The 113,496-nt window shown below is 64.2% G+C and carries 103 protein-coding genes, 1 tRNA gene and 3 pseudogenes (2 of these 107 only partly in view); 53 read left to right on the plus strand and 54 right to left on the minus strand.

Going from position 1 to position 113,496, the window contains the following annotated elements; all coding sequences use genetic code 11:
- Positions 1-123, plus strand: the 3' end of a protein-coding gene (locus MTX21_RS29915) for a hypothetical protein (protein ID WP_280968210.1). 486 nt of this gene lie to the left of the window's left edge; the window shows 123 of its 609 coding nt (coding positions 487-609); the start codon falls outside the window, past its left edge; its stop codon occupies positions 121-123.
- A 299-nt stretch (positions 124-422) separates the two neighbouring features.
- Here MTX21_RS29915 and MTX21_RS29920 read toward each other — a convergent pair whose 3' ends face one another.
- The 5 genes from MTX21_RS29920 to MTX21_RS29940 form a co-directional block, all read right to left on the minus strand.
- Positions 423-1,511, minus strand: coding sequence for a TRAP transporter substrate-binding protein (locus MTX21_RS29920; RefSeq protein WP_280968211.1), 1,089 nt, complete (start codon positions 1,509-1,511; stop codon positions 423-425).
- Between the two features lie 180 nt (positions 1,512-1,691).
- The gene (locus MTX21_RS29925; protein WP_280968212.1) at positions 1,692-3,005 is read right to left on the minus strand and encodes a Gfo/Idh/MocA family oxidoreductase; all 1,314 of its coding nucleotides are present in this window, start codon (positions 3,003-3,005) and stop codon (positions 1,692-1,694) included.
- Between the two features lie 216 nt (positions 3,006-3,221).
- Entirely contained in the window at positions 3,222-4,022 is an 801-nt protein-coding gene (locus MTX21_RS29930; RefSeq protein ID WP_280968213.1) for a phytanoyl-CoA dioxygenase family protein, read from the minus strand.
- 165 nt (positions 4,023-4,187) lie between these two features.
- Positions 4,188-4,865, minus strand: a complete 678-nt coding sequence (locus MTX21_RS29935) for a GntR family transcriptional regulator (protein WP_280968214.1) — start codon at positions 4,863-4,865, stop codon at positions 4,188-4,190.
- A 222-nt stretch (positions 4,866-5,087) separates the two neighbouring features.
- Positions 5,088-5,945, minus strand: a complete 858-nt coding sequence (locus MTX21_RS29940; RefSeq protein ID WP_280968215.1) for a sigma-70 family RNA polymerase sigma factor — start codon at positions 5,943-5,945, stop codon at positions 5,088-5,090.
- A gap of 100 nt (positions 5,946-6,045) precedes the next feature.
- On the opposite strand from MTX21_RS29940, the gene MTX21_RS29945 reads away from it, so the two are divergent.
- Positions 6,046-6,501, plus strand: a complete 456-nt coding sequence (locus MTX21_RS29945) for a carboxymuconolactone decarboxylase family protein (protein ID WP_280970832.1) — start codon at positions 6,046-6,048, stop codon at positions 6,499-6,501.
- Between the two features lie 47 nt (positions 6,502-6,548).
- Here the strand turns inward: MTX21_RS29945 and MTX21_RS29950 are convergent, their stop codons facing one another.
- Positions 6,549-7,361: an alpha/beta hydrolase gene (locus MTX21_RS29950; protein WP_280968216.1), complete on the minus strand. Its 813-nt coding sequence runs from the start codon at positions 7,359-7,361 to the stop codon at positions 6,549-6,551.
- A 2-nt stretch (positions 7,362-7,363) separates the two neighbouring features.
- The gene (locus MTX21_RS29955) at positions 7,364-8,182 is read right to left on the minus strand and encodes an alpha/beta hydrolase (RefSeq protein ID WP_280968217.1); all 819 of its coding nucleotides are present in this window, start codon (positions 8,180-8,182) and stop codon (positions 7,364-7,366) included.
- A 138-nt stretch (positions 8,183-8,320) separates the two neighbouring features.
- Here MTX21_RS29955 and MTX21_RS29960 point away from each other — a divergent pair, with 138 nt between their 5' ends.
- Entirely contained in the window at positions 8,321-8,863 is a 543-nt protein-coding gene (locus MTX21_RS29960) for a methylated-DNA--[protein]-cysteine S-methyltransferase (RefSeq protein ID WP_280968218.1), read from the plus strand.
- A gap of 146 nt (positions 8,864-9,009) precedes the next feature.
- Here the strand turns inward: MTX21_RS29960 and MTX21_RS29965 are convergent, their stop codons facing one another.
- From MTX21_RS29965 to MTX21_RS29980, 4 genes are all read right to left on the minus strand, one after another.
- A complete protein-coding gene (locus MTX21_RS29965; RefSeq protein ID WP_280968219.1) occupies positions 9,010-9,879 on the minus strand; it encodes an MBL fold metallo-hydrolase in 870 nt (289 codons plus the stop codon).
- A 15-nt stretch (positions 9,880-9,894) separates the two neighbouring features.
- The gene (locus MTX21_RS29970) at positions 9,895-10,506 is read right to left on the minus strand and encodes a glutathione S-transferase family protein (protein ID WP_280968220.1); all 612 of its coding nucleotides are present in this window, start codon (positions 10,504-10,506) and stop codon (positions 9,895-9,897) included.
- Between the two features lie 181 nt (positions 10,507-10,687).
- Positions 10,688-11,530, minus strand: a complete 843-nt coding sequence (locus MTX21_RS29975; protein WP_280968221.1) for a fumarylacetoacetate hydrolase family protein — start codon at positions 11,528-11,530, stop codon at positions 10,688-10,690.
- 216 nt (positions 11,531-11,746) lie between these two features.
- Positions 11,747-12,598, minus strand: coding sequence for an MBL fold metallo-hydrolase (locus MTX21_RS29980; protein ID WP_280968222.1), 852 nt, complete (start codon positions 12,596-12,598; stop codon positions 11,747-11,749).
- 217 nt (positions 12,599-12,815) lie between these two features.
- Between MTX21_RS29980 and MTX21_RS29985 the strand changes: the two genes are divergently transcribed.
- Entirely contained in the window at positions 12,816-13,292 is a 477-nt protein-coding gene (locus tag MTX21_RS29985) for a DUF3775 domain-containing protein (RefSeq protein ID WP_280968223.1), read from the plus strand.
- 192 nt (positions 13,293-13,484) lie between these two features.
- On the opposite strand, the gene MTX21_RS29990 is transcribed toward MTX21_RS29985, so the two are convergent.
- Together MTX21_RS29990 and MTX21_RS29995 are read right to left on the minus strand one after the other, a co-directional pair.
- Complete coding sequence (locus MTX21_RS29990) at positions 13,485-14,267, minus strand: SDR family oxidoreductase (RefSeq protein ID WP_280968224.1); 783 nt, start codon at positions 14,265-14,267, stop codon at positions 13,485-13,487.
- A gap of 129 nt (positions 14,268-14,396) precedes the next feature.
- Positions 14,397-14,492: pseudogene (locus MTX21_RS29995) on the minus strand (CvpA family protein); the annotation flags it as partial.
- 107 nt (positions 14,493-14,599) lie between these two features.
- Between MTX21_RS29995 and MTX21_RS30000 the strand changes: the two are divergent.
- Positions 14,600-15,361, plus strand: a complete 762-nt coding sequence (locus MTX21_RS30000; RefSeq protein ID WP_280968225.1) for an SDR family oxidoreductase — start codon at positions 14,600-14,602, stop codon at positions 15,359-15,361.
- 74 nt (positions 15,362-15,435) lie between these two features.
- Here MTX21_RS30000 and MTX21_RS30005 read toward each other — a convergent pair.
- A pseudogene (locus tag MTX21_RS30005) lies at positions 15,436-16,870 on the minus strand (coniferyl aldehyde dehydrogenase).
- A gap of 303 nt (positions 16,871-17,173) precedes the next feature.
- Here MTX21_RS30005 and MTX21_RS30010 point away from each other — a divergent pair.
- Together MTX21_RS30010 and MTX21_RS30015 are read left to right on the plus strand one after the other, a co-directional pair.
- Positions 17,174-17,250 (plus strand) — tRNA-Met (locus MTX21_RS30010).
- 430 nt (positions 17,251-17,680) lie between these two features.
- Entirely contained in the window at positions 17,681-17,914 is a 234-nt protein-coding gene (locus MTX21_RS30015) for a DUF3551 domain-containing protein (RefSeq protein ID WP_280968226.1), read from the plus strand.
- A 73-nt stretch (positions 17,915-17,987) separates the two neighbouring features.
- Here the strand turns inward: MTX21_RS30015 and MTX21_RS30020 are convergent.
- From MTX21_RS30020 to MTX21_RS30090, 15 genes are all read right to left on the minus strand, one after another.
- Positions 17,988-18,934 (minus strand): IS630 family transposase gene (locus MTX21_RS30020; RefSeq protein WP_280965490.1). Its coding sequence is split into 2 segments (ribosomal slippage): positions 17,988-18,593 and positions 18,596-18,934, totalling 945 coding nucleotides; the frame shifts between segments, so codons are not numbered across the junction.
- 272 nt (positions 18,935-19,206) lie between these two features.
- Positions 19,207-19,734, minus strand: a complete 528-nt coding sequence (locus MTX21_RS30025; protein WP_280968227.1) for a hypothetical protein — start codon at positions 19,732-19,734, stop codon at positions 19,207-19,209.
- Positions 19,735-19,926: 192 nt separating this feature from the next.
- Positions 19,927-21,039, minus strand: a complete 1,113-nt coding sequence (locus MTX21_RS30030) for an ABC transporter permease (protein ID WP_280968228.1) — start codon at positions 21,037-21,039, stop codon at positions 19,927-19,929.
- Positions 21,040-21,041: 2 nt separating this feature from the next.
- On the minus strand, positions 21,042-23,819 hold the full coding sequence (gene rbbA, locus MTX21_RS30035; RefSeq protein WP_280968229.1) for a ribosome-associated ATPase/putative transporter RbbA: 2,778 nt from the start codon (positions 23,817-23,819) through the stop codon (positions 21,042-21,044).
- The gene (locus tag MTX21_RS30040) at positions 23,816-24,886 is read right to left on the minus strand and encodes an HlyD family efflux transporter periplasmic adaptor subunit (protein WP_280968230.1); all 1,071 of its coding nucleotides are present in this window, start codon (positions 24,884-24,886) and stop codon (positions 23,816-23,818) included. The genes rbbA and MTX21_RS30040 overlap by 4 nt, the downstream gene beginning before the upstream one ends.
- A 3-nt stretch (positions 24,887-24,889) precedes the next feature.
- On the minus strand, positions 24,890-28,042 hold the full coding sequence (locus MTX21_RS30045) for a multidrug efflux RND transporter permease subunit (protein ID WP_280968231.1): 3,153 nt from the start codon (positions 28,040-28,042) through the stop codon (positions 24,890-24,892).
- Entirely contained in the window at positions 28,039-29,259 is a 1,221-nt protein-coding gene (locus MTX21_RS30050; RefSeq protein ID WP_280968232.1) for an efflux RND transporter periplasmic adaptor subunit, read from the minus strand. The genes MTX21_RS30045 and MTX21_RS30050 overlap by 4 nt, the downstream gene beginning before the upstream one ends.
- A gap of 46 nt (positions 29,260-29,305) precedes the next feature.
- A complete protein-coding gene (locus MTX21_RS30055; RefSeq protein WP_280968233.1) occupies positions 29,306-29,545 on the minus strand; it encodes a hypothetical protein in 240 nt (79 codons plus the stop codon).
- A 42-nt stretch (positions 29,546-29,587) separates the two neighbouring features.
- Entirely contained in the window at positions 29,588-30,019 is a 432-nt protein-coding gene (locus MTX21_RS30060) for a twin-arginine translocation signal domain-containing protein (RefSeq protein WP_280968234.1), read from the minus strand.
- Between the two features lie 18 nt (positions 30,020-30,037).
- Complete coding sequence (locus MTX21_RS30065) at positions 30,038-30,595, minus strand: HdeD family acid-resistance protein (protein WP_280968235.1); 558 nt, start codon at positions 30,593-30,595, stop codon at positions 30,038-30,040.
- Positions 30,596-30,729: 134 nt separating this feature from the next.
- The gene (locus MTX21_RS30070) at positions 30,730-31,215 is read right to left on the minus strand and encodes a DUF992 domain-containing protein (RefSeq protein WP_280968236.1); all 486 of its coding nucleotides are present in this window, start codon (positions 31,213-31,215) and stop codon (positions 30,730-30,732) included.
- The gene (locus MTX21_RS30075; RefSeq protein ID WP_280970833.1) at positions 31,216-31,815 is read right to left on the minus strand and encodes a hypothetical protein; all 600 of its coding nucleotides are present in this window, start codon (positions 31,813-31,815) and stop codon (positions 31,216-31,218) included.
- 7 nt (positions 31,816-31,822) lie between these two features.
- Positions 31,823-32,947 carry an AI-2E family transporter gene (locus MTX21_RS30080; protein ID WP_280968237.1) on the minus strand — a complete coding sequence of 375 codons (1,125 nt, stop codon included), beginning with the start codon at positions 32,945-32,947 and terminating at the stop codon, positions 31,823-31,825.
- 43 nt (positions 32,948-32,990) lie between these two features.
- On the minus strand, positions 32,991-33,233 hold the full coding sequence (locus MTX21_RS30085; RefSeq protein ID WP_280968238.1) for a hypothetical protein: 243 nt from the start codon (positions 33,231-33,233) through the stop codon (positions 32,991-32,993).
- A 24-nt stretch (positions 33,234-33,257) separates the two neighbouring features.
- Positions 33,258-34,697 (minus strand): basic amino acid/polyamine antiporter, encoded by a 1,440-nt coding sequence (locus MTX21_RS30090; RefSeq protein WP_280968239.1) that lies wholly within the window; start codon positions 34,695-34,697, stop codon positions 33,258-33,260.
- A gap of 373 nt (positions 34,698-35,070) precedes the next feature.
- Between MTX21_RS30090 and MTX21_RS30095 the strand changes: the two genes are divergently transcribed.
- On the plus strand, positions 35,071-35,784 hold the full coding sequence (locus MTX21_RS30095; protein WP_280968240.1) for a Bax inhibitor-1/YccA family protein: 714 nt from the start codon (positions 35,071-35,073) through the stop codon (positions 35,782-35,784).
- Between the two features lie 17 nt (positions 35,785-35,801).
- Here MTX21_RS30095 and MTX21_RS30100 read toward each other — a convergent pair whose 3' ends face one another.
- On the minus strand, positions 35,802-36,305 hold the full coding sequence (locus tag MTX21_RS30100; RefSeq protein WP_280970834.1) for a DUF1269 domain-containing protein: 504 nt from the start codon (positions 36,303-36,305) through the stop codon (positions 35,802-35,804).
- Positions 36,306-36,639: 334 nt separating this feature from the next.
- Between MTX21_RS30100 and MTX21_RS30105 the strand changes: the two genes are divergently transcribed.
- The 8 genes and pseudogenes from MTX21_RS30105 to MTX21_RS30140 all read left to right on the plus strand — a co-directional run.
- Positions 36,640-38,073, plus strand: a complete 1,434-nt coding sequence (locus MTX21_RS30105) for a basic amino acid/polyamine antiporter (protein ID WP_280968241.1) — start codon at positions 36,640-36,642, stop codon at positions 38,071-38,073.
- Between the two features lie 26 nt (positions 38,074-38,099).
- A complete protein-coding gene (gene arcA / locus MTX21_RS30110) occupies positions 38,100-39,362 on the plus strand; it encodes an arginine deiminase (protein WP_280968242.1) in 1,263 nt (420 codons plus the stop codon).
- Positions 39,363-39,452: 90 nt separating this feature from the next.
- On the plus strand, positions 39,453-39,668 hold the full coding sequence (locus MTX21_RS30115) for a hypothetical protein (RefSeq protein ID WP_280968243.1): 216 nt from the start codon (positions 39,453-39,455) through the stop codon (positions 39,666-39,668).
- 580 nt (positions 39,669-40,248) lie between these two features.
- On the plus strand, positions 40,249-41,451 hold the full coding sequence (locus MTX21_RS30120) for an ATP-binding protein (protein ID WP_280968244.1): 1,203 nt from the start codon (positions 40,249-40,251) through the stop codon (positions 41,449-41,451).
- A gap of 87 nt (positions 41,452-41,538) precedes the next feature.
- On the plus strand, positions 41,539-42,165 hold the full coding sequence (locus tag MTX21_RS30125) for a response regulator transcription factor (RefSeq protein ID WP_280968245.1): 627 nt from the start codon (positions 41,539-41,541) through the stop codon (positions 42,163-42,165).
- A gap of 163 nt (positions 42,166-42,328) precedes the next feature.
- Positions 42,329-42,964, plus strand: a complete 636-nt coding sequence (locus MTX21_RS30130) for a response regulator transcription factor (RefSeq protein ID WP_280968246.1) — start codon at positions 42,329-42,331, stop codon at positions 42,962-42,964.
- 71 nt (positions 42,965-43,035) lie between these two features.
- Positions 43,036-44,082: an alcohol dehydrogenase AdhP gene (adhP, locus tag MTX21_RS30135; RefSeq protein ID WP_280968247.1), complete on the plus strand. Its 1,047-nt coding sequence runs from the start codon at positions 43,036-43,038 to the stop codon at positions 44,080-44,082.
- Positions 44,061-44,456, plus strand: a pseudogene (locus MTX21_RS30140) (DUF2059 domain-containing protein); the annotation flags it as partial. The gene adhP and the pseudogene MTX21_RS30140, both read left to right, overlap by 22 nt.
- A gap of 58 nt (positions 44,457-44,514) precedes the next feature.
- On the opposite strand, the gene MTX21_RS30145 reads toward MTX21_RS30140, so the two are convergent.
- Positions 44,515-45,720 (minus strand): ABC transporter substrate-binding protein, encoded by a 1,206-nt coding sequence (locus MTX21_RS30145; protein ID WP_280968248.1) that lies wholly within the window; start codon positions 45,718-45,720, stop codon positions 44,515-44,517.
- A gap of 168 nt (positions 45,721-45,888) precedes the next feature.
- Here MTX21_RS30145 and MTX21_RS30150 point away from each other — a divergent pair, with 168 nt between their 5' ends.
- Both MTX21_RS30150 and MTX21_RS30155 read left to right on the plus strand, forming a co-directional pair.
- Entirely contained in the window at positions 45,889-46,656 is a 768-nt protein-coding gene (locus tag MTX21_RS30150; RefSeq protein ID WP_280968249.1) for an FCD domain-containing protein, read from the plus strand.
- Between the two features lie 44 nt (positions 46,657-46,700).
- Positions 46,701-48,314: an acyl-CoA synthetase gene (locus tag MTX21_RS30155; protein WP_280968250.1), complete on the plus strand. Its 1,614-nt coding sequence runs from the start codon at positions 46,701-46,703 to the stop codon at positions 48,312-48,314.
- Between the two features lie 64 nt (positions 48,315-48,378).
- On the opposite strand, the gene MTX21_RS30160 is transcribed toward MTX21_RS30155, so the two are convergent.
- Positions 48,379-49,581: an MFS transporter gene (locus MTX21_RS30160; RefSeq protein WP_280968251.1), complete on the minus strand. Its 1,203-nt coding sequence runs from the start codon at positions 49,579-49,581 to the stop codon at positions 48,379-48,381.
- Between the two features lie 188 nt (positions 49,582-49,769).
- Here MTX21_RS30160 and MTX21_RS30165 point away from each other — a divergent pair, with 188 nt between their 5' ends.
- The 3 genes from MTX21_RS30165 to MTX21_RS30175 all read left to right on the plus strand — a co-directional run bounded on the left by MTX21_RS30165 (position 49,770) and on the right by MTX21_RS30175 (position 52,710).
- Entirely contained in the window at positions 49,770-50,573 is an 804-nt protein-coding gene (locus MTX21_RS30165; RefSeq protein WP_280968252.1) for an MBL fold metallo-hydrolase, read from the plus strand.
- A gap of 160 nt (positions 50,574-50,733) precedes the next feature.
- Positions 50,734-51,750, plus strand: a complete 1,017-nt coding sequence (locus tag MTX21_RS30170) for an alpha/beta fold hydrolase (RefSeq protein WP_280968253.1) — start codon at positions 50,734-50,736, stop codon at positions 51,748-51,750.
- Between the two features lie 15 nt (positions 51,751-51,765).
- Positions 51,766-52,710 (plus strand): fatty acid desaturase, encoded by a 945-nt coding sequence (locus MTX21_RS30175; protein ID WP_280968254.1) that lies wholly within the window; start codon positions 51,766-51,768, stop codon positions 52,708-52,710.
- Positions 52,711-52,848: 138 nt separating this feature from the next.
- On the opposite strand, the gene MTX21_RS30180 is transcribed toward MTX21_RS30175, so the two are convergent.
- Positions 52,849-53,454: a TetR/AcrR family transcriptional regulator gene (locus MTX21_RS30180; protein ID WP_280968255.1), complete on the minus strand. Its 606-nt coding sequence runs from the start codon at positions 53,452-53,454 to the stop codon at positions 52,849-52,851.
- A gap of 107 nt (positions 53,455-53,561) precedes the next feature.
- Positions 53,562-54,704, minus strand: coding sequence for an OpgC domain-containing protein (locus MTX21_RS30185; protein ID WP_280968256.1), 1,143 nt, complete (start codon positions 54,702-54,704; stop codon positions 53,562-53,564).
- 187 nt (positions 54,705-54,891) lie between these two features.
- On the opposite strand from MTX21_RS30185, the gene MTX21_RS30190 reads away from it, so the two are divergent.
- Complete coding sequence (locus tag MTX21_RS30190; RefSeq protein WP_280968257.1) at positions 54,892-56,091, plus strand: MFS transporter; 1,200 nt, start codon at positions 54,892-54,894, stop codon at positions 56,089-56,091.
- A gap of 191 nt (positions 56,092-56,282) precedes the next feature.
- Positions 56,283-58,160 carry a molecular chaperone HtpG gene (htpG, locus tag MTX21_RS30195; protein WP_280968258.1) on the plus strand — a complete coding sequence of 626 codons (1,878 nt, stop codon included), beginning with the start codon at positions 56,283-56,285 and terminating at the stop codon, positions 58,158-58,160.
- A 310-nt stretch (positions 58,161-58,470) separates the two neighbouring features.
- Here the strand turns inward: htpG and MTX21_RS30200 are convergent, their stop codons facing one another.
- Entirely contained in the window at positions 58,471-61,605 is a 3,135-nt protein-coding gene (locus tag MTX21_RS30200; RefSeq protein ID WP_280968259.1) for a multidrug efflux RND transporter permease subunit, read from the minus strand.
- Between the two features lie 428 nt (positions 61,606-62,033).
- Between MTX21_RS30200 and MTX21_RS30205 the strand changes: the two genes are divergently transcribed.
- A complete protein-coding gene (locus MTX21_RS30205; protein ID WP_280968260.1) occupies positions 62,034-62,318 on the plus strand; it encodes a DUF3551 domain-containing protein in 285 nt (94 codons plus the stop codon).
- Positions 62,319-62,389: 71 nt separating this feature from the next.
- Entirely contained in the window at positions 62,390-62,656 is a 267-nt protein-coding gene (locus MTX21_RS30210; RefSeq protein WP_280968261.1) for a DUF3551 domain-containing protein, read from the plus strand.
- A gap of 281 nt (positions 62,657-62,937) precedes the next feature.
- On the opposite strand, the gene MTX21_RS30215 is transcribed toward MTX21_RS30210, so the two are convergent.
- Positions 62,938-63,918, minus strand: coding sequence for a tripartite tricarboxylate transporter substrate binding protein (locus MTX21_RS30215; protein ID WP_280968262.1), 981 nt, complete (start codon positions 63,916-63,918; stop codon positions 62,938-62,940).
- A gap of 368 nt (positions 63,919-64,286) precedes the next feature.
- Between MTX21_RS30215 and MTX21_RS30220 the strand changes: the two genes are divergently transcribed.
- From MTX21_RS30220 to MTX21_RS30240, 5 genes are all read left to right on the plus strand, one after another.
- Entirely contained in the window at positions 64,287-66,101 is a 1,815-nt protein-coding gene (locus MTX21_RS30220; protein WP_280968263.1) for a long-chain-acyl-CoA synthetase, read from the plus strand.
- A 427-nt stretch (positions 66,102-66,528) separates the two neighbouring features.
- A complete protein-coding gene (locus MTX21_RS30225) occupies positions 66,529-66,774 on the plus strand; it encodes an acyl carrier protein (protein ID WP_280968264.1) in 246 nt (81 codons plus the stop codon).
- A complete protein-coding gene (locus MTX21_RS30230; protein ID WP_280968265.1) occupies positions 66,761-68,143 on the plus strand; it encodes a fatty acid--CoA ligase family protein in 1,383 nt (460 codons plus the stop codon). The genes MTX21_RS30225 and MTX21_RS30230 overlap by 14 nt, the downstream gene beginning before the upstream one ends.
- Positions 68,136-68,858: an SDR family NAD(P)-dependent oxidoreductase gene (locus MTX21_RS30235; protein ID WP_280968266.1), complete on the plus strand. Its 723-nt coding sequence runs from the start codon at positions 68,136-68,138 to the stop codon at positions 68,856-68,858. Before MTX21_RS30230 ends, MTX21_RS30235 begins: the two co-directional genes overlap by 8 nt.
- A gap of 127 nt (positions 68,859-68,985) precedes the next feature.
- Positions 68,986-69,186 (plus strand): hypothetical protein, encoded by a 201-nt coding sequence (locus MTX21_RS30240; protein WP_280968267.1) that lies wholly within the window; start codon positions 68,986-68,988, stop codon positions 69,184-69,186.
- Here the strand turns inward: MTX21_RS30240 and MTX21_RS30245 are convergent.
- The gene (locus MTX21_RS30245; protein WP_280968268.1) at positions 69,183-69,587 is read right to left on the minus strand and encodes a hypothetical protein; all 405 of its coding nucleotides are present in this window, start codon (positions 69,585-69,587) and stop codon (positions 69,183-69,185) included. The two genes, MTX21_RS30240 and MTX21_RS30245, sit on opposite strands and share 4 nt — an antisense overlap.
- Before the next feature lie 215 nt (positions 69,588-69,802).
- Between MTX21_RS30245 and MTX21_RS30250 the strand changes: the two genes are divergently transcribed.
- Positions 69,803-70,957: a DUF3095 domain-containing protein gene (locus MTX21_RS30250; RefSeq protein ID WP_280968269.1), complete on the plus strand. Its 1,155-nt coding sequence runs from the start codon at positions 69,803-69,805 to the stop codon at positions 70,955-70,957.
- Here the strand turns inward: MTX21_RS30250 and MTX21_RS30255 are convergent.
- Positions 70,954-71,394, minus strand: coding sequence for a DUF2147 domain-containing protein (locus MTX21_RS30255; protein WP_280968270.1), 441 nt, complete (start codon positions 71,392-71,394; stop codon positions 70,954-70,956). The genes MTX21_RS30250 and MTX21_RS30255 overlap by 4 nt on opposite strands.
- Positions 71,395-71,491: 97 nt before the next feature.
- A complete protein-coding gene (locus tag MTX21_RS30260) occupies positions 71,492-72,019 on the minus strand; it encodes a GNAT family N-acetyltransferase (RefSeq protein WP_280968271.1) in 528 nt (175 codons plus the stop codon).
- A gap of 241 nt (positions 72,020-72,260) precedes the next feature.
- On the opposite strand from MTX21_RS30260, the gene MTX21_RS30265 reads away from it, so the two are divergent.
- The 11 genes from MTX21_RS30265 to MTX21_RS30315 all read left to right on the plus strand — a co-directional run bounded on the left by MTX21_RS30265 (position 72,261) and on the right by MTX21_RS30315 (position 80,273).
- Positions 72,261-72,857, plus strand: coding sequence for a superoxide dismutase (locus tag MTX21_RS30265; RefSeq protein ID WP_280968272.1), 597 nt, complete (start codon positions 72,261-72,263; stop codon positions 72,855-72,857).
- Between the two features lie 220 nt (positions 72,858-73,077).
- Entirely contained in the window at positions 73,078-73,689 is a 612-nt protein-coding gene (locus MTX21_RS30270; protein ID WP_280968273.1) for a permease, read from the plus strand.
- Complete coding sequence (locus MTX21_RS30275; RefSeq protein ID WP_280968274.1) at positions 73,686-74,186, plus strand: hypothetical protein; 501 nt, start codon at positions 73,686-73,688, stop codon at positions 74,184-74,186. The genes MTX21_RS30270 and MTX21_RS30275 overlap by 4 nt, the downstream gene beginning before the upstream one ends.
- A gap of 43 nt (positions 74,187-74,229) precedes the next feature.
- Positions 74,230-74,454, plus strand: a complete 225-nt coding sequence (locus tag MTX21_RS30280) for a hypothetical protein (protein ID WP_280968275.1) — start codon at positions 74,230-74,232, stop codon at positions 74,452-74,454.
- 2 nt (positions 74,455-74,456) lie between these two features.
- Positions 74,457-75,209, plus strand: coding sequence for an ABC transporter ATP-binding protein (locus MTX21_RS30285; protein ID WP_280968276.1), 753 nt, complete (start codon positions 74,457-74,459; stop codon positions 75,207-75,209).
- Positions 75,210-75,215: 6 nt separating this feature from the next.
- A complete protein-coding gene (locus tag MTX21_RS30290) occupies positions 75,216-76,085 on the plus strand; it encodes a metal ABC transporter permease (protein WP_280968277.1) in 870 nt (289 codons plus the stop codon).
- A gap of 9 nt (positions 76,086-76,094) precedes the next feature.
- Positions 76,095-76,958 carry a metal ABC transporter substrate-binding protein gene (locus MTX21_RS30295; RefSeq protein ID WP_280970835.1) on the plus strand — a complete coding sequence of 288 codons (864 nt, stop codon included), beginning with the start codon at positions 76,095-76,097 and terminating at the stop codon, positions 76,956-76,958.
- Positions 76,959-77,013: 55 nt separating this feature from the next.
- On the plus strand, positions 77,014-78,063 hold the full coding sequence (locus tag MTX21_RS30300; protein WP_280968278.1) for a GTP-binding protein: 1,050 nt from the start codon (positions 77,014-77,016) through the stop codon (positions 78,061-78,063).
- A complete protein-coding gene (locus tag MTX21_RS30305) occupies positions 78,063-79,082 on the plus strand; it encodes a WD40 repeat domain-containing protein (protein ID WP_280968279.1) in 1,020 nt (339 codons plus the stop codon). The genes MTX21_RS30300 and MTX21_RS30305 overlap by 1 nt, the downstream gene beginning before the upstream one ends.
- A 30-nt stretch (positions 79,083-79,112) precedes the next feature.
- Positions 79,113-79,829 (plus strand): MgtC/SapB family protein, encoded by a 717-nt coding sequence (locus MTX21_RS30310; RefSeq protein WP_280968280.1) that lies wholly within the window; start codon positions 79,113-79,115, stop codon positions 79,827-79,829.
- A 102-nt stretch (positions 79,830-79,931) separates the two neighbouring features.
- Positions 79,932-80,273, plus strand: coding sequence for a hypothetical protein (locus tag MTX21_RS30315; protein ID WP_280970836.1), 342 nt, complete (start codon positions 79,932-79,934; stop codon positions 80,271-80,273).
- A 144-nt stretch (positions 80,274-80,417) separates the two neighbouring features.
- Here MTX21_RS30315 and MTX21_RS30320 read toward each other — a convergent pair whose 3' ends face one another.
- The 6 genes from MTX21_RS30320 to MTX21_RS30345 all read right to left on the minus strand — a co-directional run bounded on the left by MTX21_RS30320 (position 80,418) and on the right by MTX21_RS30345 (position 85,364).
- Positions 80,418-81,860 (minus strand): homospermidine synthase, encoded by a 1,443-nt coding sequence (locus tag MTX21_RS30320; RefSeq protein WP_280968281.1) that lies wholly within the window; start codon positions 81,858-81,860, stop codon positions 80,418-80,420.
- A 48-nt stretch (positions 81,861-81,908) separates the two neighbouring features.
- The gene (locus MTX21_RS30325) at positions 81,909-82,298 is read right to left on the minus strand and encodes a RidA family protein (RefSeq protein WP_280968282.1); all 390 of its coding nucleotides are present in this window, start codon (positions 82,296-82,298) and stop codon (positions 81,909-81,911) included.
- An 89-nt stretch (positions 82,299-82,387) separates the two neighbouring features.
- The gene (locus MTX21_RS30330) at positions 82,388-82,558 is read right to left on the minus strand and encodes a hypothetical protein (protein WP_280968283.1); all 171 of its coding nucleotides are present in this window, start codon (positions 82,556-82,558) and stop codon (positions 82,388-82,390) included.
- Positions 82,559-82,570: 12 nt separating this feature from the next.
- The gene (locus MTX21_RS30335) at positions 82,571-83,158 is read right to left on the minus strand and encodes an N-acetyltransferase (protein ID WP_280968284.1); all 588 of its coding nucleotides are present in this window, start codon (positions 83,156-83,158) and stop codon (positions 82,571-82,573) included.
- Positions 83,159-83,303: 145 nt separating this feature from the next.
- Positions 83,304-84,446 (minus strand): type III PLP-dependent enzyme, encoded by a 1,143-nt coding sequence (locus MTX21_RS30340; RefSeq protein WP_280968285.1) that lies wholly within the window; start codon positions 84,444-84,446, stop codon positions 83,304-83,306.
- Between the two features lie 663 nt (positions 84,447-85,109).
- Positions 85,110-85,364, minus strand: a complete 255-nt coding sequence (locus MTX21_RS30345; protein WP_279374963.1) for a hypothetical protein — start codon at positions 85,362-85,364, stop codon at positions 85,110-85,112.
- Between the two features lie 136 nt (positions 85,365-85,500).
- On the opposite strand from MTX21_RS30345, the gene MTX21_RS30350 reads away from it, so the two are divergent.
- From MTX21_RS30350 to MTX21_RS30360, 3 genes are read left to right on the plus strand one after another with little or no spacing between them, the layout of a single operon-like run.
- Complete coding sequence (locus MTX21_RS30350) at positions 85,501-87,591, plus strand: M3 family metallopeptidase (protein ID WP_280968286.1); 2,091 nt, start codon at positions 85,501-85,503, stop codon at positions 87,589-87,591.
- Positions 87,591-88,232, plus strand: a complete 642-nt coding sequence (locus tag MTX21_RS30355; RefSeq protein ID WP_280968287.1) for a DUF1007 family protein — start codon at positions 87,591-87,593, stop codon at positions 88,230-88,232. The genes MTX21_RS30350 and MTX21_RS30355 overlap by 1 nt, the downstream gene beginning before the upstream one ends.
- The gene (locus MTX21_RS30360) at positions 88,223-89,350 is read left to right on the plus strand and encodes a nickel/cobalt transporter (protein WP_280968288.1); all 1,128 of its coding nucleotides are present in this window, start codon (positions 88,223-88,225) and stop codon (positions 89,348-89,350) included. Before MTX21_RS30355 ends, MTX21_RS30360 begins: the two co-directional genes overlap by 10 nt.
- 178 nt (positions 89,351-89,528) lie before the next feature.
- Here the strand turns inward: MTX21_RS30360 and MTX21_RS30365 are convergent, their stop codons facing one another.
- A complete protein-coding gene (locus MTX21_RS30365; RefSeq protein WP_280968289.1) occupies positions 89,529-89,927 on the minus strand; it encodes an MAPEG family protein in 399 nt (132 codons plus the stop codon).
- An 84-nt stretch (positions 89,928-90,011) separates the two neighbouring features.
- On the opposite strand from MTX21_RS30365, the gene hemH reads away from it, so the two are divergent.
- The 4 genes from hemH (at position 90,012) to MTX21_RS30385 (ending at position 93,804) form a co-directional block, all read left to right on the plus strand.
- Entirely contained in the window at positions 90,012-91,049 is a 1,038-nt protein-coding gene (hemH, locus tag MTX21_RS30370; protein WP_280968290.1) for a ferrochelatase, read from the plus strand.
- A 19-nt stretch (positions 91,050-91,068) separates the two neighbouring features.
- Positions 91,069-92,046, plus strand: a complete 978-nt coding sequence (locus tag MTX21_RS30375; protein WP_280968291.1) for an ABC transporter substrate-binding protein — start codon at positions 91,069-91,071, stop codon at positions 92,044-92,046.
- Positions 92,047-92,334: 288 nt separating this feature from the next.
- Entirely contained in the window at positions 92,335-93,333 is a 999-nt protein-coding gene (locus MTX21_RS30380; RefSeq protein ID WP_280968292.1) for an SPFH domain-containing protein, read from the plus strand.
- A 27-nt stretch (positions 93,334-93,360) separates the two neighbouring features.
- Positions 93,361-93,804 carry an NfeD family protein gene (locus tag MTX21_RS30385; RefSeq protein WP_280968293.1) on the plus strand — a complete coding sequence of 148 codons (444 nt, stop codon included), beginning with the start codon at positions 93,361-93,363 and terminating at the stop codon, positions 93,802-93,804.
- A 185-nt stretch (positions 93,805-93,989) separates the two neighbouring features.
- Here MTX21_RS30385 and MTX21_RS30390 read toward each other — a convergent pair whose 3' ends face one another.
- On the minus strand, positions 93,990-94,316 hold the full coding sequence (locus MTX21_RS30390) for a helix-turn-helix domain-containing protein (RefSeq protein WP_280968294.1): 327 nt from the start codon (positions 94,314-94,316) through the stop codon (positions 93,990-93,992).
- Between the two features lie 80 nt (positions 94,317-94,396).
- On the opposite strand from MTX21_RS30390, the gene MTX21_RS30395 reads away from it, so the two are divergent.
- Entirely contained in the window at positions 94,397-94,951 is a 555-nt protein-coding gene (locus MTX21_RS30395) for a carboxymuconolactone decarboxylase family protein (protein ID WP_280970837.1), read from the plus strand.
- A 182-nt stretch (positions 94,952-95,133) separates the two neighbouring features.
- Here MTX21_RS30395 and MTX21_RS30400 read toward each other — a convergent pair whose 3' ends face one another.
- On the minus strand, positions 95,134-96,141 hold the full coding sequence (locus MTX21_RS30400) for a KpsF/GutQ family sugar-phosphate isomerase (RefSeq protein ID WP_280968295.1): 1,008 nt from the start codon (positions 96,139-96,141) through the stop codon (positions 95,134-95,136).
- A gap of 194 nt (positions 96,142-96,335) precedes the next feature.
- On the opposite strand from MTX21_RS30400, the gene MTX21_RS30405 reads away from it, so the two are divergent.
- Positions 96,336-98,078, plus strand: a complete 1,743-nt coding sequence (locus tag MTX21_RS30405; protein WP_280968296.1) for an outer membrane beta-barrel protein — start codon at positions 96,336-96,338, stop codon at positions 98,076-98,078.
- 220 nt (positions 98,079-98,298) lie between these two features.
- Here the strand turns inward: MTX21_RS30405 and MTX21_RS30410 are convergent, their stop codons facing one another.
- A complete protein-coding gene (locus MTX21_RS30410; RefSeq protein WP_280968297.1) occupies positions 98,299-99,750 on the minus strand; it encodes a glutamate synthase subunit beta in 1,452 nt (483 codons plus the stop codon).
- 176 nt (positions 99,751-99,926) lie between these two features.
- Complete coding sequence (gene gltB / locus MTX21_RS30415) at positions 99,927-104,660, minus strand: glutamate synthase large subunit (protein WP_280968298.1); 4,734 nt, start codon at positions 104,658-104,660, stop codon at positions 99,927-99,929.
- A 502-nt stretch (positions 104,661-105,162) separates the two neighbouring features.
- Between gltB and MTX21_RS30420 the strand changes: the two genes are divergently transcribed.
- Complete coding sequence (locus MTX21_RS30420; RefSeq protein WP_280968299.1) at positions 105,163-105,969, plus strand: hypothetical protein; 807 nt, start codon at positions 105,163-105,165, stop codon at positions 105,967-105,969.
- A 163-nt stretch (positions 105,970-106,132) separates the two neighbouring features.
- Here MTX21_RS30420 and MTX21_RS30425 read toward each other — a convergent pair whose 3' ends face one another.
- Complete coding sequence (locus MTX21_RS30425) at positions 106,133-106,903, minus strand: alpha/beta hydrolase (protein ID WP_280970838.1); 771 nt, start codon at positions 106,901-106,903, stop codon at positions 106,133-106,135.
- Between the two features lie 313 nt (positions 106,904-107,216).
- The gene (locus MTX21_RS30430; protein ID WP_280968300.1) at positions 107,217-107,681 is read right to left on the minus strand and encodes an Hsp20 family protein; all 465 of its coding nucleotides are present in this window, start codon (positions 107,679-107,681) and stop codon (positions 107,217-107,219) included.
- 218 nt (positions 107,682-107,899) lie between these two features.
- Here MTX21_RS30430 and MTX21_RS30435 point away from each other — a divergent pair, with 218 nt between their 5' ends.
- Positions 107,900-108,847, plus strand: coding sequence for an alpha/beta hydrolase (locus MTX21_RS30435; protein ID WP_280968301.1), 948 nt, complete (start codon positions 107,900-107,902; stop codon positions 108,845-108,847).
- A 96-nt stretch (positions 108,848-108,943) separates the two neighbouring features.
- On the opposite strand, the gene MTX21_RS30440 is transcribed toward MTX21_RS30435, so the two are convergent.
- Positions 108,944-111,730: a di-heme-cytochrome C peroxidase gene (locus MTX21_RS30440; protein WP_280968302.1), complete on the minus strand. Its 2,787-nt coding sequence runs from the start codon at positions 111,728-111,730 to the stop codon at positions 108,944-108,946.
- Positions 111,731-111,908: 178 nt separating this feature from the next.
- Positions 111,909-113,496, minus strand: partial view of a tetratricopeptide repeat protein gene (locus tag MTX21_RS30445; protein ID WP_280968303.1) — the 3' portion only. 209 nt of this gene lie beyond the right edge of the window; the window shows 1,588 of its 1,797 coding nt (coding positions 210-1,797); its start codon lies beyond the right edge, outside the window; its stop codon occupies positions 111,909-111,911.

Raw genomic sequence — 113,496 nt, forward strand, 5'->3', positions numbered from 1 at the left:
CTCGATGAGCTCAATCAGGCGCTGAAGACGCCGGCGCCCGCGGTCGAGAACAAGGCCAATATCGATCTCGTCGGCAAATACTACGACAAACTGATCGCAGCGCTCGGCGACGATCAGAACTGAGCCCGTCGGCGAAGCGTAGGCGCTTCTTGTTGGGACGATTGTCCGTCTCGCGCCTCACCCTGCGTTGTCATGCCCCGCGAAAGCGGGGCATCCAGTACTCCGCGGCGGTGGTGGCGAGAGCGAGCTCCACGACAAACGTCTCTGGAATACTGGATCGCCCGGTCGAGCCCGGCGATGAGGAGAGAGTGTGTGTAGCTGAGTGCATCGGCGGCCATCCAAACGCTCACCACTACAACCAAAAGCCCCGGAGACATCTCCGGGGCTTTCGTCGTTTCTGACCTTGCGAACTTTCGAACGCGTTACGTCCTCGTCCGCATCCGCATCATGAAGCTGTCGAAGCTCAGCTCGGCGACCTGCATCCAGGCCAGCGACTCGTTGCGATAGGCCGACAGGCTCGCATACATCTTGCCGAAATGCGGGTTGCTCTTGGCGAGATCGGCGTAGATCCCGTTCGCCGCGCCATAGCATGCTTCCAGCACTTCCTGTGGGAAGGGCTTCAGGATCGCGCCGGCAACCAGGAGCCGCTTCAGTGCCGGCGGGTTGACGGCATCGTACTTGCCCGTGACCCAGGTGAAGGTGTCGCGCGAGGCAGTCTCGATCGCGGCCTGGTAATACTTCGGCAGCGCGTTCCACTTGTCGAGGTTGATGACGTTGTGGCCCTGGCCGGTGCCTTCCCACCAACCCGGATAGTAATAGTACTTCGCGACCTTCACGAAGCCGAGCTTCTCGTCGTCATAGGGGCCGACCCATTCGGCGGCATCGATGGTGCCCTTCTCGAGCGCCGGATAGATGTCGCCGCCCGCGATCTGCTGCGGCACGCCGCCGACCTTGGCGATGATCGTGCCGGCGAAACCGCCGACGCGGAATTTCAGACCCTGGAAATCCGCCATCGACTTGATCTCCTTCCGGAACCAGCCGCCCATCTGGGCGCCGGTCGAACCGGTCGGAATGCCGATCGCGTTGTACTCCTTGAGCAGATCGTTGAGCATCTCCTGACCGCCGCCCCAGATCAGCCAGGAAATGTGCTGGCGCGTGTTGAGACCGAACGGCAGGGCGGTGCCGAACGTGAAGGCGGGGTTCTTGCCCCAATAATAGTAGAGCGCGGTGTTGCCGATCTCGACGGTGCCGTTGGACACAGCGTCAAGCACTTGCAATCCCGGGACGATTTCGCCGGCGGCAAATGGCTGAATCTGGAAACGGTTGTCCGTTATCTCGGCGACGCGTTTGCTGAAATACTCGCAGCCGCCGTACAACGTATCGAGCGATTTCGGCCAGCTTGCAGCGTACCGCCACTTGATTTCCGGCATCGATTGCGCAATCGCGGGCGCTGCGACCGTGCTTGCGGCAAGGCCAAGACCGCCCGCCTTCAGGAATTGACGACGTTCCATTCGCTTCCCCTCTGTTGCTGTCGATACATCGACGAGGGATACGATCTTCGTGTCGCTTTGGTCTTCGTCGCTGCTCGACGTTTCTTGGTGTCCGGAATTCAATGTTCCAGGATCGCGGTCAGGATGACGAAAGGCCAGGCGCAAATCAAGGGCGCGCCCGGCCGCCGGTGGTGCCCCGCTTCAATGTTGCGCTGCGAACGCGGCTTCCATGGCCTTGCGCACCTTCACTGTCTCGTTGTTGGCATCGAACTCGACGTCGCTCCAGCGCACGACCTCGCCGTGCGCGACGTCATGTCTCAGCCGAAGGCGGTGCGCCAGACCGATCGGCAGCGCGCCGGCCGCGAGGCTTGCCGCCGCCGGCATCAGCTTGCCCCATACCGTGTAGCCGCCTTCGCCGTCCAGCATCTCGCCGGCGCGCAAAGGCCGCTTGGCGACCGCCGCAACGTCGCCGCGGAAGCCGTAGGCCTGCCCGGTCGGCTCGCCGCGCAGCGCGGCCGAAAGGATCGAGACGTTCAGCTCCAGCCCGATCAGATGATAGGGCTTGTACATCGCCGCATAGCGCCCGCTCGCGTCGGTCTTCAGCCCGTACTGCTTGAAGCAGTCGGCGGCATAATCGTTCGGCGCCTCCAGCACGACGTATACGCCCCAGCGCAGATCGCGAAACACGGGCCGGCCATCGCGCTCGAGCGACGAGACCACCTCCACCACCCCCGACCGCTCCAGCACGCCGCCTCGCTCGCGCGGACGCATCACGTGCGGCAGATCGTCGACGCCGCAGGGCGGAAACTTCAGCCCGCTCGCGGGCACGTCGAGCCCGCAGGCATTGGCGATCGCCGCCATCTCGATCGCAGACTTGGTGCCGTCGAGGAAGGAGTTGAACATCTGCGGATTCATACCGGCCGACTGTGCCTCGCCCGCAGTCAGGCCGTAGTGCTGCCAGACATTGTCCGGGGTCACGTCATGATAGGCCGGCAGATATTTCGTGCCCTTGCCGGCGGCGACGACGCGAAAGCCGGTGGCGCGCGCCCAGTCGACCATCTCCGCCGTGAGCGCCGGCTGGTCGCCATAGGCGAGCGAATAGACAACGCCGGCCTTGCGCGCTTCCTCAGCCAGGAGCGGGCCTGCCAGCACGTCGGCCTCGACATTCACCATGACGATGTGCCTGCCGGCCGCGATCGCGGCGCGGGCGTGGCGGATGCCGACCGCCGGGTTACCGGTCGCCTCCACCACGACGTCCATCGCGCCGCCGGCAATCGCGCGCGCGCCGTCATCGGTGAAGGTGGTCGCAGCGATGCGTGCGGCGTCCCAGCCGACGGTGCGGCAGGCTTCGCGCGCGCGGTCGCGATCGATGTCGACGATGATCGGCACCTCTAACCCCGGCACGTGCGGCACCTGAGCCAAAAACATCGAGCCGAATTTTCCGGCACCGATCAGCGCCACGCGCACGGACTTGCCGGCGGCGGCGCGGGCTTGAAGCAGGCGGAACAGGTTCATGGGGGTGTTTCCGTAAGTGCTATTGCTGCCGGGATAACGCGAACGTCCAACATTCGTCATTCCGGGGCGCGACAAAGTCGCGAGCCCGGAATCCATTCATCCGCGTCCTCTGCGGCGCGATGGATTCTCCGATGCGCAATTGCGCATCATAGTTCGACGTTCCCGGGCCGCGCTTTGCGCGGTCCCGTCGCGTCGCCCCGGAATGACAGCGACAGCCTACTCTGCCGCCTGCCTTGGCGCACGTGCAAGGTGCAGCAGGGCGTCGTCGTCCACCGTCTTGATCGGCGTGAAATCGCGATGCGCGATGTATTCCGGCCGCGTCGGCGTGCGGATGTAATTCGAGACCGCGTTCAGCGTCAGGTACACGATCTTGCGCGGATAGGGAGTGATGTTGCCGCTCGAGCCGTGCACGAGGTTGCCGTGGAACATCAGCATGCCGCCGGGCTTGCCGGTCGGCGCCACGATGCCGCCCTGGTTCACCAGCCGCGTCACGGTTTCCTCGTCCAGCGTCCACAACGGATACGACGTGGTCGCAAGATCATGCGCGGCCTCGAGGTCGCCGGCATTCTGGCTGCGCGGCACCAGCATGAGCGGACCGTTGATCGGCATCACCTCGTCGAGGAAGATCGCGATGTTCATCGCGCGCGGCTCGGGCATGCCGTCATCGCGCTTCCAGGTGCCGTAGTCCTGGTGCCATTGCCAGACATCGCCGGTAAAGGCCGATTTCGCGTTGATTTTGAACTGGTGCATGTAGACCGGTTCACCGAAAACCTGCTCGACCGGCCCGATCATGCGCGGATGCGCACCGAGGACCCCGAATGCTTCGTTGTAGAGATGCGCTGCGAAGGCCGTGCGCGGTGCGCCGCTCTTCTCGCGCCAGACTTCGGGGCGGTCAGCGTCGTAGATGCCGACCGCCTCACGTGCGAGGAAATCGACCTCCTCCCGGCTGAACAGCTCGGGCAGAAACAGCCAGCCCTCGCGGTGGAAGAACTCCAATTGCTCCGGGGTCAGTTTCATGGGGGTATCCTCCTGTTTGTTTTGCTTTTTGTCATTCCGGGGCGATGCGCAGCGTCGGACCCGGAATCCAGTCATCCGCAATCTCTCGCCCGATGGATTCTCCGATGCGCAATTGCGCATCATAGCTCGACGCTTCGCATCGCCCCGGAATGACGGCGTTTGCGACTACGCTGCCGCATCGTCCGTCGCTTTCAATCTCTCCTCAGTCATCCGTCCTGCCGTCTGCGCATGCGCGAGCGCGGCGCGTTCGGCCGCCTGCGCTTTGCCCGCGAGAATGTGTCCGGCGATCGTCGCATGCTCAGCCCAGGCGCTGTCGCGATAGTCGAGCTCGGAGAGCACCGTCGCCATCGAGCGGCGCATGTGCGGCCATTGCGGCGCAATCGTCTCCTCGATCACGGGATTGCCGGCGAGGCGATAGATCGCGCCGTGAAATTCGACATCGAGCACGATCAGCTCGGACAGCGGCGTCTTCCGATTGATGGCGTGTCCGGCACGCAGCGCGGCTGCGAGCCGCTCGCGTCCCGCCGCATCGCTTGCCGCGCGCTCGGCGGCGAGCCGGGCTGCGAGCGCGTCGATCGCGCCGCGCACCTCGTAGAGCTGACGAATGCGCGCGGGATCGAGCTGGGTGACTTCAAAGCCGCGCCGGCCGCTCTCGGCAACCAGGCCTTGCCGATGCAACAGGTGCAGCGCGTGCGACACCGGCTGACGCGACACGCCGAGCCTGTCGGCGAGCTCGTTCTGACGGATGCGCTGACCGGGCTGAAGAGTGCGGTCGGAGATCGCCTCCAGGATCCGCGCGTAGACCTGGTCGATCAAATTGGGGAGCGGGTCGAGAGGGATCACGCCGGCGACTCCTTCGGAATACGGAATTCCGTATTCGGACGCTACCGCTGGGCAAGGGGGGCGTCAAGCGGGCATCACGCCGCTGCAGCGGATTTGTCGACTAAGCTATTGTAAACAGGTTAGTTTTCGACATTTTTCTCGGGCTTGGCCCGGACTGCCATTCTACCTTGCATGGGGTTGTTTTCGCGAAAATGCATCGGGTGACGCCGGACGCCATGCGGCCTAGCTGTCCAGCACCTCCACCTCCATCGCCGCGATCCGCTCCGCATCGGCCACGGCTTCGATCCCGGAGATCCTGTCGCCGTTGAAGCTGACGCGCAGGGCGATACGTAGATGGCCACCGAAGATGACGGCGACGCCCATGACACCATCGACCAGCGCGGGCCGTGCGGCCTGGGCGCGTCCCTTGAAGGTCTGCGCGACTGCATCGGCGCCCAGGATTTCAGGCAGCGAGCCGAGCCGCACCGCGGCCTGATCGGCGCGCATGACGACCTCGGGATCGAGCACGGCGAGCAGGCCTTCGAAATTGCCTTCGCGTGAAGCCGCGAGGAAGGCCTCGACGATTTTTCGCTGGCGGGAGAGATCCGTCTCGGGCACCGGCGCGCCCTGCACCCGGCGCCGTGCGCGGCTGGCGAGCTGCCGCGACGCCTCGACCGAGCGACCGACGATCGGCGCGATCTCCTCGAAGGGCACGGCGAACATGTCGTGCAGCACGAAGGCGAGCCGCTCCGCCGGCTGCAGTGTCTCCAAGACGATCAGCAACGCCGCGCCGACGGAATCGGCCATCTCGGCCTCGCGCTCGCGCGCATCGTCGACCGGCTCCGGCACGTCCGGGCCCATCGGGTCCTCGCGGCGCGATTTCCGCGCCCGCAACATGTCGAGGCAAATGCGCGCGACGACCGTGGTCAGCCATCCCCGCAAATTCGCGACATCCGAGGTGTCGCTGCGGCTCAGCCGCAGCCAGGTCTCCTGCACGGCGTCATCGACCTCGCCGCGCGATCCAAGCATCCGGAACGCGACGGCGCGTAAATGATCCCGATTGGCCTCGAACTGTTGGCTAAGAAAATTCTCTTCAGTCATCGGTCACATTCCCTTCGCGTGATCCGTCATGCCCATGACGACGCAAATCCGGCCGATGTGACCGGAGCCGTCGAAATTCCTGACATGGAGACACGACATGATGCACGCACGTATGAATCACCCGGTGATGGTCCTGCCCGAGGCCATGAAGGCGCTGCAGGACCTGAATGCCGTGAACCAGCAAGGTCTCTCGGAAAAGCTCCTGGAACTGGTGCACCTGCGCGCCAGCCAGATCAATGGCTGCAGCGTCTGCGTGGATATGCATCCCAAGCTCGCCCGCAAGGCCGGCGAGACCGACGAGCGCCTGTTCGCGGTCGCCGCCTGGCGCGATACGCCCTACTTCACCGAAGCCGAGCGCGCCGCGCTGGCACTCACGGAGGCGGTCACGCGTCTCGCCGATCGTGAAGACCCGGTGCCGGATGCGATCTGGAACGAAGCCGCCAAGCATTTCGACGAGCGCGAGCTATCGGCGCTCGTCCTCTCGATCGCGACGATCAATGTCTGGAACCGGCTGAATGTCGCGGTCAGGGCTCCGGTCGGCTCGTGGAAGGTGTGAGGAATGTAATCTTTCCCTCTCCCCTTGTAAGGGGAGAGGGAAAAGGCCTACTCCCTCAAAAACGCGTCCACCGCTTCGCCATATTCCAGCGGTGCCTGCTCGAACATCCAGTGGCCGGCATTCGCGATCACCGCCGTCTTCGCGCCGGCGATGTGCTCGGCCAGCACGCGCCAGATCACCGACAGGCTGCCCGTCGTCGCGCCGCCGCCGATAAGAAGCGTCGGCGTCCTGATCGCCTGCGCGTCGGACAGCGTGTAGGGCCTGCGCTGTTCGTTGATCTGGCCGAGGAAGGTGATGGCGTTGTCGCGCAGTTGCTGCTTCGCCGCCGCCGGCACGCGCCGCCACGAGCCGTCGCCTTCGATGCCTTCATAGAAATTCTGCAGCGCGCCCTCGACGTCGCCGGCGCGGATCATCTCGACCGAGCGTGCCGTACGCGCGGCAAGCGGCGGATGCGCAGGCGTGCCCGCCGGGACCGGCAGCGTTGCGTCGAGATCGCCGCCGGGCTCGGCCAGCACCAGTTTTCGCAAGAGATCAGGCCGCGCCTGGGCCACGCGAAACGCGATGTGTCCGCCGCGCGAGTGCCCCATCAGGTCGACCGGCAGGGGGCTGACCTGCTCGATGAAGCCGATCACGTCGGCGACATGCTGGGCCATCTTGTAGTCGTCGCCGACGGCGTCCCAGTGCTCGGGAAAGAAATGCCGCAGGCTCACCGAGATCACGCGATGATTCTGCGACAGCGGGCCGAGCACCGAATACCAGGTGCGGAAGTCGCCGAGCGTGCCGTGCACACAGACCAGCGGCGGACCTTCTCCGATTTCGAGATAGGCCATGTCGTAACCGTTGACGCGAAATGTCTGCATGATCAGCCCGCCAGAAAATCCAGCACCACTTCAGAATATTTTTGCGGCGCCTGCTCGAACATCGGATGCGTCGCGTTCGGAATGATCGCCGTCTTGGAATAGGGGACGTGCGCCGCGAGTGCATGCAGCACCTGCGGCAACAGGCCCTTCGTCCGCGCGCCGAGAATGAACAGCGTCGGCATCCCAATCGATTCCGCATCGGCCTTCGAGAAGGGTGGGCGATTGTCGCGGACCTGACCGATCAGGGTGAAGGCGTTGTCGCGCAGGTTTTGCTTCACCATCGCTGGCAGCCGCGGCCAGGTGCCGGGTCCTTCCAGCGTGTCGACGAAGACCGCGAGCCCGCCATCGACGTCACCGGCTGCGATCTTCTCCGCCGAGGCCGTGAAGCGTGCCAGCAGCGGTGAGGGGCCGCCGGCATAGTCGGGATCGAGGCTCGCATCGAGCTCGCCGCCGGGCTCGGCCAGGATCAGCCGCCGCAACAGATCCGGCCTCGCTTGCGCCACGCGAAAGCAGATGTGCCCGCCGCGGGAATGGCCCATCAGGTCGACCGGGCCGAGGTCGAGCTTCTCGATGAAGGCGATGACGTCGTCGACGTGCTGCGCGATCGAGTAGGTGTCACCGATGCCGTCCCACGGCGCCGGGAAGAAGTGGCGCAGGCTAACGCAGATCAGCCGGTGCCGTTGTGTCAGCGGGCCGAGCACGCAGCCCCAGATCCGGAAGTCGGACAGCGATCCGTGCACGCAGACCAGCGGCGGCCCCGCATTCGCGTCGCCCACGTCGAGATAGGGCATGTCATATCCGTTGACGTGAAGGCTCTGCATTCTGGACTCGCGGAAAGGAGCGGAACTCCTGTGCAAGATTCCCGGAAACCGGGTGGATCGCAACTATTTCCAAGCCTAGATTTCGCAGGAAGATCACAAGCGGGGGCCTCGACGAGGAAGCAAGCCAGGAAAGTAGCCATGACTGACCAGCATTTCGCCTTGTTCGAAACCAAAATCGGTCTCTGCGCCATTGCCTGGGGGCCGCGCGGCATTAATGGCACGCAACTGCCGATGGGCGGCGAGGACAAGATCCGCACCCGTATCCACCAGCGCCACACTGATGCCAGCGAGGCCGAGCCGACGGCCCAGGTGCAGCAGGCGATCGACCGCATCGTCAAACTGCTCGCGGGCGAGCCGGACGACCTCACCGACATCCCGCTCGATCTCGACGGTGTTCCCGACTTCAACCGCGGCGTCTACGAGATCGCCCGCACCATCCCGCCGGGCAAGACCATGACGTATGGCGACATTGCAAAACGCCTCGGCGGCGTCGAGCTGTCGCGCGATGTCGGCCAGGCGCTCGGCCGCAACCCGTGCCCGATCGTGGTGCCCTGCCATCGCGTGCTCGCGGCCGGCAACAAGCCCGGCGGCTTCTCCGCCAAGGGCGGCGTGGTCACCAAGCTGAAGATGCTCGAGATCGAAGGCGCGCTCGTCAACCACACGCCGAGTTTGTTTGATTGATGCGCCGCTCGCGCAGAAATCGCAGGGTGGGTTAGCGTAGCGTAACCCACCTCTTCTCTCTCGGCGACAAAAATGGTGGGTTACGCCAGCGGACTGCGCTTCGCGCAGCCGCGGGGCTAACCCACTCTACGGGATTTCGATCTCGGCTACACCGCCGCACAGACGAACCCGTTGCCCTTCCGCCTGATCTTGCCGACCGACGGCGAGGGAAAATGCGCGGGGCAGCACAGCGTGTCGGTGTCGCAATAACGCTCCAGGAAGCTGCGGCGCGTCTTTGCGGCTTGCGCCTGATCGACGTCGAACTTGGGTGACAGCTCCGGATAGAGCGTCTGCAACGGCGAGTGCATGAGGTCGCCGGAGAACACGGCGTCGTCCTTGCCGCGACCGATCGTGAACGCGACGTGACCGGGCGTGTGGCCGGGCGTCGGCAGGATGCGGACATGATCGCCGATCTGGTGGTCGTTGCCGACGATCTCGTGGCGCTTGGCCTCGACCACCGGCAATACGCTGTCCGCGAAGGGCGGCACCTCGGCCTTCGCATTCTGCGCGGACCAGTAGTCGAACTCCTGCTTGGCGAATACGTAGCGCGCCTTGGGGAAGGTCGGCACCCAGCGGCCGTTCTCAAGCCGCGTATTCCAGCCGACGTGGTCGACATGCAGATGCGTGCACATCACGAAGTCGATGTCGCCAGCCGAGACGCCGGCGGCGCCCAGCGCGCGCAAGTACGTGTCGTCGGTCTTCATGTTCCATTTCGGCCGCTGCGGCCGCGGCTTATCGTTGCCGATGCAGCTATCGATCAGGATGGTGTGATGCGGCGTCTTCACCACATAGGACTGGAAGCACAGGATCAACATATCCTGGTCATCCAGCGCGTTTGCTTCCCGCATCCATGCGCGGTTCTCGGCCAGCACCTCGGCCGTGAGTCCGGGCAGCATGTCCAGCGCCGGCAAGAACGTGGTTTCCTGCTCGATGATGCGGTGGATGGTGAGATCGCCGACCGAGATTTTGAGGCTCATGAGAACTCCCGCGGGTTACGCCGGAGGCGGCACCGAGATCTTGACGGAGGGCCGCTCCAGCATCTTCTGATGGAAGGCGTCGAGTTTCGGATAGGCCTTCCGCCAGCCGCAATCGGCGAAGCGGAAGTCGGCATAGCCGAGCACGCAAACGAGGCCGATCTGCGAAATGTCAAACCGGCCGTTCAGCACGTCCGGCATGTTCTCGAAGCGTGCCATGCCGGTCCAGGCCCGGTTCCAGTGGTCGTCCGACCACGCCTGCCATTGGAGGCCCTGCGGCCGCACCATCTTCTCGTAGCGGCACAGCAGCATGGAATCGAGCATGCCGTTGATCAGGGAGTGATTGGTCTTCGCCTTCCAGCGCTGCGGGCCGTAATCCGGGAACAGGCTGCCGCCGGCCATCTCGTTGAGATATTCGACGATGACGTAGGAATCCAGGATCACGTCGCCATCATTGGTAATCAGCACCGGCAGCTTCTTCAGCGGCGTGATGCGCGAGTAGTCCTCGTTGACCTGTCCCGGCGCGACCGTTGCGGGGACGAGCTCGATCTTGTCGATCAGCCCGAGCTCGATCGCAGCGATGCGCACCTTGCGCGCGAAAGGCGAGGCGGCGGAGAAGGAGAGTTTCATTGAAATGTCCTACGGGATATCGGGCAATTGATTTGCGTCATTGCGAGCGAAGCGAAGCAATCCAGGCTGTCTCCGCGGAAAAAATCTGGATTGCTTCGCCGCGGAGCCTGTCATCGGGCCGGCCGAAGGCCGGACCCGTTGGCTCCTCACAATGACGGCGTGGCGCAGTGGTGATTGCCGCCTACGCCGCGACGATCTCCTGACGCTGCTCGCCGAGGCCTTCGATGCCGAGCGTGACGACGTCGCCGACATTGAGGAAGGTCGGCGGCTTCATGCCCATGCCGACGCCGGGCGGCGTGCCGGTGGTGACGACGTCGCCGGGCAGCAGCGTCATGAACTGCGAGACGTAGGAGATGCACTTGGCCATGGAGAAGATCATGGTCGCGGTCGAGCCGGTCTGGCGGCGCTGGCCGTTGACGTCGAGCCACATCGGCAGGTTCTGCACGTCCTTGATCTCGTCCTTGGTGGCGAGCCACGGCCCGAGCGGGCCGAACGTGTCGTGCGATTTGCCCTTGGTCCACTGACCCAGACGCTCGATCTGGAAGTTGCGTTCGGAGACGTCGTTGCAGACGCAGTAGCCGGCGACATAGTTCAGCGCCTCGGCTTCGGAGACATACTTGGCGCGGGTGCCGATGATTGCGGCGATCTCGACCTCCCAGTCGAGCTTGGTCGAGCCGCGGGGCTTTTCGACCGCGTCGTTCGGGCCGCAGAGTGCGGTATTCGCCTTGAGGAAGAAGATCGGCTCGGCCGGAATCGGGTTGCCGGTCTCCTTGGCGTGATCGCTATAGTTGAGGCCGATCGCCACGAACTTGGAGATGCCGGTGACGGGGGCACCGAACCGCGGCTTGCCGGAGACGGCGGGCAGCGAGGCGGGGTCGAGCGCAGCCAGCTTCTTGAGGGATTCCGGCGAATAGGCCTCGCCGGTCAGGTCCTTCACATGGGCCGACAAGTCGCGCAACTGACCGGATCTGTCGATCAGGCCGGGCTTTTCCGCACCCTTTTCGCCGTAACGAACAAGCTTCATTCTCGTTTCTCCCTGAGATGGACCGATCGGTTAAATAGCTTCATGGAACAGGGCGGCGGGAAATTCAACCGCCGACTGGCGGCCGTTCGCGCATTGCTCCCCCTCATCCTGAGGAGCCCGCCGAAGGCGGGCGTCTCGAAGGATGGACGCGGGCGAGAGCGGGGCCTCATGGTCCGAGACGGGCGAAGACGCGCTCCTCTCCATGAGGAGCAAACGTCACGATCCCAGCGCCTCGAACCTGAACGCGTCGCCCTTGCGCTTGATGTATCCGGCCGAAAAATGCCCGCCGATCACCAGTGTCGGCGCATCCGCAAAGCGCGAAAACAGCTCGCGTCGCGTTTCGGCAGACTGCTTCTGGTCGGAATCTGCTGTCGAGGACCAGTCGAGATGCGCCATCTGGCACGGGTGATGGGCAACATCGCCGGTGAGGAGACCCTGTTCGCCTTCGGACCGGATCAGGATGCTCATATGCCCCGGGCTGTGGCCCGGCGTCGGGATCATGCTGATCTCCTCGCAAAGCCGATGGTTGCTCGCGATCAGCTCGGCCCGGCCGGCATCGACGATCGGCTTCACGGAATCATTGAACACCGCCTGCTTGTCCGGCTCGGTGGAGTGGTCGCGCCAATGTTCATATTCGGTCCTGCCGAACACGTAGCGTGCTTTCGGAAAAGTCGGCAGCCATTCGCCGCCGACGAGCTTCGTGTTCCAGCCGACATGGTCGACGTGAAGATGCGTGCACAGCACGATGTCGATGCTGTCTGGCGTAAAACCCGCCGCCGTCATCGTCTCCAGGAACGGGCTCGTGCGGTTATTCCAGGTCGGGACGTTGCGGCCCTGCTTGTCGTTGCCAAGGCCAGTGTCGACGACGATCCGCTGCGAGGGCGTCTCCACCACCAGCGAATGGATCGACATCTTCAGTCGGCCTTCATCGGTGGCGAAATGCGGGATCAGCCAAGGCAGCTTCCGGATTTCCTCATTGCTGGCGAGCGGCAGAATGAAGCGCGTCGAGCCGACCGTCTCTAATTCCACCACCTTGGTGATCACAACCCTGCCCACCTTCCACTGCATTCGGCGCATTCCCATCTTGTTATCGGTATCCATTGTCATTCCGGGGCGGCACGAAGTGCCGAACCCGGAATCTCGTGATTCCGGGTTCGATGCTTCGCATCGCCTCGGAATGACGGCTGAACGGGCACTTTGGATAGACATTGCGGGTTTCAGCCAGCAGGCGCAATGGATCATCTGATGCGATGCGGCGTTATTGCGGGAACCCCGGGAGGGAGCGATGCCAGAGCTTGCGATTTCCGCCGAGAAAGTGACCTTCATCATCGAGAAGGCGCGTGAATTCGACGTCAAGGAACTGGATTCCGATCCGGACTCGGGCTCCAACCCCACCGATGACGACGCGGTCGACGTCCTGGAAGATGACGGCTCCGATCCCGTCGGCGGCGAGCTCGGCGGCTTCATTGCCGCCTTGAACGAGGACGAGCAGCTTGATCTCGTTGCACTGACCTGGCTCGGTCGCGGCGACGGCACGATCGAGGACTGGGACGACTTGCGCGCCCGTGCCGTGGAGGCGCGGGGCGAGTATCGCAGGCCCCGGCAGGAAACGGTGCAATATCTGCTCGGCGACCCGATGCTAGGCGACCTTTTGGCGGACGGCCTCGATGCGTTCGGCATCGACTGGACCGACGAGCGCCTCACCGCCGATTCCTCCGATCCCAGCGAGCGGGATGAAGACGAGCCGACGAAGCGGCGTTGAGTAATCTCACCTCGCCCCGCCCTTGTCCGCCGAAGCTTCAGCGAAGGCGGATGCGGAGAGAGGTCGGAATTCAAGCGCAGCTTGAATTCCGGGTGAGGGGGAGCTTCAGCGAGTCGGACTCTCATCGTGCTTGCGGAGAGAGCCCCTCACCCCAACCCTCTCCCTGTAAGAACGGGGAGAGGGAGAAGAGTCTTACAGCGTGCCCGGGAAGGCGCCGCCGTCGAGCAGGATGTTCTGTCCCGTGATGAAGCCGGCCTTGGCGCCGCAGAGGAAGGCACAGGCATAGCCGAACTCGTCGGGATGGCCGAAGCGGCCGGCGGGGTTGAGCTTGGCGCGCTCGGCCAAAAGCTGGTCCGGCGTGATGCCGCGCTTCTCGGCTTCGGCCTTGGCGGTGCCGCGCAGGCGATCGGTCTCGAACGGGCCCGGCAACAGGCCGTTGATCGTGACGTTGTTGATCACGGTCTTGCGCGAGAGGCCGGCGACGAAGCCAGTGAGGCCGGCGCGCGCGCCGTTGGACAGACCGAGAATGTCGATCGGTGCCTTCACGGCGGCCGAGGTGATGTTGACGATGCGGCCAAACTTGCGCGCCATCATGCCGTCGACGGTCGCCTTGATCAGCTCGATCGGGGTCAGCATGTTGGCGTCGATCGCCTTGATCCAGTCGTCGCGGGTCCAGTTGCGGAAATCGCCGGGCGGCGGGCCGCCGGCATTGTTGATCAGGATGTCCGGATCGGGGCAGGCCGTCAGCACGGCCTCGCGGCCCGCAGGCGTCGTGATGTCGCCGACGATCTCGGTGACCGTGACGTCCGGATGGGCTGAGCGGATGTCGTCCGCCGTCTTCTTCAAGGCTTCGGCGCCGCGCGCGGTCAGCGTGACGTGAACGCCTGCATCGGCAAGCGCGATGGCGCAGGCGCGGCCTAAGCCCTTGCTGGATGCGCAGACGATGGCGCGGCGACCTTTGATCCCAAGATCCACTGTTTCACTCCCGTGATGTCAGGCAGGTTTAGAGGCGCTACATTAGCCAACCTCGGCGCCGCTGATAAGGGAGGTGCTCGCATCAAAACGCATGGCGTGGCGCTGCGGCGATGCAAATGCGCCTGATCGGATCCGTCGCTCCTGCTTGAGGCGGTCGATTGCGGCGGCGGCCTCCGGCGGCAGCGACTTGAAGCCGATCTGTCCGACCGCCGAGAACAGCGGTCGCTCGATGGAACGAATGAGCGGCGAGCCGATCATTCCCGTTTCAGATTGCCAAGATCGTCTGTATTGATGGTTGCAAAAGCTCCGGGAAATCGCCCAAGGAAATCGTCATGTCAGACCTATTCGACGTCAGTAAAGAAACCATTCTCGTCACTGGCGCGAGTCAGGGGCTGGGGCGGCAATTTGCCCGTGTTCTGGCGGCGCATGGCGCGGCCGTTGCGCTCGCGGCACGGCAGACCGGCAAGCTGAAGAGCCTGGAAGAGGAGATCCGCGGCAAGGGGGGCCGCGCGGCCGCGGTCGCCCTCGATGTCACCGACACCGCCTCGATCGCCGGCGCCGTCGATGCCGCGGAGGCGGCGCTTGGTCCCATCACCGTGCTGATCAACAACGCCGGCATCGCGATCGAAAAGCTCGCGACCGAGCAGACCGAGTCCGATTGGGACGCGGTGATCGGCGCCAATCTCAAGGGCGCCTATTTTCTCGCGACCGAAGTTGCGCGGCGCATGATCGCGCGCAAGCAGTCAGGCAACATCGTCAACATCGCCTCCGTGCTCGGCACCGGCGTCTTGAAGGCCGTCTCGCCTTACGCGATCTCCAAGGCCGGCATCATCCAGGCTACAAAGGCGATGGCGCTCGAGCTTGCCGGCCAGAACATCCGCATCAACGCGCTCGCACCCGGTTACATCGATACCGAGATGAATCACGATTTCTGGTCGACGCCTGCGGGGGAACGATTGACAAAACGCATCCCGCAGCGCCGCGTCGGCGCCGAGTCCGATCTCGACGGCGCGATTTTGCTGCTGGCGTCGAAGGCGTCGCGGTACATGACGGGGAGCGTTGTGACGGTTGATGGCGGGTTCTTACTAAACTGAAGCCGCATTTCTCGGCGGCGAGGCTCACTAAGGCGTCGTCCCGAGGCGCCCCGGAATGACGGTGTTGATGTTTGCTACGACATGAATCGCATCATCTTCTCCAGCCGCGCTATCTTGCCGCCATAAGGCGGGTAGAGGTCGGCGAGCCGGTTGAATTTCGAGCGATAGAACACCGGCTTCAACTTGCTGAACGTGCGAAAGCCCCATTCGCCGTGATAGGCGCCGGTGCCGGATGCGCCGACGCCGCCCATCGGCTGGTTGATTTGCGTGAAATGAAACAGGCAGTCGTTGACGGTGACGCCGCCGGAGACGGTGCGCGCCAACACCTCGTCGCGGGCAGTGCGATCCTTGCCGAACCAGTAGAGCGCGAGCGGCCGGTCGCGCCGGTTGACGAAGGCGATTGCGTCGGTCGGATCGCGATAGCCCAGCACCGGCAGCACGGGACCAAAGATTTCCTCCTGCATCGCTGCCATCTCTTCGGTGGCGCCGACCACCAGCGTCGGCGGGAATTTGCGATGTGCCTTCCAGTTTGGATCGTCGGGCTTTGCCGGCTGCAGGATCTTTGCGCCGCGAGTCGCCGCATCCGCCACGAGGCCCTCCAGCCGCGCATAATGCCGATCGGAGATAACAGCGGTGTAGTCCTTGTTTGCGGGATCGGTGCCGAACATGCGCCGCATCTGCGCACGCACCTTCTCGGCAAAGGCCTGCACAAAATTCTCCGGCACCAGCGAATAGTCCGGCGCGATGAAGGTCTGTCCGGCATTGAGCAGCTTGCTGTAGGCGACGCGCTCGGCCGCCTCGTCGAGATCGGCCGATGCGTCGATGATCGCGGGCGACTTGCCGCCGAGCTCGAGCGTCACCGGCGTCAGATTGCGTCCCGCGGCTTCCGCGACCAGCCGGCCGACCCGGGTCGAGCCGGTGAATACCAGGTGATCGAAGGGCAGCGTCGCAAACGTCTTTGCGACCTCATCCTCGATGCCGGTGACCAGCACTTCCGTGGCGTCGAATTTCTGCGCGACCGCCTGCTTCAGCAGCGCGGAGAAATGCGGGACCAGCTCGCTCGGCTTGATGATGACGCGGTTGCCCGCGGCGATCGCGCCGATCGCGGGTGCGAGCGTGAGCTGGAGCGGGTAATTCCAAGGCGCGATGATGCCGACCACGCCGAGCGGCTGCGGGATCAGCCGGTTGCGTGCGGGCAGGAATTGCAGCGCGGTCGCTACGCGCTGCGGCGCCATCCAGGTCTTCAGGTGTTTGGTGGCGTGCCGGATTTCGCTGAACACCAGAAGCGTCTCGGCGATGGTGGTCTCCACCGCCGAGCGGTGGCCGAAATCGGTTGAGATCGCCTGCTGGAAGCGTTCTTCGTTGTCGGCGACCACGGCGCGCAGGCGCGCCAGCCGGTCGAGGCGTTCGGCGAGGTCAGGGGGCCGGCTCGGCCCGCGACCGCGCGACCATGGCCTGGAAGGCGTCCTCCAGCGCCCGCAGCGGGGCGCTCGTCAGGGATTTGTCCATGGCGCTTCCCCTCAAAATGGCGTTTCCCCTCAATCTTGTTGCCGCAAGCTGGCGCTTTTGCGGAACTTCTGGCAAGAGCGCGCCAACCGGGCATCGGCCCGCTTGCCTGTCATAAAGTCGAAAAAAACGTCGCCGCGGGCCTTTCCAAACCCGGCCCGGGTTGATACATACCCCCCGCACCCGATGGGTTTCGCCCCGGGTAGCCTTCCAAGGAAGCCGTTGGGACGCGATGAAAACCGCGCGAGCAGCGCAGGTCCTCATCCACCGTCCCCGGTACTCTGGTGAAGGCATGCAACGGTTTAACGCGGGGTGGAGCAGCCCGGTAGCTCGTCAGGCTCATAACCTGAAGGTCACAGGTTCAAATCCTGTCCCCGCAACCACTTTTGTTGTAACTCGCTCGCCGTCCCGGTCTAACCACCGGGACGGATATTTAAACGGCCGGGCGAGGTCCAGCCCGGCAGTGTTCCGCGCGCCGCTGATCGAGGAGCTGCGGAGAGTATTGGGTTATCCTCCTGCTGTCGACGCCTACATCGTCGTGTGGCTCCTAACCGAACAATCCAGCGCTCAGGCTGCTGAGGTTATGGACGGCCCAGCCTCCTGTGCGCATCTTGACCGGCCCGGTTTGTCATAAACCGATTGGTCGGCCGGGTAGGCGGGTCCTCAGGTAAATCCATCGCGGATTCTGAGGGTTTTGTCGGATAACCCTTTTTGAGCGCCGATGGTACCATCAGCTCGCTCCTGTTGCCGGAGCGTTGGCGACGACAGGCGGCAACGCGTATAGCACGTACCCCCAATAGGCAGAGGACTCTGATGTGCCGTCTTCTGTTCGCCGCTGTTTCCGCAGTGTTGATTCTGGCCGCGGTCAGTTCGGTCTCGCCCGCGGTCGCGGCCCGCTACTGTCTCCAGGGCCGCCATTGGGGTTATCCCGGCAACTGCCAGTTCTCGACTTTCCAGCAGTGCAGGGCGGCTGCCTCAGGCACTAATTCGTCCTGCGGCATCAACCCGCGCTATGCGTCTGGGCGCCAGCGGCAGGGCAGACCGTAACCGAACTCCGGAGTGGATTTGCTTCGAGTCGTCGTTGGCCAATGCCGGATCGCGAAGCTAGAGCGGTTCCCGATCAGGTTGGTTCGTATCCAGCGGCTGCGAAGTAGTTGGCGCATTCGCGCGGCGTGAAGCGATCGAGGCAGCGTCCGATTGCGTTCCACAAGCCTTCGACGGTGCGCTCGGCGGCCCTGCGCAGCAGCGCTTTCAGCTTGGCGAAGGCGTTCTCGATGGGATTGAGGTCGGGACTGTAGGGCGGGAGATAGAGGAGCTTTGCGCCGGCAGCCTCGATCGCTGCGCGCACGCCTGCGCCCTTGTGGCTGCCGAGATTGTCCATGACGACGATATCTCCTTCCCGCAATTCTGGAACGAGCACCTGGTCCACATAAGCCTGGAAGGCGAGCCCGTTGATCGGCCCATCGAGAACCATCGGCGCGACCATGCCCGACAGGCGCAGGCCTGCAACAAAGGTCGTTGTCTTCCAGTGGCCGTGCGGAATGGAGGCCCGCAGCCGCTCGCCGCGGGGCGCACGCCCGCGCGGGCGTGCCATGTTGGTTGACGCCCATGTCTCGTCAATGAAGATGAGCTTGTCAGGATCGAGGCCAATCTGGCCGTCGACCCACTCTTCTCGCTTCTTCAGGACGTCCGGCCGCTCTTGCTCAGTGGCGTATACAGTCTTTTTTTGAGCGTGATCTTGCGACGCTGGAAGAAGCGCGACAACGCGGAGACGCTGAAAGCGTGTCCATCGGCGGCGAGCGCCGCCTTCAGTTCCTCCAATGTGCTGTCGGGCTTGGCCGCAATCAGCGCGAGGATGCGTTCAGCTTGCGCTTCGATCGCCTGCGAGCGTCGATCGCCGCCCTGTGGCTTCGGCGTCACTTCGCCCGTCTCGCGCGCTTGCGCCATCCAGCGGATCGCACTCGACACGCCCACTCGAAAGTGCGCAGCGGCCTCCCGACACGACATGCCGCCCGCAACGGCGGCAACCACACGCTTGCGGAGATCAATCGAAAGAGGTGGCGCCATGCCCGCCGGCCTCCTTCGCCAGCAGGCAGTTTGAATCAGAACCGGCGTGATTTGGGAATCCCTAACGATTCAATTTGGTCGGGAACCGCTCTAGGCGAGCCGATACGGGTGAGCATTGACGCAGCATGCAGAACAGCCCAAGGATCGAGAGGCTAATAGCGGATGGCGTACAGCGTCTTCGCGATTTCTTCCTCTAGTCTTTGTCCTCCAAGAAGCGATATGCGTGATGGCGCTCAAGGGCACGGGACGGGAGACCGGTTCCTCGCCCAAGCTCATGCACCTCGTGCATCGCGTATTGCTTGAGCGACTTTCGTCGCTTGCGAAACTCGTCCGATCTTTGCGCCCGCAACGATCGTTCTCCGGCGTCTGCTTTCCTTTGGCGCCATGCCTTCGCTCGCGGTGGCTCCGGCAGGGGGATAAGGAATGAAGTTCGCGGCTCGACGCAGCGCGAGAGCTTTTTGAGCCGCTTCAACATGTGCGGTCCGAGCTGCCAGGTTGTGAAGACGCCTGAGCTCGTTGTTCACCCGCTTCAGCGCAGCGGCGAAGACCTGCCTGCGTTGTGATGGATACTCGGTGGTCCCGGGGAAGCTTGCTCCGCGAGCCTCACCTTTTCTCCGTGTCTCTCGCCGCTTTTGCCGGCTGAGCGTTCTCTCCTTATCGCGCATCTTGCGCAAGCGAGGCCGCATGGCCTGAAGCTCCGTCGCTTCGACATCATAGATGGCGGGATGGTGCGTGAGGCGGATCGTCTCGTATTCTTCGTGGCTGAGGATGCTCCGTTCGAACTTGCATGGGAGCGACATTGCCATTCCTCCATTTGATTTCCAACAGTGCAGGCAACAAGACTCGTTTAGATTGCAATGCGGGTCTTACCAGATGTTGTCCCCAATCTTGACCCCCTCGTCATCCGACATATTCGCGTTGCGCTCGCCCTCACCGAGCCGGACCTCGATAGCGGTGTCCGCATCCGCAACGACCACCTGCTCCAAGCGCTGCTACCGCAAGAACTGCTTAAATCGTCGAAGCGAAAGTAGGAACAGGATTGCTCCGATCAACGGCAAGGCAGCGATCTGCGGCCAGACGACAGCAAGATCGGCGCCGCGAAACAGCACGGCTTGTGCGAGAATGACGAAGTGGGTGTTGGGCGCGGCCAGCATGATATTCTGGATGATCTCGGGCATGCTCTCCCGTGGCGTCGTGGCTCCAGACAGCATCTGAAGCGGCATCAACACAAGCATCATCAGCAGGCCGAACTGCGGCATGGATCCGCCGACCGTCGCCAGAAAGATGCCCAAGCTTGTCATTGCAAACAAATAGAGTGCTGTACCGAACAGGAACAGCGGGATCGAGCCGCCGATCCGGACCGCGAGCAAGCCCTGCACAACGAAGACGAGGGAGACAGCGGATGCAACAAGAACGACAAGACCCATCGACCAGATCTTGCTGGCCATGATCTCGAACGGCGTCACCGGCATGACCAGCAGATGCTCGATCGTGCCGTGCTCACGCTCGCGGATCAGTGCCGCGCCGGTCAGGATGATCGACAGCATCGTGATGGAGGAGATGATGTTGTTGATGGCGCCGAACCAGCTCTTGTTGAGTTCCGGATTGAAGCGTGCGCGTAGCGCCAGATCGATCGGCAGCGGCGCGGCCGAACGGTAGCGGGACAGAAACTCGCCGACCTCGTCGCTGACGATGGACTGGATGTAGCCGCTTCCCGTGAAAGCCTGCGACATGCGCGTCGCATCCACGTTGAGCTGGATGGCGGGCGATCTCTGCGCCAGCAGGTCACGCTGGAAGTTGGGCGGGATGTTGAGAGCGAAGGTGTCGAGCCCGGCATCCATGCGTGCCATGATGTCCGATTGCGGGATCAGCCGCGGGACCGTGAAATAGGGCGGGCTGAACGCGGTGATGATGCGCGTGGCGGCCGGCGACCTGTCCTCGTCGACGATAGCCAGCGCCGCCTGGTTCAGCGTCTCGGGCTGAGCCCTGGACGAGGTATAGATGGAGACCGTGAAGGCATAGACAATCAGCGCCAGCATCATCGGATCGCGCAACAGGCCCCGCAGTTCCTTGACGCCGAGCTGGACGATATTGCCTGCGCGCATGATTAGTTCGCCTGTTTCTTGAGCAGCAGCACGCCAAGCCCGAGCAGCACGGGGATGGTAACGAGAAGCGCAAGGAACGGTCCCGAAAGATCGCCGAAGTCGAGCCCCTTCGAGAAGGTGCCGCGCGTGATGGTGACGAAATGCGCCGTCGGGTAGATCCGTCCGAAGATAGCGGCGGCGCCCTGGAGCGATGAGACCGGATCGATCAGCCCCGAATATTGCGTGGCCGGAATCATGGTGAGGAGCGCGGTCGCGAAGATCGCCGCAATCTGGCTCGTCATGAATGACGAGATGACGAGTCCCATCGCCGTCGTGACGACGACGTAGAGGAGGGCGGCCGCCGTGAAGGCCGCGAAGCTGCCCCTGAAGGGAACGCCGAACGCGAACACGGCGAAAGCCGTCAGCAGGAAGAAGTTCAGCATGGCGAGCGCGACATAGGGCAGCTGCTTGCCGAGCAGAAACTCGATCCGGGTCACCGGCGTGACGAAGAAGTTGATGATCGATCCCAGCTCCTTCTCCCGCACGACGCTTAGCGTCGCCAGGATCGCCGGGATGATCAGGAGCAGGATCGGTATCACGGCGGGGGCCATCGCGACGATGCTTCTGATATCGGGGTTGTAGAGGAAGCGGACCTCAAGCTGGTAGTCGCCGGTGGTTGCGGCATTGCCCAGGAGCTGCCGGGTCCGTTGCGCGAGCCAGGTCGCGTGCATCGCCTGGACATAGCTGCGCACCGTCTCCGCGCGCGACGGCATCGCGCCGTCGACCCAGGCGCCGATCTGAACGTTGCTGCCGCGCGCGACGTCGCGTCCAAACCCGGGCGGGATTTCGATCGCGAGGCTCAGCTCGCCGTTGCGCATGCGGCGGTCGAGATCATCATAGTCGGCGATCGGCGCGAGCTCGGTGAAATAGCGGGACCCTGCGATCTGCAGGACGTAGTCGCGGCTGATGGTGGTGTCGTCGCGGTCCATGACGGCGAAGGAAAGATTCTCGACGTCCATGTTGATGCCGTAGCCCATCACGAACATCAGGATGAGGCTGCCGAGAATGGCAAGCGTGGCGCGGATCGGATCGCGCCTGAGCTCGAGCGCCTCCCGCTGTGTGTAGGCAAACATGCGTCGGGGATCGAAGAAGCTCAAGGCGCTGTGCATGGCCCCGTGCGTCTTGGCGGTGGCGGCTTCGGTCACATGCGGCGTGGCACGCGCCACGCTCGCGTCGGTCGCGGCGATCGCGTCCTTCAGGTAGGCAACGAAGGCTTCTTCTAGGTTGCCGCCGCCGCGACGCTCTGCGATCCCTGCCGGCGTGTCGCTGATCATCACCTTGCCGGCATGCATCAGAGAGATGCGGTCGCATCGCTCCGCCTCGTTCATGAAATGAGTGGACACGAAGATCGTGACATTGTCGCGCCGTGACAGATCGGACAGGATCTGCCAGAAGCCGTCGCGGGCGACCGGATCGACGCCGGAGGTCGGTTCGTCCAGGATCAGGATGTCGGGCGCGTGGATCATGGCGACCGCAAGCGACAGGCGCTGGCGCACGCCAAGCGGCAGCGCGTCGGGCAATGCGTCGATGACATGGGTGAGGTCGAAGTCGTCGACCATCTTGCGGACACGATCCTCGATGGTGTCAGGCGCGAGACGGAACAGCCGCGCGTGCAGCTTCAGGTTCTGGCGAATCGTCAGCTCGGAATAGAGCGAAAAGGCCTGCGACATATAACCGACGCGCCGCCGGACATCCATGTCATTGGGATCGACCTCGTGCCCGAACAGCCTGGCTTCGCCTTCGCTCGCCGGCAAAAGCCCAGTCAGCACCTTCATCGTCGTGGTCTTGCCGCAGCCGTTCGAGCCAAGGAAGCCGAAGATCTCGCCGCGGGCGATGCGGAAGCTGACATGGTCGACGGCCGTGAAGTCGCCGAACCTGACGGTCAGCCGCTCGGCCTCGATTGCGATGTCGTCATGATCGCTTGCGCGCGGTGGGATCACCACCTCCTTGTAACCCCGTCGCTGCTCCTCAGGCAGCAGGGCAATGAAGGCTGCATCGAGATTGTCGGCGCCGGTCTGTTGCAGCAGCTTCGCCGGAGTGCCGGTCGCTAGCACTCGCCCGTCCTTCATCGCAACGAGCCAGTCGAAGCGCGCGGCTTCCTCCATATAGGCGGTCGCAACGACGACGCTCATGCCCGGACGATCCTTTCGGATCGTCTCGATCAGCTCCCAAAACTGCCGGCGCGAGAGCGGGTCGACGCCCGTCGTGGGCTCGTCGAGGATCAGGAGATCAGGATCGTGAATCAGCGCGCAGCAGAGGCCGAGCTTCTGCTTCATGCCGCCCGACAGCTTGCCGGCTGGTCGATCGGTAAAGGGACTAAGGCCGGTGTCCGTGAGGAGTTGCCGTATGCGTTCCTCCCGCTCGCACTGGTCGTGCCCGAACAGGCGGCCGAAGAAATCCACATTCTCGAAGACAGAGAGAGTCGGGTAGAGATTCTTGCCCAGGCCCTGCGGCATATAGGCGATCTGCGGACAGGTGCGCCGTCGGTGCGTGCTATCCGCCATATCGCCGCCGAGCACCTGAATCCGTCCATCCTGGATGGCGCGGGCGCCTGCGACTAGCGAGAGCAGGCTGGACTTGCCGACGCCGTCAGGTCCAATTAGGCCCACCATGCGTGCTGAGGGAATGTCGAGCGTGACGCCATCCAGCGCACGAGTCTTGTCGTAGGACAGCCCGACCGCTTCGAGGCGTATCACCGGCGCCGGAGAGAGTAACTGATCGCCGTTCGACGTATCGCTCATTTGACCAGATGTTCCGTCAATTGCGCCGGCCATTCGGCGTCAGGGTCGAGCCGGACGAAGGCCAGGCCGGGTAAGCCGGTCTTGACCTGCTCGATGTTCCGCCGCAGCAGGTCCGGTGAGATATGCGCCCTCACGCGGAACATCAGCTTCTGCCGCTCCTCTTCGGTTTCGACGGTCTTCGGCGTGAATTGTGCGACGCTGGCGACGAACGTCGCCTTGGCGGGAATGACCCATTGCGGTGCTGCGTCAAGCACGAGGCGGACCTCCGAGCCGATCGCGACGCGGCCGGCCTGCGCCGTCGGCAGGAAGAACGTCATGTAGACGTCGCCGAGGTCGACGAGGTTGAGCACGCGTCCGCCAGCGGAGAGAACTTCGCCCGGCTGGGCCACGCGGAATTGGACGCGTCCGTCGCGAGGCGCGCGCAGCGTCGAGTCGTTGAGATCGGCCTTGATGCTCTCGATGGCGGCTTTCGCCGCCTCGACGGCAGCTTCCGCATCGACGACTTGTGCTTCGGCGGCGCTGATCGCAGCTTCCGAGCCGGCGAACTGGGCCTCCGAAGCGGCCACAGCGGCGCGCGCGCCGTTGGCGGCCGCCCGGTCGTCGTCAAGCACCTGCTGGGACACAGCGTTGGTTCTGATCAATGTTTCGGAACGTTGCAGCTTTCGATCGGCCGCATCGAGCTCCGCGCTGCGCTGGTTAATCACAGCGGTCGCTGTCTTCTTCTCGGCCTCGCGCTGGGTCACGAGGCTCTTGGCGGTGTCGATCCCGATCGTGGCACGGCGCAACTGCGCCTGGGCCTGGCGGTACTGTGCCTCGAGCTGCACGGTATCCATTTGCGCGAGCGCCTGTCCGGCCGACACCAGATCGCCCTCCCGCACCAGGATGTCCCTGATGCGCCCGGGCGTCTTGGTCGCGATATCGATTTCCACGGCCTCGATGCGGCCGTTGCCGCTGGCGAAGCCCGCCGTAAGGCTGTCGCCTCCCAGCTTCTGCCAGGCGAAGTAGCCGCCCGCGCCGAGCGCCACGACGAGGAGAGCGATCAGCCAGCGTTTTCGATTGCGCGTCATGGTCTAGGCCGTTTCATCGATAGGCGGCGTCAGCCGGGAGGTTGATTGGGATTTCGTCTTCACCCGCTCGCGCAGGCGCTGGAACGTCACGTAGAGCATCGGCACCATGAAGATCCCGATCGAGCTTGCAGCGAGCATGCCAGCGAATACGGCTGTGCCGACGGCACGGCGGCTGAGTTCAGCGGCGCCGGTTGCGATGACGAGCGGCAGGAGGCCGAGGATGAACGCAACTGACGTCATCATGACGGCGCGGAAGCGCATATGAGCCCCTTGGATCGCGGCATCGGCGAGTGCCACGCCCGCCTCACGCTGCTCCTTTGCGAATTCGACGATCAGGATGCCGTTCTTGGCGGCGAGCGCGATCAGGACCACGAGGCCAATCTGACCATAGAGATCGAGACTGAGGCCGGCGATCTTGAGGCCGACATAGGAGCCGAGGACACCGACAACGACCGAGAGCAGCACCGGGATCGGGATCACCGTGCTCTCGTAGAGCGCGACCAGAAACAGATAGGCGAACAACACGGCAAGCATCAGCACGATGCCGGTCTGGCCGGCAGCCTGCTGCTCCTGATAGGCCGTGCCGGTCCATTCGAAACTGTAGCCCGCGGGCAGCACGGCGTTGGAGATGTCCGCCATTGCCGCAATTGCGGTGCCGGATGAGATGCCGGGCGCCGGGCTGCCGTTCACCGTTACCGAGCGATAATTGTTGTAGCGGGTAACGACCTGCGGTCCGGTCACGATCTTGATGCCGGCCAGCGAGCGTATCGGCACCATTTGGCCGGTGTCGTTGCGCAAGTAGATCCGCCAGATGTCGGAGATGTCGGCGCGATCGAACGCCTCGCCCTGGACGTTGACCTGCCAGGTGCGGCCGTACAGGTTGAAATTGTTGACGTAGATGCCGCCGAGCGTCGCCTGCAAGGCGGTGAAGATGTCGCTCACGGGGACGCCGAGCGCCTGCGCCTTGCGGCGATCGATGTCGAGGAAGATCGAAGGGTTGGTGGCCGTGAAGGTCGAAAACACGCGGGCGAGCCGCGCGTCGGCATTGGCTGCGCCGATCAGCGAGTTCGTGACACTGGAGATCGCGGCGGGGCTCTGTCCCTCCAGCGCCTCGAGCTGGTATTCGAACCCACCGGAGGTGGAGAGGCCGATGATCGGCGGCATGTTGAAGGGCAGCACGTTCGCCTGCGGGATCTGCGCGCCGGCTTCGAAGGTTTTCGCGATCATTGCCTGCGCCGAATCTGCGGCCGCCTTGCGATCGGCAAAGGGCTTCAGCCGGGTGACCACCAGCGCACTGTTTGGCTCGGACGCGCCGTCCAGCAGGGAGAAGCCGATCACGGAGAGGACGTGATCGACGGCCGGCATCTGCTTCAGAATGTCCTCGATCTGTTGGGCGACGTCGCTGGTGCGCGCCACCGAGGCGCCGTCGGGCAGTTGCACCGAGGTGAAGAAGGCGCCCTGGTCTTCTTCGGGCAGGAATCCCGTCGGCGTGATCCGCGACATGCCGAAGATTCCGCCGGCGAATACGGCAACGAGCAGGAGGGAGAGTCCGGCCACGCGCACTAGCCGGCGGACGCCGCCGCTATAGCGGTCGCGCAACCAGTCGATGCCGCCAAGCACGCGGCCGATGATGCCGCGCCGCGGCCCGGTGTGACGCAGGAACAAGGCGCAGAGCGCAGGCGACAGCGTCAGCGCATTCAGGGCCGAAATCATCATCGCCGCGCTGATCGTGACCGCGAACTGGCGAAACAGCGTGCCCGAAATGCCTGGAATGAACGCGATCGGCACGAATACGGAGAGCAGCACCAGCGTGATGGCAAAGATTGGCGCCATGATCTGCGTCATGGCCTTCTTGCTAGCTTCGATCGGGGACAGCGCCGGCTCTTCCTCCATCACACGTTCCACGTTCTCAACCACCACGATGGCGTCGTCCACCACGATGCCGATGGCGAGCACCATCGCGAGCAGCGACACTGTGTTGGCCGAATAGCCGAGCATGAACAGCACGGCGAAAGTGCCGACCAGGCTTACCGGAACCGCCACCGCCGGGATCACGGTGGCGCGGAGATTGCCGAGGAAAATGTACACCACGATCACGACCAGAACGAAGGCCTCGGCAAGCGTCCGCAAGACCTCGGTGATCGTATCCCACACAAAGCTCGTGGAATCGTATTGCACGAGGTAGCTGAGCCCGGTTGGGAAACGTTTGGAGAGACGTTGCATCGTGGCCGCGACCGCCTTCGCGGTCGTCACGGCATTAGCACCCGGCGCGAGATAGATCGCGATCGGCACGGCAGCGCGTCCATCGATCCGCGCCTCGCTGTCGAGATTTTGCGCGCCCATTTCGACTCGTGCGACGTCCTTCACTAGAAGCGAGGAGCCATCCGGATTGGCGCGCAGCACGATGTTGGCGAATTGATCGGTAGTGGCGAGCCTGCCGAGAGTCTGCACATTGAACTGGAACTGCTGGTCGTCGCTGATCGGCCGCGCGCCGATGCGGCCGACCGGCGCCTGAACGCTCTGGGTGCGGATCGCAGCGATGACGTCCGACGGGGTCAGGTTGAGGCTGGTCAGCCGCTGCGTATCGAACCAGATCCGCATCGAGTAATTCATCTTGGCGAACAGATTGGTCTGGCCCACCCCCGGTGTGCTGGCGAGGGCATCAAGTATGTTGATGATCGCGTAATTGGTGATGAAGAGCGGATCCTGCTGTCCGTCGGCGCTGTAGAGCACCAGGAATTGCAGGATCGCCGAGGACCGCTTGCGCACCGTCACGCCCTGCTGCTGGACTTCCGTCGGCAACTGCGACAGGGTGCTCTGTACGCGGTTGTTGACGTTGACGGTGTTGATGTCGGGATTGGTGCCGAGCGCGAAGGAAACGGTGAGCGTATAGGTGCCGTCATTGGCGCTGGTCGATTTCATGTAGAGGGCGCGGTCCACGCCGATGACTTGCGCCTCCAGTGGCTGGGCGACACTGCTTTCGACCACCTCCGCGGACGCACCGGGGAAGGTGGCGGAGACCGTGACCTGCGGCGGCACGATGTCCGGAAACTGCGCCACCGGGATCTGCACCAGCGCCAGGGCACCGGCGATGGTGATGATGAATGCGATCACCATCGCCAATCGCGGACGATCGATGAAGACCGCGGACATCATGGCTTGGTGTCCGTGGCTTTGCCGGAAGGGCCGGCGTCGCCCGTGGCGGCCTTCATGCCCGACAGGATCAGCGGGCTTGCCGGCCCCGGCGCGACGATCTGGCCGGGACGCGCCCGCTGGAGGCCCTCGACGATGACCTTGTCGCCGGCAGACAGGCCGCTGATCACGGCGGCGATGGTGGGCGTGGATTGTCCGAGCTTGATGCGGTGCTGCTCAGCCTTGTTGCCGGAACCGACAGTAAGGACATAGTCACCCTGCTGGTCCGACAGCACCGCAGAGCGGGGAATCGCCAGCACCTCGATCGGCTCGACGCCCTCGAGCACGACAGTGACGAATTCGCCGTCGGTCAGTTCGTGTACGGTCACGCCTGCGGCCGAAGGCGCGCGCAGGATCGGATTGGCGATCTCGCCGCGCACGGTGACCGTGTCGGTGTTCTGCGCGATGGTGTTGTCGACGAAGTTCAGCTTGCCGGCTTGGCCAAACATGCGGCCGTCGGGGAGCCGCAACCTGATCACCACGGCTTCCAGGCCGCCTTTCGGGCCGTAACGTTCGCGCAATTCCAGCGCTTGGCGCAGCGGCACCGGGAAGGTGACATACATCGGGTCTTGGCTGACGATGGTGGTCAGCACGCCTGAACTCGGACTGACCACATTGCCTTCAGTGACCGCCGTTCGCCCGATCTTGCCGTTGATCGGCGCGCTGATCACGGTGTAGTCGAGGTTGATCCGGGACGCCTCGACCTGCGCCTGCGCGGCTTGCACCTGGGCTTCGAGGCTGCGCTGGTTCGCGATTGCTGCATCATAGGTCGATTGTTGCCCGGCCGGTCCGCCGAGCAGCGTCCGCGCGCGCTCGGTCGTCAATTTGGCGTTCTCGAGCGTCGCTTGGAGCTGCGCCACCTGTGCTTGCTTCGACTCGAGGTCAGCTTCGAAGGGACCGCGTTCGAGATGATAGAGTTGATCTCCGGTCTTGATTTCGGCGCCTTCGACGAACAGTCGCTTTTCCAGAAAGGCAGTGACACGCGCGACGACGTTGACGCGATTGATCGCCTCGATCCGTCCGATGAACTCGCTGGTTTCGGTGATCGGCCGCCGGGTCGCTTCCACGATGCCGACCGCAGGAGGACCGGCGGGAGCAGGCTGTGTCCAGGCTGTCCCACGGATGATGATCGTCATGAGGCTTGCCACGAGCAGTCTGGCCGAGACTTCAGCAAGGTCCATCGTCCGCTCCTTGCCCCAGGCCTGGGATGAGTGGCTCAGGCCTCGCTCACTCCTGTGTTGTCCGGTTGCTGCGTGCAGGCTCGTCGTAACCTTTGCGATGGCTGTAGAACATCAGCGCGATCAGGCCGCAGCCCGACACCAGCACGAGGATGGCGGCGGCTCCCAGGATGATGTTGCCGTAGAGCGGCATGGGTGTCGCCTGCCATACCGCTACGCAATACCAGGTGGCCACAACGAGAAGGACGGCCAGCACCGCCGCAAGGAGCCATTGGTTCTTGGTACGCACTGTCTCCTCCATCGCTGGGTTACGGGCCTGCGAGAGGCGGTGCTAAGTCCACCGCCACCCGCAATGGCGTCGGCCGCGATGCCACCAGCAGACCCAGCGCCGCCTGCGCCGCGGCGGCGGCGGACGGCCCCAGCCCGGGCGTGGCGGCGGTGGCGATCCCCACCATTGTGCGCGCCAGGTGAGTGGGGGGCGGCCCCAGCCGGGCGTTGGTCCCCAAACGGGAGCGGGCGGCGGCGCCCACCAGGGCGGTCGCGGCCGGCCCCAGCCCGGAGCGGGCCCCCAACCGGGGGCAGGCGGTGGCCCCCACCATTGAGCCGTGACGAGGTCTTCCGGCTTGCCGGCCAGGCCGAGATCGGGAGCGATCGGCATTGCTTCCGCGGCTTCGATCAAGCGTACGCCGATGGCGCCGATCGCTGCTGCGGCAACGGCATTCTGGGCAAAGCCTAGGAACGCGCGGCGGGTGGGAGCGCTCATTGTCTTCTCCTCTTTTTGTTACGCAGTTCTCCGTACGGACTGAAGTGCGTAGAGCAGCCACGCCAGGCCGTGCGAAATCAGGTCGACGCCGAGCAGGAATCCAAGGGCCCAGACACTGATAGTGGGGAAACTGAACAGGATCAGCACACCGGCGAGCAGTCCGACGATGCCGGAGATCAGCATCATCCAGCCGTTCTGTCGCCAATGGGCGAAACTCAGCACGCATCGAATGATGCCCGATGCAAACAGCACGGCGCCCAGGAAATAGGTCAAGATCAGCGCGCCGGATTCCGGCTGGGTGAGCAGCACGATTCCGAAGGCGAGATAGAGCGCGCCGAGAAGGATCTGCCACAGGAAACCGCCCCATCCCCTGGTCCAAAAGGAGTGGATGATCTCAAATCCGCCGGCTGCGATGGCGGTCAGCCCAATCAGCTTGACGCTGATGATGGTCGCGAACACGACGTCGCTTAGCGCGAGCATGCCGGCGGCAATCAGTACGATACCGAGAAGAGCGCAGACCCACAGCGGCGGGGCAACCAGGGTTTCAACGCCGGTTCTGCTGTCAAAGACCGTCATGCGATCCTCCTGATCGGCGATGGTTTGGTTGACACGCGTGGGATGCTAGCTTCGAACCGGCAACGCCGACATCCGACGAAACCCTGAGCAACGGGGCGGAAATATTCCCTGTCGATGTCGCGGCGCCCCCGCGCCTATCGCCGTCCTCTTGGTCCCAGCGTCAGGTTGGTCACGCCGGCGGCGAGGTTGAGCCCGATTGAGCGCTCGACCGATACCGGCTGCAACATGACACTTCGGCGCGAGCCGCCGATCAGGACGTTGGCTCCGAGGCCGGGGCCCAGGGCGACATTGCCGCTCGCTCCCACATAGCTGCCCCGCAACGTGCCCGGACCGACACGCGAGTTCTTGGCGAACACAGCCCACGACAAGGTACCGGCCGAGGTTACGCCAAGGTCAAGACCGACGCGTCTGATGCGTCCCTCATAGATGTATTGTCGCTGCGGCCGTTGTGCATAGAATACGCAGCGCAGCGACTGCGCGGATCCAAGCACCAGTCCGACGCGCGGCGTGCTGAAACACAATAGTCTGCCGACTCTGAACGTCTCCGCGCGGGCCGGCGAGGCGGCCGTGCAAAGCAAGATAAATGTGCCGATGGACCCAAGGAGCCGCACAATTCGCATTCAAGCCTCCACTTGGTTTTTCGTGTCCGCAGAGGTTGCTGCGGGCCGTCGGTCCTGCCGAAGCCAAAACGTGATGCCGAGGCCAATGAGCAAGACAGCGCCCAGCAGGAAGAAGAAGAAGGACTGCTTCAGCCAGGATATCGCCGGGACTGCAACGCCCATCGCAAGGCCGAGGAAGGAGATTTGCAGCGAAAGAAGGCTGACACCCGCGAGGAACGTGCCGAGCGCGAGCAATGTCAGGAGGACCAGGCCGGTTGCCGGTGTTGGAAGCAACTGCTGGACGCCGGAGACCAGCATGATGTTCATCGTGACGAGGACGGCAATCCAGTGCAGCGTCTGTGTCCAGATCAATCGAAGCTGCGCCTCCTTGCCTTCGGTCTCTGGCCATTTCGTGACGACGCATACCACGCCGATGGCAAGTGCCAAGAATTCCCAGTAGCCGACGAGAGGCTGGTGCGAGACGTTGGCATAGGCGACGCCTGCGATGGCGAGCACGAGCGCCACCACATAGGGAAGCTGCTGCAAGAGGAAGTGGGGCATCCCCGATTGCCTCGATGGAGGCTCAGGGTCGTCGCTTCGCTGCGGATGAATTTCGCTCATGGCCGATCTACTCACGCTTGTCCGCTGCTGTTCGCTTGGGATCGTCGCCAAGGTAGTCCTCGACATAGAACCTGATGATCGCGACCCGACCGATGGCGACCAGTGGCATGGCGAGCGCGATCCCCATGACGCCGAATAGCGCACCCAGGAGGACGATCGCGACCAATGTCCAGGCCGGAGGGATTTCGACCGCCTGGCGTTGGATCAGCGGGCCGATCACATATCCTTCGATCGATTGGATGATGGTGTAGATGACGACGGCCCAGATGAGCAGAGAGGCGCCGAGCGGCATCGCCACGAGCGCGATTGGAAGCGCCGCAACGATCGGCCCGAGATAGGGAATGAAATTCGATAGACCCGCCTGTAGTCCAAGCACGAAAGGACCAGGGAGGCCAATGAGATAGAGTGCGACCCACACGCACAGCGTCATGAGTATGATGCGGATGAGCTGTCCGACCAACCACAGCCGCAAGACGCTGCCCATCTCGTCCATGACGGCTCTCGTCCGCTTGCGGTAGGACTGTTTCACCAGCATGACCAGGCTCTCGCGGTGGCTGGTCGGATCGAAGGCAAAGAGGATCCCGAGGAACAGGATCACGAGTGCGCCCGTCAGAAGACTGGAGGCTCCGCCAAGCAGGAATTGGGCATGGCTGAGAAACCGACCCTGATCGGAAAACAGCCACTGCGCGAAGTCTCGGCCCCACTCCGGACCGAGCAGGTCGACACCGTATGACAGGAGGTGCTCCTGCAAGATGTCGAGCTGGGTGTCCATGACCTTCAGCAGCAGGCGCGTCTGCTCCGGCAGCTTGCCTGCGCCCCAGTCGAGTCCAAATCCCGACAGAGCGGAAAAGAGTAGAAGAACGAGCGTCAGCCGATAGGCACGATTCAGAGGAAGAACGGGAGCTAGCGCCCTCGCAGAAGCGTCCAGAAATGCCGCGAACAACACACCTGCGAACACAATGAGGAGGCTCGAAACCGTCTGCCAAACCAGGAATAGGGCAACGCACGTGGCGAGCAAAGTGACGCCGGTCGCCAGAATGCTGCGCTGTCCTGTATCCTTGGTTTGATCGGCAGGATCATCGCTGAGAACGACCTCGCGGAGTCTCTCCGATCCTATCCTGGGATCGCTCATCAATCGCTCCAATTGCAGGAATGAGATCATCCTCTGCGGCGTGCTAGGTGCGAACGCGCCGACTGCCATAGTGCGGATGCTTGCCGCCGCGATGACGCCAGTAGCGGTGCTTCGTCGGATTTGTATTGGTATTTGGCGTTGCGCTCTTTGATGCGGGCGTGCCGGCTTCCCTTGGCGTGGCCATGCTGCTGTCCTTCGACTGCGCCAGGGCCAGGGTTGACGGTGCGGTGGCCGCCACCACCACTCCGCCCAGGATCAAGGCGCTACACACAGCCTGGATGTTCATATTCGCCTCCAGATGGACAGGGACTCAAATCGAGATGGCTCCAACAGCCAGCGCGTAGACGCCGGCGCACGCGGCGATCGTTATCGCTGCAAACATGACGGCTTCGAACGGTCTGAAGGTGACCTCCTTGCGTTCGCGTTTTGCGAGAAGGAACAGCAGCGTTCCGGGCGCATAGAGGATTGACGACAGCAGAAGAAATTTTGGTCCGCCAGCATAGATCATGCCGGCCGCATAAAGCGTCGCGACGCAAGAGCGGATTCCGTCGACGATGCGGGCGCGCTCACCAGCCGCGTAGGTCTCGCCGGCCCACGCGAGCTTCAAGGCGTACGCCGCGACAAAGAAATAGGGAATCAGCGTCATCGCGCTCGTCATCTTCAAGGCGAGCGTGAAGGCATATTCGGCGAACCAGGTGACGAGCAGGAATATCTGGATGACGCAGTTGGTCAGCCAGAGCGCGCCTGCGGGGACCGCGTGCGCGTTCGCGCTGGCGAGAAAGGAGGGCATGGTGCGGTGGACCGCCGCAGAATGCAGGACTTCGGCCGCCAGCAGCGACCAGGACAGGTAGTTGCCCAGGATCGAGATCAAGAGTGCGACGCTGACGAACACGCCGCCCCAGCCGCCGACCATCGATTCCATCACGCCCGCCATCGACGGTGTCGGGAGACCCGCGAGCTCCTGTCGTGGCAGGACGCCGTAGGACAGAAGCGTCACAAGGACGAGAAGGCAGAGAACGGCCAGAAAGCCCCCGACGGTTGCGATGCCGATGTCGGCGCGATCACTGGCATAGCGGGAGTAGACGCTTGCGCCCTCGATGCCGACGAAGACGAATACGGTAAGCAGCATGGTGCCGCGGACCTGGGTGAACACATCCGCAAGGTTCGGCTGCTCCGTACCCCAGAAATTCCGCGAGAACAGCTCGCCGTTCAAGGCAATCGCAGCCACGACGATGAATAGCAATATCGGGACGATCTTCGCGTAGGTCGCGACCGAGTTGAGAGCGGCTGCTCCCTTGATGCCGCGCAGCACCAGAAAGTGAACACCCCACAGAAGCAGGGATGCCGAAGCGATGGCGGTCGGTGTCGTGCCATCACCGAAGACCGGGAAGAACTGCCCGAGCGTGGCCTTGATCAGAATGAGACAGGCGACGTCGGCGAGGCAACAGCCGATCCAATAGCCCACGGCTGAAGCGAAGCCGATATAGTCTCCGAATCCGGCCCTGGCGTAGGCGTAAATGCCGGCATCGAGGTCAGGCTTGCGGCGTGACAGCGACTGGAACACGAACGCCAGCATGAGCATGCCGGTGCCTGCGATAACCCAGGCGATCATCGCTCCGAGCGCCCCAGTTGCGCGTCCGAAAGATGCAGGCAATGCGAAAATGCCGGAACCGACCATCGAGCCGATCACAAGCGCGATGAGCGCATTGCGAGAGAGCTTTTGATCGGCCTCGTTCGACGAAGGAGCCATGACAGAAGATGGCCTTCCAATCCGAGATGAGGCGGGCACGGCTGCCGGCCAACTCCAAACAAAGACCTTAGAGGCACCGTTCTCGCTCGCACATCAGGGATTCTCTGTAGGAGGCACGGGCAGGAAATCGGGAGGGCCGCGGCTTTAGGGGCCGCCGTCAGGTCCTTCCAACGGGGCGGTCGTGCTTTGGTCGCGACCGGATGCTCGCCATCTTGCAAAGTGCTGGTGGCCGCCGCGAATGGCCGGGTACGCGCTCCGGAAACTGCGGCGGAGTAGGGTGCTTCACCGCCGGCACTCAGGTGATTGTCTGATGCCGCGTCCTGAGCCCGGGGGATAGGATCGTCTATTCCGCGGGGTCAAGAGGAGGCAAGCGATGTCGAACTATGATCAGAACCTGACGACCTCTGGCGCGGCCGGTGGTGGCACGATCGCGGTGGACGTCGGATTACGCGACTACATGCTGCGCATTTACAATTATATGGCTACGGGCGTCGCTGTGACCGCCGTTGTCGCGTGGATGACCTATCAGTTTGTCGGTCCTGAATTGCTGCAAAGCCCGCTGATGTGGATCTTCATCCTGGCGCCGCTCGCGCTGGTGTTCTTCATCGGCTCGCGCATCGACACGCTGTCGGCGCCAACGGCGCGGCTTCTGTTCTTCGTCTATGCCGCGCTCGTCGGCATATCGCTCTCGATCTTGCTCCACATCTACACCAGTTCCTCGATCACCCGAGTATTCTTCATTACGGCCGCGACTTTCGGGGCGCTCAGCATCTTCGGATACACGACCAGGCGCAATCTCTCCGGGCTCGGTACGTTCCTGTTCATGGGCCTCATCGGAATTATCATCGCAGGCCTGGTCAACCTGTTCCTGCGGTCGACCGCGCTGGATTGGCTGATCTCGATCGTGGGCGTCGGCGTCTTCGCAGGCCTCACGGCCTACGATACGCAGCGGATCAGGGCGATGTACGACGGCAGGGACGATGAAACCGCGGCAGGTCGCAAGTCGGTGATCGCCGCGCTGTCGCTTTATCTCAATTTCATCAACCTGTTCATGATGATGCTGCGCCTTGCCGGCAGTCGACGCTAAGAGGCGACGGCGGCCCTTCAGGCCGCCGGCCGCTCCGCGGCACTCGCGAGCGCGTCGCGCAGGGCCTTTTCCTTGGTTTCGTCCAGGGATGTTTTCAGAACGACCCCTCCGGCATCCTTGATTTCCTTGAGCACCTTGTCCGCGGTCATGTGCTTGATCAGGACGAACAAGGCCGCGTTGCCGGTCTGGAGGCTCGCGGATAGCTCCTTCATAAAGGAATCGTTGATGCCGAAATCGGAGAGCGCGCCACCGAGCGCGCCGGATGCGGCGCCCACCGCGACACCGAGGATCGGATTCAGGAAGAGCACGCCGATCAGAAGTCCCCAGAAACTTCCTGTCATCGCGCCCATGGCGGTGGTATTGACGAGTTGATTGAGCTTGATGTCGCCGGAATCCGATTTCACGGCGATCACTGCGTCGCTGATCGTGATGAGGTATTCTTTTTGAAGTTTGAGCAACCGCTGACGCACCTCTTCGGCTTTCGCCTCGGACGGATACACGATCGCCACTAAATCGGACATTGCAACCTCCTGATAGGAGTCCCGTTCGGCTCGATGGAGGGGCCGTTTATGGGACGCTTGCGTCGACGCTAGCGGGTCGCCGGTGCACCCGACATCAGAGAAAACCCTGGGCCCGAGGGATGAATGTTCGGATGGTTCGCGGACCATAAAGGGTGGGTTCGCCTGCATCATCGCCGGGCAAAGAGACCGCGATCGCAACCGCCGGCGAGGAGAATCCCGACCCTGGACTAGGTAATCACCCGATATGCCGCGCTCCTCCCTGGGCGCATGGTTTCGGCCGTGAAAGAGCAGAGTGGCCGCGACGTTGCTTGCCGCTCCGGTTCGAGGCCTCCAGATGACTGCGACGCCATCAACTCAAAAACTTTCACTGTTTGCGCTGACCGCGATGGTGGTCGGATCGATGGTTGGCTCGGGAATCTTCTCGTTGCCGCGGACCTTCGGCATCGCAACGGGCCCGTTCGGCGCCATCTTCGCCTGGTGCATCGCCGGAGGCGGCATGTACACATTGGCTCGCGTGTTCCAGTCGCTGGCCGAACGGAAGCCTGATCTCGACGCCGGTGTCTATGCTTATGCGAAGGAAGGATTTGGCGACTATCCCGGTTTCCTGTCGGCATTCGGCTACTGGATCGGGAGTTGTATCGGCAACGTGTCCTATTGGGTCCTGATCAAGTCGACGTTGGGCGCGTTCTTTCCCGTGTTTGGTGACGGCAATACCGTCACGGCGATCATCGTCGCTTCGATCGGGATCTGGCTGTTTCACTTCATGATCCTGCGCGGGGTGCAGCAGGCGGCCGCGATCAACACCATCGTCACGATCGCTAAGATCGTGCCGATCCTAGTCTTCATCGTCATCCTGATCTTCGCATTCAAGGCCAACTTATTCCGGACCAATTTCTGGGGCGGCGAGGGCATGCCAGACGCGAGCCTGTTCCAGCAGATCCGAGCGACCATGTTGGTCACGGTGTTTGTTTTTCTCGGAATCGAAGGCGCAAGTGTTTATTCGCGCTACGCCAAGGAACGCTCCCATGTTGGCGCCGCGACCGTTCTGGGGTTCGTGATCGTCACGAGCCTGATGGTGCTCGTGACCATGCTGCCCTATGCCGTGCTTGCGCGCGCAGAGATTGCGGGCATGCGGCAGCCGTCGATGGCGACGGTCCTGGAGGCCGTGGTCGGACATTGGGGCGCTGTCTTCGTCAGCGTCGGACTGCTGATCTCGGTCCTCGGGGCATATCTCGCCTGGTCCTTGATCTGCGCCGAGGTGCTTTCGGCCGCCGGTCGGACCAACGACATGCCGACGCTGTTCGGCACCGAGAACGCGAACAAGGTGCCGGCGGCCGCGCTCTGGCTGACCAATGCCGTCGTCCAGCTCTTCGTCATCAGCACCTACTGGTCGCAAGATGCCTTCTCGCTGATGCTCAATCTGACGAGCGTCATGTCGCTCATCCCGTTTTTCCTGGTCGCGGCCTACGGGCTGCTGCTCGTCAGGCGCGGTGACACGTACGAGAAGAGCCTCACCGAGCGCAGACGTGACCTGATCTTCGCCGGTATCGCGGTCATCTACACGCTGTTCCTGATCTACGCCGCCGGAATGAAATTCCTGCTGCTGTCCGCCATCCTCTACGCACCCGGCACGGTGCTGTATTTCTGGGCGCGCTTCGAACAGAAAGCAAAGGTCTTCACGCCGGTCGAGTGGGTCATCTTCATCGCGGCTGCGATCGGCGCGGTCGTCGGGATTCACGGATTAGCTACCGGCTACATCACCATCTAGGCAAGGCATTTCCCGAGGTACCTCCCATGGCAAAGCACGCTTCGGAACCCGCGAGTCCCTTCGGCGTTCATTCGGAGGTCGGCCAGTTGCGCAAGGTCATGGTCTGCTCTCCGGGCCGTGCTCATCAGCGCCTCACGCCCTCCAATTGCGATACTTTGCTGTTTGACGACGTGTTGTGGGTCGACAACGCCAAGCGCGATCATTTTGACTTCGTGCAGAAGATGCGCGACCGCGGCATCGACGTCATCGAAATGCATAATATGCTCACCGAGACCGTCGCAATCCCCGAGGCCAGGAAGTGGATCCTCGACAACCAGGTCGTGCCCAACCAGGTCGGGCTTGGTCTCGTCGACGAGCTTCGCTCATATCTGGAAAGCCTCAAGCCGCGCGATCTTGCGGAAACCCTGATCGGCGGCGTGTCGACTCATGACTTTCCGGATGCCCATGGCGGCGAGATGCTCAAGCTGGTCCGTGAGGCCGCAGGGATGACCGAATATCTGCTGCCGCCGCTCCCGAATACGCTGTACACGCGGGATACGACATGCTGGATCTATGGCGGCGTCACGCTGAACTCGCTCTATTGGCCGGCGCGGCACGAAGAGCCGATCCTCGCGACTGCCATTTACAAGTTCCATCCGGATTTCGCCGGCAAGGTCAACGTGTGGTGGGGCGACCCGACCCAGGACCACGGGCTTGCCACGTTCGAGGGCGGCGACGTGATGCCGATCGGCAAGGGCAATGTCCTGATCGGCCTGAGCGAACGAACCTCACGGCAGGCCATCAGCCAGGTCGCCGCGGCTCTGTTCAAGAAAAACGCAGCCGAGCGCGTGATCGTGGCCGCGATGCCGAAGTTGCGTGCGGCAATGCATCTCGATACCGTCTTCACCTTCGCCGACCGAGACTGCGTGCTGCTCTATCCCGACATCGTCTACAACATCACGGCATTTTCCTACCGGCCGGCGAACAATTCCGCTGGTCTCGAACTGCGCAAGGATGAAAAGCCGTTCGTCGATGTTGTGGCTGAAGCCCTTGGCCTGAAGAAGCTGCGTGTCGTCGAGACCGGCGGCAACGCCTATATGCGGGAGCGAACGCAGTGGGACAGCGGGGCCAATCTTGTCTGCGCATCGCCAGGCGTCGTCTTCGCCTACGACCGCAACACCTACACGAACACCCTGCTGCGTAAGGAAGGCATCGAGGTGATCACAATCGTCGGTGCTGAGCTAGGGCGTGGGCGGGGCGGCGGTCATTGCATGACGTGCCCGATCATCCGGGATGCGGTGGATTACTAGGGCGGACCGGTGCGGCAATGGAGCAGCCGCCCTGGCGCTTCGACGCCGTTCTCGGGATCGAGGTTCAGCTCGACCCCCAAATGGTCGATCGTGAGCGCGCCGCTGTTCGAAGCTTATTGGTTCACCGATGGCCTGAATTCCGGCCGGCACGACCAGCTCTATTCGGCCGATATCGGTCTGAAGTACAATTTCGCCGGCAATCTGTCGCTTGGGACCACAGTGCTGTACGTGGTGCGAACATCGAACGTTCTGGTACGAAATTACAGGGACCTTCGGATCGGCCCGAGACTTGATTTTGCCTTCTGAAAGATCTGCAAAGATGATGGGACGCGTATTCGTGCTGATGGGGCTGTCATTGCCGTACCGGCAGCTTCGCCCGTCCCTGCGGACCCTCGTGGTTCCGTTGACCGGGGTCGGCGTTTGGACACCGATGCCCTGAGGGACGATGTCCGCACGAACCGCCTTGAGATATCTTCCATCCCCTCGCGATTGCTCCCACCCCGCAGGCTGCGCCGACCAAGAAGGGAAAGAAGAAGTCCAGCGCGCGCAGCGGCAGCAATCGCTAGCGGACGGTCGGGTAGTTCCATTTTGCAGACGCGGTGACGACCGGCGTCGACGACTCCTATGACTACTTGGCGCGTCGCTGCGAGGGAACTCGCGGCGAATGGCGGCACAAATTGCATAGTGTCGTATGCCAGGATCTATTTCACCAACGCGGGATTTCCATCCTAGGAGAATACTACCTATGGTGTGCAGAGCCAAGCGGTGTATACTCGGTGCATCCTAGGGGTGCGTCTTGCAGTCCGATGACGGGTGCCGCACCGCAGGGAGGCAGCTTCGATACTGACCGTTAAGGCTCGATTTCGAGAGTTGCTGGGAAGAGTGAGTGCGTACCGTGAAGCCACGCAATTCTCCTGCCTGCGAGTCTACGAGAGCCAGCGCCAGGGAATGGTTGCAGATTGGCTCTAAAGAGGCCAGCGACCGGCTGTACTGGGACTACGCTGAGGATCTTCTCTTCGTGGTACGCCCTTCGCATGAAGAGCGTTTCACGTACGAGGGGATCAACCCGGCCTTCGAGGCTCTCCTCGGAATTTCATCGCGGGAAATCCAGGAACTCGACGTCTCTGACTGCCTGGCAAGAGAAGACGCCAAGTCCGTTTGCGAAGCCCTGAGGGCGTGTCTTGCGGAAGGGGCGGAGGTCAGAATCCGCCATAGTCTCGCACTTGGCGGCTCGCGGCAGAATATGGAGACGACCGTCGTTCCAATCGTCGATCCCATGGCCGGCATCGTCGTCCAATTGATCGGCAGCCATCGGATCCTGCGCAGGGAGTCTCCTGAAGATGCAACTAACGGGGCTGGCGACACCCACATGAGCCTCAACCTGGCCTCCATGCAGGAGGATATCCAGCAGCGGATTGCGTCTGAGCTCCATGATTCGACGTGTCAGCATTTGATCGCCGCGAGCCTTGGCCTGATGCGGATCCGCTGTCGCCTCGGTGATCCGGCCGAGGCCGAGCGGCTTTGCGATGGCATCGATGCGTCGATTGACGAGGCGCTGAGGGAAATCCGTACGTTGGCCTATGTACTGCATCCCCAGAACCCGACCGTCGGCGGGTTGAAGGCGACGATCGAGCAATATGCCCAGGGTTTCGCGGCGCGCACGTCGTTGCGGGTTAGCACCAGGATTTCGGCCATCGTCGATCGATTGCCTTACGAGAACCAGCGTTCGTTGCTGCGGGTCATTCAGGAAGCCCTCACCAACGTATTTCGCCACGCAAAGGCGACGGAGGTCAAAATCGTTGTCGATGAGACCGACAGCCATTTCCGGTTGACTGTCAGCGACAATGGGCGCGGCTTTCCAGTCAACTCGGCAAAGCACGGCACGAAAGCGATCTCGATCGGCGTTGGCATTCCCGCGATGAGGGCGAGACTTGAGCAGCTTGGCGGTACGCTCGACATCCAGTCCGACCCGGCAAAGCGGCGCTCCGGCACTGTTCTGTGCGCAGTGTTCCCGCATGGTCGTGCGGCGAGCAGGCGCAACCGGCGAAAGGTTACGACCATCATGAGGGCCCACGCAGGCGCACACTAAAGGAAAAACACTGACACCGGTGGCGAGCGGACATCGTCCGCGGGCTCGTCGCGTGCCACCGCGTCAACGAACCTGGAGTGCTCTGTCATGAAGCGTATCCTTATCGCCGACGATCACGAAGCGGTGCGTTCAGGTCTGCGCGCGGTGCTCACGCAGCGCGCGGATTGGGAGGTCGTCGCAGAGGCGACCGACGGTAGCAAAGCGGTGACTGCCGCAATCGAGAGCCGGCCTCATGTGGCCATTGTCGATTTCTCCATGCCGCGGATGACCGGAGTCGAGGTTGCACGACGGATCAGGGATTATCCGCTCCAAACGGAAGTACTGATCTTTACGGTGCACAACTCCAGCCTGCTTGCCCAGCAGGCGTTTGAGGCTGGCGCGCGCGCGTTCCTGCTCAAGTCGGACGCGAACAAGCTGCTGCTGGCCGCCGTCGAGTCGCTCCTGCTGCACAGGCCGTTCGGCATCAGAAACTGGTTGAATGAACTGGATCCGGGATCGGTTGATGGAGATCGGCACCACGGGCTCACGCCGCGCGAGCAGCTCGTCGTCAAGCTGGTCGCGGAGGGTTACAGCAATAAGGGCATCAGCGCGATCCTGAATCTTAGCATCAAGACGACTGAGGCACATCGGGCGGCCGCGATGCGCAAGCTGGACGTAAATTCAACGGCGGGCCTGGTCCGATACGCGGTTCGGGCCGGGCTGGTGGAGGCATGACAATGACCGGGGTGGACCGCGACAGCCACGTCAGTACATTCGCCGGGGTCTCTCAGGGTTTTGTGGGATAACCCTTCCAACTGCGATCAGTATGATCATTCGACTTGACTGACCGTATTACCGTCGATCGCGACAGGTCAGAGCCGCATATGGGAACGACGCCGTGAAACGCATCGTGATTGCGGATGATCATGAAGTCGTACGTTCCGGGCTTCGTGCGATCGTCGAAACGCGCTCCAACTGGATCGTGAGCGGAGAGGCGACCAACGGCGAGCAGGCCGTCGCATTGGCCTTGGAGACCAGGCCGGACATTGTGATCGTCGACTATTCCATGCCGATCATGAACGGGCTGGAGGTCAGCCGGCGCCTCCGGGCGCTGCACTTGCGGACCGAGGTGTTGATCCTGACGATGCACGAAAACGAGGAACTGCTGACTGAAGCCATTCTGGCGGGCGTCCGCGGGTTTTTGTTCAAATCGGATGCCCGAAAACACCTGATTTCCGCGATCGAGGCGTTGCTCGACGGAAGACCCTATTTCACCAGCGTCTTGCTGGAGAAACTGCTCCACGAATACCAGGTCAACAAGCAGAATAGATCGGGCATGCTGCTGACGTCGCGCGAGCAAAGCGTGGTTCAGTTGATTGCGGAAGGGCACACCAACCGGTCCATAAGCTCCATACTGAAGCTGAGCGTGAAGACCGTGGAGACCCATCGTGCGTCGGCCATGCGCAAGCTCGGGATGTCATCGACGGCTGAGCTGGTCCGGTATGCCATCCGCAAGAAATTGGTTGCTCCTTGAGATTTCCGGATCGGCAAAACGGGTCCCAGGAGCTTCCGTTCTTTATGCAGCGAACTGAGCTGGAGTTGGTCATGCAGAATACCATGAAGGCAGCGCTCGTCCGCGAGCTCGGCAAGCCCCTTGTTATCGAGGAAGTGCCAGTTCCGCGACCCGGGCCGGGGCAGGTCACCGTCAAGATTGCCGCTACGGGCGTCTGTCACACCGATCTTCATGCCGCAAACGGGGACTGGCCAGTCAAGCCAAAGCCGCCCTTCATCCCCGGACATGAAGGCGTTGGGGAAGTTGCGGCCGTCGGGAGCGGCGTTACGAACGTAAAGGAAGGTGATCGCGTTGGCGTGCCGTGGCTTTACACGGCCTGTGGTCATTGTGTTCATTGCCTGGGGGGATGGGAAACCCTTTGCGAGCAGCAGCAGAACACGGGCTATTCCGTGAATGGGAGTTTTGCGGAATATGTGGTGGCCGATCCCAACTACGTTGGTCACCTGCCGGCCAACGTTGGCTTCGTGGAGATCGCGCCGGTGCTTTGCGCCGGCGTGACCGTCTACAAGGGCTTGAAAGTGACGGACACCAAACCGGGCGACTGGATGGTGATCTCCGGCATCGGCGGATTGGGACATATGGCCGTGCAGTACGCCAAAGCCATGGGACTCAACGTGGTGGCAGTCGATATCGACGATGCCAAATTGAAATTGGCGGACAAGCTCGGTGCGGCATTTACTGTAAATGCACTGAAGGCAGATCCGGCCGGCGTCATCAAGAAGGAGATAGGCGGCGCGCAGGGCGTACTCGTGACCGCGGTCTCGCCCAAGGCATTCCAGCAGGCCTTGGGGATGGTCCGCCGCGGCGGTACCGTATCGTTCACGGGCTTGCCACCCGGCGACTTTCCGCTCTCGATCTTCGCTACCGTCCTGAATGGGATCACCGTGCGCGGTTCGATCGTTGGTACACGGCTCGACTTGCAGGAAGCGCTTGGCTTCGCCAGCGCCGGCACGGTGCGGGCGACTGTATCGACGGCATCGCTCGACGACATCAATGACGTGTTCGCGCGTATGCGGGATGGCGAGATCGAAGGCCGGATCGTTGTTGATTTCGAGGGGCGGCGCGCAAGCTCGTCGTGACCTTGAGGATCGCGGATCAGTATCGTGCGCTCCTGCCGCAGCTCCTGCTGAAGCTCAGGCCGGTGGTCGCGCAGGGCAGACTGGAGATCGAGCGCGACTACGATGCGATGACGGCGCCGGGCGCCGGAATCTACTCCCCGTTCTTCGCCTCGATGATCGATCAGATAGCCGCCCTTTACGCCGCCAATTTCACCGTCGACGAGCTGCGCCAGATCGAGGCGTTCTATGCCCAGCCGGCCGGGCAGAAATTCCTGGCGAAGTCGGATGCGCTGACGCAAGCGAGCGCGCAGATCGGCCAGGACGTAAGCCAGAAGGCCGCCGACGAATTGAAGCAGCGCCTGATCGAGGCGCTGCGCCAGAAAGGGCACAAGCTCCGAGATCGATCCCGCGTGGGTTCAGGCACGCGGGACGTTGCCTCGCGTGCCCGCGACCTCACTTCACCAGCGGACAGCCGCCGTCCTTCAGCGGCCGGAACGCCTGGTCGGCGGGAACCTCGGCGAGCAGCTTGTAATAGTCCCACGGCCCTTTCGATTCCTCGGGCTTCTTGACCTGGAACAGGTACATGCTGTGCACCATGCGGCCGTCCTCGCGGAGTGTGCCGTTGTCGGTGAAGGCGTCGCGCACCGGCAGCTCGCGCATCTTGGCCATCACCGTCTTGGTGTCCTTGGTGCCGGCGGCCTGCACCGCCTTGAGATAATGCAGCGTCGCGCTGTAGGTCGCGGCCTGGTTCATCGTCGGCATGCGCTTGACGCGCTCCATGAAGCGCTTGCCGAAGGCGCGTGTCTTATCGTTGAGATCCCAGTAATAGGCCTCGGTGACGATCAACCCCTGCGCGAGCTTCAGCCCCAGGCTGTGCACGTCAGAAATAAACATCACGATCGCCGCGAGGTTCTGGCCGCCGGCGACGATGCCGAACTCGCCGGCCTGCTTGATCGCATTGATGGTGTCGCCGCCGCCATTAGCAAGCCCGATGATCTTGGCCTTGGAGGCCTGGGCCTGGAGCAGGAACGAGGAGAAATCCGCGGTGTTGAGCGGATGCTTGACGCTGCCGAGCACCTTGCCGCCGGCGGCCTTCACCACCTCGCCGGTGTCGCGCTCGATCGAGTGGCCAAAGACATAGTCCGCGGTGAGGAAGAACCAGGTGTCGCCGCCATTCTTGACGATGGCGCTGCCGACGGTGTGGGCGTTGGAATAGGTGTCGTAGGTCCAGTGCGCGGTGTAAGGCGAGCAGGATTTGCCGGTGATGTCGGAGCTCGCCGCATCCGTCACGATCATCACCTTCTCATATTGCTTCGACAGCTCCATCACGGCCAGCGCCGTGGCCGAGGTCGGCAGGTCGATGATCATGTCGACGCCCTCGGTCTCCCACCATTTGCGCGCGATCGAGGCGGCGACGTCCGGCTTGTTCAGCACGTCGGCGCTGACCATGTCGATCGGCTTGCCGAACATCTGCCCGCCAAAATCTTCGATCGCCATCTTGGTGGCCTCGACATTGCCCATGCCGCCGATGTCGGAATAGACCGAGGAGAAGTCGGAGAGCACACCGATCTTGAGCGGGGCCTGCTGGGCGGACGCGGGGGTGATCAGGGCGGCCGACAGCAGGCCGGCCGCAGAAACGAGTGCTGCGATAGGTCTCATTGAAGCATTTCCTCTTGCGCGGGACTATCCTGCCCCCTTTGTCCGACAAAGTTAGGGTCGGGTTCCGACAGAGTCAATTTGCTGCGCCTGCGGCATAGCATTCGCCATTTGACGCGCATTCCGGTCGGCCCCTATACTTTGTCGGACAATCGCCATTGGAGGCAGGTCTTGCCCGTCGCGCCGCTGTTTCGTCCGATCGATGTTGCGCCGGCCTATCAGAAGGTCGCCGACGCCATCGAACGCGAGATCGTCAATGGCCGGATCAAGCCCGGCGATCCCATCGGCACCGAGCACGATCTGGTGCGGCAGTTCGGCGTCAATCGCTCGACCATTCGCGAAGGCATTCGCGTGCTCGAGGAGGGCGGACTGATCAAGCGCGATTCCTCGCGCCGCCTGCACGCCTGTCTGCCGCGCTACAGCAAGCTCGCGAGTCGCCTCAGCCGAGCGCTGGTCCTGCACGAGGTGACGTTCCGAGAACTCTACGAGGCCTCGATGACGCTCGAAGTCGCCAGCATCGAAGGCGCGGTGGAGCGGGCGACGGAAGAGAATATCGCCGAGCTCACCGACAATCTCGTGCGCAGCGAGGCGGTGGTCGGCCATCCCGCAGCGCTGGCCGAATGCGACGCCGAATTCCACGTCCTGGTCGCAAAAGCATCGCAGAACCGCGTGCTCCAGCTCGCGCGCGAGCCGGCGGCACAATTATTCTATCCGACGACCGAGATGATCGTGACCGGCGTTGCCGAGGGCGGCCCACGCCTGGTCGCCGCCCACCGCCATCTCATCGATGCGATCCGCCGCCGCGACCGCGAGGCCGGCGTGCTCTGGACTCGTCGTCACTTGCAGGATTGGCGGCGCGGTTTCGAGAAGATCGCGTCGCTCGATCGCTCGGTCGAGCACATGTACATGGAGCATGCGCAGGCGGCGCGGCGCAGATAGCGCCCCTGGAATTTCAACAAATAAACAAAGTAACGGAGGGACACATGACCGGCGACATCGCAGCGACCATCTCGAAAGCCCGCGAGCATTCCATCGGCGATCTCCTGCGCCGCTCGGCGGGCCGCGAGCCGAACAAGCTCGCGGTGAGCTGCGGCAATGTGAGCTGGAGCTTTGCCGAGCTGGACGCGATCTGCAACCGGCTCGGCCGCGGCCTGCTCGGCCTCGGGGTGAAGAAGGGCGACCGCCTCGCCGTGCTCTCGCGCAATTCGCACGCGTTCGCGGCGCTCCGCTTTGCGGCGGCACGGATCGGCGCGGTGCTGGTGCCGATCAACTTCATGCTCAATCCGGACGAGATCAATTTCATCCTGAAGAGCTCCGGCGCAAAGCTGCTCGCGACCGGTCCGGATTTCGTCGAGCCCGCGCGGGCCGCAAGCGCCAGGGATTGCTCGGTCGAAAAGCTGATCTGGCTGCCGGGCGAGGATCCCGCCACGGCGCCCGCGGGCCTGACCACCTTCGACGATCTCCTGCATGCCGACAGCGCGTTCCTGGAGGCCTCCATCGACGGCCGCGACCTCGCGCAGATCGTCTACACCAGCGGCACGGAGTCTTTGCCCAAGGGCGCGATGCTGACCCATGAGGCGGTGATGTGGCAGTATGTGAGCTGCATCATCGATGGCGGCATGAACGCCGAGGACAAATATCTGCACGCGCTGCCGCTCTATCACTGCGCCCAGCTCGACGTCTTCCTCGGCCCGCAAATCTATCTTGGCGCCTCCGGCGTGATCACGGGCAAGCCGACCGCCGACAACATCCTGGCCCTGATCCAGGCGCACGGGATCACCTCCTTTTTCGCGCCGCCGACGATCTGGATCGCGATGCTGCGCTCGCCGAATTTCGACAAGACCGATCTGTCGACGCTGCAGAAGGGCTATTACGGCGCCTCCATCATGCCGGTCGAGGTGCTGCTCGAGCTTCAGCGCCGGCTGCCGAACGTCAAGTTCTGGAATTTCTACGGCCAGACCGAGATCGCGCCGCTGGCGACCGTGCTCCGGCCCGAGGACCAGCTTCGCAAGGCCGGCTCGGCCGGCAAGCCCGTGCTCAATGTCGAGACGCGGGTGGTCAATACCTCGATGGAGGACGTCAAGGTCGGCGAGGTCGGCGAGATCGTGCACCGCTCGCCGCATCTGCTGTCCGGCTATTACAATGATCCCGTGAAGACCGCCGCGGCGTTCGCGGGCGGCTGGTTTCACTCCGGCGATCTCGCCACCGTCGATGCCGAGGGCCACATCACCGTGGTCGACCGCGTCAAGGACATGATCAAGACCGGCGGCGAGAATGTCGCGAGCCGCGAGGTCGAGGAGATGGTCTACCGCATTCCGGCGGTCTCGGAGGTTGCCGTGGTCGGCCTGCCCGATCCGCGCTGGATCGAGGCGGTGACCGCGATCGTCGTGGTGAAGGCCGGTGAGACGCTCGATGAGGACGCCGTCATCAGGCACTGCGCCGGCCAGATGGCACATTTCAAGGTGCCCAAGCGTGTCATTTTCGTCGACAGCCTGCCGAAGAACCCCAGCGGCAAGCTGCTCAAGCGCGAGCTACGCCAACGCTTCGTCGGCGGCGAGACGCTCGACAAGGCGATCCAGAAGAATTTCGGAACGTGATGCGCCTGTTCCGAGGTCGCGGTATCGTTCGCCTCTCCCCGCAAGCGGGGAGAGGAGGAAGAACTCAATACTTCTTCACCGCAGCCCCGAACGCCAGCCACAGCGCCACCGATGCCAGCCCAAAGCCGCCGAGTAGCAGAAATGTGGGACCGTAGCCGACCCATTGCGCGATCCAGCCGCCGAGTGCAGGGCTTAAGCTCGCGCCGACGCCCTGCACGGTGATGACGGCGCCTTGGCCGAGATTGACGCGGCCGGTGCCGCTGAGCGATCGCGCGACCATGCCGGGGACGGCGACCGTCTGAAGTCCGGTGCCGATGCCGTCGAGCACCTGCATCGGCACGACGCCCCACCATCCCGTGACGAAGAACGCGAGCACGCCGCGGATGGGCAGGAACATGAACGAGACCAGGATCACCGGCCAGTAGTTTCGCTTGCCCGCCACGTGCATGGCGATCAGCGAGGTGGGGATCATCACGCCTTGCGCGACCACGATGGTGGTGGCGACGAAGCTCGGCCCGTTGGCCTGGCTCTCGGCCACCGCCGCAAGTCCGTAGAGCGGCACGATCGCGGCGTTACCGAGATGGAACAGGGCGAGCGCCAGTGCCAGGACGAGCGGCGGCTTGTGCTTGAGGAGCACCGACATGCCGCTCGGCGGGCTGTCGGGGTCGTCTTCCCGACAACCGCGCGCGGCGTGGTTGTCGATCGCCTTGGCCGGAATCATCAGCATGCACGCAATCGCGATGGCGCCGAACGCGGCCGCCAGCACGAACACGGCGCCGTAGCCGAATTTGTAGCCGAGATAGCCCGACAAGGCCGCGCCGACCATGTTGCCGGCGTGGTTGAACGCCTGGTTGCGTCCATTCAGCGCATTGAAGCCCTTCTGCTTGGCGATGCCGAGCGTGATGCCGGTCACCGCCGGAACGATGGCGGCGCTTGCCAGCGATTGTGCGACTTGCGAGAACGTGACCGCCCAGAAATTCTGGGAGATCAGGATGATCGCCGAAGCGGCGACCACGCAGATGCCGGGAATGACGACCCACAGCCGCTTGTTGCGGCTGGCATCGATGAAGCCGCCGACCGGCGTCGTGATCAGCATTCCCGCGACATTTCCGATCGTCATCGCCGTGCCGATCAGTCCGCTCGCCCAACCGCGCTCCTGCAGGAACACGCCGATGAACGGCCCGATGCCCGACTGCATGTCGGCCATGAAGAAGTTGAGCGCGAACAGCGGCCAGAGGCGTAGCGGGGAGGGGGAGCGCGATGTCATCGAAACGCTGAACGTGATACTGTCAAATCGAATTTGGTCTCGTGCAATGGTGATAACGAGCTTCAGTTGATCGCGCCGGCGCGGACGAAGACCTAACCGGCGGTGATCGCGTTGGTTCCGTCCCCCTTGCGGTCACGGCGTCGCGGTGTCACCTCATTGCTATCCCGTCGTCTCTTTCGGATCACGCCATGCCCCTCTGGACCTGCGAAACCTGCGGCGCGCAATTCCCGAACGGCGGGACGCCGCCGACCTCCTGTCCGATCTGCGAAGATGAGCGGCAGTTCGTGAACTGGAACGGACAGACCTTCCTCACCCGAGAGACGCTGGCCGAGCGCCATCGCCTGGTCTGGCGCGACGATCTCGGCCTCACCGGCCTCGCGCTCGAGCCGAGCTTTGCGATTGGCCAGCGCGCGCTGTTGGTGCCGCTCGGCGACGGCTGTGTGATGTGGGACTGCGTGCCGCTGGCAACGCCGGAGGCGATCGCGCAGGTGCGCACCCTCGGCGGGCTGAAGGCGATCGCGATATCGCATCCGCATTACTATGGCGCGCTTGCCGATTGGAGCGAGGCGTTCGGCGGCATTCCGGTCTATCTGCACGCGGATGATCGCCAATGGGTGACGCGCCCCCATGCCTCGATCGTGCACTGGACCGGGAATAGCAATCGCATCTCGGACGACGTGCTGCTCCTGCGCACCGGCGGCCACTTCGCAGGCGCCACCATGCTGCATTGGTCACGCGGCGCGGAGGGCAAAGGCGCGCTGCTTACCGGCGACATCGCGCAGGTGACGATGGACCGCCGCTTCGTCAGCTTCATGTATTCCTATCCGAACTACATGCCGCTCAATGCCGCCGCGGTGCACCGCATCGCTGCCGCGGTCGCGCCGCTCACCTTCGACCGCATCTACGGCGCCTGGTGGGGACGCAACATCGCTGAAGGCGCCAAGGCCGCGTTCGTGGCATCGGTGGAGCGATATATCGCGGCCATCGCCTAAAGCCGCGCGTGGATCAGAATGCGTCTTGCCTTCGCCAAATAACTGTACTAATAGTACAGTTATTAAGCGCGGCGCAACGATGCGTTTGCTGGTTAGGCATGATCGATGCATCGTCGTTTCAGCGGCGCGTTCTGTGGCCGCGCGAGCGGGAGTTGGGCGCATGATGACGCAGCGCGACTACGAGATATTCGAGGCCGGCGACGTCACGCTTCAGTCGGGCACAGTCTTCCCCGCGATGAGGCTCGCCTACAAGACCTATGGCACGTTGAGCCCGGCGAGGGACAACGTCATCCTCTATCCGACCTCGTTCAGCGCGCAGCACTACGACACCGAGTGGCTGATCCAGGTGGGCGGCGCGCTCGATCCCGAGCGCTACTTCATCATCATTCCGAACCTGTTCGGCAACGGCCTGTCGTCCTCGCCGTCGAACTCCGCCGCGCCGTTCCCGAAACTGACCTATCACGATGCGATCGCGGTCCAGCACCGTCTGCTCACCGAGCGCTTCGGCATCTCAAAGCTCGCGCTGGTCTATGGCTGGTCCATGGGTGCGATGCAGGCCTATCATTGGGCAGCTTCTCATCCTGATATGGTCGAGCGCGCCGCGGTGGTCTGCGGCAGCGCCCGCTGCGCGCCCTATAATCATGTTTTTCTCGAAGGCGTGAAGGCCGCGCTGACCGCCGATCCCGCCTTCCGCGATGGCCGCTTCGTCGAAAGACCCGTCGCCGGCTTCCGCGCGATGGGGCGGGTCTATGCCGGCTGGGCGATGTCGCACGGCTTCTATCGCGACGAGGTCTGGCGCGAGGCCGGCTTCACCTCGCTGGAAGACTATCTCGTCCGCGCCTGGGACGGCACCTTCGCGCGGCGCGACGCTAACGATCTCCTGGCGCAGATCGATATCTGGCAGAACGGCGACATCGGCCGCTGCGCCGCCTTCGGCGACGATTTCGACCGCGCGCTCGCGGCGATCAAGGCGCATATACTGCTGATGCCGGGCGCGACCGATGGCTACTTCGATGTGCGCGACAATGAGGACGAACTCGGCCGGCTCGCGGGCGCCCGCTCCGCGGTGCTGCATCCGATCCCGTCGATCCACGGCCATCGCGCCGGCAATCCGGTCAACAATCCGCGCGATCACGCCTTCATCAAGGCGGAGATTGCCGAGCTTCTCCGCAAGTAACGCGAGGCGCCGATCATGACTGACGCAACCGTCTCAAAGCCCGGCCACCGCCTGAAGCCGCTGACGCCGGCGATGCTGCGTGAATTGTCGGTCCGCTCCAACCTCAAGGGTTCTGTGCGCAGCCTCGGCCATTATGGCGTGATCGTGCTGGTCGGCGCGCTGATCTGGAAGGTCGATTCAAGCTATGGTGTGCTGCGGGCGCTGCCGCTGATGGCGGTGCAGGGTTACTTCGTCGCCTTCCTGTTCATGGCGGTGCACGAGACCGCGCATAAGACGGCTTTCAGGAGTCGCGGCCTCAACCTCGCGGTCGGCTATCTCTCGGCCTTCACGATCGGATTGCCTTACGAATATTACTGCCTGTTTCACTGGGACCACCATCGCTACACCCAGGATCCGGAGAAGGATCCGGAGCTGATCGTCGGCGTAAAGCCGACATCCGATACGCAGCTCGCGATCGCCTATAGCGGCCTGCTCCAGGTCGCCGGCCGTCTCCGGCTGATGCTCGGCCATGCCGTCACCGGCAAGGTCACCGTGCCCTGGATCCCAGCGAACAAGCGCGCCATCATCGTTCTCGAAGCGCGCGCCTATCTCGCGCTCTATATCGCGCTGCTCGCGATGTCGCTGTGGTTCTCCTCTGCGCTGCTGCTCTGGGTCTGGATTATCCCGCTGCTCATCGGGCAATTCTTCCTGCGGCCGTATCTCTATGCCGAGCATACCGGGTGCGAGCGCACCCGCAGCGCCTTCCACAACACCCGCACCACCTATACCGGCGCCATCGTCAAATGGTTCGCGTGGAACATGCCCTACCACGTCGAGCACCACGCCTATCCCACGATCCCGTTTCACGCGCTGCCGAAGCTCAATGGCATCGTCGACGACGAGATCATCTATCGCGGCCGCGGCTACATCAGGACGACGCGCGAGACCTGGGCCTGGTTTCGCGGGCAGCGGCAGGGGTGAGGCGGGATTGCGCGACGAATACCCGTTGCCGCTGTTTTGCCCGACGTGTCAAACGGTTTTGCGGGCGCGCGAGGCATCGTTCCGCTCTGCCAAGCTACTTTGCATGGGGTTGTTTTTCAGATTTTCACAGGGGGCGGCCTAACGCGGCCTCAACACCAGATCGACCAGGCTCCGCGCATAGGCCGGCGTGATCGGGGCGATGCCGAAGACGTAGCGGTAGAACAGGCTGCCGTAGATGGCATCGTAGAGGTCTTCGGCCGGACCTTCGGCCATGATGCTGCCGTCCACCTGGCCTGCGGCGATCATCTCCACCAACGCATCGCGGCGGAACTGCAGATAGCGTGCATAGAACAGCTCCGCCGATCCGGTCTTCGAGATGCATTCGGAGATCACCGCGAGCTGCACCTTGCCGAACTCGCCTTGCAACGCCTCGGCATAGGCCGAAGCATGGCGACGGGCTCGCGCCGCGTGCGTGCCGGAAGTCGCCGGCGGCAGTGGCAGCATTTGCGCGGCGTGGTGAAGGAAGGCGTCGATCAGGAGCGCTTCGCGCGACGGCCACCATTTGTAGATCGTCATCTTGGAGACGTTGGAGCGGCGCGCGACCGCGTCGATGGTGGTGGCAGCAAGGCCCGTCGCCGCCATCAGCGTGTAGGCGCTTTCGAGGATGGCATTGGTGGTCTCGACCGAGCGGGGGCGGCCACGCCGCGGCGCCGTGTCAGCCGCTTCACTCGTGCCTTTCGCCATGGCCTCGCCCGGTCCTGTTGCGCGGCGCCGCCGTCGCGCTGCGGCCGCTCCGCTCGGCATAGCGCAGCCGCTGCGCCCGGCCTAGCGGAAATCGCGAAGCCTTGCGGCTAGGCGCGCTGCCGCAAGGCTGCGGGCAGGTCCTGCCGCTTCGACCAGGAGATGTAATAGGCGACCGCGGTCATGGCGGCGAAGCCGGCGAGGCTCACCACGATCTGCATCACCACCAGATTGGGCCCGGTGATCAGGACGAGGTGGCCGGCAAACGACAGGAACACGCCGACGCAGAACACCGCGAGCCACTCCTCGCCGCATCTGATGACCGGCTGCAGCGACTTCCATTGCAAGGCCGGATGGTCGGCCCGCACCAGATGCGCGGCGAGGAAGGCGAGTGCGAGGAAATGCACCACGCGGTAAGGCGCGAGGTTCTCCCGGTCGGTCAGCGTGATGCCGTTGAGCAAGACATCCGGCAGGTATGCGGCAAGCGCCGGCGAATGCCGCATCAGCATTACCGCCATCGCGAACAGGAGATAGGCGCCCGCGAGCACGCGCAACCAGGCCATGCCGTGCAGTGCGCGGCTGGGCGCGCCGGTCACGGCGAACCAGCCGCCCAGCACCATCAGCATCTGCCAGCAGAACGGATTGAAGGTCCATTCCTGGTCCGGATAGAGGCGAAAGCTCCAGTCGAACCAGCGCGCGGCGACATACAAGGCGACCGAAGCGGCAAGCATCAGGTTCGGGCGCCGCAACAGACCCCACAACGCGAGCGGAAAGAATGCCATCAGCGGGATCATCAGTTGCAAGAGGTCGAGGTTCAGCGGTTCCTCCTGCAGCACCAGCCCGCGCACCAGGATTCGCAGCGGATGCTCAAGGATGCCGGAGATGTTGTATTCGTGGATGATCTCCGGCGCCATCGATTGCGAGGCGACATAGGCGATGGCGTCGATGTAGATCACGAACAGCACGACATAGGCGGCATAGAGCCGCCAGACGCGGCGGAAGATCCGCGTCACCGCGACGACGTAGCCGCGTTCCACTGCCATCTTGGCGTGGATGATGGCAACGCCATAGCCGACCACGAACACAAAAAGGTCGGCGGCGCCGCTGAAGCCGAAATTACGCAATGTCAGCAGGTTGGCAACATTGTTCGGGATGTGGTCGATGAAAATCGACCAGTTGGCAATCCCGAGCGTCAAATAGAGCCGGGCATCGTGCTGAAATGCGGCGAGGTTCGCCTTGACCGACGGTTTCATCGCAAAAAATGGCGTTTGGAATCAGGGGCGCTGCTTTTAGCGGCAACGATCGCCCTATCCGAGTAGCGATTGCGTGAACGCAGGCCCGGCTCGTTCGGGGACGAAAAATTTCGCGCATCGACCTGTCGATTTCCCGCAACCCCGTTCGTCTTGCAGCCAGCGCAACTTCTGCAAAAGGGGAAACGACATGAGCTCCTATCGTTGGATGATCGTGGCCTGCGGGGCCCTGATGACCTGCGTCGGCATCGGCGCGATGTTCTCGCTCGCGGTCTATCTTCAACCGATGTCGGTCGACACCGGCTGGTCGCGGACCGGCATTTCGAGTGCCATGACGATCGACTTCCTGGTGATGGGCGCCGCCGGCTTCGGCTGGGGCGCGCTGTCGGATCGCATCGGCCCGCGCGCGGTGACGCTGGCCGGCGCGTGCCTGCTCGGGCTCGGCCTCGTGCTGGCGAGCGGGACGACGTCGCTGATCTCGTTTCAGCTCACCTATGGCGTGCTGGTCGGGCTTGCGGCCGGCGCCTTCTTCGCGCCGATGATCGCAGCCGCCACCGGCTGGTTCGAGCCCAAGCGCAGGAGCCTTGCGGTGTCGCTGGTTTCCGCCGGTATGGGCGTTGCGCCGATGACGATTTCGCCGTTCGCACGCTACTTGATCTCGACTTATGATTGGCGCACGGCGATGATGACGATCGGCATCGCCGCGTGGGTCCTGCTGATCCCAACCGCGCTGCTCGTGCGGCGCGCACCGGTGGAGCGAGCATCAGGTCCAGCGCGCGCCGTCGACGAGCCCAAGCTCAGCGTCGGAGAGGCGCTGCGCTCGCCGCAGTTCATCGTGCTCGCGCTCACCTTCTTCCTGTGCTGCGGCGCGCATTCGGGTCCGATCTTCCACATGGTGAGCTACGCGATCGGCTGCGGCATCGCTCCGCTCGCGGCGGTGTCGATCTACAGCGTCGAAGGCCTGTCCGGACTCGGCGGGCGCCTGCTGCTTGGTCTGCTCGCCGATCGTTTCGGTGCAAAGCCCGTGCTGATCTCGGGGCTCCTGGTGCAATCCCTATGCATCGCGGCCTATCTGTTCGTGAACCGGCTCGAGGCGTTCTATGCGATCGCCGTCGTGTTCGGCACGGCCTATGGCGGCGTGATGCCGCTCTATGCGGTGCTGGCGCGGGAATCTTTCGGCCAGCGCATCATGGGCACCGTGTTCGGCGCCATGACCATGGTCTCGGCGATCGGGATGGCTTTCGGCCCCTGGGCCGGCGGGCGCATCTTCGATGCCAACAATAGCTATGCCTGGCTCTATCTCGGTGCCTCCGGCGTCGCGCTCGCGGCCGTGCTGGTGGCGCTGGTGTTCTCGCCGCGACGCGAGGAGCGGCTACTTCAGCCGGCGTGATCGTCCGGCTTGCGATACGACCGCGCAGGCGTCCTGTCGCCTGCGCTACATGGCCCGGCCGCGGTCCTCTATGGGCGGGCGCCGCCGGCCGGGGGCGGGGGAGGGGCAGCTTCCTCATCACATCCTCTTGATCCCCCGTCCCCTCGCGCTATATCCCGGTTTTCTCCTCTTCGATTTGACCGGGTAAACGCATGACGACCACAGATACGGCTGCGCATACGCAGCCCTTCCAGGCCGAGGTTTCCGAGCTCCTGCACCTGATGGTGCACTCCGTCTATTCGGAGACCGACATCTTCCTGCGCGAGCTCGTCTCCAACGCCTCGGACGCCTGCGACAAGCTCCGCTACGAGGCGATTGCCAATCCGGCGCTCCTGGGCGAGGGCGACGCCCTCAAGATCCGCATTGTTCCGAACAAGACCGCCAGGACGCTCACGATCGCCGACAACGGCATCGGCATGGAGCGGCAGGAGCTGATCGACCATCTCGGCACCATCGCCCGCTCCGGCACCAAGGCCTTCGTAGCGAAGCTGAAAGAGGCCAAGGACGGCCTCGGGCTGATCGGTCAGTTCGGCGTCGGCTTCTATTCAGCCTTCATGGTGGCCGAGAAGATCGTCGTCATCAGCCACCGTGCCGGCGAGAGCGACGTCTGGACCTGGACGTCCTCCGGCGGCTCCGGCTTCGAGATCGCCCGTGCGGGCGAGGAGGACGCCGCCCGCGTGAGGCGCGGCACCGAGATCGTCCTGCACCTGAAGGACGATGCCAAGAAATACCTCGAGACCTACGAGATCGAGCGCGTCGTCGGCGCCTATTCCGACAACATCCTCTTTCCGATCGAGCTCGTGCCGGAAGAGGGCGAGCCGCGCCAGATTAATTCGGCGAGCGCGCTGTGGCAGCGATCGAAATCCGAGCTGACGGCGGAAGACTACAAGAAGGCCTATCAGCAAATCGCGCCCGCTTTCGACGATCCCGCGATGACGCTGCACTATCGCGCTGAGGGCCGCTATTCCTACGCGGTACTGCTGTTCGCGCCGTCGACAAAGCCATTCGACCTGTTCGAGCCCTCACGCAAGGGCCGCGTCAAGCTCTATGTCCGCCGCGTCTTCATCACCGATGATGCCGACCTGTTGCCCGGCTATCTGCGGTTTATCCGCGGCGTCGTCGACAGCGAGGATTTGCCGCTCAACATCTCCCGAGAGATGCTCCAGAACAATCCGCAGCTCGCGCAGATCCGGAAGGCGGTGGCGACCCGCGTCGTCAACGAGCTCGAAAGCCTCGCCGAGAAGGACGCGGAGAACTTCACCAAGATCTGGGACGCCTTCGGCGCGGTGTTGAAAGAGGGCATCTACGAGGACTTCGAGCGCCGCGAAAAGCTGCTCGCGTTGTCGCGCTTCACCACCACCTCCGGCGAGAAGCGCTCGCTCAAGGACGTCGTCGCCGCCTTCAAGCCCAACCAGACCGAGATCTACTATCTCGTCGGCGACAGCATCGAGCGGCTGAAGTCCAGTCCGCGGCTCGAGGCGGCGACTGCGCGGGGCATCGAGGTGCTGCTGCTCTCCGATCCTGTCGATGCCTTCTGGACCTCGATGCCGATGGAGTTCGACGGCAAGCCGCTAAAGTCGCTGAGCCAGGGCGATCTCAACCTCGACCTGATCCCGCGCGTCGACGAGAAAGACGAGGCCAAGAAGGACGAGCCGGCCGCCGATGAGGCTGCCACCATCGCCGTGATCAAGGCTTCGCTCGGCGAGCGCGTCAGCGACGTCAAGGCGTCCACGCGCCTGACCGCCTCCGCCTCTTGCCTCGTCGCCAGCACCGAGGGCCCGAGCCGCGAGCTCGAGCGTATCCTGGCGCAGCAGAACCGCGGCATGCGTACCAAGCCGATCCTCGAGATCAACCTGCGCCATCCGATGGTTGCGGCGATCACCCGGGCCCAGGCCGGCTCCAAGCTGGTCGACGACCTCAGCCTGCTGCTGCTCGAGCAGGCACAGATCCTCGACGGCGAACTACCGGAAGACCCAGCCGCCTTCGCCACCCGGTTGAACCGGCTGGTGCTGCAGGGGCTGGGCAGTTAGCTGCCGTAGCCGAACGCTATCGCCGCGCGTCCGGCTGCGCTCCTTCCCCCTTGCCGGGGAGAGGGGTGGCCCGGCAAAAGGTATCCGTCGTCTTCCCGAAAAACGCAGCGTAATTCGTCCAACAGAGAGAGCGTGCCGTGTGGCACCCTCTCCCTAGCCCTCCCCCGCAAGGGGGGAGGGAACGCATCTCGCGTCTCTTCACTCGTCATTGCGAGGAGCAAAGCGACGAAGCAATGCGGGACTACTTCCGCGGAGACAGTCTGGAATGCTTCGCTGCGCTCGCAATGACGGAGCCGGTGGCACGCCGCCCTTACTCCGCCGCATCCTTCCGCTCCTCGCGCTCCACCTTCACCTCCGGCTTCTTCTCCATCCAGCGTAACAGCAGGTTGGAGAAGCGGTCGAGATAGAGATAGACGACCGGCGTCGTGAACAAGGTCAGTGCCTGGCTCACCAGCAGGCCGCCGACCATGGCATAGCCGAGCGGCTGGCGGATCTCGGCGCCGGTGCCGCTGCCGAGCATCAAGGGAACGCCGCCGAGCAGGGCCGCCATCGTCGTCATCATGATCGGGCGGAAGCGCAACAGCGCCGCCTGGCGGATCGACTGCTCCGGCGTCAGATGCTGCTCGCGCTCGGCGGCGATCGCGAAGTCCACCATCATGATGCCGTTCTTCTTGACGATGCCGATCAGAAGGATGATGCCGATCAGGGCGATGAGGCTGAAATCGAAGCCGAAGATCATCAGGATCGCGATCGCGCCGACGCCGGCCGACGGCAGCGTGGAGAGGATGGTCAGCGGGTGGATGTAGCTCTCATAGAGCACGCCCAGGACCAGGTAGACCACAACGAGCGCGGCGAGGATCAGCATCGGCACGCTGCTCAGCGATTGCTGGAACGCCTGCGCGGTGCCTTGGAAGGCTGTCGCCAACGTCGGCGGCGCGCCCATGTCGCCGACGGCGCGCAGCACCGCGTCGGTCGCCTGTCCCAGCGCCACGCCCTCGGCGAGGTTGAAGCTGATCGTCACCGCCGGAAACTGGCCCTGATGCGCGATCGCGAGCGGCCGCACCGGCTCGTTGGTCCAGGTGCAGATAACCGAGAGCGGCACCTGCTCGCCGGTCAGCGGCGACTTGATGTAGACCTTGTCGAGCGTGTCGAGCTTGCCCTGCAGGTCGGGCGTGATCTCGAGGATCACGTGATAGCTGTTGGTCTGGGTGAAATACTGCGCGACCTGGCGCTGCCCGAACGCGTCGTAGAGCGTGTCGTCGATGAGCTGCGGCTGGATGCCGTAGCGCGAGGCGGTGTCGCGATTGATCGTGAGCTGCAGCGTCGTGCCCTCGGTCTGCTGGTCGGTGGCGACGTCACGGAGCTGCGGTAGACTCTTCATGCTCGCCAGGATCTTCGGCGCCCACTCGTTCAGCTCGGCGAGATTGGCGTCCTGTAGCGTAAACTCGAACTGCGTGCGGGTCGCGCGGCCGCCGAGGCGCACGTCCTGCGAGGCCTGCATGTAGAGGCGGGCGCCCTCGACTTCGGCGAGCTTCGGCCGTAGCCGTGCGATGATCGCTTGCGCATTGGCATCGCGCTCCGCGATCGGCTTCAGCGTGATGTACATGCGTCCCGAGTTCAGCGCCGTGCCGCCGCCGCCGATGAACATCGCAATCGATTCGACGGCGGGGTCGGCCTGCACGATCGCGTTGAGCTCTTCCTGTCGCCGCTTCATCTCGGTGAAGGAGATGTCCTGCGGCATCTCGGAGACCGCTGTCAGGAAGCCGTTGTCCTGCTGCGGGAAGAAGCCTTTCGGGATCAGGATAAACAGCCCGGCCGAGAGCGCGACGGTGGCGAAGAAGATGAGAAGCGTCACGAAGCTGTGCCGCAGCGCGAGGTCCAGCCCGCGCTCATAGCTGCCGAGCAGGCGCTCGAACATCCGCTCGCTCCACTGGTAGAAGCGGCCGTGCCGGGCCTCCTGGTCGGCGCGCAGAAAGCGCGAGGCCATCATCGGCGTCAGCGTCAGTGACACCACCAGCGAGACGAAGATCGCCATCGACAGCGTCACCGCGAATTCGCGGAACAGCCGGCCGATGATGCCGCCCATCAGCAAGAGCGGGATCAGCACTGCGATCAGCGAAATGCTGATCGAGACGATGGTGAAGCCGATCTCGGCCGCGCCCTTGTAGGCGGCGGCGAGCGGTCTCTCACCTCGCTCGACATAGCGCGTGATGTTCTCCAGCATCACGATGGCATCGTCGACGACGAAGCCGACCGCGATCGTCAGAGCCATCAGCGAGAGATTGTCCAGCGAGTAGCCGAACACCCACATCAGCGAGCAGGCCCCGAGCAGCGCCAGCGGCACGGTAATGCTCGGGATGATCGTGGCCCAGAAGCTGCGCAGGAAGATGAAGATCACCATCACCACCAGCGCGATGGTGATCATGAGCGTGATCTGCACGTCCTCGACCGCGGCGCGAATGGTGATGGTACGATCGCTGATGATCTTGATCTTGATCGCAGGCGGGATCGCCGCGATCAGCCGCGGCAGTTGCGCCTTGATGCGGTCGACGGTCTCGATGACGTTGGCGCCGGGCTGCTTGAAGATGACCAGGAACACGCCGCGCTGGCCGTCGGCCCAGGCCGCGGTCTTCATGTCCTCCGGCCCGGCCACCGCCGCGCCGATGTCGCGGATCCGTAGCGGTGCGCCGTTACGATAGGCGACGATGACGTCCATCCAGTGCGCGGCCTCGAGGAGCTGGTCGTTGGCGTAGATGGTGTAGGCGCGTCGCTGACCGTCGATGTTTCCTTTCGGGCTGTCCGAGGTCGCGGTCGCGATCTGGCCGCGCACGTCCTCCAGCGACAATCCCTTGGCGACGAGCTTGGCCGGATCGACCTGGATGCGCACGGAAGGCTTCTGCTGCCCGCCGACGAACACCTGCGCCACGCCGGGAAGCTGGCTGATCTGCTGCGCGAGCTGCGCGTCGGTGCGGTCGCTGACGGTAGTCAGCGGCAGCGCGTCGGAGGTCGCCGACAGGATCATGATCGGCGAATCCGCCGGGTTGACCTTGCGATAGGTCGGCGGCGAGGGCAGGTTCTTCGGCAACTGGCCACTTGCCGCGTTGATCGCGGCCTGGACGTCGTTGGCGGCCGCGTCGATCAGGCGGTTGAGATCGAATTGGATGGTGATCGATGCCGAGCCGAGCGAGCTCGTCGAGGTCATCTGCGTGATGCCGGGGATTTGCGCGAGCTGGCGCTCGAGCGGCTGCGCCACCGAGGAGGCCATCGTCTCGGGGCTGCCGCCCGGAAGGGATGCGGACACCTGGATGGTCGGAAAGTCGACCTGAGGCAGCGGCGCGACCGGCAGCAGCGGATAGGCAACGAGGCCCACGAACAGGATGCCCGCCATCAGCAGCGAGGTGCCGATCGGATAGCGGATGAACAGAGACGAGAAGCTCTCTTGCATGCCCTGAAACCATCGACTGGCCAGCGCATCTTCTCCTCGCATGCGGCGGAGTCGCGCCCGAGAGCCCGAGCGCGAATGTGCGTTTCCTTCAGCCCTTATGTTTGTTGATGACCCCGGACCATCGTTGCTCCGGGGCCGGCGTTGTCTTGAGAGAGTAGTCCGTTCGCCCAGGCCTGCGAACGGAATCCTGCGCCGGATGCTTGCGACCTTTGTCGAAGGAATCGCGGCAGCGAGATATGCGTTCTATGCAGACCGATCGTGGGCCTCTTTCTTCGTTCGTGCCCCGTGTGACGCCGCGTCGCAACTTTTTCGAGCGCGCGTCACAAGCGGGAGAGGTATGTTCAGGAACGGTCGCTTTTTGCGCGGTGTTGTGCCATATCGAAATGGCATAACGCCTGCTGTCGCCAACGATTTGAGGAAAGTTTCCGATGCGCCTACCGCTCCTGACCATCATGGCGATTGCCACGCTGCAGGCCGTCGCGCCGGCGAGTGCCCAGACCTACGATCCGCGCTATCCGGTCTGCATGCACGTCTATACGCCCGGCGGCTGGGGCGGCGGCGGTGACTATTACGACTGCTCCTTCACCTCGCTGCCGCAGTGCCGTGCCACGGCTTCGGGCCGCTCCGCGAGCTGCGACCTCAATCCCTACTACGCCTTCAATGAGCCCCCGCCGCCACCACCGCCGCACCGGCGCCACAAGAAGGTGTACTAGCGCGTACATCTTCCGATTGCGCGGGGCCCGTTGCTGATGCGGCTTCGCCTGTGCGTCACGAGGGCAAGGTCATGCGCCACGCATTCGGTTTGATCATGGCCGCCGGTGTCGTGCTGGCGGCCGCTCCAGCTCATGCGCAGACCTTCGATCCGCATTTTCCCGTCTGCATGCACGTCTATTCCGGCGGGAGCGGCGGTGGCGGCGACTGGTACGACTGCTCCTTCACTTCCCTGCCGCAATGCCGTGCGACGGCCTCAGGGCTCTCCGCAAGCTGCGATCTCAATCCGTACTTTGCCGCCAACGAACCGCCGCGCCGCTATCGTGGGAGGCCCGACTAGCAACGTCGGCGTGCTCGAGACCGACATCGACGCCAAGCTCGCGCGCTGTGTCTTAGCCGATTATGATGGGGCACCGAATGAGGCGCCATACACTCGGCTCCCCTCCCCCCTTGCGGGGGAGGGTAGGGGAGGGGGCAGCCCAGGAAAAGGTCTTCCCATCGTTGAGAGCGAATGCGAGGCCTGTCGTCAGATAGAGAGTGTGTGCCGTGTGGCACCACCCTCCCTAGCCCCCAAGGGTGGAACGCTCCGCAGTTTTGGCGCTAGCCTCGTTCAACGCGTCGCTACTCCTTCTTCACGCCCGAGAGTGCCACCACCTTGCGCCAGCGGTCGGTCTCTGCGGTGAGCATGGTGCCGAATTCGCCGGCATTGCCGTGCAGCGGGATCGCGCCGAGCTCGGCGATGCGGGTCTTGATCTCAGCGTCGGAGAGCGCGCTGTCGATCTCGCGATTGAGGAGATCGATGATCTCGTGCGGCGTGTCGCGCGGCGCGCCGACGCCGTAGAAGGAGCTCGTCTCATAGCCAGGAAGCGTGTCGGCGATTGGCGGAACGTCCGGCAAGATCTCCGAGCGCTCGTGCGTGGTCACGCCGAGCGCGCGCAGCTTGCCGGCCCGCACCAGCTCGAACGACGAGGTGACGTTGTCGAACATGCCCTGGATCTGGCCGCTCATTACGTCGGTCAGTCCCGGCGCCGAGCCGCGATAGGGCACGTGGGTGAACTGAACGGCGGCAAGCGCTTTGAACAGCTCACCCGAGAGATGCAGCGAGGTGCCGATGCCGGATGAGGCGATCGACATCTTGCCGGGATTGGCCTTGGCATAGGCAATGAAGTCGGCGACGGTCTTCACCGGCAGATCGTTGTTGACGACCAGCACCAGCGGAATGCGCGCCGCGCCGGCGACTGGTGCGATGCCCTTGGCGAAATCGTAAGGCAGTGCCGGATCGAAGGATGCATTGATCGCGTTCGCGGTCGAAGTCAGCAGCAGCGTATAGCCGTCCGGCGCAGACGTGATCACAGCCTGCGTGCCGATGTTGCTGCCGGCGCCGGGCTTGTTCTCCACGACGAAGGTCTGGCCGAGCCGTTCGGACAACCGCTGGCAGATCAGCCGCGACAGCACGTCGGTGGCGCCGCCCGGCGCATACGGCACCACCCATTTCACGCTGCGCGACGGATAGGACGGGTTGCCGATCGCAAAGGCACGCGGCGTGGCGAGGGTCGTGGCAGCACAGGCGGCGGTACGGAGAAAAGTGCGTTTCGTTATCATTGGTCTTGCCTCAACAAGGAAACCGAAGCTGCGTCCACGCTCTCCTCTTCCTTCTTGCCTTGGAGAAGGTGGCGCGAAGCGCCGGATGAGGGGTTGTCTCCACTCGCGAGATTGTCGGTGTGGAGAGAGACCCTCACCCGCCGAGCTGCGCCCGGGACCTCTCCCACAAGGGGGAGAGGGTGAGCACTCGTTCGGCGTCATAACTTTGCTATCGCAAGAATTGCGCCGGCTCGCACGCCGTTCCCTTCGGCTTGGTAAAGGATGGCTGCATTTAATCGTCAGCTAACCGGGTTTTACCTTGTCTCTTAACGCCTGATCAGGAGCCCACGGGCTAAGCTGGAGGGAATACGCAGAAGCGGCCCGAAAGAATGAACGACATGATCACCGGCGTCATCGAGCAGCCGAAAGCGGCGCGCCCACCGTCGGCTTCAAAAATCTGGCTGAAGGCGATCGAGCTCACCGCGCGCATCGAGACGTTGCCGGGCCGGCTGTTCGCCGACGTCGTCGAGGACTGGGCGCGGCGCCAGCCCGATCGCGCGGCGCTGGTGATCGAGGACGCAAGTCTCGACTATGAGGGATTGTCGAAGCGCATCAATCGCTATGCGCGCTGGGCGCGCTCGGTCGGCGCGAACAAGGGCGACACCGTCGGCTTGATCATGCCGAACGGCATCGACTATGTCGCCGCCTGGCTCGGCATCAGCCGCGCCGGCGCCGTCGTGGCTCTGATCAACACCAAGCTCGTCGGCCCGTCGCTGGCGCATTGCATCGACGTCGCAAAGCCCTCGCACATCATCATCGCGCATGACCTGACGGAGGCGCTGGACGGCGCGACGCCGCATCTGAAGACGCGGGCCAAGATCTGGACCCATGGCGACGCCCGCAGCGAACGCGCCATCGACGTTGCGCTCGCGGCGCTCGACGACGGTCCGTTGTCGCAAGAGGAGCATGGCGACGTCACCATCGATGATCGCGCGCTCCTGATTTACACCTCCGGCACCACCGGGCTGCCGAAGGCGGCCAGCATCAGCCATCGCCGCATCCTCAACTGGGGCTTCTGGTTCGCCGGCCTTGCGGGCGCGACGCCGCAGGATCGGCTCTACGACTGCCTGCCGCTGTTTCATTCGGTCGGCGGCATCGTCGCGCCCTGCAGCATGCTCGCCGCCGGCGGCTCGGTGGTGATCGCGGAAAGGTTCTCGGCGTCGAACTTCTGGCACGACATCGTGCGGCACGACTGCACGCTGTTCCAGTATATCGGCGAGCTCTGCCGCTATCTCCTCAAGGCGCCGCCGTCCGAATACGAGAATCGCCATCGCCTGCGGCTCGTCTGCGGCAACGGTTTGCGCGGCGACATCTGGGAGGATTTCCAGGCGCGGTTCGCCATTCCCCGCATCCTCGAATTCTATGCAGCGACCGAGGGAAATTTCTCGCTGTTCAATGTCGAGGGTCAGCCCGGCGCGATCGGTCGCATCCCGCCGCTGCTTGCCCATCGTTTTCCTGCAAGTCTCGTCAAGCTCGATCCCGACAGCGGCACAGCCTTGCGCAATGAAGAAGGCTTTTGCATCGCCTGCGCCCGCGGCGAGGCCGGCGAAGCCATCGGCCGCATCGGCACGGCGGACGAGGGCGGCGGCCGCTTCGAGGGCTACACCGACGCCGCCGAGACCGAGAAGAAGATTCTTCGCGATGTCTTTGCCAATGGCGATGCCTGGTTTCGCACCGGCGATCTGATGCGGATCGACGACAAGGGCTTTTTCCATTTCGTCGATCGCATCGGCGACACCTTCCGCTGGAAGGGTGAGAACGTCGCGACCTCCGAAGTGAACGACGCCGTGCGCGATTTCACCGGCGTGGTCGACGCCACCACCTACGGCGTCAGCATTCCCGGCACCGACGGCCGCGCCGGCATGAGCGCGATCGTCGTGAACGAAGGCTTTGACATCGCGGCCTTGCCCGCGCATCTAGCACAGCGCCTGCCGACCTACGCGCGCCCCGTCTTCGTCCGCATCTCGCACGAGCTCGATGCGACCGAGACCTTCAAGCAGAAGAAGGGCGATCTCGCACGCGAGGGGTTCGATCCGGGTGCGATCTCCGATCCGCTGTTCATGGTCGACCCGAAATCCGGCGCCTACGTTGCGCTGGATTCGGAGACCTATGCGCACATCATCGGCGGCGCGATCAGGCTGTAGAGGAATGATGAGGCCACGTCGTCACCACGACAACGGTGCGCTCCCTCCCCCTTGCGGGGGAGGGCCGGGGAGGGGGTAGCCCAGGAAAAGGTCTGTCGGTCGTCTCAGACGCCGCAACGCAGCTTCGTTTCCACAAAGTTCGTTTGCACAGACAGAGCGTGCCGTGTGGCACCCCCCTCCCTGCCCCTCCCCCGCAAGGGGGGAGGGAATGAAAGAGTGGTGCCCGCCTCACTCGGTCTGAGCGGACATCTCACTCGCTCATCTCGAAGATTCGCGTCGACGGCGCAGCAAATCAGAAGATGCGTCCAATTTTACCTGAATTGTCCAAGAGGCCATTTACTTCTGTCGGGTAAACAACGTGAGCCTTGGGAGGCGGTCAGCAAGAGCCGCCGCAACACGAACGATCGATAGCAAAAGCGAGCCAGCCATGTCGGTAAGGTTAAAGGTCATTGAAGCGATCAAGCAGATCGCCAAAGAACAGCACGTCGCGCTTCCCGAACTCTCGGACGATCTGTCCCTGCACGAGACGGGCTTCGACTCGCTCGCTTTCGCCATCCTGGTCGCGCGCCTCGAGGACGAGACCGGCGTCGATCCCTTCACCATTTCCGAGGACGCAGCGTTCCCCGCCACCGTGGGTGATTTCGTGCGGGCCTACGAAAATGTCCCCGCGTGAGATCTTTGCGCTCCGCGACCATCTCGGCGCGGAGTTGAAGGGGCGCACCCTCTCGGACGCACACAATAGCGTGTCGCTGACCGATATCCTGTCGCAGACGGTTTTGGGCGGCCGTCTGCGCGAGCTGTCCGGCCGCGCGGTGCTGCTCAAATTGTCCGATCAGCTCCGGTCGGGCCTTACGATGATCGAGCTCGACGGCATCGCCCGCCGCATGTTGCTGTGCCCGCCGGATCTCAATCCGGCGCATCTCGACGCGCTGATCGCCGATGCCGGGATCGATGCCGTCGTCACCGACGAGCCCGACCGCTGGGCCGATCGTGGTGTTGCGCTGGTTATCACCGCACGATTGCCGCTCACGCCGACCACACCGGTGCAGACCGAACGCGCCACCGAGTGGCTGATGCTCACCTCGGGAACGTCAGGCGTGCCGAAGATCGCCGGTCATACGCTGGAGGCGCTGACCGGCGCGATCGTCGCCGAAGGTCCCGCGCGCGGACCCGCGCCGGTCTGGGCCACATTCTACGACATTCGCCGCTATGGCGGCCTGCAGATCTTCCTCCGCGCCATCCTCTCCGGCGGCTCGATGGTGCTCTCGGACCCGCATGAGGCGCTCGCTGATCATGTCGGGCGGTTGAATGCGCGCGCAGTTTCTCACATCTCCGGCACGCCCTCGCATTGGCGCAAGCTGCTGATGAGCGGCTCGGCGGCGCAATTCGCCCCGCGCTACGTTCGCCTGTCCGGCGAGATCGCCGACCAGGCGGTGCTCGATGGGTTGAAGGCGGCGTTTCCGATAGCCTCGGTCGGCCATGCCTATGCCTCGACCGAAGCCGGCGTCGGCTTTGCCGTCAATGACGGGCTCGAAGGCTTTCCTGCCGACTATCTCGGCAACCGCAACGGCGTCGAGATGAAGGTCGTTGACGGCTCGCTGCGCATCCGCTCGACGCGCACGGCCCACGCCTATATCGGGCGCAACGCCACTGCACTCACCGACGATGACGGATTTGTCGACAGCGGCGACATGGTCGAGCTGCGCGGCGACCGCTACTATTTCGTCGGCCGCCGCGGCGGCATCATCAACATCGGCGGGCTGAAGGTTCATCCCGAGGAGATCGAGGCGGTCATCAATCGTCATGCCGACGTGCGGATGTCGCGGGCCAAATCGCGGCGCAGCCCGATTACCGGCGGCATCGTCGTCGCCGACGTGATCCTCGCCGACGGCACCGATCCGGCGCGGGCGACGGAGATCCGCGATCAGATCCTGGATCAGTGCCGCTCGCAGCTCGCCTCGCACAAGGTCCCGGCGGTGATCCGCTTCGTCGAGGCGCTCGACGTTACGCCGGCCGGAAAACTGGCGCGCACCGATGCATAATGTCCTCGTCACCGGCGGCAGCCGCGGCATCGGCCTTGCCATCGCAAGGCGTCTGGTTGGCGCCGGCTACAACGTGATCGCGGCGGCGCGGCGCGAGAGCGAGGAGCTCAAGGCCGCGATCGCCGAGTCCGAAGGCCGGCTGCATTTCCGCGCCTGCGACCTCGCCGTGATCGACGCGATCCCGGCCTTTGCAAAGCTCGTGCGCGACGAATTCGGTGCGATCTACGGCCTCGTCAACAATGCCGGCCTTGGCACCGAAGGCCTGCTCGCGACCATGCACAATTCCGAAATCGAGGCGCTGGTGCAGCTCAACGTGCTGTCGCCGATCATCCTCACCAAATATGTTGCGCGCCAGATGATGGCGGATGGTGCGGGGCGTATCATCAACATCTCCTCCATCATCGCCACTACCGGCTACAACGGCCTGTCGGTCTACGGCGCGACCAAGGCCGCAGCCACCGGGTTCACCCGTTCGCTTGCGCGCGAGGTGGGTAAGCTCGGCATCACCGTGAACGCGATCGCGCCCGGCTTCATCGACACTGAGCTCACGCACAATCTATCGGATGATGGACGCAAGCGTATCGCCGGCCGCAGCGCGTTGCGGCGCCTGCCGGAGACGGACGACGTCGCGCGCATGGTGGAATATCTGCTCGGCGAGGGCGGTCGCAACGTGACCGGTACCGTCTTCACAATCGACGCGGGAAATACGGCGTAAGCGGAACTCGGCCTTTCGTAACTGAGTTGATCCAGCCCAATTTCATTTCCCCGGATTTGGTCGTAAGATGCTCCGCAATCGGTTGGGTTACGTCAATCGATCTGCCCTAATCGACAGGGAGCAGTCCATGACCGCTGCGAACCAGGGCCGGGCATCGGCAGAGCCGTCGCGCGCAAAGTCGGATGAGATCAACAGCCAGCCGATGTCAAATCAGAATTCCGGCGATCATGGTCACGAAATGTACCCGCAGCAATTCGTCCGGCTCGTGGGCTGTCACGGCGTGCCGGCATCAGCGCTGCGCAGGCCGCAGGACGAGAAGCTGCACTAGCGCGCAGCGGCGCAGGTCCGGTGCTTCGGCAGGTCAATCCGTTCGAATGAAAATTCCGGCGGCCCTTCGGTGAGGCGGCGAATGCGGCGCTCGCGCTCGTCTGCCGGCAGCGCGGGATCGAGCAGGCGATCGATCTCGTGCACCGCGATCTCCTCGATTTTGGCGAAGTCCGATTTGATCGTTGCGCGGGACGGTGGCGACGCCGCGGGTGCATACTTCAGACCGATCTCGATCAGCCTCCAGATCGCATCCGAGCGTACCAAATGATGGGCCTCGGCCCAAGCATCGACGGCGGCGGTCAATTCTTGCGGCATCTTCACCGCGCTGATCACCTCGCGCCCAGCATGCGGAAGCACTGGAGTGGCGGGGTCCTTGCTACCGACGTCAGGCACCTTGATCATCCCGAACGATCCCTCAGATGATCGAATAGTAAGCAAAGCCCCGTCCGGCTGTTTGATGCCGATCAATGATCGCCGCGGCAATGCGGCGCGGCGCGATCTTGTTGTCCGGGCCTGATTCAGCCAATGATCGGCATTGGAGGGCGCCGGCCGGCGAACCCGGATCGATCCTGCCACGTATCTCTCTCGGACGCACTTCCCAACCATTCGGGATCACGATGACACCAGGCGATTCCTTCTACGGCAGCATTCGCGTCTTCCGCGGCTTCACCAGCCTGATGGATCCCGCCCTCTATGCGCCGCTGCCGGACGACTGGAGCATCGGTGTCGCCGACATCGTCGATTCCACCAAGGCGATCGCGGCGCAGCGCTACAAGGCGGTCAACATGGCCGGTGCCGCGGTGATCGCGTCCGTGACCAACGCGCTGGAGGGACGGGAATTCCCCTTCGTGTTCGGCGGCGATGGCGCGAGCTTTGCGGTAGCGCCATCCGATCTCGACCGCGCCCGGGAGGCGCTGGCGGCGACCGCGACCTGGGTGCGGGAAGATCTCGATTTGAAAATGCGCGTCGCGCTGGTGCCGGTGAGCGCCATTCGCGCGCAAGGTCTCGATGTCCGCGTCGCGCGCTTCGGTCCGTCGGCGAATCTGTCCTATGCGATGTTCTCCGGCGGGGGGGTGGGGTGGGCCGAAGCCGCGATGAAGCGCGGCGAGTTCGCGGTCGCCCCGGCGCCGGCGGGCACGCAGCCGGATCTCTCCGGCCTGTCCTGCCGCTTCGAGGAGATTCCGGCCTCGCGCGGCCTGATCCTGTCAGTGTTGGTGGTGCCGGCGCGCAGCGCCGATCCCAAAGCCTTTCGGAAGGTGATCGAGGATGTGATTCACATCGTCGAGCGCAGTCCGGATGCCGGCCGTCCCGTGCCGCCGCAGGGACCGCCCTTGAGGTGGCCGCCGCAGGGGCTCGACTACGAGGCGCGGGCGGCACGCGGCGGGCCGTTGTTCACGCGCCGCGCCGGCGTGCTCATGTACACGCTGTTCGCCTATCTGATCATGCGCTTCGACATCAAGATCGGCGGCTTCGTGCCGAAGCTCTACAAGCGACAGGTGGTCGAGAACTCCGACTTCCGTAAATATGACGATGGCCTGCGCATGATCCTCGACTGTACGCCGGAGCTCGAGCGCGCTCTCAGTGAGCGTCTTGCAGCCGGCGCGCGCGATGGTGTCGTGCGCTATGGACTCTACCCGCAGGACGCGGCGATGATGACCTGCTTCACGCCATCGGCGCTGCGCAGCGATCACGTGCACTTCATCGACGGCGCGCGGGGCGGCTACGCATCGGCGGCAACGGCGCTGAAGGCGATGATGGCGGGCACGAGCTAGTGGCCGACCCGGCTCCAGGTCTCGCCGCCGCAGAGCGCGCCGACACAACCTTCGACCCGCAAGCTTTCCGTTCCAGTCACCGTGATGCTGCTCGCATAGGTGCTGCCATCGTCGGCATTGTAGATCTGGCCCGACCATTTGTTCGGACCTGTGGGCTGCATGCCGCTGAACAGCGGCAAGCCGATGATCGGGCGCCGGGCGAGCGCAGGATTGGGGTTCTTGCTGTCGGTGGCGGGCTGTCCGGTCGCAGTATCGTAGGGCTCCCGCAGCCAGACGATGACGCCGCAGATGCCGCCGCCGCATTTGCTGACCTTCACGCGCGCATCGCCGGCCTGGGTCAGCCAGGTGCCGCTCGCGTCAGCGCTCTGCGCATGGGCGGCGGTCGCACCACACAGCGTAGTCAAAAGAATAGTGAAAACGGCGAATCTGTTGAACATGGAGAGCCCCGAAAATGGAGGCGCCTCCATACCAGCAAATCACGATAGTGCAACGCCGGGCGGAATCACATTCCTGCGTTGATTTGCCCCAGCGGGATCACCAAGGCAGGCCGCAGAGATCGATGGTGCCGAGACGTGGCGCGCGGACGATATCGAACACGAAAGGCGCCATGTATTCGAACCGGATCCGCCCCTCCGGCTGCTCGCAATAGATATCGCCGGTGAAGCGGTGCCAGTTTCGGGCCTCATAGAACCCGAAATTGTGCGGCTCGCAGACCAGGAGCGCGAAGCGGACCGCCTCGTTGGCCCGCATGGTGTGGACCGCGGCCTCAAGCGCCATCGTCGCGTAGCCGCGGCCGCGTCGGTCCTCGCGCGTGCAGACGCCGCCGATCCCGCTGACATGGACCTTGCGCCCGTTCCAGATGATGGTGCGGAAGTAGATGCCGACATGGCAGACCAGGCCGTCCTCCGGCGTCTCGATCAGCACGCGGAGATCGGCATTGGCCCATTTGACGTGCCGCCAAGGCTGCTTCTCGACGATCTGCGGTCCCCAGACCGCTTGATGCAGCGGCTTCGCGATCGGCCACGACGCGTCGCCGTTCAGGATGTCGATCTCGATGCTCATTGCTCTGTCTTTCGCATCTCCGCTCGGAAGGTGCATTCGTTCTGCCATAAACGCCTCAAAGGCAATGACATTTTGCAGCGAACCGGCAACCCGGCTGGACATCCGTTTCCCGCGACGAAGCTGCAATCGGGTCATGCCGTCGCATCAGGCATTTTCGCAAATTGGCGGTATTTAACGCCGCAGGAACCTTCTATAAGGGGTGACCGTTAGAACGTTCCCCACCAGTTGCGGACAAGAACCCATGACCTTTACGCTGCCCCCACTCCCTTACGCCTATGACGCCCTCGGCCAGTACATGTCGAAGGAGACGCTCGAATATCACCACGACAAGCATCATCAGGCCTACGTCACCAACGGCAACAACGCGCTCAAGGGGACCGAATGGGAAGGCAAGTCCCTTGAGGAGATCGTCAAGGGCTCGTTCGGCAAGAACCCCGCCGTGTTCAACAATGCCGGCCAGCACTACAACCATATCCACTTCTGGAGCTGGATGAAGCCCAATGGCGGCGGCACCAAGCTGCCGGGCAAGCTCGAGAAGAAGATCAACGAGGACCTCGGCGGCTTCGAGAAGTTCAAGACGGACTTCCAGGCGGCCGGCGTCGGCCAGTTCGGCTCGGGCTGGTGCTGGCTCCAGGTCAAGAACGGCAAGCTTGAAATCTCCAAGACCCCGAACGGCGAGAATCCGCTGGTGCACGGCGCCATCCCGATCCTCGGCTGCGACGTCTGGGAGCACTCCTATTACATCGACTATCGCAACCGTCGCCCGGACTATCTGAAGGCGTTCGTCGAGAACCTGGTGAACTGGGAATACGTGGAGTCCCTGTTCGACAAGGCGTGAGCCACTGGCTCCTCATTCCGGGTTCGGCTGTTCGAGCCGCGCCGGAATAACGGAAACAACCAAGGCGGTCGCATGCGCGGCCGCCTTTTTGTTGTACGGAATTCGTCCCCGCCGCATGGCCCTGCGCGAGGTGCGCATTGCTCCGGTCGCCGTTCTGTTTGCATCGCGTGGGCGGCGCCCTTAATCAGAGCGGGCATCCCCTCGATCCGACCCGAGCCCGTTGTCAGAACCTTCCCTGAAAGATCCGGCGCCTGCCGAGGACACGGAGTCCGAGCCGCGGCCGGGGCGGACCCGTAAGCCGATCGGCTGGTCGACGATCATCATAGCAGGCCTGGTGGCGGTGAGTGCGGCGCTGGTCTGGCGGCGTGACGGGACCAGCGGTGTTCTCGACATTCTGACCCACGATCTCTCCTTGTTCGGCGGCATCCTGCCGCGCGTGCTGGCCGGCTGCCTGCTCGGCGCTTTCATCTCGGAGATCCTGCCGCACGAGAAAGTCTCGCGCTCGCTCGGGCCGAAATCCGGCCTGATGGGCCTTTTGATCGGCACAGCCTTCGGCGCGATCCTGCCGGGCGGGCCCTTCACCGCCTATCCCGTGGCGAGCGCGCTGCTCGCGGTCGGCGCCGATTTCGGCGCCACCATCGCCATGGTCGTGAGCTGGACGCTGATCGGCTATGGCCGTGCGGTCGCCTGGGAAATCCCGATCATGGGTACCGACTTCACGCTGTGGCGGATCGTGATCTCGCTGCCGCTGCCGGTGCTCGCGGGCGCGCTCGGCCGCTTCGTCTATGCGCGGATCTATCCGAAGCCGATCGCGAAGGACGACGGGACGTGAGCGCCGCGCTTCTCATCGATATCCTGCTGTGGGGCTCGGTCCTCGGCGTCGGCCTGATTGCCTTCCGCCGCGGACCTCCGGTGTTCAAGGCCTCGCTCCGCGAAGGCTCCATGGACTTCGTCAACATCGTGCCGCGGATTGCGCTCGGGGTGATCGGCTCCGGCTATATCGCCGCGATCATCCCCCAGGAGGTGATCACCGGCTGGCTCGGGCCGGACAGCGGCTGGTTCGGGGTTGCGACCGCCGTGGTCGCCGGCGCCGCGACGCCCGGCGGCCCCGTGATCGGCTTCTCGATCGGCACGGTGGCGCTGAAGTCGGGCGGAGGCGTGCCGCAAGTGGTCGCCTATGTCGTCGCCTGGGCCCTGTTTGCCTTTCAGCGGGTGATCCTGTGGGAAATCCCGTTCATGCCGGCCCGTTTCGTCTGGTTCCGCTGTGCCGTCTCGGTGCCGTTTCCGTTCGTGGCGGCGGCGATCGCGATGGTGATCGGCAAGCCCTGAGCCGGGCGTGGACAGGCGTAATGTTATAATATAACGTCTTTGAATGGTTCCCGCTGCGTCTCACACCCACCATCACGATCACGCCCATCACCGCGCCCATTCTCATGGGCACGATCACACGCACGCCCACGTCCATGACGCCACCTCGCCGCACCCGGCGCAGGCCGCGCCGTGGTCGATCCTGCGCATGACCATGGCGAGCCGTCTCGTGGCGGCGCTCGCCGTCTGCGCCGTGCTGTGGGGCATGGTCCTTCTGGCGATGAGGTGACCATGGCGGCGCTGCATTTCCACAACGTCACGCTCGGCTACGACCGGCACCCGGCCGTGCATCACCTCAATGGCGAGGTCGCGTCCGGTGCACTGGTGGCGGTGATCGGGCCGAACGGCGCTGGCAAGTCGACGCTGCTGCGCGGCATCGTCGGCATCCTGAAGCCCCTCGACGGCAGCATCCATCTCGGCGGTCTCGACGCGCGCGACATCGCCTATCTGCCGCAGAGCGCGGAGATCGACCGCAGCTTCCCGATCTCGGTGTTCGATTTCGTCGGCACCGGGCTTTGGCGCGACACCGGCCTGTTCGGCGGCATCGGCAAGGCCGTGCGCGAAAAAATCCTCCGCGCGATCGCGGCCGTCGGTCTCAACGGCTTCGAGAACCGCCCGATCGGCACGCTCTCCGGCGGGCAGATGCAGCGGGTGCTGTTCGCGCGCGTGCTGCTCCAGGACGCGAGCCTGATCGTGCTGGACGAGCCCTTCAACGCCATCGACACCAAGACCACGGCCGATCTGCTCGCGTTGGTGAAGCACTGGCACGGCGAAGGCCGCACCGTGCTGGCGGCGCTGCATGACCTGGAGATGGTACGCAGCTACTTCACCGACACCCTGGTGCTGGCGCGTGGCCCCGTGGCCTGGGGACCGACGGCCGAGGTGCTGACGCCGGACAACCTGATGGTCGCGATGCGGATGTGCGAGGCGTTCGACGACAGCGCCGCGGCCTGCGGCGAAGATGGGCGCTCGCAGGCGGCGTGACATCCGATGATCCATGACGTCCTGATCGGCCCGTTCACCGAATTCGAGTTCATGCGGCGTGCGCTCGCGGCGGTTGTCGCGTTGTCGCTCGCCGGCGCCCCGATCGGCGTATTCCTGATGCTGCGGCGGATGAGCCTCGTCGGCGACGCCATGGCGCATGCGATTCTGCCGGGCGCGGCGGTCGGCTTCCTGCTCTCCGGCCTCAACCTGTTTGCGATGACGGCCGGCGGACTGATCGCGGGCTTTGCGGTCGCGATCCTCGCCGGCGTGGTCGCGCGCTCGACCGGATTGAAGGAGGACGCCTCGCTCGCGACCTTCTATCTCGCCTCGCTGGCATTGGGTGTCACCATCGTCTCGATCAAGGGCACCAATATTGACCTCCTGCACGTGCTGTTCGGCAACATCCTTGCCATGGACGACCAGACGCTGCTGGTGGTGGCCTTCAACGCCACCATCACGCTGCTGGTGCTTGCGGTGATCTATCGCCCGCTGGTGATCGAGAGCGTTGACCCGCTCTTCCTGCGCACGGTCAGCCGTGCCGGCGGACCGGCGCATCTCGCCTTCCTCGCGCTCGTCGTTATCAACCTCGTCAACGGCTTTCAGGCGCTCGGCACCTTGCTTGCGGTCGGCCTGATGATCCTGCCCGCGGGCATTGCCCGGTTCTGGTCGCGGGATCTTACCGCCATGATTTGCATCGCCGTGATCGGCGCCGCCGTCTCGGGCTACGCCGGGCTCGTGCTGTCGTTCCAGACCCGCGTGCCCTCGGGCCCTGCCATCATCCTGGTGGCGACGGTGCTTTATGTCGTCTCGGTCCTGTTCGGCCGCGTCGGCGGCCTGGTCCGTCAGATGTTTCCAGGCCGCCATCTGGAGGCGTGACGGACGATGCTGCGCCTTCTCCTCCTTTTGGTCCTGCTCCTGACGACGTCGTCGCTCAACGCCGCCGAGCGGCTCAACGTCGTCGCGAGCTTCTCCATCCTCGCCGATTTCCTCCGTAACGTCGGTGGCGACCGCATCAGCCTCACGACACTGGTTGGCGCCGACAGCGATGCCCATGTCTATACGCCGACGCCGGGTGACGCTAAGCGGGTCGCGGATGCCCGGCTCGTGATCGTCAACGGCCTCGGGCTCGAGGGCTGGCTGCCGCGGCTCGTGCAATCTTCCGGCGGTAAGGCGCAAGTAGTTACCGCGAGTGCCGGCATCGCGCCCTTGAAGCTCGGATCGGATGCCGACCCGCATGCCTGGCAGTCGATCCCGAACGCCAAGATCTATGTGACTGATATCGCCAATGCGCTGGCTGAAGCCGACCCGGATGACGCAGACTTTTTCCGCGCCCAGGCGAAGACCTATCTGGAAAAGCTCGAAACGGTCGACCGCGAGGTGCGTGATGCGGTGGCAAGGATTCCGCCCGAGCGGCGCAAGGTGATCTCGACCCACAACGCCTTCGGCTATTTCGCTGCAGAATACGGCATCCAGTTCATCGCCCCCTTGGGGGTGTCCACGGAAAGCGAGCCGAGCGCGCGCGATATCGCCGCCATCATCGGCCAGATCAGGGCCCAAAAGATCCCGGCCGTGTTCCTGGAGAATATCAGCGACGACCGGCTGATCCGGCGGATCGCGGCGGAGACCGGGGTTAGGATCGGCGGGACCCTGATTTCGGACGGTTTGACCGGCGAAAAGGGGCCAGCCCCCACTTACATTGATATGGTCAGGCACAATATAAAGGCCCTGACCAGCGCGCTTGACCAATAGGGCGGGGGCCACCCCGCCTCGCGTCGCGCGAAAAAGCCCGTAGTCCGGAGTTGTTATGTCTGAAGCGACTGCCCCCAAGATTCCCGTGACCGTCCTGACCGGCTATCTCGGCGCCGGCAAAACCACGCTGCTCAACCGCATCCTGTCGGAGAATCACGGCAAGAAATATGCCGTCATCGTCAACGAATTCGGCGAGATCGGCATCGACAACGACCTCATCATCGGCGCCGACGAGGAGGTGTTCGAGATGAACAATGGCTGCATTTGCTGCACCGTGCGCGGCGACCTCGTGCGCATCATGGACGGGCTGATGAAGCGCAAGGGCAAGTTCGACGCCATCATCGTCGAGACGACGGGCCTTGCCGATCCGGCGCCGGTGGCCCAGACCTTCTTCGTCGACGAGGACGTGCAGAAGAACGCGCGACTCGATGCGGTGGTGACTGTTGCTGATGCCAAATGGCTGTCCGACCGGCTGAAGGATGCGCCCGAGGCCAAGAACCAGATCGCCTTCGCCGACGTGATTGTGCTCAACAAGACCGATCTCGTCTCCAAGCCGGAGCTCGCGGAGGTCGAGGCCCGTATCCGCGGCATCAATCCCTATGCGAAGCTCCACCGCACCGAGCGCTGCTCGGTGGCCTTGGCTGACGTGCTCGATCGCGGCGCGTTCGATCTCGACCGCATCCTCGACATCGAGCCGGACTTCCTCGAGGCCGACGATCATGATCACGATCATGACCATCACCACCATGGCGACGGCCATCATCACCACGATGATCACGGCCACGGGCTGAAGCACTATCACGACGAGGATATGCAGTCGCTGGCGCTCAAGACCGACAAGCCGCTCGATCCGAACGTGTTCATGCCCTGGCTGCAAAACCTGGTGCAGATGGAGGGCCAGAAGATCCTGCGCTCCAAGGGTATCCTCGCCTTCCACGACGATGACGACCGTTACGTTTTCCAGGGCGTGCATATGATGCTGGAGGGTAACCACCAGCGGAAGTGGAAGGAAGGCGAGCCGCGCGAGAGCCGTCTCGTCTTCATCGGCCGCGAACTGCCGGAAGAGGCCATCCGCAAGGGTTTTGAGAGCTGCATCGTCTCGTGATGAAAGAGTTTACGCCGGCCGCCGATTCACCCTCGATCGTCTCCGTCACCGACCGCGTCAAGCCGCTCGCGCTCGGGATGGCCGTGACCTCATTGCACTTCCTCGCCGACCGCGCCGCCTTCGTCGGCGGCGAGGAGAATGTCGCGCTCGTCGGTGCTGGCGGTGATGTCAGCAGGATCTCCGTCCATAGCGGCGGCATTCTCTCCACCGCGTCCGACGGCAAGCGCCTCGTCATGGGCGGTGACGACGGCAAGGTAGTCGCGCTCGATGCCAAGGGCGAGGTGATCCTGCTCGCGACCGACCCGAAGCGGCGCTGGATCGATGCGGTGGCGCTGCATGCAGACGGTGCCTTCGCCTGGTCGGCCGGCAAGACCGCTTTCGTCAAGAGCGGCAAGAACGAGGCGAAATCGATCGAGGTACCCTCGACCGTCGGGGGCCTTGCGTTTGCACCGAAGGGCCTCCGGCTCGCGATCGCGCATTACAACGGCGCGACGCTGTGGTTTCCCAACATGGCGGCCACCGCCGAATTTTTGCCCTGGGCCGGCTCGCATCTCGGCGTCACCTTCAGCCCGGACAACAAATTCCTGGTCACCGCGATGCATGAGCCGGCGCTGCACGGCTGGCGGCTCGCCGACAACAGGCATATGCGCATGACCGGCTATCCCGGCCGCGTCCGCTCGATGTCCTGGAGTGCGGGCGGCAAGGCACTCGCGACGTCGGGCGCCGACACCGTGATCCTGTGGCCGTTCGCGAGCAAGGACGGCCCGATGGGCAAGGAGCCGGCGATGCTCGCGCCGCTGCAGGCGCGCGTGTCGGTGGTCGCGTGCCATCCCAAGAACGATATTCTCGCCGCCGGCTACAGCGACGGCACCGTGCTGATGGTGCGGCTGGAGGACGGCGCGGAGATCCTGGTGCGCCGCAACGGCACCCCGCCCGTTGCCGCGCTTGCCTGGAACGCCAAAGGCACGCTGCTTGCGTTTGCCGACGAAAATGGGGACGGCGGCCTTCTCGAGCTTTAATCTGTCATCGTTCTGACCGTATAGGGGGCCATGCGGTTTCTGACGACCTTCCAGCTTGCTGACTTTGCCGACACGCTGGTCAGCCTGGCCACGGCCTTCGTGCTGGGCACGCTGATCGGCGCCGAGCGGCAATACCGACAGCGCACCGCGGGCCTGCGCACCAACGTGCTGGTCGCGGTCGGCGCCGCGGCCTTTGTCGATCTCGCCATGCATTTGACGGGTGCTGACGGTGCGGTGCGGGTGATCGCCTATGTCGTGTCCGGCATCGGCTTCCTCGGCGCCGGCGTCATCATGAAGCAGGGCATGGACGTGCGCGGTCTCAACACCGCGGCGACGCTGTGGGCCTCTGCCGCGGTTGGCTCCTGCGCCGGCGCGGACCTCGTTGCCCAGGCCGCGGTGCTGACCGTGTTCATCATCGCCGGCAATACGCTGCTGCGGCCCCTCGTCAATGCAATCAACCGTATCCCGCTGAACGAGAGGACCCTGGAGGCGACCTACTATTTCAAACTCGCGGTCACGACGGAGGCCTTGCCCGACATGCGCGATCGCCTGATCGACAAGCTCGAGAACGCGAAATATCCGGTTGCCGATGTCGACGTGGTCGAGATCGGAGACGACCTGATCGAGATCGTCGCGAAGCTGGTCGCGACAGCGGTCGATCCGAACGAGCTGAACGCTGTTGCGGTCGAACTTCAGCGTCAGCCGGGCGTGCGCCACGCAACCTGGGAAGTCAGCACCATCGAGTAAACGCGGCGTTTTGGCGCGCAAGCGTGCGGTTCCCCGCTGGCTGGATACGGAACTGCGCTTCCGTGAATTTGTTGGTCCCGCGAATGAATGAGGGTGATCGATATGCCCGGCAAACAGGACCAACTGAAACGAGACCTTGCGATCGCGTGTGCGCTGTTCGTGACAGGGGTCGTGGTGTCAGGCCTGTCGCTGGCGCAGATCCGGGCCGAACATCGGATGCAGACGGCGCAGGCGACGGGACCGCTCCAGGGCGCCCCGTCCAACGAACCGGACAAGACCCCGGCGGAATCGAAGCCCGGCGGCGAGCGCCCGACCACGCCGGCACCCGAGCCCGCGCGCCCGGATCCGCAGACGCAAGGCGCGGCGAAGCCCACCCTGCCGCAGGCGCCCGCCGAGAAGATCGCGCCGCCGATCAAGGAACCGTCGGCCAAGGAGAAACAGTAAGCCCTTCCGCGCACGCGGTGTCATCACCCGCGAAGGCGGGTGATCCAGTATTCCAGAGGCGGTGCGTCGATACGGAAAGGCCGCGGCGTGCCCCGCTTTCGCGGGGCATGACAGCGGTATGTGGGCAGGTCCGCGTCGCGCGCCTTACCGCACCAAGATATTCCGGAACTGCCACGGATCGGACGTATCGATATCCTCCGGGAACAGGCCAGGGCGGTCCGTCAGCGGCGTCCAGTCGGTGTAGAAACCCTTCACCGGGCCGAGATACGGCATCTGGATTTCCAGCAGACGATCGAAATCCATCTCGTCGGCTTCGACGATGCCTTCGTTGGGGTTTTCCAGCGCCCACACCATGCCGGCGAGCACCGCGGAGGTCACTTGCAGGCCGGTGGCGTTCTGATAGGGCGCGAGTTTGCGGGTCTCCTCGATCGAGAGCTGCGAGCCGTACCAATAGGCATTGTTGTCATGGCCGAACAGCAGCACGCCGAGTTCGTCGATGCCATCGATGATTTCGTTCTCATCGAGGATGTGGTGCTTTTCCTGCATCTTCGCGGCGCGGCCGAACATTTCATGCAGCGACAGCACGGCATCGTCAGCCGGATGATAGGCATAGTGGCAGGTCGGCCGATAGATCGCCGTGCCCGACACGTCACGCACCGTGAAGTAATCGGAAATCGAGATCGATTCGTTGTGGGTGACGAGGAAGCCATACTGCGCGCCGCGGGTCGGGCACCAGGTGCGCACGCGCGTGTTGGCGCCGGGCTGCATCAGATAGATGGCGGCGCCGCAGCCAGCTTCGTGGGTACGCGCATTCTCGGGCATCCATTTTTCATGGGTGCCCCAACCGAGTTCGGACGGCTGCACGCCTTCCGACAGGAAACCTTCCACCGACCAGGTGTTGACGAAGACGTCCGGCTCTTTCGGCGACTTGGAGCGCTGGGTGTCGCGTTCGGCGATGTGGATGCCCTTGACGCCAGCCTGCCGCATCAAGTCCGCCCATTCGGCTTTGGTCTTCGGCCGGGGGGCATTGAGCTTCAGGTCAGCGGCGACATTGAGTAGCGCCTGCTTGACGAAAAAGGAGACCATGCCGGGATTGGCGCCACAGCAGGAGACGGCCGTCGTCGAGCCCGCGGGGCGCGCCTTCTTGGCGGCCAGCGTCACTTCGCGAAGGGCGTAGTTGGAGCGCGCTTCCGGGCCCTTCGAAGAATCGAAATAGAAGCCGAGCCAGGGCTCGTTGACGGTGTCGATATAAAGAGCGCCAAGTTCGTTGCAGAGCTCCATGATGTCGGTAGAGCCGGTATCGACCGAGAGATTGACGCAAAAACCCCGGCCGCCGCCTTCAGTGAGCAGCGGGGTCAGCAACTCGCGATAATTGTCCTTGGTCAGGCCTTGCTGGATAAATCTGACATTGTGCTTCTCGCAAAGTGCCTTGCGGCCCTTGTCCTTGGGATCGATGACGGTGATGCGCGACTTGTCGTAATCGAGATGGCGCTCGATCAAAGGCAGCGTGCCTTTGCCGATGGAGCCGAAGCCGACCATGACAATGGGACCGGTGATCTTCGCGTAGACCTGCGAGGCGGGGCTCATGGGATGGTTTCTCCGGAAAGTACTGGCGAACAAATGGTGAGGGGTGGATCAGGCGCTGCGGCGCTTCGCGGTCACTTCGATCTCGACCTTCATCTCGGGCTTGAGCAGCGCCGAGACGATGAGAAGCGTTGCGGCCGGGCGGATATCGCCGAGGACTTCGCCGCAGACGGCAAAGTGGGCATCGGCGTCCTTGGCGTCGGTGAGGTAGTAGGTCGCGCGGACGATGTCGGCCATCTCGAAACCGCCCTCCTTCAGGGCGGCGGCGATGGTCTTGAAGCAGTTGCGTGACTGGCTCGTGACATCTGCCGGCATCGTCATCGTCGTGTAGTCATAGCCGGTGGTTCCCGCGACGAAGGCGAAGTCGCCGTCGATCACGGCACGGCTGTAGCCGGCGGTCTTCTCGAAGGGGGAGCCGGTGGAGATCAGGCGACGGGACATGGGTTTCGACCTCGGTTGAAAGGGCTTGGCGCGGGGTTGTCGGGCAACTTGCTTGCCCGTGCAACCCCAAAGGCAACGCGGCGGCGAGCCTAGCGGGACTGCTGCGTCGTGTCCTGCGACGGCGGCGCGGCGCCGGTCCAGCGCCGCACCAGGATGTCCCTGACGATCATGACCGAGATCAGGATCAACAGGACCGTGGTGATGACGCTGCGCAGGCGCGTGCGGGCATTGCCGCCGGACGCGGCTTCGGTCTTCGCCATGATGGCAATCCCTTAAGCCGCGTGCGCATGCAGGGCGCGTGATGCCCGGCGTTTGGGCTGCGCCGCGCCGGTCGCCACGATCATCCCGGCTGCGCCGTCGAGCGCGCCTTCGGTGAATTCGACCGCGAGCAGGCGGTCGCCCTCGAATGGACCGGGCAGCGCGAGGCCGCCGGTCTTGGCGGCCGAGAAGCCGAAGCGGGCATAGTAGGGAGCGTCGCCGAGCAGGATCACGGCGGCATGCCCGCGCGCCCGGGCGGCGGCCAGCGCTTGATGCATCAGCGCGGCGCCGATCCCGAGCTCGCGGCAGGCAGGATCGACCGCAAGCGGTCCGAGGACCAAAGCGGGCCTGCCTCCGGCGCTGACATGCCACAGCCGCACGGTACCCACGAGTTTTCCCTCGCGCACGGCGGCCAGCGCGAGGCCGGCAGCGGGTGCGCGTCCGTCGCGCAGGCGCTGGCAGGTGCGGCTGTGGCGGTTGTCGCCAAAGCAGGCATCGAGCAGCGCTTCGCGCATCGCGACGTCGGCAGCACGCTCCGCACGGATCGCGAACGGAGCGGCTTTCGAGGTGAGGGCGACCTGTGGCTTCCGAAGAGCAGTCATGGCACGTCAGTCCCCGCCTGAACCGACGTGCTCGCAGCACGCCGGCCCAAGGCGTCGTCAGAAATCGAACATGTCAGGGAGGAGCCGGCGCGGCCGGCTCCCGGTTCATCAGGCCTCGAAAAGGAGGCGGATCAGATCTGGCACATCAGATGTGATACGTCTTCAGCGGCGGAATGCCGTTGAACGCCACCGACGAGTAGGTCGACGTATAGGCCCCGGTCCCTTCGATCAGCACCTTATCGCCGATCTCGAGCGTCACCGGGAGCGGATACGGGTTCTTCTCGTACAGCACGTCGGCGGAATCGCAGGTCGGACCTGCGAGCACGCACGGCGTCATGTCCGCCCCGTCATGCGGAGTGCGGATGGCGTAGCGGATCGACTCGTCCATGGTCTCGGCGAGACCGCCGAACTTGCCGATGTCCAGATAGACCCAGCGCACCTCGTCCTCGTCGCTCTTCTTCGAGATCAGCACGACCTCGGACTCGATGATGCCGGCGTTGCCCACCATGCCGCGGCCCGGCTCGATGATGGTCTCCGGAATCTGGTTGCCGAAGTGCTTGCGCAGCGCGCGGAAGATCGAGCGGCCGTAGGTCACCACCGGCGGCACGTCCTTCAGGTACTTGGTCGGGAAGCCCCCGCCCATGTTGACCATGGAGAGGTTGATGCCGCGCTCGGCGCAGTCGCGGAACACCTGCGAGGCCATCGCCAGCGCGCGGTCCCACGCCTTCACCTTGCGCTGCTGCGAGCCGACATGGAAGGAGATCCCGCACGGCTCCAAGCCCAGGCGCTTGGCGAAGTCGAGCACCTCGACGGCCATCTCCGGGTCGCAGCCGAACTTGCGCGACAGCGGCCACTCGGCGCCGGCGCAGTCATAGAGGATGCGGCAGAACACCTTCGCAGCCGGAGCGGCACGGGCGACCTTCTCGACCTCGGCGGCGCAGTCGACCGCGAACAGGCGAATGCCGAGCGCGAAGGCGCGCGCGATGTCGCGCTCCTTCTTGATCGTGTTGCCGAAGGAGATGCGGTCGGGCGTCGCACCGGCGGCCAGCGCCATCTCGATCTCGGCGACCGTTGCGGTGTCGAAGCAGGAGCCCATGGAGGCGAGCAGGGACAGCACTTCCGGCGCCGGGTTCGCCTTGACGGCGTAGAACACGCGGCTGTCGGGCAGCGCCTTGGCAAAGCTCTGGTAGTTGTCGCGCACGACCTCGAGGTCGACGACGAGGCACGGCTCGGTATCGAGGCCTTCGCTGCGGCGGTTGCGCAGAAATTCCCTGATGCGATCGGTCATAGCACCCTCCAAACGGCCCTCTGCGACAAGGACCCGTTCAAAATGTTCCTGGCCATGAGCGCTTTGGCGATGCCGCACGATGGAGACGCGACATTGCCTCGAGCTCGAGGTCCGAATTGTGCTGCCGTGGATTGGTTGGGAATTTTTCCCGCCCGCTCACCTGGCAATGAAGGACAAGCCTTTTCAGTAGCCCGCGCCGGCGTTGGAATGCCGGTAGAGACCAAAAAAGCCCGATCCGTCGTTGCTTTAAGTCGCGTCCCCCGCTGAGAGCGAGGTGCGCCGGTTCGCCTCCGGCTGCCAGTCACGGTTGCAAAGAGCGAAGTCACCTTCGACATGGCATCTCTTTGAGAGAGATGCTGGACGCTCCGGTCTTAGCTTCAGTCGTTGCCGACTTCTGCACTTCCGAAGAGCCCCTCGGCTTCTTCACCCCTTGGCGGCTGTCCGGCCTCTTGTCCGGATACCTACCGACTGACACACGACCACAGGCACGTGCGAAATTGGGCAAGTCCGCACATAAGCGTTTTGCTTCTGCTTCGCAAGAAATTTTTTAGGCTGAGAACAGAATTGCCTAACATCTGCTTGCACTGTGACGCGCAAGCGACGCTGAAGATGAACAGGCGTTAAGTTTTTCGAGCGCGCGCGTATCGCTCGCGCGTGTGTGCGTCAGCGTCGCTTCGTGAAAGGCTCGACGCGCTGAGCTGCGCGGATGAACGCGGTCATGACGAGCACGCCGAGTGTGAACAGCACCGCCTGGACGATGTGCGCGCCCTGGTCGCCGAGTCCGAACAGGATCGCGAGCGCCCAGCCGCCGGCGAACGCCGCGCCGAACACTTCGGCGCCGATCAGGATGGCGGCGCTGACGACCGTGATGACGCTCGGCCAGACGATCTGACGGGAAGAAGAGGCAGGCGCGTTCATAGGCAAAAGATCCGTGGTCTGCGAGGGCCGCAATCTCCCCGAAAAGGCGGCCGGGAGCAAGGCCAAATGGCCCAAAAAAGCCCCATGGCGTGCTATAGCTGGCCGCAACAAACCAGCTCAAAAATCGGGACCAACGATGTCAGAAACCCGCCAAGATACGGGCACCGCGCCGGCCGACGCCAATCCGCTGCTGAAGGCCTGGGTGACGCCGTTTGCGACCCCGCCGTTCGACGAGATCCAGCCGGAGCACTTCGTCCCGGCCTTCGAGCAGGCCTTCGCCGACCATTCCGCCGAAATCGCGGCGATCACCAATGATCCGGCCGCGCCCGACTTCGCCAACACGATCACGGCGCTGGAGCGCTCCGGCAAGCTCCTGAACAAGGTCGCCGCCGTCTTCTACGACCTGGTCTCGGCTCACTCCAATCCGGCCATCCTGGAGATCGACAAGGAGGTCTCCTTGCGGATGGCGCGGCACTGGAATCCGATCATGATGAACGCTGTGCTGTTTGGTCGCATCGCCCAGCTCCACGAGAACCGCACCGCGCTCAAGCTCTCGCCGGAGCAGCTTCGCCTCCTGGAGCGCACCTACACCCGCTTCCATCGCGCCGGCGCCGGCCTCTCCGAGGAGGCCAAGACGAGGATGGCCGAGATCAACGAGAAGCTCGCCCAGCTCGGCACCAACTTCAGCCATCACCTGCTCGGCGACGAGCAGGACTGGTTCATGGAGCTCGGCGAGGCCGACCGCCAGGGTCTGTCCGAGAGCATCGTCGCGGCGGCCAAGGCTGCGGCAGACGAGCGCGGGATGGCCGGCAAGGCCATCGTCACGCTATCGCGCTCCTCGGTCGAGCCGTTCCTGAAGAGCTCAGACCGCCGCGACCTGCGCGAGAAGGTCTACAAGGCCTTCACGGCGCGGGGCGACAACGGCAACGCCAACGACAACAACGCGACCATCGTCGAGATCCTGAAGCTGCGGGAGGAGAGCGCCAATCTCCTGGGCTATCCGACTTTCGCGGCCTACCGGCTCGAGGACTCCATGGCCAAGACGCCGGATGCGGTGCGGGGCCTCCTGGAGCGGGTGTGGAAGCCGGCGCGCGCGCGAGCGCTCGCCGACCGCGACGAGATGCAGGGACTGATCACGGCCGAGGGCGGCAATTTCCAGCTTGCGCCCTGGGACTGGCGCTACTACGCCGAAAAGCTCCGCCTCCAGCGTGCCAATTTCGACGACGCCGCGATCAAGCCATATTTGATGCTCGACCACATGATCGCCGCCGCCTTCGACTGCGCCACGCGCCTGTTTGGCATCACCTTCGAGGAGCGCAAGGACGTCCCGACCTGGCATCCGGACGTCCGGGTGTGGGAGGTCCGCGACCGCGACGGCAAGCACAAGGCGTTGTTCTATGGCGACTACTACGCGCGGCCCTCGAAGCGCTCCGGCGCCTGGATGACCTCGCTGCGCGACCAGCAGAAGCTCGACGGCGAGATCGCGCCGCTTGTGATCAATGTGTGCAACTTCGCCAAGGGCGCGGCCGGCGAGCCCTCGCTGCTGTCGCCCGACGACGCCCGCACCCTGTTCCACGAGTTCGGCCACGGCCTGCACGGCATGCTCTCCAACGTGACCTACCCGTCACTGTCGGGCACCTCCGTGTTCACCGACTTCGTCGAGCTGCCCTCCCAGCTCTACGAGCACTGGCAGGAGCGGCCCGAGGTGCTGCAGCAGTTCGCCCGTCATTACCAGACCGGCGAGCCGCTGCCGGGCGACCTGCTCCAGCGCTTCCTCGCGGCGCGCAGGTTCAACCAGGGCTTTGCCACCGTCGAGTTTGTCTCCTCGGCGCTGGTCGACCTCGAATTCCACACCCAGCCGGCCGCGGCGGCGACCGATGTCCGCGCCTTCGAGAAGAAGGAGCTGGAGAAGATCGGCATGCCGGACGAGATCTCCCTGCGCCACCGGCCCACGCAATTCGGCCACATCTTCTCCGGCGACCATTATGCGGCCGGCTATTACAGCTACATGTGGTCGGAGGTGATGGACGCCGACGCCTTCGGCGCGTTCGAGGAGGCCGGCGACATCTTCGATCCGGCGGTCGCAAAGCGCCTGCACGACGACATCTACTCGAGCGGCGGATCGGTCGATCCGGAGGCCGCCTACGAGGCCTTCCGTGGCCGCCCGCCAGAGCCTGACGCGCTGCTCCGCCGCCGCGGCCTGCTCGACGTGTCAGCGGCCGCCTGATGGGTATGATGCGCCGCCTGTTCGGACTGCTGCTCGCCGCCGGCCTCACGCTCGCGGCCGGCGCGGCGGAGGCGCATCCGCATGTCTGGATCACCGCGACCAGCGAGCTGATCTATGCGGAGGACGGCACGATCACCGGCGTCCGCCACGCCTGGACCTTCGACGACATGTTCTCGGCCTATGCGGTGCAGGGGCTCGAGGGCAAGACCAAGGGCGCTTATAGCCGCGAAGAGCTGGCGCCGCTGGCGCAAACCAATGTCGAGTCGCTGAAGGAATACGCCTACTTCACCTTCGCGCGAGCCGACGGCAAGAAGGAGCGATTCCAGGAGCCGGTCGACTACTTCCTCGACTACAAGGATACGGTCCTCACCCTGCACTTCACGCTGCCGTTGAAGAACCCGGTCAAGCCCAAGCAGCTTGTGCTCGAGGTGTTCGACCGTTCCTTCTTCATCGATTTCCAGATGGCCAAGGACAATCCGGTCAAGCTGGTCGGCGCGCCCAGTGGCTGCCAGATGAAGCTGGAGCGGCCCAGTGATGGCACCGCGAGCGCCCAGAAGCTCAACGAGCAGACCTTCATGAACGGCGAGAACGCCAATTTCGGCATGATGTTTGCCAACAAGATCACGGTGGATTGCCCTTGATCCCGCGCCCTCGTTCTCCGCTCGCGCGCGGGCTGCTCGTCTGCGCTGCGGTTGTCCTCGTCGTGAGCATGGCCGACGCCGCCCTTCACGATCTCCTCGCACAGAATCCGTTCGGCGCGCCGCGCCCCTCGCAGGCCGCCGAACCCGAGGCCAGCGGCATCATCGGCTGGCTGCTGGCAAAACAATCGGAATTCTATCGCCAGATGTCGGCGACCATCCGCGCCGCAAAGTCGGACGGCTCGGCGGTGTGGACGCTGCTCCTGATCTCCTTCGCTTACGGGATATTCCACGCCGCCGGTCCCGGCCACGGCAAGGCGGTGATCGCCTCCTACCTTGTCGCCAATCGCGAGACCGCTCGCCGCGGCATCGCGCTGTCCTTTGCCTCGGCGCTGATGCAGTCGCTGGTGGCCATCCTCATTGTCGGCATCTTGGCCTGGGCGCTGAATGCGACGGCGAAAACCATGTGCAAGGCGGAGGGGGCGATCGAGATCGCAAGCTACGCCCTGATCGCGGCATTCGGCCTGCGCCTCGTCTGGGTCAAGGGCGGTGGCTTCATCCGCGCGCTGCAGGCGGCCCAGCCAGTGCCTGCGATCGCCGGCGTGCCGCATCACCATGATCACGGCGATCACCATCATCATGATGCGCATGATCATCATGACCACGATCACGAGCATGGTTATGACCACGGCCATGCTCACGCCCACGCCCATCAGCACCACGTCCATGACGAACATTGCGGCCATTCCCACGGCCCCGCGCCGAGCGAGCTGGCCGGGCCGGGTGGCTGGCGGCGCGGGTTCGCCGCGATCCTCACGGTGGGCATCCGCCCTTGCTCGGGTGCGATTCTGGTCCTGGTGTTCGCGCTGGCCCAAGGCCTGTTCTGGGCCGGAATCGCCGCGACCTTGTTGATGGGGCTCGGCACCGCGATCACGGTCGCGGCCATCGCCGTCGTCGCCGTCTCCGCCAAGGACATCGCCAGCCGCCTGAGCGGAGCCCGCGACGGCAGCGGCGCACTCTTCATGCGCGGCATCGAATTCGCCGCCGCCGGCCTCGTGCTGCTGTTCGGCGCAGGCCTGTTGTTCGGCTACATCGCCGCCGAACGGACGACGTGTTTTTGAGTGGAGCACTCTTTTCCCTCTCCCTTCTTGTGGGAGAGGGTGGCTCGCCGCGTAGCGGCGAGACGGGTGAGGGGTCTCTCTCCGCGATTGCGCCTCTCGCAGACCAGTATGCGGATACAACCCCTCATCCGGCGTTTCGCGCCACCTTCTTCTACAACAAGGGGAGAAGGAAGAAAGTTCACACGGGCAGAAGCCGCTTCAAGGCGGGCATGAAGAAGATCCCGAGATTGATCGCAAAGCCGACGCTCCACAGGATCGAGCGCAGCGTCGGGCGGTTGCCGAGATAGGTCAGCACATAGGCGATCCGCACGATCAGGAACAGCACGGCCAGCTCGTCGATCAGGCGCTGCGGCGAATCCCGGAATTCGGCAAGGAGCACGGCGAAGGCGAAGAATGGAAAGGTCTCGATGCCGTTCTGGTGCGCGCCGAGCGCGCGCTGCGAGAGGGCATCTTCGTAGAAGGCGGGGTCGCGCGGCCGGGAATTGTCGAAGCTGCGAAACCTGATCCATTTGATCGAGGCGATCGTCGCCAGATACAGCAGCAGCGCTCCAAGAACGCACCATTCCGCGAGTGTCATCGGTCCTCCCCCGCTTGGGCGGGACCCTAGCGAAAGCGGGCTCATCTTGACAAGTTCGGCACAACGCGCGACCCACGGACGGCCATGACGACCGTTGTCCCCATCGAGACCGCGAAGCCCGCCGTGCAAGCCAGCCTGCCACGCGTCGGCGTGCTCCTGATCAATCTCGGCACGCCCGATACGGCCGACGCGCCCGGCGTGCGGGTCTACCTGAAGGAATTCCTTTCGGATCCCCGCGTCATCGAGGACCAGGGCCTGATCTGGCAGCTCGTGCTGAATGGCATCATCCTGCGCCGCCGGCCGCGCACCAAGGCGCTCGACTACCAGAAGATCTGGAACAACGAGAAGAACGAGTCGCCGCTGAAGACGATCACGCGATCGCAGAGCGACAAGCTCGCAGCCGCGCTGTCGGACCGCGGGCATATCGTTGTCGATTGGGCGATGCGCTACGGCAATCCCTCGATCCGCTCCGGCATCGAGGCGCTGATCGCCAGGGGATGCGACCGCATCCTCGCCGTGCCGCTCTATCCGCAATATTCAGCCTCGACGTCGGCGACCGTGTGCGACGAGGTGTTCCGCGTGCTCTCCTGCCTGCGTGCGCAGCCGACGCTGCGGGTGACGCCGCCATACTATGAGGACGAGGCCTATATCGAGGCGCTCGCGACCTCGATCGAGGCGCATCTGGCCACGCTGCCGTTCAAGCCGGAGTTGATCGTCGCCTCCTTTCACGGCATGCCGAAAGCCTACGTCGACAAGGGCGATCCCTACCAGGAGCATTGCGTCGCCACGACCGAAGCGCTGCGCCGCCGGCTCGGGATGGACGCGTCAAAACTGCTGCTCACCTTCCAGTCGCGCTTCGGCAATGACGAGTGGCTGCAGCCCTACACCGACAAGACGATGGAGCGTCTTGCCAAGGAGGGCGTGCGCCGCATCGCGGTGGTGACGCCGGGCTTTGCCGCCGACTGCCTGGAGACGCTGGAGGAGATCGCGCAGGAGAACGCCGAGATCTTCAAGCACAATGGCGGCGAGCACTTTGCCGCGATCCCCTGCCTCAACGACAGCGAGCCCGGCATGGACGTGATCCGCACCCTGGTGCTGCGCGAGTTGCAAGGCTGGATCTGATGAGGCTGGATCTGATCCCATGAACCGCCGCGAGATTCTCGGCATCCTCGGGACGATCACAGCGCTGCCGCGCGCGGCGCTGGCGCAGCAGCCGGGCGTGACGCGCCGGCTGGGAGTGCTCTCGGTCACGGCGGAAGATGACGCGGCCGGACGGACGCGCAGCGCCATCCTGGTCGAGGCGCTGGCCGCCCATGGCTGGAAGGAGCAGGCCAACTTAAAGATCGACTGGCGCAGCGGCGGCGGCGATAGGCAGCGGATCGCGCGGCTCGCCGACGAGCTGGTCGCGCTCAAGCCCGACATCCTGCTCGCGGTCGGCACGCCCTCGGTCGAAGAGCTGCACAGCCGCACGGCGACGACGCCGATCGTGTTTGCCGTGGTCACCGACCCGGTCAGCCAGGGCTTCGTCAAGAATCTCGCGCATCCCGGCGGCAACATTACCGGCTTTACCGACTATGATGCCCCGATGGCCGGCAAATGGCTGGAGATGCTCTCGCAGATCAAGCCAAAGGTCGCTCGCGTCTTTGTCGTCTACAATCCCGCCACCGCGCCGTTCGCCGGCCTGATGTTGCAGACGATCGAGGACGCTGCGCGTGCGCTTCGCGTCGCGGTCGAGGCCGCGCCGGTGCATGATGACACCTCGATCGCTGCGCTGGCCTCGCGCAAGGATGGCGGCCTGTTGGTGCTGCCGGACTTCTTCACCATGGCCAACCGCGCGCGTCTGCTCGCGGCGATCACCGAGGCACGCACGCCTGCGGTGTTCTGGAGCAGCACCTTCGTCGAGGAGGGCGGCCTGATGTCCTACAGCACCGACAGCGCCGAGCAGGTGCGCCGTGCCGCATCCTATATCGATCGCATCCTCAGGGGCGCGCAGCCCGCCGACCTTCCGGTGCAGAATCCCACCAAGTTCGAGCTCGCATTCAACCTGAAGACGGCCAAGGCAATCGGCGTCACCATCCCCGCCCACCTGCTCGCCACCGCAAACGACGTCATCGAATAATCGCGACAGCCCGCGACCTGGTTTCACCTTCTCCCGTAGGGAGAGGTCGGATCGCATCGACAGATGCGCTCCGGGTGAGGCGTTACAGTCTCTCTGGGTGCTGCGGCCCCTCACTCGCGCGCTTTCAAGAATCCCCTCGTAAATACTTAATGCCCCTGGTTCCTGCTCCGTACTTCCTGTGGAGGGATCGGTCCGCGCCGACGTGAATTCGTGCCGCTGAACCGGTAGGGTAGCGATACCGACCAATGGGAGCTGCGGGGGAAGGCGTTTTCCCGCCTTGGAGGAGCTATGAGCGGTTTCGATATTTTCGCGATTGTTCTGGTGTTGCTTGTCATCGTCACGCTGGTTGCAGGCGTGAAGACAGTGCCGCAAGGCTACGACTGGACCATAGAGCGGTTCGGAAAATACACCCAGACCCTGAGCCCCGGGCTCAATCTGATCGTGCCCTATTTCGATCGCGTCGGACGCAAGATCAACATGATGGAGCAGGTGATCAACATCCCCGAGCAGGAGGTGATCACCAAGGACAACGCCACCGTGACTGTGGACGGCGTCGCCTTCTTCCAGGTGTTCGATGCCGCGAAGGCGAGCTATGAGGTTGCCAACCTCACCCAGGCGATCACGGTCCTGACCATGACCAACATCCGCTCGGTGATGGGCTCGATGGATCTCGACCAGGTGCTGTCGCATCGCGACGAGATCAACGAGCGCTTGTTGCGCGTCGTCGACGCAGCGGTCTCGCCCTGGGGCGTCAAGGTCAACCGCATCGAGATCAAGGACATCGTGCCGCCGGCCGACCTCGTCGAGGCGATGGGCCGGCAGATGAAGGCCGAGCGCGTCAAGCGCGCCGACATTCTGGCCGCCGAAGGCCAGCGCCAGTCCGAGATTTTGCGCGCCGAGGGCGCCAAGCAGGGGCAGATCCTTCAGGCCGAAGGCCGCCGCGAGGCCGCCTTCCGCGATGCCGAGGCGCGCGAGCGTCTCGCCGAAGCCGAGGCCAAGGCGACCCAGGCGGTGTCGGAAGCCATCGCCAAGGGCGACGTTGCCGCGTTGAACTATTTCATCGCCGACAAATATATAAAGGCGTTCGGCCAGTTCGCGGAGGCGCCGAACCAGAAGATCATCATGCTGCCGATGGAGGCCGTGAGCTTGCTCGGCTCGCTCGCCGGCATCGGCGAGATCGCGAAGGCGACTTTCGGCGAAAGTGCCGCCTCCGCTGTCGCGGCCGCCCGCCGCGGCGGCTCGGTGCCGACGTCGGGACCAACGCCGCCTTCGGTGCCGCCGCAGTAACGGGATCATTCGAGAGAGGGTCGTGTCATGACCGACATGTTCGTTTCGCTCGGCACCTGGAATTGGCTGATCTTCGGCTTCGTCCTGATGGCGCTGGAGGTGGTCGCGCCGGGCGTGTTCCTGTTCTGGCTCGGCCTTGCGGCGCTGCTGGTCGGCCTCGTCTCGTTTGCCTTTCATCCGTCCTGGCAGACGCAGCTCGTGATGTTTGCGGTGTTCGCCGCAGCGGCCGTGCCGGTGTGGCGCCGCCTCGCCCGGCCGAAGATGGATGCAAGCGCGAGCCCCTTCCTGAACAAGCGCACCGAGGCGCTGTTGGGCCGCGAGTTCACGCTGGAAAAGCCGATCATCGATGGCTCCGGCACCGTCCGCATCGGCGACACCATCTGGCGCGTCGCTGGCCCGGATACACCAGCCGGCACCAAGGTGAGGGTGGTGCAGGTCGATGGTGCGAATCTGACCGTGGCCGCGACGTAGCTGCTTTTTCCCCTCCCCTTGTGGGAGAGGGTGGCTCGCCGCGTAGCGGCGAGACGGGTGAGGGGTCTCTCTCCGCGAATAACTCTGCTGCGGTGAGCGCGCGGAGAGAGACCCCTCATCCGGCGCTTCGCGCCACCTTCTCCCACAAGGGGAGAAGGAAGATCGAGCGCGCGGCAGCGCTCTCTCTATTTCCTCCACCTCTCCGCAAACCGGTGCAGCGGCAGGAACGTCTCGCACAGCTCGCGTCCGAGCGGCGTCAGGCCGTAGCCGCCGGCTTCACCGAGCTCCACGAATCCCGCCTCGCGCAATTCGCTTAAACGCGCCTGCAGCACCGTGGGCGAGGCCTCGTCGCAAGCCGCGCGCAGCGCGCGCGAGGTGAGGGGCTTCCATCGCAATTCCCACAAGATCCGCAGGCTCCAGCGCCGGCCCAAGAGGTCGAGCAGCGCCATGATCGGCCGGCCCGTGCGCGAGCCGCGCACGCGGCGCTCCCCTGATGCTGACTGCTTCGTCATCGCGGCCCTCTTGCGTCCTGCTACGGATAATGTAGCGTCATGCTACAGTAATTGTAGCAAGGCGGCCAATGTCATCTGCCATGTCATCCGCGATGCCGCGCATCGCGCCGCTTGAGGCGCCTTATGCCCCGGAGATCCAGGCGCAGTTCGACCGCATCATGCGCGGTGCGCCGCCGCTGATGCTGTTCAGGGTGATGGCGGGCTACACCCGCGCCTGGGACAAGTTTCGCGCCGGCGGCCTGCTCGATCCCGGGCCGCTCTCCTTGCGCCAGCGCGAGCTCGTCATCGACCGCACCTGCGCGCTGACCAGATGCGAATATGAGTGGGGCGTGCACGTCGCGATTTTTGCCGGGCCGGCCGGGCTCACGGCCGAGGAAGTCCGCGCCACCGTGCTGGGCGACACCGCTTCGCCCTGCTGGTCGCCGGCCGAGCAGGCGCTGATCGCGGCCGTCGACGCGCTGCATCACCACGCAACGCTCGACGATGCGGAGTTCGCGGCGCTATCGGCGCATTATGACGAGGCGCAGATTTTGGAGGTCATCCTGCTGTGCGGCTTCTACCGCACGGTGTCGTATCTCGCGAACGGCCTGCGGCTGCCGCTGGAAGAGAAGGCGGCAAGGTTTCCGCAGGTCTAACCACCGTCATTGCTTCGCTACGCTCGCAATGACGTTGGGGAGGCTGGTCGCGCGCGATAGCCGCGCCGTCATTCCGGGGCGCGACGGAAGTCGCGAGCCCGGAATCCATGGCGAAACAAACTCTGCGGCGCAATGGATCCCGGGCTCATCGCTTCGCGATGCCCCGGGATGACGGGGAGAGCTTACGCCACCCCCGCCCGCAAGAGATCGTGCAAGTGCACGATGCCGACCACCTTGTTCGCCTCGGCCACGATCAGCGTCGTGATCTTGCGCGCGTTCAGCACCTCCAGCATCTCGGTGGCGAGCATGGAGGGCGGCACGGTCTTCGGCTGCTTCGTCATGATGTCGTCGACCGACGCCGTCAGAAGATCAGGCCGCATGTGACGGCGCAGGTCGCCGTCGGTGATGATGCCCGCGATCTCGTTCGCCTCATCGACGATGCAGACGCACCCCAAGCCCTTGGCCGACATCTCGACGACCGCCTCCGACATCTTGGTGCCGATCGCCTTCACCGGGATCTCCGCGCCAGTGCGCATGTAGTCGCGGACGAATTTCAGCATCGCCCCGAGCTTGCCGCCGGGGTGGAAATGCGCGAATTCGAGCGCTGTGAAGCCGCGACCCTCGAGCAGCGCGATCGCGAGCGCATCGCCGATCGCGGCCTGCATCAGCGTCGAGGTGGTCGGCGCCAGATTGTGCGGGCAGGCCTCGCGCGCTTTCGGCAGCTCGATCACGATGTCGGCGGCCTGGCCCAGCGAAGAGGCGGGGTTCGAGGTCACCGCGATCATCGGAATGGCGAAGCGCGCCGAATAGTTCACGATGTTCTTCATCTCCGGCTGTTCGCCGGACCAGGACAGCGCCATGATGACGTCGTCCGCGGTGATCATGCCGAGGTCGCCATGGCCGGCTTCGGCCGCGTGCACGAAGAACGCCGGCGTGCCGGTCGAGGCCAGCGTTGCCGCGATCTTGCGCCCCATGTGGCCGGACTTGCCGAGCCCGGTGACGATGACGCGGCCCTTGGCCTGCCGGATCAGCTCGACTGCTGCTGCGAAGCTTGCGCCCAGTGGTCCCTTCAGCGCCGCGGCCAGCGCGTTGATGCCGCCGCTCTCCGTCTCCAGCGTGCGGAGCGCGGATTCGATACTGGCGGGTAGGGGGCCGGATGATGCGGTCATCAGCGGTTTCGAGCTCGGCATGTCTTGATCCAAGGGAGGTGGGGCGTGATTTGCCCGTTGGCGCCTCCTTAGCATGCCGCCGCCCGGGAGGCGACGCGGCCCCAAACCCCTCAACGGCTCATTAACCATAATTGTTTTAACTCCTTTAACGATGGTTCCCGCCGCCCGGCGGTTGCCATCAAGGAAGTATCTGATTTCGCTGGGGTAATTCCATCGTGAGGTCGCCTCCAGGTAGAGGCCGGAGCCGTCGCGCGCATCTCTTTCGCGCCGCTTTGCCATGCCTGCTCTTGACCGCGTTGGAAAGCGCTCCCGCGGTCGCCCAGAGCCTCACGCCCGACCTGTTCAATCCTACCCGCGGCGGCTTTGTCTCGCCTGACACGCTGCCAACGCGCCGCACGGCCGGTGTCGTCCAAGCGCCCTCGGACGCGTTGCCGGCGCTGCCCGATCCCAACGCCGATCCACGCATGAGCCGGCAGACGCCGGCAACCTCGCGCGTCGGTCAAGTTCCGACCTATGGGCTGCCCGCGGCCAATGGCGCGAGTGGCTCGGGCTACGACTCCCTCAACCGCAAACGGCAGCAGCCAAAACTCTATCCCGGACAGCCGAAGCCGAAGCGCTCGCCCGGGCCCGGCACGCCGGCGCCCGCTGCTGCACCGGACACGAGCCTCGGCCCGCCGCGCATCGCGCCGCCGCCATCCGAGACCGCACACAAGACGCCGACACCGCCGGCAATGGCCGGCACCGTGCCCGGTCAGCCGCTGCGCCGCCGCCTCAAGGCCGATGACGATCTGTTCGGCGCGGTGGGCGACTATGCCGGCAGCTTCCTGATCAAGGGCGCACTCGAGCTCTCCGGCGGCTACGACACCAATCCGGCGCGCCTCAACAAGCCGGTCGGCTCGCCGGTCTATGTGGTCGCGCCCGAACTGCTCGTGATCTCCGACTGGGAGCGGCACGCGCTGGTCGCCGATCTGCGCGGCTCCTTCTCGGGCTATGGCAATCAGATGCCGGCGACGATCGACGGACTTGCCTCGCCGTCGCCGGTCGACATTGACCGCCCCGATTTCACCGGCCATGTCGACGGCCGGGTCGATGTCGACCGCGATCTCAAGCTGACCTCGCAGCTCCGCCTGCGGATCGCCACCGACAACCCCGGCAGCCCGAACGTGCAGGCGGGCTTACAGAAATATCCGATCTACGCCAGCTATGGCGGCACCTTCGGCTTCGACCAGACCTTCAACCGCCTCCAGGTCGCCGCCGGCGCCACCGTCGACCGTACCGCCTATACGAACTCCCAGCTCACCGACGGCACGGTGTCGAGCAACGACGACCGCGACTTCAACCAGTATGGCGGCGTCGGGCGCATCTCCTATGAGCTCAAGCCGGGCCTCAAGCCGTTCGTCGAGGTCGAGGGCGACAGTCGCGTGCATGACCTGTCGCCGGACCGCAATGGCTACTTCCGAGATTCGTCCGGCGGCTACGCCAAGATCGGCTCGTCCTTCGAGCTCAGCCGCATCCTCACCGGCGAGATCTCGGTCGGCTATGCCGCACGCAACTATGTCGACCCGCGCCTCAGCCAGCTCTCGGGCTTCTTGACCGCGGGCTCGCTGATCTGGAACGCGAGCGGCCTGACCACCGTGAAATTCTTCACCGACACGCAGATCGCCGAGACCACGGTCGCCGGGTCGTCTGGAGTCCTGGTGCGCACCTACTCGACCGAGGTCGATCACGACTTCCGCCGCTGGCTCACCGCGGTCGGCAAGTTCACCTACGGCACCTACGACTACCAGGGCCAGAACCGCAACGACAAGACCTACTCACTCGAAGGCGACCTGATCTACAAGCTCAACCGCAGTGTCTGGATCAAGGGCACGCTGCGGCACGACATCCTGGATTCGAACCAGCCGGGGTCGAGCTCGCAAGGCACGGTGGCGATGCTGGGGGTGAGGCTGCAGAATTGAGGCGGTGCGTAACGCTTGATCGCACGCGGTGCCTTTGGCCCCGCTCTCGCCACTCACTCCGATGTCATGCCCCGGGCTTGACCGGGGCATCCAGTACGCCGCGGCTTCTCCGGACTACGTCACTGTCTCTGGAATACTGGATCGCCCGCTCCAGTGCGCAATTGCGCACAAGGCGGGCGATGACAGCTTTCTTCAAGTCTGGCAGCGGAGCGAGCAGCGACTACCGCGGCAGATCCGTCTTCCCCATCAGGAACGTGTCGATCGACCGCGCGCACAGGCGGCCTTCGCGGATGGCCCAGACGACCAGCGACTGGCCGCGGCGCATGTCGCCTGCCGAAAACACGTTCGGACGCGAGGTCTGGTAGTCCAGCGTGTTGGCCTTGACGTTGCCGCGCGGGTCGAGGTCGACCGAGAGCAGCTTCAAAAGACCCTCGTGCACGGGGTGCACGAAACCCATCGCGAGCAGGATGAGCTCGGCGTCGAGCTCGAACTCGGTGCCGGCAATCGGCTTGAACTTGTCGTCGACGCGCACGCAGTGCAGCTTCTTGACCTTGCCGTTCTCGCCGGAAAATTTCTGCGTCAGCACGGCGTATTCACGGATCGCGCCTTCGGCCTGGCTGGAGGAGGTGCGCATCTTCAGCGGCCAGTTCGGCCAGGTCAGGCCCTTGTTCTCGCGCTCGGGCGGGGCTGGCATGATCTCGAGCTGGGTCACGGAGAGCGCGCCCTGGCGCAGCGAGGTGCCGATGCAGTCGCTGCCGGTGTCGCCGCCGCCGATGACGACGACATGCTTGCCGCCGGCGAGGATCTCGGTGACGCCATTCAGCGGCTCATTGGAGACGCGGCGGTTCTGCTGCGGCAGGAAGTCCATCGCGTAATGGATACCGGAGAGCTCGCGGCCGGGGATCGGCAGGTCGCGCGGGGCCTCCGCGCCGCCGGTCAGCGCGATCGCGTCGTAGTCGTTGAGCATCTCGCGCGGATCGACGCTGCCGTCAGCGCCGACATGGCTGTTGTAGTGGAAGGTGACGCCTTCCGCCTCCATCTGCTGGACGCGACGGTCGATGACGCCCTTTTCCATCTTGAAGTCGGGAATGCCGTAGCGGAGCAGGCCACCAGCCTTGGCGTACTTCTCGTAGACATGGACGTCGTGGCCGGCGCGCGCGAGCTGCTGCGCGCAGGCCATGCCGGCCGGACCCGAGCCGATCACGGCGACCTTCTTGCCGGTCTTCTCCGCGGCGACCTCCGGCTTCAGCCAGCCATTGTCCCAGGCGCGGTCGACGATCGCGCATTCGATGGTCTTGATGGTGACGGGATTGTCGTCAATGTTGAGCGTGCAGGACGCCTCGCACGGCGCCGGGCAAATGCGGCCCGTGAACTCCGGGAAATTGTTGGTCGAGTGCAGGTTGCGCGAGGCCTCTTCCCAATTGTCCTGATAGACCAGATCGTTCCAGTCGGGGATCTGGTTGTTGACTGGGCAGCCGGGCGTGCCGGGCGCGACCGAGCCGGTGCCGTGGCAGTAGGGGATGCCGCAATTCATGCAGCGCGCGGCCTGGTCCCGCAGCTCACGCTCGCTGAGCGGGACGACGAATTCCTTGAAGTGCTTCAAGCGCTCGGCGACCGACGTGTACTTGCGATCGTGCCGTTCGATTTCGAGAAAACCCGTGACCTTGCCCATTAAACCCGTAGTCCCTGCCGCTTAAATTCGTCTGTTGTTTCCTCAAGCGTCATTGCGAGGAGCGCGTGACAAAATTGCGAAGCAATTTTGCACTGAAGCGACGAAGCAATCCAGGCTGTCGCCTGAGGAGAGATGCTGGATTGCTTCGCTGCGCTCGCAATGACGGACTCTGATACTTACGCGCCGATCGCGATCTTCGGCTCGGCGTCCGCGTTGGCGGCCATTTCGCGCAGTGCGCGCCGGTACTCGACCGGCATCACCTTGCGGAACTTCGGCAGCCATTCCTTCCAATTGGCAAGGATGTCGGCAGCGCGCTTGGAGCCGGTCGCTTTCGCGTGGCGCGTGATCAGGACGTGCAGCCGCTCGACGTCGGACTCGAGCAGGTTCGCGAATACGTCGACCCGGCCGTGCGCCTCGAGGTCGCCAAACTGGTTGTAGGCGCTCTGGGCGATCATCTCTTCCGACAGCACCGGCTCGAGCTCGACCATGCTGAGGTTGCAGAGCTTGTCGAAGTCGCCGCTCTCGTCGAGCACATAGGCGATGCCGCCGGACATGCCGGCCGCGAAGTTGCGCCCGGTCCTGCCGAGCACGACCACGATGCCGCCGGTCATGTATTCGCAACAATGATCGCCGGCACCCTCGACCACCGCGACCGCACCCGAGTTGCGCACCGCGAAGCGCTCGCCGGCGATGCCGCGGAAGTAGCACTCGCCCTCGATCGCGCCGTACATCACAGTGTTGCCGACGATGATGCTCTCTTCCGGCACGATGCCCCCATTGTGCGGCGGCTTGACGATGATCTTGCCGCCCGAGAGGCCCTTGCCGACATAGTCGTTGCCTTCACCCTCGAGCTCGAAGGTGACGCCATGGGCGAGCCAGGCACCGAAGGCCTGACCGGCGGTACCCTTGAGGCTGACATGGATGGTGTCGTGCGGCAGGCCGGCATGGCCGTAGATCTTGGCCACCGCGCCCGACAGCATCGCGCCGGCGGAACGGTCGGTGTTGTTGATCTCGGCCTCGATCTTCACCGGTGCGCCGCGGTCGAGCGCGGGCGTCGCCTTCTCGATCAGCTTGCGGTCGAGCACGGCCTCCAGATGATGGTTCTGGAGCTCCGAGTGATAGATCTTCTGGCCCTTCTCTTCCTTCTGCTTGACGAAAAGCTTCGAAAAATCGAGGCCCTTGGCCTTCCAATGTGCGACCAGCCTGGACTGGTCGAGCATCTGAACCTGACCGACCATCTCGTTGAAGGTGCGGAAGCCGAGGCTCGCCATGATCTCGCGGACTTCCTCGGCGACGAAGAAGAAGTAGTTGATCACGTGCTCGGGCTGGCCGGTGAAACGCTTGCGCAGGACCGGATCCTGGGTCGCGACGCCGACCGGGCAGGTGTTGAGATGGCACTTGCGCATCATGATGCAGCCGGCCGCGATCAGCGGCGCGGTGGCGAAGCCGAACTCGTCGGCTCCCAGCAGCGCGCCGATCACGACGTCACGTCCGGTGCGGAAGCCGCCGTCGACCTGGACCGCGATGCGGCTGCGCAGCCGCTCGCGCACCAGCGTCTGGTGGGTTTCGGCCAGACCAATCTCCCAAGGGCTGCCGGCATGCTTGATCGAGGTCAGCGGCGAAGCGCCGGTACCGCCCTCGAAGCCCGCGATGGTGACGTGGTCGGCGCGCGCTTTCGCAACACCGGCCGCGACCGTGCCGACGCCGATCTCGGAGACGAGCTTCACCGAGACGTCGCCTTCCGGATTGACGTTCTTGAGGTCGTAGATGAGCTGCGCCAGATCTTCGATCGAATAGATGTCGTGGTGCGGCGGCGGCGAGATCAGGCCGACACCCGGGGTCGAGTGCCGGACCTTGGCGATAGTCGCGTCGACCTTGTGGCCGGGAAGCTGGCCGCCTTCGCCGGGCTTGGCGCCCTGCGCCATCTTGATCTGCATCATGTCGGAGTTGACGAGATACTCCGTGGTCACGCCGAAGCGGCCCGAGGCGACCTGCTTGATCGCCGAGCGCATGGAATCGCCGTTCGGCAGCGGCTTGAAGCGGTCGGCTTCTTCGCCGCCTTCGCCGGTATTCGACTTGCCGCCGATCCGGTTCATGGCGATCGCAAGCGTGGTGTGCGCCTCGCGCGAGATCGAGCCGAAGCTCATTGCACCCGTGGCAAAGCGCTTGACGATCTCCTTGGCCGGCTCGACCTGGTCGAGGGCTACAGGCTTGCGCTTCTCTTCCTCGGCGCTCTTGATCCGGAACAGGCCGCGCAGCGTCAAGAGACGCTCGGACTGCTCGTTCAGGATCTTGGCGAAGGCGCGGTAGCGCTCTTGCGAGTTACCGCGCGCGGCGTGCTGGAGCAGCGACACCGATTCGGCAGTCCAGGCATGATCCTCGCCGCGGGTGCGGTAGGCATATTCGCCGCCGACGTCGAGCGCGCTCTTGTAGACCTGCGCCTCGCCGAACGCGTCGGCATGGCGGCGCACGGCCTCTTCCGCGATCTCGGACAGGCCCACGCCCTCGACGCGGGTATGCGTGCCGGCAAAGAATTTCGCAACGAAGTCCGCTTTGAGGCCGACCGCGTCGAAGATCTGCGCGCCGCAATAGGACTGGTAGGTCGAGATGCCCATCTTGGACATCACCTTGAGCAGGCCCTTGCCGATCGACTTGATGTAGCGCTTGACGATCTCGTAATCGTCGAGCGAGCCGGGCAGACGGTCCTTCATCGCGATGATGGTCTCGAACGCGAGATAGGGATTGATCGCTTCCGCGCCGTAGCCGGCAAGGCAGGCGAAGTGGTGCACCTCGCGCGGCTCGCCGGATTCGACGACGATGCCGACCGAGGTGCGCAGTCCGGTGCGGATCAGATGATGATGCACGGCGGCGCAGGCGAGCAGCGAGGGGATCGGCACCCGGTCGGTGCCGACCATGCGGTCGGACAGGATGATAATGTTGACGCCTTCGCGCACCGCGGATTCGGCGCGCGCGCAGAGCTCATCCAGCACCTGGTCCATGCCCGCAGCGCCGAGGCCGGCGTGGAAGGTGGTGTCGAGCGTGCGTGACTTGAAATGGGAATCGCCGAGATCGGCGATCGAACGGATCTTCTCCAGATCCGCGTCGGTCAGGATCGGCTGACGCACTTCGAGGCGCTTGGTGGTGGCGAGGCCCTTCAGATCGAACAGGTTCGGCCGCGGTCCGATAATCGAGACCAGGCTCATCACCAGCTCCTCGCGGATCGGATCGATCGGCGGGTTGGTGACCTGCGCAAAGTTCTGCTTGAAGTAGGTGAACAGCGGCTTGGGCTTGTCCGACAGCGCCGAGACCGGCGTGTCGTTGCCCATCGAGCCCGTCGCTTCCTCGCCGGTGGAGGCCATCGGCGTCATCAGGATGCTGATGTCTTCCTGGCTGTAGCCGAACGCCTGCTGGCGATCGAGCAGCGACAGGTTGGAGCGCACGCCGGTGGTCGGCGCCTTCGGCAGCTCCTCCAGCACGATCTGGGTGCGGCCCAGCCACTCCTTGTAGGGATGGCTCTTGGCGAGCTCGGCCTTGATCTCGTCGTCGGGGATCAGGCGGCCCTGCTCGAGGTCGACCAGCAGCATCTTGCCGGGCTGCAGGCGCCACTTGGTGATGATCTGGTCCTCGGGGATCTTGAGCACGCCCATTTCGGACGCCATCACGATGCGGTCGTCCTTGGTGACGAGATAGCGCGCCGGCCTGAGGCCGTTGCGGTCGAGCGTGGCGCCGATCTGGCGGCCGTCGGTGAAGGCGATCGCGGCGGGGCCGTCCCACGGCTCCATCAGCGCGGCATGATATTCGTAGAAGGCGCGGCGCTTCTCATCCATCAAGGGATTGCCGGCCCAGGCCTCCGGAATCATCATCATGACGGCGTGCGGCAGCGAGTAGCCGCCCTGCACCAGGAATTCGAGCGCGTTGTCGAAGCAGGCGGTGTCGCTCTGACCCTCGTACGAGATCGGCCAGAGCCGGCTGATGTCCTTGCCGTAGAGCTCCGAGCTCACCGAGGCCTGGCGCGCCGCCATCCAGTTGACGTTGCCGCGCAGCGTGTTGATCTCTCCGTTATGCGCGATCATCCGGTACGGATGCGCCAGCGACCAGGTCGGGAAGGTGTTGGTCGAGAAGCGCTGATGCACCAGCGCGAGCGCGCTCTCGAAATCCTTCTCGTGCAAATCGGGATAGTACTTGCCGAGCTGGTCGGCGAGGAACATGCCCTTGTAGATCACGGTGCGGCACGACATCGAGCAGGGGTAATAGCCCGCCAGGCCGCGGTCGCGGCGCTGATAGATCGCCTGCGAGATCGACTTGCGCAGGATATAGAGCTTCCGCTCGAACTCATCCTCGGTCTTGGCGGTGCCGTTGCGGCCGATGAACACCTGCATGCAGGCGGGCTCGGTCGGCTTCACCGTGGCGCCGAGCGAGGAGTTGTCGGTCGGCACGTCGCGCCAGCCGAGCAAGGTGAGGCCTTCCGCCTTGATCTGGTCGCCGATGATGCTCTTGATGACGTTGCGCCAGGCGGTGTCGCGTGGCATGAACAGCGCGCCGATGGCGTATTGGCCGGGCGCCGGCAGCGTAAAGCCGAGCTCCTTGGCCTTGCGGGTGAAGAAGGCGTGCGGGATCTGTACCAGGATGCCGGCGCCGTCACCGGCGCGCGGATCGGCGCCGACCGCGCCGCGATGCTCGAGGTTGCAGAGGATGCTCAGCGCGTCGGAGACGATCGTGTGCGACTTCTTGCCCTTGATGTTGGCGATGAAGCCGACGCCGCAGGAATCCTTTTCCAGGCTCGGATCGTAGAGGCCCTCAGCGGCGGGACGGAAAGTGTGCGGCTCAACCGGGTCAGTCGTTTTCGAGGCGACCGTCGCCGACAGCTCTTCTGCCACGATGTTTGCGCGCTCGAATTGCGACCCGTTCATTGTCCTCGTCCTCTCCATGCGGCAAGCTGCCTCACCGCCATCTTCGGCGCACCTTGGGCGTCCCGCGGCACCCGCTTCTGGGCCACCGCTCGTCCGTTGCGAGCCGCATTTTCTTAAATTCAGGCCTAGGCGTTCTTCGTCCCCGAGAACGGCTTTGCCTGCTACCTTCCTGGCGCTCGAGAGCACCAAGTTTCGCTGCAATCCCTGTGCCGGAACCGCAAGCCGAATTGAGACAGTCTTCCTGTCCTAACCATTACCTTGCCAAATTTTTGTCTAGCACACAAGCGCGCGAAAGTCCCGATTCCCAAAGTGTCAATCAGCGCTTTCCGCATGGCGCGCCGCCCCGGATTTGAAGCAAACGCGCCCCGATCCGGCCCTCGGCGCGTCGAAGCGGCGCCGGAATCCCGCGGGAAGCTTCGGATCAACCCTGGGAAAGGCGCGCCACGCCACCAGAAGCGAAACAGTGCGCGCAGTCCCAGGGCCTGACAGGAGCGTTTCGACCATGAAGTTTTTCACAGGATGTGTCGCGGCCGCGGCGCTGGCGCTGGCTGCGACGGCCGCCGAGGCGCAGATGCTCGCAAACGGGCCCGCTCGCGGAGGCTATGTCGCGGTCTCGGATCTCGACGGTCCCTACGGTCCGCCGGACGTTCCACCACCACCGCGATACCGCTATGGCTATGAGGATGAGCGCGGCCCCGCACCGGCGGTGTTTCCGCCGACCGAGGTTTACGCCGTGCTCCGTGAGAACGGCTTCTCGCCGCTGGGCATCCCGCACCTGCGCGGTACCGTCTACACCATCGCCGTGATCGACCGTCGCGGCGACGACGGGCGGCTCGTGATCGATGCCCGTGATGGCCGAATCCTGCGCTTCATGCCGGCCTATGACGCTTTCGGCATGGCGCCGGCCGATGATGAGGGTGCGGCTGTCCCTTACGGGCCGCATAGTGCGCTGCCACCGCCGACCATGGTCCGCAGCGGCCCGCCGCGGCCGCCGGCCCCGATCCCTCATGTGGCGAGCCGCACCGTGCCGCTGCACAAGACCGCTCCGAAGCGCGGCGAGCTGCCGGTCGCCGCCGCCAAGCCGGCCTCACGGGAGCCGGCGCCGCAACAGCCGCAAGCGCCGCAGGCCGAGAAGCCGGCGCAGGCCCAAACGCCGCCACAGGCTCAGCCAGCACAACAGGCCGCCGCCGTACAGGCCAAGCCCGCCGAGGCGACCCCTCCGGCCGCCGCACCAACCGTCGACCAGGCCAGGCCCACCGCGACGATCCTGCCGACGCAGGAGATGCCGGCCGCACAGGGGCTGGAGTAAGCACAAGGGTATCGTTCGTTTGCCACGATGGCGCCGGCCAATCCTTGTGGTCCTGGCTTTCGCCAGGACGACGTTGGGGGAGAGAGTTGGACAAAACAAAAGGCGCCTGAGAATCCTCCGGCGCCTTTTGCTTGCGAGCAATCTGCTTGCGAGCAATCGCCGCTCAGCTCCGCCCATACCCCGCCGCATCCAGGATCAGGTTCGCCACGTCCTTCGGATGCGACACCAGCGAGAGATGGCCGGCGTCGAGCTCGATCGTTGTTGCGTTCATGCGCTTGGCCAGGAAGCGTTCGAGATCGGGATTGATCGTGTAGTCGTTCTTCGACACCGCGTACCAGCTCGGCTTCGTGTGCCAACCAGCTTCAGTGGTGCGGCCAGCGAAAATCGAGGCCGCCGTCGGCCATTGCACGGCGTAGAGCTCCTTGGCGCGTTCAGGCGCCACACCGTTGGCGAAATACTTCAAGAATGCGTCCTCGGAGAGCTTTGTGAAGCCGTCGCGCTCGACGATGCCGGCACGCGCGGGGCCCGTCGGGAATTGCTTCGACAGCGCGACAAAGTCCTCGTTGGCGTCGGGCGCGCGCGCCGCGACGTAGACCAGCCCGGTGACCTTCGGGTCGGTACCGACCTGGCTGATCACGGTGCCGCCCCAGGAATGCGCGACCAGCACGGTCGGACCATCCTGCTCCGTCAGAGCGCGCTTGGTCGCCTCGACCGACTCGGCGAGCGTGCCCAGCGGATTCTGCACGGCGGTGACGTGCAGGCCCGCAGCTTGAAGAATCGGAATGACCTCCGACCAGCTCGAGCCGTCGGCCCAGGCGCCGTGCACCAGCACGACGTTCTTCGCCTTCACGGTCTGTGGGGTCTGCGCATGGGCAAGGCTGAGAGGGGCCGCCAGAAGACTCGCGGCGACGAAAAGGTTGCGCCAGAGGGGCACGATCATTCTCCATCTTGTTTTTGGGTTCGATGCCCAAAGGACGGAGCGCGAGGCCGCGCCGTTACGCCTCTTCACCGCTCTGTGATGCGGTGCAAAAAATCATCCGGTGTCGTCCTGGCGAAAGCCAGGACCCATTACCCCAGGGAGAAGTTTGGCGAACACCCGTCGCTCGGAACTCCTCCCGCGCCCGATCGATAAACCTCGCGGTATGGGCCCCGGCCTTTGCCGGGACGACGTTGGGGAGCGTTCAGCACAAACAAAAAACGCCCCGGGGCACCGGGGCGTTTTCGCAAACTTGGTGGTTGTCGCGTGCTCAGGCGGCGGCCTTCGAGCCCTCGATCACCTGCGCGCCTTGCGCGCCGGTGTTGATCGCGATCTGACGGGGCTTCTTGGCTTCGGGAATCTCTCGCACGAGATCGACATGAAGCAGCCCGTTCTCAAGCGAGGCATCCTTCACCTGCACGAAGTCGGCAAGCTGGAAGGCGCGCTCGAAGGCGCGGGCGGCGATGCCGCGGTAGAGCACTTCGGACTTCGAGTTCTCGTTCGCGACTTTCTCGCCCTTGATCGTCAGCGTATTTTCCTTCGCGACGATGGAGAGCTCATCCTTGGAGAAGCCGGAGACCGCAACGGTGATGCGGTAGGCGTTCTCGCCGGTGCGCTCGATGTTGTAGGGCGGATAGCCCGGGCTGCCGTCGGAGCCCGCCTGGTCGAGCAGGTTGAAGAGACGGTCGAAGCCGACGGTGGAACGATAGAAGGGGGTGAGGTCGTAGGTACGCATGGTAGTCCTCCATTGAGCGACTGATCTGGAAACCCGCCCGCCAATCGGGCCGGGCTTAGTCTGTGTGCAGCCTGATGCTTCGGTTCCGAAGCACTGGTAGCGGCCTGCACGAAAATGATATGGGTGGGCCGAAACAGCGTTCAAGAGGGCGGCATCGGCGCCTTTTCGGCGCGTCCGCCCCTTGATTTTCGGCACTTCCCGCCCAAGCCCTTCCCGCCATGACGCTGGTCTCGATCCCCGCCAATCCGGTCCCCGATAACGTCGTCAGCGGCACCATCAAGACGCCCGACGGCGCCGAGCTACGCTTCGCACGCTGGGCACCGCCTGCAGGGCGCAAGGGCACCGTCTGCGTCTTCACCGGGCGTAGCGAGCAGATCGAGAAATATTTCGAGACCGTGCGTGACCTGCGCGACCGCGGCTTTGCGGTGGCGATGATCGACTGGCGCGGGCAGGGGCATTCGTCGCGTCGCCTGCGCGATCCACGCAAGGGCTATGTGCGCAACTTTTCCGACTACGAGGTCGACGTCGAGACCTTCGTGCAGCAGGTGGTGCTGCCGGATTGTCCGCCGCCCTTCTTCGCGCTCGCCCATTCCATGGGGGGCGCGGTGATGCTGCGCCTCGCGCATGCAGGCAAGCGCTGGTTCGATCGCATGGTGCTGTCGGCGCCGATGATCGACCTGCCCGGCCGCACCACCTCGTTTCCGGCACGGGCGCTGCTCAGGACGATGCGCCTGATGGGGCAGGGCGGCCGCTATATCCCGGGCGGCAGCGACCGCCTCACCGGGCTAAATCCCTTCATCAACAATCCCCTGACCAGCGATCCCGTACGCTATGCCCGCAACGCCGCGATACTCGAGGAGGATCCGACGCTCGGGCTGGCATCGCCGACGGTCGCCTGGGCCGACACCGCGTTCCGCGCGATGCAAACCTTCAAGGGCATGAACTACCCCTCCGAGATCCGCCAGCCGATCCTGATGCTGGCGGCTTCCAACGACACCATTGTCTCGACCGCGGCGATCGAGGAGTTCGCCTATCACTTGCGCGCCGGCTCGCATCTCGTCATCGCCGGGTCCAAGCACGAGATCCTCCAGGAGCAGGACCGCTACCGCGCACAATTCTGGGCCGCCTTCGATGCCTTCGTGCCGGGCACGCCGCTGTTCGCGTGAGTGCCCGGCGCCGTTCGCAGCTCGGCCTTCATCCTTCGAGACGCGCGCAAGCGCGCTCCTCAGGACGAGGAGCGAATGCGCCTATGACGCACAAAGCTACAGCGTCTTCAAATATTCGATCAGGTCGTAGCGCTCGTCCTCTTTGAGCAGGCGGCCGATAATGCCGTCCTTGCCGGGTCCCGGCGTGCCCTCCAGGGAGTGGCCGGCATTGCTGTTGCCGTTGATCTCGCTGCCGTCCGACGCTCTCGTCGAGAATCGTGTCTGCCCGGTCTTGCAGCTCTCGCCGTCGACGACCGCGAAGCCGACCTGCTTTGGATCGTAGTCGCGGTTACCCATGCAGAACGACTTCGGGCGTTCGACCGCGGGGCTCAGCATCCAATAGAGCGAGGGCACCGATCCGTTGTGGAGATAGGGCGCGGTTGCCCACACGCCATTGAGCGGCCGCGCGCGGTACCAGGGCCGAGGTTCCTTAGGGTCAGGCGGCTGAGGACCGGGATTTGGGCAGTTCTTGCGCGCACCCCACCACGCCTGCTGCTCCTCGGGCTTGATCTTCGCATCGTCCATCGCCTTCCGGCTGACGATGTCGACGAGGACCATCAGGCCAAGCGAGTAAGGCATGTCGGTCGAAGAGACCTCAGGCAGGTTGCAATTCCACCAGGCATTGAGGTTCTGCGTGGGATCCAGCTTGAGGAAGCCCGGCACCTGAACCGTTCGCTTCTCCAGCACATTGGCCTGAGCGGAGTCGGTCCCCATGCCTTTGACGCTTTTCTGGATCGGGTTCAGAATCTTCTCGTTTCCGATCGATTCCCAACGCGACGAAGACCAGACGCTCTTGTCCGGAAATTCGGCGTCGAACACGGGATCGTTGACCGGCCCGAGATGGCATTCGACGCAGATCTCCGCGTAGAGCTTGCGGCCGCGCTTGACGCGCCGATCGTCGATCTTCCAGGCATCGTCGCCGAAGATATCTGACGGCCATTTCGGAGACGTCAATCCGCTGATTTGCTTCTTCGGATAGGGCGGCGATCCCGCCAGCAGCGACTCGATCCAGTGCAGATTCTTGATTTCGATCGATGAGCGGAACAGCGTGTTCTTGGCGGTCGCATCGGACAGATTGAGCAGCGCGGTCACGCCCAGGGCCTCGCCGGCGTTGCGGATCAGCGGTTGCTCGATCGAGGCGTCATATTGCGCGTATTTGAGCCAGGGCACGGTCCAGATCGGCGGGAAGCTGACCGGCGCATCCTGCGCATGCAAGTTCTTCTCAAAGCCGGCAAGACCGCTCAGCGCCATGTCCTGCGCAAAGACTTGATTGCCGATCCGGTTGAGCGCGTCGAGGCGGCCGAAGCCCTCTTCCGTGTCCTGCTGCTTCTTGTTGTCCCAGGTCCTCTTGCCGCCGATCGTCTTCTCGTAGGTCTTTTGCCAGTCGAGCAGGAAGGTGCCGACCTCGCTCAGTTTCTGCTTCAGCACATCGCGGTCCGCGTCGCTGGCGGACGGGCCGAGCACGCGATCCGCAAAACGCTTGAAGCGGAATGGCACGTAGAGCGTGTAGGCGATGGAAAGCCCGGTCGTAATCTCGAGCTTCTTCAGGTCGGTCATCGCCGGGCCGCCGTCGAAGCGGACGTCCACGCCCTTGTAGTGGATCTGGCCGGTGTGGCAGGCGGCGCAGGTCAGTCCGATCCTGTTCTCGCCCTGGCGGCCGGTCGCAGGATCCGGCACGCCGGTCATGCGCGCGAAGCCGACCGGCAGGCCGTCGACGTTTTCAACCGGGGTGTCCCATTTGACCGGCGGATCCCAAAGCCGCGCAGGGGCCGGCTTTGTCGTGTCGTAAACGTTGGCATAGCCGAACCGGCGCAGCGTGGTGTCGTCGGTGTTGATCGTCTGGGGGCTCGGGATGAAGCCGAAGCGCTCCAGATGGGCGCTGTCATGCAGCAATCCGGGCTGCGACAAGAAATGCAGTCGCGGCTGCTCCAGCGCCATGAACCAGCTATAGGGCACCGGGAAGGTCGCCGTCCCCTGGCTGACGTGATGAAACCAGTGCCGGTCCTCCAGCGACCAGTTTTGCTCGAGCCAGTATGCCGCTCGGGCTTCGACACGCTGGGGCAGCGGAGGGGCCAGGAACTGCCCGATGAAATTGGGCAGCATCGGCTGGAACTGATCGGGGAAGCGCAGGATCGCGAGGGTCAAGACGAGCAGTGCGGCGGCGAGCCCGCCGGCGTAGCGCCGCGCGGGCGAGCGCGTGGTCGGCGGCTCGGTGATGATCCGCTGCTCGATCCGCTCCGGGAATCGGCGCTCATTGAACAGCGTGCGCACGTCGGCAACGCTGAGATAGCGGTTCTCACCCTCGCCCTTGCCCATGATCTTCAAGAGGATCGGCCATTCGAATTTCATCAGCAGCGGGTAGTACCAGCGCGCGGCCTCGCCGGCGCGCTTGAGGTTGTCGCGCATGAAGATGCCGATTTCCGACGCGTTGAGCCCAGGCTCAACGCCGCCGGCCGGATCGGGATAACTCCGGCCGAAGCTGGCAAACCGCGCGATCTCGTCCTCATTGACGCGCCCGTCGACGCCAAGGATGCGCGAGCCGGCGCCGCGCTTGTCCAGGGGGCCGCCGCGCAGCGCATCGAGTTGGGCGCCCGACCAGATGCTCTTCAACACATGACGCGCGCCGTTGGCGATGAGCGCGACCCCGCGGACCTGGATGCGGGCCAGCGTCTTCTTCGGCCCCTTCTCGCCACTCGCATTGGCGATTGTCTGCGCCAGCGTGCCGAGCGGGACAGTCCCGCCGTCGACGAAGCCCTCGCCGACGAGTCCGCGCAGGAACGGGCAGGGATTGTCCGGCGAGACCTCGATCGAGGGATCGAAGGGTTTCGAGGCGGGGTTATGCATGGCCCAAATTTCCTGGAAATCGCGAATCGTAAAATGCAGACGCGCCGATAGAGCGAGGAAAGTCCTAACAAACAGACAGCGAGGTTATGCTACCTCAGCGTGTGGAGAAGTGTGGCCGATTTCCGCCCGCTGTCAATAAAGCAGGCGTGAGGTCGCGGCGCGCCGAGGCTTGCCCCTTTTAGGATTCGGCGGCGCGTTTGAGATCGGTCTGCACGAGGGTGAGCTTGCTGAAGGGGACGCCCGCTTTCAGAAGGCCGTCGCGGTAATGGGCGATGTCCTCGGGCCGCTTCCAGTGGAAATTCCGCAAATGGCGGTCGACATTCAGCGTCGGGTAGTGGCCGAGCAGGACATCGGCTGCCTCAGCAGCCTCCGCGGTGCGTCCAAGCTGCGCCAGCGCAGCGGCGCGGATCGCGAGCGCCTGCATGTGATTGGGGTTGATGTAGAGCTGCTCACGCGCCCACGACAGCGTCGCGTCATATTGCCCCAGCAGATAATGGCTGAAGGCGTTCAACGCCGACCACTGATAGCGCGGGTCGTTGTTGTCGCGCTGCGCCGCCATCGAGAACAGCTCGATCGCCTGCCGGTGCTCGCCGATGACGAAATGGCAGATGCCCAGCACGCCGCGCGCGCCCATGTCGTAGGGGTTGAGCGCGACCGCGCGCTTGGCGGCGTCCATCGCGGCCTCGTAGTGCGCCTCCATGGCGTGCGCCCAGGACAGGATCGAAAACGCGAAGGAGGAGCGCGGGTCGAGCCGCACGCTGGTCTCGGCGAGGTTCATCGCCTCGGCCCACAATTCGCGGGTGCCCTTGATCCAGCCGAACTGGATGCTCTGGATCTGGATCGTGGCGAGATAGGCGTGGGCGATCGACAGCTTCGGATCGAGCGTGATGGCCTCGCGGAACAGGTCGATGGCCGCGCTCAGGTCCTCCTTGGTCTGCCGGTAATAGTGTGAAAGCCCCTTCAGGAAGCGGTCCCAGGCGGTCACGTCGTTGGTCAGGCGCGCGGGCGCGGAGGCTTCCGCCCGGACGATCTCGGTGGCGATGGCCGCGGACAAATTGGTCGTGATCTCGTCCTGCATCGCGAAGAGATCGCCGATGTCGCGGTCGTAACGGCCGGTCCAGAGCTGCTCGCCGGTCTCCGGCGCGATCAGCTCGGCGGTGACGCGGATCTTGCTGCCGGCGCGCCGCACCGAGCCCTGGATCAGGTAGGTCGCATCGATCTCGCGCGCGATCAGCCGGGTGCTCACGTTGTTGCCCTTGAAGGCGAAGGTCGAGTTGCGGCTCAGCACGCGGTAGAACGATTGCAGCGACAGTGCGTGAATCAGGTCCTCGGTCAAGCCGTCGGAGAAATACTCGTCCTGGGCGTCGCTGAGATTGGCAAAGGGCAGGACGCCGACGATCGCGGTCCGGTACTGCTGCGACAGTACCGACCCCTCTTTTGCCTCGGGCGCGAGCGCGGGCGCGCCCTCGGGCGTCCAGGTCCAGACGCCGATCGGATCCTTGATGTTCTTGAAACGGTGGTTGCCGGCATCGACCAGGGGCACGCTGAGATGCTTGCCGGCTTCCTTGTAGGCCTTGGCCGAGATCGCGAAGCCGCCGGGGCTCGCCACCGCTTCGAGGCGGACGGCGATGTTGACGTCGTCACCGAACACCTCGTCCTCATCGGCGATCACGTCGCCCATGTGGATGCCGAGGCGGAACTGCATGGCGCGGTCGGCGGGCAGGTGGTGGTTGCGCTCCGCCATCAGCCTCTGGATCGCGATCGCG

The sequence above is a fragment of the Bradyrhizobium sp. ISRA430 genome (assembly GCF_029909975.1).
GTDB lineage: Bacteria > Pseudomonadota > Alphaproteobacteria > Rhizobiales > Xanthobacteraceae > Bradyrhizobium.

Bases quoted from the DNA above. Each gene is read 5' to 3' on its own strand.
- MTX21_RS30045 (WP_280968231.1), bottom strand. From the start codon at position 28,042: ATGATGTCCGCGGTCTTCATCGATCGTCCGCGATTGGCGATGGTGATC.
- MTX21_RS30435 (WP_280968301.1), top strand. From the start codon at position 107,900: ATGACGCTGGTCTCGATCCCCGCCAATCCGGTCCCCGATAACGTCGTC.
- MTX21_RS30400 (WP_280968295.1), bottom strand. From the start codon at position 96,141: ATGCCGAGCTCGAAACCGCTGATGACCGCATCATCCGGCCCCCTACCC.
- MTX21_RS30325 (WP_280968282.1), bottom strand. From the start codon at position 82,298: ATGTCCCGTCGCCTGATCTCCACCGGCTCCCCCTTCGAGAAGACCGCC.
- MTX21_RS29955 (WP_280968217.1), bottom strand. From the start codon at position 8,182: ATGCAGAGCCTTCACGTCAACGGATATGACATGCCCTATCTCGACGTG.
- MTX21_RS30430 (WP_280968300.1), bottom strand. From the start codon at position 107,681: ATGCGTACCTACGACCTCACCCCCTTCTATCGTTCCACCGTCGGCTTC.
- MTX21_RS30385 (WP_280968293.1), top strand. From the start codon at position 93,361: ATGACCGACATGTTCGTTTCGCTCGGCACCTGGAATTGGCTGATCTTC.
- MTX21_RS30165 (WP_280968252.1), top strand. From the start codon at position 49,770: ATGCCCCTCTGGACCTGCGAAACCTGCGGCGCGCAATTCCCGAACGGC.
- hemH (WP_280968290.1), top strand. From the start codon at position 90,012: ATGACGACCGTTGTCCCCATCGAGACCGCGAAGCCCGCCGTGCAAGCC.
- MTX21_RS30260 (WP_280968271.1), bottom strand. From the start codon at position 72,019: ATGAGCATCGAGATCGACATCCTGAACGGCGACGCGTCGTGGCCGATC.
- MTX21_RS30285 (WP_280968276.1), top strand. From the start codon at position 74,457: ATGGCGGCGCTGCATTTCCACAACGTCACGCTCGGCTACGACCGGCAC.
- htpG (WP_280968258.1), top strand. From the start codon at position 56,283: ATGACGACCACAGATACGGCTGCGCATACGCAGCCCTTCCAGGCCGAG.
- MTX21_RS30300 (WP_280968278.1), top strand. From the start codon at position 77,014: ATGTCTGAAGCGACTGCCCCCAAGATTCCCGTGACCGTCCTGACCGGC.
- MTX21_RS30265 (WP_280968272.1), top strand. From the start codon at position 72,261: ATGACCTTTACGCTGCCCCCACTCCCTTACGCCTATGACGCCCTCGGC.
- MTX21_RS30290 (WP_280968277.1), top strand. From the start codon at position 75,216: ATGATCCATGACGTCCTGATCGGCCCGTTCACCGAATTCGAGTTCATG.
- MTX21_RS30395 (WP_280970837.1), top strand. From the start codon at position 94,397: ATGTCATCCGCGATGCCGCGCATCGCGCCGCTTGAGGCGCCTTATGCC.
- MTX21_RS30350 (WP_280968286.1), top strand. From the start codon at position 85,501: ATGTCAGAAACCCGCCAAGATACGGGCACCGCGCCGGCCGACGCCAAT.
- MTX21_RS29925 (WP_280968212.1), bottom strand. From the start codon at position 3,005: ATGAACCTGTTCCGCCTGCTTCAAGCCCGCGCCGCCGCCGGCAAGTCC.
- gltB (WP_280968298.1), bottom strand. From the start codon at position 104,660: ATGAACGGGTCGCAATTCGAGCGCGCAAACATCGTGGCAGAAGAGCTG.
- MTX21_RS30145 (WP_280968248.1), bottom strand. From the start codon at position 45,720: ATGAGACCTATCGCAGCACTCGTTTCTGCGGCCGGCCTGCTGTCGGCC.
- MTX21_RS30420 (WP_280968299.1), top strand. From the start codon at position 105,163: ATGAAGTTTTTCACAGGATGTGTCGCGGCCGCGGCGCTGGCGCTGGCT.
- MTX21_RS30235 (WP_280968266.1), top strand. From the start codon at position 68,136: ATGCATAATGTCCTCGTCACCGGCGGCAGCCGCGGCATCGGCCTTGCC.
- MTX21_RS30040 (WP_280968230.1), bottom strand. From the start codon at position 24,886: ATGACGCGCAATCGAAAACGCTGGCTGATCGCTCTCCTCGTCGTGGCG.
- MTX21_RS30250 (WP_280968269.1), top strand. From the start codon at position 69,803: ATGACACCAGGCGATTCCTTCTACGGCAGCATTCGCGTCTTCCGCGGC.
- MTX21_RS30025 (WP_280968227.1), bottom strand. From the start codon at position 19,734: ATGTCGCTCCCATGCAAGTTCGAACGGAGCATCCTCAGCCACGAAGAA.
- MTX21_RS30080 (WP_280968237.1), bottom strand. From the start codon at position 32,947: ATGAGCGATCCCAGGATAGGATCGGAGAGACTCCGCGAGGTCGTTCTC.
- MTX21_RS30255 (WP_280968270.1), bottom strand. From the start codon at position 71,394: ATGTTCAACAGATTCGCCGTTTTCACTATTCTTTTGACTACGCTGTGT.
- MTX21_RS30105 (WP_280968241.1), top strand. From the start codon at position 36,640: ATGACTGCGACGCCATCAACTCAAAAACTTTCACTGTTTGCGCTGACC.
- MTX21_RS30200 (WP_280968259.1), bottom strand. From the start codon at position 61,605: ATGCAAGAGAGCTTCTCGTCTCTGTTCATCCGCTATCCGATCGGCACC.
- MTX21_RS30220 (WP_280968263.1), top strand. From the start codon at position 64,287: ATGAACGACATGATCACCGGCGTCATCGAGCAGCCGAAAGCGGCGCGC.
- MTX21_RS30100 (WP_280970834.1), bottom strand. From the start codon at position 36,305: ATGTCCGATTTAGTGGCGATCGTGTATCCGTCCGAGGCGAAAGCCGAA.
- MTX21_RS30215 (WP_280968262.1), bottom strand. From the start codon at position 63,918: ATGATAACGAAACGCACTTTTCTCCGTACCGCCGCCTGTGCTGCCACG.
- MTX21_RS30015 (WP_280968226.1), top strand. From the start codon at position 17,681: ATGTGCCGTCTTCTGTTCGCCGCTGTTTCCGCAGTGTTGATTCTGGCC.
- MTX21_RS29975 (WP_280968221.1), bottom strand. From the start codon at position 11,530: ATGAAGCTTGTTCGTTACGGCGAAAAGGGTGCGGAAAAGCCCGGCCTG.
- MTX21_RS30335 (WP_280968284.1), bottom strand. From the start codon at position 83,158: ATGACTGCTCTTCGGAAGCCACAGGTCGCCCTCACCTCGAAAGCCGCT.
- MTX21_RS30085 (WP_280968238.1), bottom strand. From the start codon at position 33,233: ATGAACATCCAGGCTGTGTGTAGCGCCTTGATCCTGGGCGGAGTGGTG.
- MTX21_RS30160 (WP_280968251.1), bottom strand. From the start codon at position 49,581: ATGACATCGCGCTCCCCCTCCCCGCTACGCCTCTGGCCGCTGTTCGCG.
- MTX21_RS30000 (WP_280968225.1), top strand. From the start codon at position 14,600: ATGTCAGACCTATTCGACGTCAGTAAAGAAACCATTCTCGTCACTGGC.
- MTX21_RS29970 (WP_280968220.1), bottom strand. From the start codon at position 10,506: ATGAAACTCTCCTTCTCCGCCGCCTCGCCTTTCGCGCGCAAGGTGCGC.
- MTX21_RS30190 (WP_280968257.1), top strand. From the start codon at position 54,892: ATGAGCTCCTATCGTTGGATGATCGTGGCCTGCGGGGCCCTGATGACC.
- MTX21_RS30240 (WP_280968267.1), top strand. From the start codon at position 68,986: ATGACCGCTGCGAACCAGGGCCGGGCATCGGCAGAGCCGTCGCGCGCA.
- MTX21_RS30355 (WP_280968287.1), top strand. From the start codon at position 87,591: ATGGGTATGATGCGCCGCCTGTTCGGACTGCTGCTCGCCGCCGGCCTC.
- MTX21_RS29940 (WP_280968215.1), bottom strand. From the start codon at position 5,945: ATGACTGAAGAGAATTTTCTTAGCCAACAGTTCGAGGCCAATCGGGAT.
- MTX21_RS30030 (WP_280968228.1), bottom strand. From the start codon at position 21,039: ATGCGCGCAGGCAATATCGTCCAGCTCGGCGTCAAGGAACTGCGGGGC.
- MTX21_RS30390 (WP_280968294.1), bottom strand. From the start codon at position 94,316: ATGACGAAGCAGTCAGCATCAGGGGAGCGCCGCGTGCGCGGCTCGCGC.
- MTX21_RS30305 (WP_280968279.1), top strand. From the start codon at position 78,063: ATGAAAGAGTTTACGCCGGCCGCCGATTCACCCTCGATCGTCTCCGTC.
- MTX21_RS30225 (WP_280968264.1), top strand. From the start codon at position 66,529: ATGTCGGTAAGGTTAAAGGTCATTGAAGCGATCAAGCAGATCGCCAAA.
- MTX21_RS29980 (WP_280968222.1), bottom strand. From the start codon at position 12,598: ATGCAGTGGAAGGTGGGCAGGGTTGTGATCACCAAGGTGGTGGAATTA.
- MTX21_RS29965 (WP_280968219.1), bottom strand. From the start codon at position 9,879: ATGAGCCTCAAAATCTCGGTCGGCGATCTCACCATCCACCGCATCATC.
- MTX21_RS30125 (WP_280968245.1), top strand. From the start codon at position 41,539: ATGAAGCGTATCCTTATCGCCGACGATCACGAAGCGGTGCGTTCAGGT.
- MTX21_RS29920 (WP_280968211.1), bottom strand. From the start codon at position 1,511: ATGGAACGTCGTCAATTCCTGAAGGCGGGCGGTCTTGGCCTTGCCGCA.
- adhP (WP_280968247.1), top strand. From the start codon at position 43,036: ATGCAGAATACCATGAAGGCAGCGCTCGTCCGCGAGCTCGGCAAGCCC.
- MTX21_RS30090 (WP_280968239.1), bottom strand. From the start codon at position 34,697: ATGGCTCCTTCGTCGAACGAGGCCGATCAAAAGCTCTCTCGCAATGCG.
- MTX21_RS30205 (WP_280968260.1), top strand. From the start codon at position 62,034: ATGCGCCTACCGCTCCTGACCATCATGGCGATTGCCACGCTGCAGGCC.
- MTX21_RS30185 (WP_280968256.1), bottom strand. From the start codon at position 54,704: ATGAAACCGTCGGTCAAGGCGAACCTCGCCGCATTTCAGCACGATGCC.
- MTX21_RS29960 (WP_280968218.1), top strand. From the start codon at position 8,321: ATGACTGACCAGCATTTCGCCTTGTTCGAAACCAAAATCGGTCTCTGC.
- MTX21_RS30180 (WP_280968255.1), bottom strand. From the start codon at position 53,454: ATGGCGAAAGGCACGAGTGAAGCGGCTGACACGGCGCCGCGGCGTGGC.
- MTX21_RS30210 (WP_280968261.1), top strand. From the start codon at position 62,390: ATGCGCCACGCATTCGGTTTGATCATGGCCGCCGGTGTCGTGCTGGCG.
- MTX21_RS29985 (WP_280968223.1), top strand. From the start codon at position 12,816: ATGCCAGAGCTTGCGATTTCCGCCGAGAAAGTGACCTTCATCATCGAG.
- MTX21_RS30380 (WP_280968292.1), top strand. From the start codon at position 92,335: ATGAGCGGTTTCGATATTTTCGCGATTGTTCTGGTGTTGCTTGTCATC.
- MTX21_RS30440 (WP_280968302.1), bottom strand. From the start codon at position 111,730: ATGCATAACCCCGCCTCGAAACCCTTCGATCCCTCGATCGAGGTCTCG.
- MTX21_RS30340 (WP_280968285.1), bottom strand. From the start codon at position 84,446: ATGACCGATCGCATCAGGGAATTTCTGCGCAACCGCCGCAGCGAAGGC.
- MTX21_RS29945 (WP_280970832.1), top strand. From the start codon at position 6,046: ATGCACGCACGTATGAATCACCCGGTGATGGTCCTGCCCGAGGCCATG.
- MTX21_RS30230 (WP_280968265.1), top strand. From the start codon at position 66,761: ATGTCCCCGCGTGAGATCTTTGCGCTCCGCGACCATCTCGGCGCGGAG.
- MTX21_RS30320 (WP_280968281.1), bottom strand. From the start codon at position 81,860: ATGAGCCCCGCCTCGCAGGTCTACGCGAAGATCACCGGTCCCATTGTC.
- rbbA (WP_280968229.1), bottom strand. From the start codon at position 23,819: ATGAGCGATACGTCGAACGGCGATCAGTTACTCTCTCCGGCGCCGGTG.
- MTX21_RS30175 (WP_280968254.1), top strand. From the start codon at position 51,766: ATGACTGACGCAACCGTCTCAAAGCCCGGCCACCGCCTGAAGCCGCTG.
- MTX21_RS29930 (WP_280968213.1), bottom strand. From the start codon at position 4,022: ATGAAACTGACCCCGGAGCAATTGGAGTTCTTCCACCGCGAGGGCTGG.
- MTX21_RS30050 (WP_280968232.1), bottom strand. From the start codon at position 29,259: ATGGACCTTGCTGAAGTCTCGGCCAGACTGCTCGTGGCAAGCCTCATG.
- arcA (WP_280968242.1), top strand. From the start codon at position 38,100: ATGGCAAAGCACGCTTCGGAACCCGCGAGTCCCTTCGGCGTTCATTCG.
- MTX21_RS30155 (WP_280968250.1), top strand. From the start codon at position 46,701: ATGACCGGCGACATCGCAGCGACCATCTCGAAAGCCCGCGAGCATTCC.
- MTX21_RS30280 (WP_280968275.1), top strand. From the start codon at position 74,230: ATGGTTCCCGCTGCGTCTCACACCCACCATCACGATCACGCCCATCAC.
- MTX21_RS30310 (WP_280968280.1), top strand. From the start codon at position 79,113: ATGCGGTTTCTGACGACCTTCCAGCTTGCTGACTTTGCCGACACGCTG.
- MTX21_RS30170 (WP_280968253.1), top strand. From the start codon at position 50,734: ATGATGACGCAGCGCGACTACGAGATATTCGAGGCCGGCGACGTCACG.
- MTX21_RS30375 (WP_280968291.1), top strand. From the start codon at position 91,069: ATGAACCGCCGCGAGATTCTCGGCATCCTCGGGACGATCACAGCGCTG.
- MTX21_RS30330 (WP_280968283.1), bottom strand. From the start codon at position 82,558: ATGGCGAAGACCGAAGCCGCGTCCGGCGGCAATGCCCGCACGCGCCTG.
- MTX21_RS30065 (WP_280968235.1), bottom strand. From the start codon at position 30,595: ATGACGGTCTTTGACAGCAGAACCGGCGTTGAAACCCTGGTTGCCCCG.
- MTX21_RS30075 (WP_280970833.1), bottom strand. From the start codon at position 31,815: ATGAGCGAAATTCATCCGCAGCGAAGCGACGACCCTGAGCCTCCATCG.
- MTX21_RS30410 (WP_280968297.1), bottom strand. From the start codon at position 99,750: ATGGGCAAGGTCACGGGTTTTCTCGAAATCGAACGGCACGATCGCAAG.
- MTX21_RS30345 (WP_279374963.1), bottom strand. From the start codon at position 85,364: ATGAACGCGCCTGCCTCTTCTTCCCGTCAGATCGTCTGGCCGAGCGTC.
- MTX21_RS30095 (WP_280968240.1), top strand. From the start codon at position 35,071: ATGTCGAACTATGATCAGAACCTGACGACCTCTGGCGCGGCCGGTGGT.
- MTX21_RS30060 (WP_280968234.1), bottom strand. From the start codon at position 30,019: ATGAGCGCTCCCACCCGCCGCGCGTTCCTAGGCTTTGCCCAGAATGCC.
- MTX21_RS29950 (WP_280968216.1), bottom strand. From the start codon at position 7,361: ATGCAGACATTTCGCGTCAACGGTTACGACATGGCCTATCTCGAAATC.
- MTX21_RS30070 (WP_280968236.1), bottom strand. From the start codon at position 31,215: ATGCGAATTGTGCGGCTCCTTGGGTCCATCGGCACATTTATCTTGCTT.
- MTX21_RS30315 (WP_280970836.1), top strand. From the start codon at position 79,932: ATGCCCGGCAAACAGGACCAACTGAAACGAGACCTTGCGATCGCGTGT.
- MTX21_RS30365 (WP_280968289.1), bottom strand. From the start codon at position 89,927: ATGACACTCGCGGAATGGTGCGTTCTTGGAGCGCTGCTGCTGTATCTG.
- MTX21_RS30245 (WP_280968268.1), bottom strand. From the start codon at position 69,587: ATGATCAAGGTGCCTGACGTCGGTAGCAAGGACCCCGCCACTCCAGTG.